At 38.8% G+C, this 115,343-nt stretch carries 114 protein-coding genes, 3 pseudogenes and 2 riboswitches (2 of these 119 cut by a window edge); of the genes and pseudogenes, 84 read left to right on the forward strand and 33 right to left on the reverse strand.

Annotated elements, in window-relative coordinates; translation table 11 throughout:
- Positions 1-784, reverse strand: the 5' portion of a protein-coding gene (locus tag FLK20_RS10800) for a sensor histidine kinase (protein ID WP_152656575.1). Its footprint begins 137 nt before the window's first position; 784 of the gene's 921 nt are visible here — the first part of the coding sequence; its start codon is at positions 782-784; its stop codon lies off the left edge, out of view.
- 284 nt (positions 785-1,068) lie between these two features.
- Here FLK20_RS10800 and FLK20_RS10805 point away from each other — a divergent pair, with 284 nt between their 5' ends.
- Both FLK20_RS10805 and FLK20_RS10810 read left to right on the forward strand, forming a co-directional pair.
- Complete coding sequence (locus FLK20_RS10805; protein WP_152656576.1) at positions 1,069-1,317, forward strand: hypothetical protein; 249 nt, start codon at positions 1,069-1,071, stop codon at positions 1,315-1,317.
- Positions 1,314-2,801, forward strand: a complete 1,488-nt coding sequence (locus tag FLK20_RS10810) for a sodium:solute symporter family protein (protein WP_152656577.1) — start codon at positions 1,314-1,316, stop codon at positions 2,799-2,801. The genes FLK20_RS10805 and FLK20_RS10810 overlap by 4 nt, the downstream gene beginning before the upstream one ends.
- Positions 2,802-3,131: 330 nt before the next feature.
- Here FLK20_RS10810 and FLK20_RS10815 read toward each other — a convergent pair whose 3' ends face one another.
- Positions 3,132-5,171, reverse strand: a complete 2,040-nt coding sequence (locus FLK20_RS10815; RefSeq protein WP_152656578.1) for a HelD family protein — start codon at positions 5,169-5,171, stop codon at positions 3,132-3,134.
- 289 nt (positions 5,172-5,460) lie between these two features.
- On the opposite strand from FLK20_RS10815, the gene FLK20_RS10820 reads away from it, so the two are divergent.
- The 7 genes from FLK20_RS10820 to FLK20_RS10850 all read left to right on the forward strand — a co-directional run bounded on the left by FLK20_RS10820 (position 5,461) and on the right by FLK20_RS10850 (position 11,183).
- Positions 5,461-5,787, forward strand: coding sequence for a magnetosome magnetite crystal formation protein family (locus FLK20_RS10820; protein WP_152656579.1), 327 nt, complete (start codon positions 5,461-5,463; stop codon positions 5,785-5,787).
- A 438-nt stretch (positions 5,788-6,225) separates the two neighbouring features.
- On the forward strand, positions 6,226-6,495 hold the full coding sequence (gene rpsN, locus FLK20_RS10825) for a 30S ribosomal protein S14 (protein ID WP_077603963.1): 270 nt from the start codon (positions 6,226-6,228) through the stop codon (positions 6,493-6,495).
- A gap of 160 nt (positions 6,496-6,655) precedes the next feature.
- A complete protein-coding gene (locus tag FLK20_RS10830; RefSeq protein ID WP_152656580.1) occupies positions 6,656-7,621 on the forward strand; it encodes a CobW family GTP-binding protein in 966 nt (321 codons plus the stop codon).
- 124 nt (positions 7,622-7,745) lie between these two features.
- Positions 7,746-8,219 carry a hypothetical protein gene (locus FLK20_RS10835; RefSeq protein WP_152656581.1) on the forward strand — a complete coding sequence of 158 codons (474 nt, stop codon included), beginning with the start codon at positions 7,746-7,748 and terminating at the stop codon, positions 8,217-8,219.
- Positions 8,220-8,237: 18 nt separating this feature from the next.
- The gene (locus FLK20_RS10840) at positions 8,238-9,428 is read left to right on the forward strand and encodes a GTP-binding protein (RefSeq protein ID WP_152656582.1); all 1,191 of its coding nucleotides are present in this window, start codon (positions 8,238-8,240) and stop codon (positions 9,426-9,428) included.
- Positions 9,429-9,450: 22 nt separating this feature from the next.
- Positions 9,451-10,005 (forward strand): dCTP deaminase, encoded by a 555-nt coding sequence (dcd, locus tag FLK20_RS10845; protein ID WP_152656583.1) that lies wholly within the window; start codon positions 9,451-9,453, stop codon positions 10,003-10,005.
- A complete protein-coding gene (locus FLK20_RS10850) occupies positions 10,002-11,183 on the forward strand; it encodes a GTP-binding protein (RefSeq protein ID WP_152656584.1) in 1,182 nt (393 codons plus the stop codon). Before dcd ends, FLK20_RS10850 begins: the two co-directional genes overlap by 4 nt.
- A gap of 190 nt (positions 11,184-11,373) precedes the next feature.
- On the opposite strand, the gene FLK20_RS10855 is transcribed toward FLK20_RS10850, so the two are convergent.
- The gene (locus FLK20_RS10855; RefSeq protein WP_370453186.1) at positions 11,374-11,532 is read right to left on the reverse strand and encodes a hypothetical protein; all 159 of its coding nucleotides are present in this window, start codon (positions 11,530-11,532) and stop codon (positions 11,374-11,376) included.
- A gap of 393 nt (positions 11,533-11,925) precedes the next feature.
- Here FLK20_RS10855 and FLK20_RS10860 point away from each other — a divergent pair, with 393 nt between their 5' ends.
- From FLK20_RS10860 to kynA, 4 genes are all read left to right on the forward strand, one after another.
- Positions 11,926-13,383 carry a protein adenylyltransferase SelO gene (locus FLK20_RS10860; RefSeq protein ID WP_152656585.1) on the forward strand — a complete coding sequence of 486 codons (1,458 nt, stop codon included), beginning with the start codon at positions 11,926-11,928 and terminating at the stop codon, positions 13,381-13,383.
- Between the two features lie 370 nt (positions 13,384-13,753).
- The gene (gene kynU, locus FLK20_RS10865) at positions 13,754-15,028 is read left to right on the forward strand and encodes a kynureninase (protein WP_152656586.1); all 1,275 of its coding nucleotides are present in this window, start codon (positions 13,754-13,756) and stop codon (positions 15,026-15,028) included.
- Positions 15,028-15,660: an arylformamidase gene (kynB, locus tag FLK20_RS10870; protein ID WP_152656587.1), complete on the forward strand. Its 633-nt coding sequence runs from the start codon at positions 15,028-15,030 to the stop codon at positions 15,658-15,660. Before kynU ends, kynB begins: the two co-directional genes overlap by 1 nt.
- A gap of 2 nt (positions 15,661-15,662) precedes the next feature.
- On the forward strand, positions 15,663-16,511 hold the full coding sequence (kynA, locus tag FLK20_RS10875) for a tryptophan 2,3-dioxygenase (RefSeq protein ID WP_152656588.1): 849 nt from the start codon (positions 15,663-15,665) through the stop codon (positions 16,509-16,511).
- 347 nt (positions 16,512-16,858) lie between these two features.
- Here the strand turns inward: kynA and FLK20_RS10880 are convergent, their stop codons facing one another.
- Positions 16,859-17,827 (reverse strand): helix-turn-helix transcriptional regulator, encoded by a 969-nt coding sequence (locus tag FLK20_RS10880; protein ID WP_152656589.1) that lies wholly within the window; start codon positions 17,825-17,827, stop codon positions 16,859-16,861.
- A gap of 99 nt (positions 17,828-17,926) precedes the next feature.
- Here FLK20_RS10880 and FLK20_RS10885 point away from each other — a divergent pair, with 99 nt between their 5' ends.
- Positions 17,927-18,760: an SDR family NAD(P)-dependent oxidoreductase gene (locus FLK20_RS10885; protein ID WP_152656590.1), complete on the forward strand. Its 834-nt coding sequence runs from the start codon at positions 17,927-17,929 to the stop codon at positions 18,758-18,760.
- 353 nt (positions 18,761-19,113) lie between these two features.
- Here the strand turns inward: FLK20_RS10885 and FLK20_RS10890 are convergent, their stop codons facing one another.
- Entirely contained in the window at positions 19,114-19,467 is a 354-nt protein-coding gene (locus FLK20_RS10890) for a hypothetical protein (RefSeq protein WP_152656591.1), read from the reverse strand.
- Between the two features lie 508 nt (positions 19,468-19,975).
- Between FLK20_RS10890 and licT the strand changes: the two genes are divergently transcribed.
- The 6 genes from licT to FLK20_RS10920 all read left to right on the forward strand — a co-directional run bounded on the left by licT (position 19,976) and on the right by FLK20_RS10920 (position 28,505).
- Complete coding sequence (licT, locus tag FLK20_RS10895; RefSeq protein ID WP_152656592.1) at positions 19,976-20,833, forward strand: BglG family transcription antiterminator LicT; 858 nt, start codon at positions 19,976-19,978, stop codon at positions 20,831-20,833.
- A gap of 372 nt (positions 20,834-21,205) precedes the next feature.
- Entirely contained in the window at positions 21,206-23,128 is a 1,923-nt protein-coding gene (locus tag FLK20_RS10900; RefSeq protein ID WP_152656593.1) for a beta-glucoside-specific PTS transporter subunit IIABC, read from the forward strand.
- Positions 23,129-23,204: 76 nt separating this feature from the next.
- Positions 23,205-24,632, forward strand: a complete 1,428-nt coding sequence (locus FLK20_RS10905; RefSeq protein WP_152656594.1) for a 6-phospho-beta-glucosidase — start codon at positions 23,205-23,207, stop codon at positions 24,630-24,632.
- A gap of 232 nt (positions 24,633-24,864) precedes the next feature.
- Complete coding sequence (locus FLK20_RS10910) at positions 24,865-25,347, forward strand: hypothetical protein (protein ID WP_152656595.1); 483 nt, start codon at positions 24,865-24,867, stop codon at positions 25,345-25,347.
- A gap of 511 nt (positions 25,348-25,858) precedes the next feature.
- Entirely contained in the window at positions 25,859-26,599 is a 741-nt protein-coding gene (locus tag FLK20_RS10915) for a metallophosphoesterase family protein (RefSeq protein WP_152656596.1), read from the forward strand.
- A gap of 583 nt (positions 26,600-27,182) precedes the next feature.
- Positions 27,183-28,505: a replication-associated recombination protein A gene (locus FLK20_RS10920; RefSeq protein WP_152656597.1), complete on the forward strand. Its 1,323-nt coding sequence runs from the start codon at positions 27,183-27,185 to the stop codon at positions 28,503-28,505.
- Between the two features lie 86 nt (positions 28,506-28,591).
- On the opposite strand, the gene FLK20_RS10925 is transcribed toward FLK20_RS10920, so the two are convergent.
- Positions 28,592-29,263: a phosphatase PAP2 family protein gene (locus FLK20_RS10925; protein WP_152656598.1), complete on the reverse strand. Its 672-nt coding sequence runs from the start codon at positions 29,261-29,263 to the stop codon at positions 28,592-28,594.
- 198 nt (positions 29,264-29,461) lie between these two features.
- Between FLK20_RS10925 and FLK20_RS10930 the strand changes: the two genes are divergently transcribed.
- Entirely contained in the window at positions 29,462-30,475 is a 1,014-nt protein-coding gene (locus tag FLK20_RS10930; RefSeq protein ID WP_152656599.1) for an NADP-dependent oxidoreductase, read from the forward strand.
- Between the two features lie 243 nt (positions 30,476-30,718).
- Here the strand turns inward: FLK20_RS10930 and FLK20_RS22275 are convergent, their stop codons facing one another.
- The 3 genes and pseudogenes from FLK20_RS22275 to FLK20_RS10945 all read right to left on the reverse strand — a co-directional run bounded on the left by FLK20_RS22275 (position 30,719) and on the right by FLK20_RS10945 (position 31,750).
- Entirely contained in the window at positions 30,719-30,850 is a 132-nt protein-coding gene (locus FLK20_RS22275; protein WP_152656793.1) for a ribosomal protein L7/L12, read from the reverse strand.
- Positions 30,851-30,909: 59 nt separating this feature from the next.
- Positions 30,910-30,997 (reverse strand): annotated as a pseudogene (locus tag FLK20_RS22280) (ribosomal protein L7/L12); the annotation flags it as partial.
- Between the two features lie 372 nt (positions 30,998-31,369).
- Complete coding sequence (locus FLK20_RS10945) at positions 31,370-31,750, reverse strand: hypothetical protein (protein ID WP_152656600.1); 381 nt, start codon at positions 31,748-31,750, stop codon at positions 31,370-31,372.
- 242 nt (positions 31,751-31,992) lie between these two features.
- Here FLK20_RS10945 and FLK20_RS10950 point away from each other — a divergent pair, with 242 nt between their 5' ends.
- From FLK20_RS10950 to FLK20_RS10975, 6 genes are all read left to right on the forward strand, one after another.
- Positions 31,993-32,850: an MBL fold metallo-hydrolase gene (locus tag FLK20_RS10950; protein WP_152656601.1), complete on the forward strand. Its 858-nt coding sequence runs from the start codon at positions 31,993-31,995 to the stop codon at positions 32,848-32,850.
- A gap of 294 nt (positions 32,851-33,144) precedes the next feature.
- The gene (locus tag FLK20_RS10955; RefSeq protein WP_152656602.1) at positions 33,145-33,708 is read left to right on the forward strand and encodes a GNAT family N-acetyltransferase; all 564 of its coding nucleotides are present in this window, start codon (positions 33,145-33,147) and stop codon (positions 33,706-33,708) included.
- A gap of 317 nt (positions 33,709-34,025) precedes the next feature.
- A complete protein-coding gene (locus FLK20_RS10960; protein ID WP_152656603.1) occupies positions 34,026-34,691 on the forward strand; it encodes a DsbA family protein in 666 nt (221 codons plus the stop codon).
- A gap of 1 nt (position 34,692) precedes the next feature.
- Positions 34,693-35,115 carry a disulfide oxidoreductase gene (locus FLK20_RS10965; RefSeq protein WP_152656604.1) on the forward strand — a complete coding sequence of 141 codons (423 nt, stop codon included), beginning with the start codon at positions 34,693-34,695 and terminating at the stop codon, positions 35,113-35,115.
- A gap of 472 nt (positions 35,116-35,587) precedes the next feature.
- Positions 35,588-36,082, forward strand: coding sequence for an Lrp/AsnC family transcriptional regulator (locus tag FLK20_RS10970; RefSeq protein ID WP_152656605.1), 495 nt, complete (start codon positions 35,588-35,590; stop codon positions 36,080-36,082).
- Positions 36,079-37,260 carry an aminotransferase gene (locus FLK20_RS10975; RefSeq protein WP_152656606.1) on the forward strand — a complete coding sequence of 394 codons (1,182 nt, stop codon included), beginning with the start codon at positions 36,079-36,081 and terminating at the stop codon, positions 37,258-37,260. The genes FLK20_RS10970 and FLK20_RS10975 overlap by 4 nt, the downstream gene beginning before the upstream one ends.
- Before the next feature lie 165 nt (positions 37,261-37,425).
- Here FLK20_RS10975 and FLK20_RS10980 read toward each other — a convergent pair whose 3' ends face one another.
- Positions 37,426-38,061 carry a pentapeptide repeat-containing protein gene (locus FLK20_RS10980; RefSeq protein WP_152656607.1) on the reverse strand — a complete coding sequence of 212 codons (636 nt, stop codon included), beginning with the start codon at positions 38,059-38,061 and terminating at the stop codon, positions 37,426-37,428.
- Between the two features lie 157 nt (positions 38,062-38,218).
- Between FLK20_RS10980 and FLK20_RS10985 the strand changes: the two genes are divergently transcribed.
- From FLK20_RS10985 to FLK20_RS11010, 6 genes are all read left to right on the forward strand, one after another.
- A complete protein-coding gene (locus FLK20_RS10985; RefSeq protein ID WP_152656608.1) occupies positions 38,219-38,674 on the forward strand; it encodes an 8-oxo-dGTP diphosphatase in 456 nt (151 codons plus the stop codon).
- Between the two features lie 33 nt (positions 38,675-38,707).
- Entirely contained in the window at positions 38,708-39,139 is a 432-nt protein-coding gene (locus FLK20_RS10990) for a DnaA N-terminal domain-containing protein (protein ID WP_152656609.1), read from the forward strand.
- 197 nt (positions 39,140-39,336) lie between these two features.
- Positions 39,337-40,263, forward strand: coding sequence for a DUF2268 domain-containing putative Zn-dependent protease (locus FLK20_RS10995; protein ID WP_152656610.1), 927 nt, complete (start codon positions 39,337-39,339; stop codon positions 40,261-40,263).
- On the forward strand, positions 40,238-41,026 hold the full coding sequence (locus FLK20_RS11000) for a MerR family transcriptional regulator (protein ID WP_152656611.1): 789 nt from the start codon (positions 40,238-40,240) through the stop codon (positions 41,024-41,026). The genes FLK20_RS10995 and FLK20_RS11000 overlap by 26 nt, the downstream gene beginning before the upstream one ends.
- A gap of 61 nt (positions 41,027-41,087) precedes the next feature.
- Entirely contained in the window at positions 41,088-42,086 is a 999-nt protein-coding gene (locus tag FLK20_RS11005) for an acrylyl-CoA reductase family protein (protein WP_152656612.1), read from the forward strand.
- A gap of 428 nt (positions 42,087-42,514) precedes the next feature.
- Positions 42,515-43,450 (forward strand): YitT family protein, encoded by a 936-nt coding sequence (locus FLK20_RS11010; protein ID WP_152656613.1) that lies wholly within the window; start codon positions 42,515-42,517, stop codon positions 43,448-43,450.
- Between the two features lie 724 nt (positions 43,451-44,174).
- Here FLK20_RS11010 and FLK20_RS11015 read toward each other — a convergent pair.
- From FLK20_RS11015 to FLK20_RS11025, 3 genes and pseudogenes are all read right to left on the reverse strand, one after another.
- Complete coding sequence (locus FLK20_RS11015; protein ID WP_152656614.1) at positions 44,175-44,747, reverse strand: dihydrofolate reductase family protein; 573 nt, start codon at positions 44,745-44,747, stop codon at positions 44,175-44,177.
- Between the two features lie 103 nt (positions 44,748-44,850).
- Positions 44,851-45,135 (reverse strand): annotated as a pseudogene (locus tag FLK20_RS11020) (ATP-binding cassette domain-containing protein); the annotation flags it as partial.
- Between the two features lie 69 nt (positions 45,136-45,204).
- On the reverse strand, positions 45,205-45,825 hold the full coding sequence (locus FLK20_RS11025) for a TetR/AcrR family transcriptional regulator (RefSeq protein ID WP_152656616.1): 621 nt from the start codon (positions 45,823-45,825) through the stop codon (positions 45,205-45,207).
- 204 nt (positions 45,826-46,029) lie between these two features.
- Here FLK20_RS11025 and FLK20_RS11030 point away from each other — a divergent pair, with 204 nt between their 5' ends.
- The 10 genes and pseudogenes from FLK20_RS11030 (at position 46,030) to cyoE (ending at position 54,345) form a co-directional block, all read left to right on the forward strand.
- Positions 46,030-46,749: an ABC transporter ATP-binding protein gene (locus FLK20_RS11030; RefSeq protein ID WP_152656617.1), complete on the forward strand. Its 720-nt coding sequence runs from the start codon at positions 46,030-46,032 to the stop codon at positions 46,747-46,749.
- Positions 46,718-49,174 carry an FtsX-like permease family protein gene (locus FLK20_RS11035; protein WP_152656618.1) on the forward strand — a complete coding sequence of 819 codons (2,457 nt, stop codon included), beginning with the start codon at positions 46,718-46,720 and terminating at the stop codon, positions 49,172-49,174. The genes FLK20_RS11030 and FLK20_RS11035 overlap by 32 nt, the downstream gene beginning before the upstream one ends.
- Before the next feature lie 6 nt (positions 49,175-49,180).
- Positions 49,181-49,690: a PadR family transcriptional regulator gene (locus FLK20_RS11040; protein ID WP_152656619.1), complete on the forward strand. Its 510-nt coding sequence runs from the start codon at positions 49,181-49,183 to the stop codon at positions 49,688-49,690.
- 247 nt (positions 49,691-49,937) lie between these two features.
- A pseudogene (locus FLK20_RS11045) lies at positions 49,938-50,351 on the forward strand (ABC transporter ATP-binding protein); the annotation flags it as partial.
- Positions 50,352-50,433: 82 nt separating this feature from the next.
- Positions 50,434-50,694 (forward strand): hypothetical protein, encoded by a 261-nt coding sequence (locus FLK20_RS11050; RefSeq protein WP_152656621.1) that lies wholly within the window; start codon positions 50,434-50,436, stop codon positions 50,692-50,694.
- Between the two features lie 383 nt (positions 50,695-51,077).
- Entirely contained in the window at positions 51,078-51,992 is a 915-nt protein-coding gene (locus FLK20_RS11055) for a glycine betaine ABC transporter substrate-binding protein (protein WP_152656622.1), read from the forward strand.
- A 231-nt stretch (positions 51,993-52,223) separates the two neighbouring features.
- Positions 52,224-52,670 (forward strand): DUF4064 domain-containing protein, encoded by a 447-nt coding sequence (locus FLK20_RS11060; RefSeq protein WP_194165603.1) that lies wholly within the window; start codon positions 52,224-52,226, stop codon positions 52,668-52,670.
- 106 nt (positions 52,671-52,776) lie between these two features.
- Positions 52,777-52,911, forward strand: a complete 135-nt coding sequence (locus FLK20_RS22115; protein ID WP_255473825.1) for a hypothetical protein — start codon at positions 52,777-52,779, stop codon at positions 52,909-52,911.
- A 61-nt stretch (positions 52,912-52,972) separates the two neighbouring features.
- Complete coding sequence (locus tag FLK20_RS21630; protein WP_194165604.1) at positions 52,973-53,146, forward strand: hypothetical protein; 174 nt, start codon at positions 52,973-52,975, stop codon at positions 53,144-53,146.
- A gap of 281 nt (positions 53,147-53,427) precedes the next feature.
- Entirely contained in the window at positions 53,428-54,345 is a 918-nt protein-coding gene (gene cyoE / locus FLK20_RS11065) for a heme o synthase (protein WP_152656624.1), read from the forward strand.
- Between the two features lie 121 nt (positions 54,346-54,466).
- Here cyoE and FLK20_RS11070 read toward each other — a convergent pair whose 3' ends face one another.
- From FLK20_RS11070 to tlp, 7 genes are all read right to left on the reverse strand, one after another.
- A complete protein-coding gene (locus FLK20_RS11070; protein WP_194165605.1) occupies positions 54,467-54,847 on the reverse strand; it encodes a MaoC family dehydratase in 381 nt (126 codons plus the stop codon).
- Positions 54,848-54,851: 4 nt separating this feature from the next.
- Entirely contained in the window at positions 54,852-55,274 is a 423-nt protein-coding gene (locus FLK20_RS11075; protein WP_194165606.1) for an FAS1-like dehydratase domain-containing protein, read from the reverse strand.
- Entirely contained in the window at positions 55,267-56,415 is a 1,149-nt protein-coding gene (locus FLK20_RS11080; RefSeq protein WP_152656627.1) for a thiolase family protein, read from the reverse strand. Before FLK20_RS11080 ends, FLK20_RS11075 begins: the two co-directional genes overlap by 8 nt.
- Positions 56,412-57,869, reverse strand: coding sequence for an AMP-binding protein (locus FLK20_RS11085; protein ID WP_194165607.1), 1,458 nt, complete (start codon positions 57,867-57,869; stop codon positions 56,412-56,414). The genes FLK20_RS11080 and FLK20_RS11085 overlap by 4 nt, the downstream gene beginning before the upstream one ends.
- Positions 57,870-57,879: 10 nt before the next feature.
- Positions 57,880-58,440, reverse strand: a complete 561-nt coding sequence (locus FLK20_RS11090; RefSeq protein ID WP_152656629.1) for a biotin transporter BioY — start codon at positions 58,438-58,440, stop codon at positions 57,880-57,882.
- A gap of 750 nt (positions 58,441-59,190) precedes the next feature.
- Complete coding sequence (locus FLK20_RS11095) at positions 59,191-59,391, reverse strand: hypothetical protein (protein WP_152656630.1); 201 nt, start codon at positions 59,389-59,391, stop codon at positions 59,191-59,193.
- Positions 59,392-59,645: 254 nt separating this feature from the next.
- Complete coding sequence (gene tlp / locus FLK20_RS11100) at positions 59,646-59,870, reverse strand: small acid-soluble spore protein Tlp (RefSeq protein ID WP_152656631.1); 225 nt, start codon at positions 59,868-59,870, stop codon at positions 59,646-59,648.
- Positions 59,871-60,121: 251 nt separating this feature from the next.
- On the opposite strand from tlp, the gene FLK20_RS11105 reads away from it, so the two are divergent.
- A complete protein-coding gene (locus FLK20_RS11105; RefSeq protein ID WP_152656632.1) occupies positions 60,122-60,673 on the forward strand; it encodes a YkoP family protein in 552 nt (183 codons plus the stop codon).
- Here FLK20_RS11105 and FLK20_RS11110 read toward each other — a convergent pair.
- The gene (locus FLK20_RS11110) at positions 60,666-61,484 is read right to left on the reverse strand and encodes a metallophosphoesterase (RefSeq protein WP_152656633.1); all 819 of its coding nucleotides are present in this window, start codon (positions 61,482-61,484) and stop codon (positions 60,666-60,668) included. The genes FLK20_RS11105 and FLK20_RS11110 overlap by 8 nt on opposite strands.
- A gap of 93 nt (positions 61,485-61,577) precedes the next feature.
- Here FLK20_RS11110 and FLK20_RS11115 point away from each other — a divergent pair, with 93 nt between their 5' ends.
- The 8 genes from FLK20_RS11115 (at position 61,578) to FLK20_RS11150 (ending at position 71,873) form a co-directional block, all read left to right on the forward strand.
- A complete protein-coding gene (locus FLK20_RS11115) occupies positions 61,578-62,687 on the forward strand; it encodes an MGDG synthase family glycosyltransferase (protein WP_152656634.1) in 1,110 nt (369 codons plus the stop codon).
- 156 nt (positions 62,688-62,843) lie between these two features.
- Positions 62,844-63,545, forward strand: a complete 702-nt coding sequence (locus FLK20_RS11120) for a response regulator transcription factor (protein WP_152656635.1) — start codon at positions 62,844-62,846, stop codon at positions 63,543-63,545.
- Complete coding sequence (locus tag FLK20_RS11125) at positions 63,532-64,533, forward strand: sensor histidine kinase (protein WP_152656636.1); 1,002 nt, start codon at positions 63,532-63,534, stop codon at positions 64,531-64,533. Before FLK20_RS11120 ends, FLK20_RS11125 begins: the two co-directional genes overlap by 14 nt.
- Positions 64,534-64,627: 94 nt before the next feature.
- The gene (locus FLK20_RS11130; RefSeq protein WP_152656637.1) at positions 64,628-65,311 is read left to right on the forward strand and encodes an ABC transporter ATP-binding protein; all 684 of its coding nucleotides are present in this window, start codon (positions 64,628-64,630) and stop codon (positions 65,309-65,311) included.
- Positions 65,308-67,887, forward strand: a complete 2,580-nt coding sequence (locus tag FLK20_RS11135) for an ABC transporter permease (RefSeq protein ID WP_152656638.1) — start codon at positions 65,308-65,310, stop codon at positions 67,885-67,887. The genes FLK20_RS11130 and FLK20_RS11135 overlap by 4 nt, the downstream gene beginning before the upstream one ends.
- Positions 67,888-68,169: 282 nt before the next feature.
- Positions 68,170-69,654, forward strand: a complete 1,485-nt coding sequence (locus tag FLK20_RS11140) for an ABC transporter permease (protein ID WP_152656639.1) — start codon at positions 68,170-68,172, stop codon at positions 69,652-69,654.
- Positions 69,655-69,670: 16 nt separating this feature from the next.
- A complete protein-coding gene (locus FLK20_RS11145; RefSeq protein ID WP_152656640.1) occupies positions 69,671-70,342 on the forward strand; it encodes an ABC transporter ATP-binding protein in 672 nt (223 codons plus the stop codon).
- On the forward strand, positions 70,335-71,873 hold the full coding sequence (locus tag FLK20_RS11150; RefSeq protein ID WP_152656641.1) for a PASTA domain-containing protein: 1,539 nt from the start codon (positions 70,335-70,337) through the stop codon (positions 71,871-71,873). The genes FLK20_RS11145 and FLK20_RS11150 overlap by 8 nt, the downstream gene beginning before the upstream one ends.
- Positions 71,874-72,063: 190 nt before the next feature.
- On the opposite strand, the gene FLK20_RS11155 is transcribed toward FLK20_RS11150, so the two are convergent.
- The gene (locus FLK20_RS11155) at positions 72,064-72,432 is read right to left on the reverse strand and encodes a YxeA family protein (protein WP_152656642.1); all 369 of its coding nucleotides are present in this window, start codon (positions 72,430-72,432) and stop codon (positions 72,064-72,066) included.
- Positions 72,433-72,621: 189 nt separating this feature from the next.
- Here FLK20_RS11155 and FLK20_RS11160 point away from each other — a divergent pair, with 189 nt between their 5' ends.
- The 5 genes from FLK20_RS11160 to FLK20_RS11180 all read left to right on the forward strand — a co-directional run bounded on the left by FLK20_RS11160 (position 72,622) and on the right by FLK20_RS11180 (position 77,591).
- Entirely contained in the window at positions 72,622-73,320 is a 699-nt protein-coding gene (locus tag FLK20_RS11160; RefSeq protein ID WP_152656643.1) for a response regulator transcription factor, read from the forward strand.
- Positions 73,321-73,343: 23 nt separating this feature from the next.
- Entirely contained in the window at positions 73,344-73,781 is a 438-nt protein-coding gene (locus FLK20_RS11165; protein WP_152656644.1) for a GNAT family N-acetyltransferase, read from the forward strand.
- Positions 73,782-73,864: 83 nt separating this feature from the next.
- Positions 73,865-74,866, forward strand: coding sequence for a sensor histidine kinase (locus FLK20_RS11170; protein ID WP_152656645.1), 1,002 nt, complete (start codon positions 73,865-73,867; stop codon positions 74,864-74,866).
- An 87-nt stretch (positions 74,867-74,953) separates the two neighbouring features.
- A complete protein-coding gene (locus FLK20_RS11175; RefSeq protein ID WP_152656646.1) occupies positions 74,954-75,718 on the forward strand; it encodes an ABC transporter ATP-binding protein in 765 nt (254 codons plus the stop codon).
- Complete coding sequence (locus FLK20_RS11180) at positions 75,693-77,591, forward strand: ABC transporter permease (protein ID WP_152656647.1); 1,899 nt, start codon at positions 75,693-75,695, stop codon at positions 77,589-77,591. The genes FLK20_RS11175 and FLK20_RS11180 overlap by 26 nt, the downstream gene beginning before the upstream one ends.
- A 68-nt stretch (positions 77,592-77,659) precedes the next feature.
- Here FLK20_RS11180 and FLK20_RS11185 read toward each other — a convergent pair whose 3' ends face one another.
- Together FLK20_RS11185 and FLK20_RS11190 are read right to left on the reverse strand one after the other, a co-directional pair.
- Positions 77,660-77,953, reverse strand: coding sequence for an alpha/beta fold hydrolase (locus FLK20_RS11185; RefSeq protein ID WP_152656648.1), 294 nt, complete (start codon positions 77,951-77,953; stop codon positions 77,660-77,662).
- A 98-nt stretch (positions 77,954-78,051) separates the two neighbouring features.
- Positions 78,052-78,282: an alpha/beta fold hydrolase gene (locus tag FLK20_RS11190; protein WP_152656649.1), complete on the reverse strand. Its 231-nt coding sequence runs from the start codon at positions 78,280-78,282 to the stop codon at positions 78,052-78,054.
- 281 nt (positions 78,283-78,563) lie between these two features.
- Between FLK20_RS11190 and FLK20_RS11195 the strand changes: the two genes are divergently transcribed.
- The 4 genes from FLK20_RS11195 (at position 78,564) to FLK20_RS11210 (ending at position 83,072) form a co-directional block, all read left to right on the forward strand.
- Entirely contained in the window at positions 78,564-79,142 is a 579-nt protein-coding gene (locus FLK20_RS11195; protein WP_152656650.1) for an LOG family protein, read from the forward strand.
- Between the two features lie 192 nt (positions 79,143-79,334).
- A riboswitch (purine riboswitch) is annotated at positions 79,335-79,435 on the forward strand.
- 296 nt (positions 79,436-79,731) lie between these two features.
- A complete protein-coding gene (locus FLK20_RS11200) occupies positions 79,732-81,036 on the forward strand; it encodes an NCS2 family permease (protein ID WP_152656651.1) in 1,305 nt (434 codons plus the stop codon).
- Between the two features lie 237 nt (positions 81,037-81,273).
- Complete coding sequence (locus FLK20_RS11205; protein ID WP_152656652.1) at positions 81,274-81,939, forward strand: YehR family lipoprotein; 666 nt, start codon at positions 81,274-81,276, stop codon at positions 81,937-81,939.
- Between the two features lie 419 nt (positions 81,940-82,358).
- Entirely contained in the window at positions 82,359-83,072 is a 714-nt protein-coding gene (locus FLK20_RS11210; RefSeq protein ID WP_152656653.1) for a gamma-glutamyl-gamma-aminobutyrate hydrolase family protein, read from the forward strand.
- A 122-nt stretch (positions 83,073-83,194) separates the two neighbouring features.
- On the opposite strand, the gene FLK20_RS11215 is transcribed toward FLK20_RS11210, so the two are convergent.
- From FLK20_RS11215 to msrA, 3 genes are all read right to left on the reverse strand, one after another.
- Positions 83,195-83,776 carry a GNAT family N-acetyltransferase gene (locus tag FLK20_RS11215; protein ID WP_152656654.1) on the reverse strand — a complete coding sequence of 194 codons (582 nt, stop codon included), beginning with the start codon at positions 83,774-83,776 and terminating at the stop codon, positions 83,195-83,197.
- Between the two features lie 94 nt (positions 83,777-83,870).
- Positions 83,871-84,314, reverse strand: a complete 444-nt coding sequence (locus FLK20_RS11220) for an SRPBCC domain-containing protein (protein WP_152656655.1) — start codon at positions 84,312-84,314, stop codon at positions 83,871-83,873.
- A 30-nt stretch (positions 84,315-84,344) separates the two neighbouring features.
- Positions 84,345-84,869, reverse strand: coding sequence for a peptide-methionine (S)-S-oxide reductase MsrA (gene msrA / locus FLK20_RS11225; RefSeq protein ID WP_152656656.1), 525 nt, complete (start codon positions 84,867-84,869; stop codon positions 84,345-84,347).
- Between the two features lie 96 nt (positions 84,870-84,965).
- On the opposite strand from msrA, the gene FLK20_RS11230 reads away from it, so the two are divergent.
- Positions 84,966-85,523: an MOSC domain-containing protein gene (locus FLK20_RS11230; protein WP_152656657.1), complete on the forward strand. Its 558-nt coding sequence runs from the start codon at positions 84,966-84,968 to the stop codon at positions 85,521-85,523.
- 70 nt (positions 85,524-85,593) lie between these two features.
- Here FLK20_RS11230 and FLK20_RS11235 read toward each other — a convergent pair whose 3' ends face one another.
- Entirely contained in the window at positions 85,594-86,124 is a 531-nt protein-coding gene (locus tag FLK20_RS11235) for a DUF4269 domain-containing protein (protein ID WP_152656658.1), read from the reverse strand.
- A 318-nt stretch (positions 86,125-86,442) separates the two neighbouring features.
- Between FLK20_RS11235 and FLK20_RS11240 the strand changes: the two genes are divergently transcribed.
- From FLK20_RS11240 to FLK20_RS11340, 21 genes are all read left to right on the forward strand, one after another.
- A complete protein-coding gene (locus tag FLK20_RS11240; protein ID WP_152656659.1) occupies positions 86,443-87,030 on the forward strand; it encodes a DUF2179 domain-containing protein in 588 nt (195 codons plus the stop codon).
- 91 nt (positions 87,031-87,121) lie between these two features.
- A riboswitch (purine riboswitch) is annotated at positions 87,122-87,222 on the forward strand.
- A 449-nt stretch (positions 87,223-87,671) separates the two neighbouring features.
- Positions 87,672-88,163: a 5-(carboxyamino)imidazole ribonucleotide mutase gene (gene purE / locus FLK20_RS11245; protein WP_152656660.1), complete on the forward strand. Its 492-nt coding sequence runs from the start codon at positions 87,672-87,674 to the stop codon at positions 88,161-88,163.
- On the forward strand, positions 88,150-89,283 hold the full coding sequence (purK, locus tag FLK20_RS11250) for a 5-(carboxyamino)imidazole ribonucleotide synthase (protein ID WP_152656661.1): 1,134 nt from the start codon (positions 88,150-88,152) through the stop codon (positions 89,281-89,283). The genes purE and purK overlap by 14 nt, the downstream gene beginning before the upstream one ends.
- The gene (gene purB / locus FLK20_RS11255; protein WP_152656662.1) at positions 89,280-90,575 is read left to right on the forward strand and encodes an adenylosuccinate lyase; all 1,296 of its coding nucleotides are present in this window, start codon (positions 89,280-89,282) and stop codon (positions 90,573-90,575) included. The genes purK and purB overlap by 4 nt, the downstream gene beginning before the upstream one ends.
- Positions 90,576-90,587: 12 nt before the next feature.
- The gene (gene purC, locus FLK20_RS11260) at positions 90,588-91,301 is read left to right on the forward strand and encodes a phosphoribosylaminoimidazolesuccinocarboxamide synthase (RefSeq protein ID WP_152656663.1); all 714 of its coding nucleotides are present in this window, start codon (positions 90,588-90,590) and stop codon (positions 91,299-91,301) included.
- Positions 91,298-91,543 (forward strand): phosphoribosylformylglycinamidine synthase subunit PurS, encoded by a 246-nt coding sequence (gene purS / locus FLK20_RS11265; protein ID WP_152656664.1) that lies wholly within the window; start codon positions 91,298-91,300, stop codon positions 91,541-91,543. The genes purC and purS overlap by 4 nt, the downstream gene beginning before the upstream one ends.
- A gap of 2 nt (positions 91,544-91,545) precedes the next feature.
- Positions 91,546-92,232 carry a phosphoribosylformylglycinamidine synthase subunit PurQ gene (gene purQ / locus FLK20_RS11270; protein WP_152656665.1) on the forward strand — a complete coding sequence of 229 codons (687 nt, stop codon included), beginning with the start codon at positions 91,546-91,548 and terminating at the stop codon, positions 92,230-92,232.
- Entirely contained in the window at positions 92,216-94,444 is a 2,229-nt protein-coding gene (gene purL, locus FLK20_RS11275; RefSeq protein WP_152656666.1) for a phosphoribosylformylglycinamidine synthase subunit PurL, read from the forward strand. The genes purQ and purL overlap by 17 nt, the downstream gene beginning before the upstream one ends.
- Complete coding sequence (gene purF / locus FLK20_RS11280) at positions 94,420-95,826, forward strand: amidophosphoribosyltransferase (RefSeq protein WP_152656667.1); 1,407 nt, start codon at positions 94,420-94,422, stop codon at positions 95,824-95,826. Before purL ends, purF begins: the two co-directional genes overlap by 25 nt.
- A 29-nt stretch (positions 95,827-95,855) precedes the next feature.
- Positions 95,856-96,875, forward strand: coding sequence for a phosphoribosylformylglycinamidine cyclo-ligase (gene purM, locus FLK20_RS11285; protein ID WP_152656668.1), 1,020 nt, complete (start codon positions 95,856-95,858; stop codon positions 96,873-96,875).
- Positions 96,872-97,450, forward strand: coding sequence for a phosphoribosylglycinamide formyltransferase (gene purN, locus FLK20_RS11290; RefSeq protein WP_152656669.1), 579 nt, complete (start codon positions 96,872-96,874; stop codon positions 97,448-97,450). The genes purM and purN overlap by 4 nt, the downstream gene beginning before the upstream one ends.
- Entirely contained in the window at positions 97,450-98,982 is a 1,533-nt protein-coding gene (purH, locus tag FLK20_RS11295) for a bifunctional phosphoribosylaminoimidazolecarboxamide formyltransferase/IMP cyclohydrolase (protein WP_152656670.1), read from the forward strand. The genes purN and purH overlap by 1 nt, the downstream gene beginning before the upstream one ends.
- A 123-nt stretch (positions 98,983-99,105) precedes the next feature.
- Positions 99,106-100,350 (forward strand): phosphoribosylamine--glycine ligase, encoded by a 1,245-nt coding sequence (gene purD, locus FLK20_RS11300; protein WP_152656671.1) that lies wholly within the window; start codon positions 99,106-99,108, stop codon positions 100,348-100,350.
- 494 nt (positions 100,351-100,844) lie between these two features.
- Entirely contained in the window at positions 100,845-101,531 is a 687-nt protein-coding gene (locus tag FLK20_RS11305; protein ID WP_227994998.1) for a GntR family transcriptional regulator, read from the forward strand.
- A gap of 6 nt (positions 101,532-101,537) precedes the next feature.
- Positions 101,538-102,734 (forward strand): CaiB/BaiF CoA transferase family protein, encoded by a 1,197-nt coding sequence (locus tag FLK20_RS11310; RefSeq protein WP_152656672.1) that lies wholly within the window; start codon positions 101,538-101,540, stop codon positions 102,732-102,734.
- Positions 102,734-103,645 carry a hydroxymethylglutaryl-CoA lyase gene (locus FLK20_RS11315; RefSeq protein ID WP_152656673.1) on the forward strand — a complete coding sequence of 304 codons (912 nt, stop codon included), beginning with the start codon at positions 102,734-102,736 and terminating at the stop codon, positions 103,643-103,645. Before FLK20_RS11310 ends, FLK20_RS11315 begins: the two co-directional genes overlap by 1 nt.
- Positions 103,642-104,673 carry a TRAP transporter substrate-binding protein gene (locus tag FLK20_RS11320; protein WP_152656674.1) on the forward strand — a complete coding sequence of 344 codons (1,032 nt, stop codon included), beginning with the start codon at positions 103,642-103,644 and terminating at the stop codon, positions 104,671-104,673. Before FLK20_RS11315 ends, FLK20_RS11320 begins: the two co-directional genes overlap by 4 nt.
- A gap of 32 nt (positions 104,674-104,705) precedes the next feature.
- Positions 104,706-105,203 carry a TRAP transporter small permease gene (locus FLK20_RS11325; protein WP_152656675.1) on the forward strand — a complete coding sequence of 166 codons (498 nt, stop codon included), beginning with the start codon at positions 104,706-104,708 and terminating at the stop codon, positions 105,201-105,203.
- Positions 105,200-106,474, forward strand: a complete 1,275-nt coding sequence (locus tag FLK20_RS11330) for a TRAP transporter large permease (RefSeq protein WP_152656676.1) — start codon at positions 105,200-105,202, stop codon at positions 106,472-106,474. Before FLK20_RS11325 ends, FLK20_RS11330 begins: the two co-directional genes overlap by 4 nt.
- Positions 106,475-106,779: 305 nt before the next feature.
- Positions 106,780-108,507, forward strand: coding sequence for an adenine deaminase C-terminal domain-containing protein (locus tag FLK20_RS11335; RefSeq protein WP_152656677.1), 1,728 nt, complete (start codon positions 106,780-106,782; stop codon positions 108,505-108,507).
- Between the two features lie 214 nt (positions 108,508-108,721).
- The gene (locus tag FLK20_RS11340) at positions 108,722-109,063 is read left to right on the forward strand and encodes a YerC/YecD family TrpR-related protein (protein WP_152656678.1); all 342 of its coding nucleotides are present in this window, start codon (positions 108,722-108,724) and stop codon (positions 109,061-109,063) included.
- 114 nt (positions 109,064-109,177) lie between these two features.
- Here the strand turns inward: FLK20_RS11340 and FLK20_RS11345 are convergent, their stop codons facing one another.
- The 3 genes from FLK20_RS11345 to FLK20_RS11355 are packed head-to-tail and all read right to left on the reverse strand — an operon-like array spanning position 109,178 to position 112,481.
- Positions 109,178-110,269 carry an ABC transporter permease gene (locus FLK20_RS11345; protein ID WP_152656679.1) on the reverse strand — a complete coding sequence of 364 codons (1,092 nt, stop codon included), beginning with the start codon at positions 110,267-110,269 and terminating at the stop codon, positions 109,178-109,180.
- The gene (locus tag FLK20_RS11350) at positions 110,270-111,532 is read right to left on the reverse strand and encodes an ABC transporter permease (RefSeq protein ID WP_152656680.1); all 1,263 of its coding nucleotides are present in this window, start codon (positions 111,530-111,532) and stop codon (positions 110,270-110,272) included. It abuts the gene before it with no gap.
- Positions 111,533-111,548: 16 nt separating this feature from the next.
- On the reverse strand, positions 111,549-112,481 hold the full coding sequence (locus tag FLK20_RS11355) for an ABC transporter ATP-binding protein (protein WP_152656681.1): 933 nt from the start codon (positions 112,479-112,481) through the stop codon (positions 111,549-111,551).
- Positions 112,482-113,014: 533 nt separating this feature from the next.
- On the opposite strand from FLK20_RS11355, the gene FLK20_RS11360 reads away from it, so the two are divergent.
- Positions 113,015-113,389, forward strand: a complete 375-nt coding sequence (locus FLK20_RS11360; RefSeq protein WP_152656682.1) for a RidA family protein — start codon at positions 113,015-113,017, stop codon at positions 113,387-113,389.
- Positions 113,390-113,655: 266 nt separating this feature from the next.
- On the opposite strand, the gene FLK20_RS11365 is transcribed toward FLK20_RS11360, so the two are convergent.
- Positions 113,656-114,288, reverse strand: coding sequence for a response regulator transcription factor (locus FLK20_RS11365; protein ID WP_152656683.1), 633 nt, complete (start codon positions 114,286-114,288; stop codon positions 113,656-113,658).
- Positions 114,215-115,343, reverse strand: partial view of a sensor histidine kinase gene (locus FLK20_RS11370; protein ID WP_152656684.1) — the 3' portion only. It continues 83 nt past the right edge of the window; the window shows 1,129 of its 1,212 coding nt (coding positions 84-1,212); its start codon lies off the right edge, out of view — the gene reads right to left on this strand; the stop codon is at positions 114,215-114,217. The genes FLK20_RS11365 and FLK20_RS11370 overlap by 74 nt, the downstream gene beginning before the upstream one ends.

A 115,343-nucleotide genomic window follows, 5' to 3' on the forward strand; every position in this document is an offset into this window, starting at 1 on the left:
AAGTAGGTTTGCTGCGTGAAGCGTCTTCTTTATAAAAACGGGTAAATATTTTGTTAAAGTTGACCAGCTCACTTTCTTTCAGCAGATTGCTAAAGTCCAGCCGGCTTTCCTGCTGATTTTCTTCATAACGAACCGTGAAAGTACCTTCTCCATGCAGAAAATAATTTTTAATAACATTTTCATAAATTCTTTCCAATGCATTTTCATTTCCCATGATATAAACAGGGGATTCTGGCAGAGTCAAGTCAGGCTCCATACCGATTTGCGTAAAGTCATCAATAAAAAAGAAAAGACGCTTGTTTAATGCGTTGATGATATCGGTCTGCTCAAGTTCTAAATGATAATCCGGATTTTCCAGCTTAGTATATAGAAATAATTCATCCACAAGTGTGATAATTTGTTTTATTCTCGTTTGTGCCATTGTGACATAGTGCGTTATTTCTTTCTTATTATCAGAGCGTTCGGCCAGCTGCAGATAACCGACAAGTGATGTCAGCGGGGTGCGGATGTCATGAGACAGACTGACAATTGTCTCATTAATTTCTTCGCTTTTCTTGATAAATTCCTGGTTTTGCTTCCTTTGATTGCGAAGAAGTGTATTGCAGATATCGGTTAATTGATAAATTTCTTTTGGCTTGATTTGTGTTTGAATAAATTTGAAGGAATCATGCTTTGAAATAAAAGCCAATTGATCGCTAATATCTTTTATTTGATTCTTATAGTATATCAGGTAAATAGTTTGGACCAGGAATGCCAGGGATACGATTGTCAGAGCGATAAGCATTTCTTCACTTCCTTTCCTTTCAAAATATGCTGATCTGCGGGCATAGGTAATTATAGTGAGAAATTCCTATGCCTAAATAGTTGGAATAGTGCTGTTATGACTGTTCTAGCATCTATGTTTATTTTGTATTCATTCCTGATAATTCTGTTTATTTTAATAATACCAAAATTTTAATTGACAGGGATACTTGTTTTATATAAAGTGTTCATTAACTATGTCTATAATTTATGTTTTGGTAAAATTCAGGTAATTCATATTAGATTGTAATAAAGAGGAGGAGAATCGTGAAACAGAAAAAGGAGCCAATAAAAAATTGGAGAATTTGGGTTGTTTTAATTGTATTGTTTGTTCTAAGTGTTCCATGGTATTTACCAACTGGATCCTATGAACCTTTTATTTTGGGAGTCCCTTATTGGGCATGGATTATTCTTGGGGTTTCCTTAGCCATATCTATCGTATTAACTTATATTTTAAAGCATCACTGGCATATGACCGATGAAGAAGAGTTATGGGAGGAGGAAGAGGAACAATGAATGATCTCGCTTTTTCAGGCGCTTCCGGTATTATTATTATGCTGTTCTATGGTTTTTTAATGCTATTGATCGGGTTTATTACATATTGGAAAAATAAAGGACTGCATCAATCAAATAAGGAATTTTATCTGGGAGGCGGCAACCTTAGTGTATTTGTATTATTCTTTACTTTCTTTGCCACTCAATACAGTGGAAATACGATTGTAGGCTATGCACCAACTGCTTACCGTATGGGTTTTTTCTGGATGCAATCCATTACCTTTTTCATTTTAATTGTCATAGGATATTTAATATTTGCCCCGAGATTGTATGTATTGAGTAAGAGGTATCAATTTATTACTCCATCAGATTATATTCAGAAACGATTTCAGTCTAAGGGCGTGACATTACTTGCTTCTATACTAATGTTATATGGATTGTGTAATTTTATGCTAGAGCAAATTATTGCGATTGGCCACGGTGTCAGCGGGTTAACGGGGGGCACGATTCCTTATCAGGCTGCTGTGCTGTTTTTTGTTTCCGTGATGGTTATCTATGGATGGCTGGGCGGAATGCGTTCTGTAGCCTATACAGATACCATGCAGGGAATTGCTTTGCTTGTTGGTGTAGTTATCCTGTTGATCGGATCAATGGTTTATTTTGGCGGTTTACCGAGTGCAGTGGAATATACGGCAACTGTCTCACCAGAGAAGCTTGGTGTCCCAGATAGCACGGGGCTGGTCAGTTGGTTTAGTATGCTCTTTCTTGTCATGATTGGAGCGGCGATTTACCCACATGCAATTCAGAGAATATTTGCCGCTAAAAGTGAAAAGTCTTTGAAAAAATCTTTGTCGTGGATGGCGTGGATGCCTTTTGTTACTTCTGGTTTTGTATTTATCATCGGAATTATTGGGATTCAAGCATTTCCCGGACTGAGTGAAGGAGAGTCAGAGCAGCTTGTCGGAATGATGGCAAATCATATCGCTATGCAGAATTCATTTTTTTATTGGGCAATGGTGATTTTATTTGGGGGAATTGTTGCTGCAATTATATCTACTGCTGATTCTGTTTTGCTGACATTATCATCAATTATTTCCAAAGACATTTATGCCACCCACATAAATAAACATGCAAATGAACAAAAACAAATTCTTGTCGGGAAAATAACCGGAGTAGTATTTGTTGTGATTTTAATGCTGATTGCCTGGTATCCACCGGCAACCTTGTATCGGATTTTCATCCTGAAATTTGAACTGCTGATTCAGATTGCTCCTGCGTTTATTCTGGGTCTCTACTGGAAAAGGCTTCATCGTCATGCTGTATTCATTGGTATGCTGGCCGGGACCATTATTGCTTCCATCATGGTATTTTCTGGTTTACAGCCTTTAGGCGTCGCAAGCGGGCTATGGGGACTGGCTGTTAATTTCGTTCTGTGTATCGTGCTGAGTTATGTGATGAAAGATTCAAAAACGGAGGTTGAATGGTTAAGAAAAGGAATATCCTAAAGGGTTATTTTGTTGAATGAAGCAGGAAACAGGTTGTATGGAGAATTACTTTAAAAAGATGATAAAGTTCGATATACAGATTGTCTCGTTTCCAGAATAGGGACACTATGTGATTTTTGATAGAAGGGGAGTAAAGCAAAACTTGTCTTTTCTCCCCGACCCAATTCTTATTTTACAATAGCAAAGTGTTTAATATTAGCTGAACTACTTAGCTGGCTTTCTTTTCTTAACAAAAAAACGGCTTTCTTTTTTTAATAGAGAATCGGCTAGAAAATTAAATTCCTGACTGCTAAATCTTCATTTTTCCAATAATGCATTATCTCTGTCTATCTAATTGACGAGTAGCGGTGATGCTTGCCCGCCGTAAATAATCGATAAATGATGCAGTGCCCTTGTACAGCCGACATATAATAATTTCGTTGCTTGCTCTGTACTTGGATAATGTTCTTCATCGACATCGACCATTAAAACAGCATCAAACTCCAACCCCTTTGATACATACACAGGCAATAAGGAGATTCCGCCTTCATATGATTTATCCTCCGTTGTAATCATTGTCAGCTCTGGAATCTTTTCTTTTAGTTCTGGATAAACCTTGTTACAATCGGCCTCGGATCTTAAAATAACTGCAATAGTGTTCATATCCTGTTTTTTCATCTCGTGAATCCAGCTTATGATTTTACCTGATTTATCTTCTGCTTCTACTTGTTGAATATGCACCTCCTCACCGCTTCGGAATATCGGCTCTGCATAGGCGGGACGATTGGCAAGATGACGGAGAATCGTGTTGGAAAAGGCAATAATCTCATAGGTGGAGCGATAGCTTTTCGTCATTTGAAAGAATTTTGCACGGGATATACCAAAAAGATCGATAAAGTTTTCCCACTTATCAATTCCTTCGTTGCTGTGAATGCCTTGTGCTAAATCTCCTAATATCGTAAAGGATGCTGTTTTGGTACGTGCGTTTAATACAGATACCTGATATGGGGAAAAATCTTGTGCTTCATCAATCACGACATGATCAAATCGTTCGTCTCTTTCTACCCCGTACCAATAATCATGAATATCAAGCAGGGGAGCCAGGTCATTCAATGTTATTTTATTCTTGGGCGGCAAAAGCTGAGGCTTCCCCATTCTTTTTAAGATTTGGGCGTAAAGCTCGTAAGGTTTCCTTTTTTTCCATTTCCGTAAATATCTGCGTAATTCCTTTTTGCCATCTTTACGAGCTTGCTCCTGCTCTTTTTTCTCTTCATACATCTTCGCTTCAATTTCTACCCAGCGTGTTAACTTTGCTTTCAGTCGTTCGTATTTCTTGATCACAGAGTTGCCTTTAAAATCTGCATCCAGCCAGTTTTTCATTTTTTCCAGCGACACACCCTGCCTGTTTTCCCAAGGAATAAAGTCTTCCTTGGGCAGCCATTCTTTTTCCAGCTGTGATAATTGTTCTCTGATTTGCTGTTGGAATGCCAACGAGCCTTTCCAGTTATCCTGCTCGGCTGTATCTGATTCAAAAAATGCTTTTCTTCTTTCACTGAGAGATTCCAGCTTGCATGCTGGGTCATCGATAATGGAAGTCATGACCCATTTTGGAAAGGTGGTCTGGACAATATCTCCGACGCCCAATTCGGGCAGCACCTGTGAAATATAATCAAGAAAGATGGTATTGGGTGCAAAGATAATCATCCGCTGTGCTGTTAATTGTTCCCGGTATTCGTATAATAAATAGGCCAACCGGTGAAGAGCCACCGTTGTTTTCCCGCTCCCGGCAACTCCTTGGATAATTACTGCCTTATTTAAGGGGTAGCGGATGATTTCATTCTGTTCCCCCTGGATGGTAGCAACAATATCACGAAGTCTATTATCTTTTTGGTCTTTCAGTTTATATAATAGAAATTCATCTCCACCAGCAGCCTCCTGCTCTCCGCGGATATAACGGTCTACCACCCTTTGCAGCTCCTGCTCATAGGTGACAATATTTCTTTTTAAGTAGATTTCACCCTCCACGATACCGTCTGGAGACAAATAATAGACATCATCTTCACTTCCGCTGAAGCCGTAGAATAAGCTGGCAATCGGTGCACGCCAGTCGGTGATCAGGACATCCCCGGTATTCTCATCAAAAACACCGGCTTTACCAATATAAGTGGCTGTCACTTCCTCATTATCTTCATCTTTAAAATCAAGCCGGGCGAAGTAAGGCTCTTTTTCAGCAATGGTTAAAGATTCTCTTAGTCGCCTTCGATTGTCTTCCAATACTTTTTCGGTAAAATCATCACCGAGATATTCAGGTATAGAAGCCAGTCGTTCGTATTGTTTATTGATAGCAGTTACTGTTTCAGATAAACGCTCTTTTTCTTTCTCAAATTTCATTGTGAATCCCTCCTTAACTGAATGTCTCGTTATTTTAGCAATAAATTTCAAGAAAATATAGACTTATATATTTCCTTGATGTATACTACTAAATACAGTAGTGCTAAAAATAAAATTACATAAAATGTAAAAAATTCCGGAGAATATGATAGACATCCTGGAGTTTTTTCTGTTTTTGTCCCAGCCAGCCCGGTTTGAAAAAAATAAATAGCTTTTATCATGGACAATACATCTGATACAGAGTAAAATATGGTTCTTGTTCAGAAAGAATATTGAAGGAGTATGCAGGATGGAAGGGAATAAATTATTATCATCATTATGTTATTTTAGTATATTTTTTGCGCCATTTTTATTTCCGATTTTAGTATGGATTTTTGGAGATGAAGAAGCAAAAACACATGCGAAAAAAGCCTTGTGGACACATCTTATTCCAATTATCGGAACGATTATAGCAGGAATCATTATCTTTTCAATTGGTATCGGACAAATTTGGACGGGTGATGTAAGTGGAGGATTGCTTCTCGCAACGGTTATTGCGGTAGCTGTTTGTGTTATCATTGACATTTATTATTTTATCTGGAATATAATTAAAGGAATTCAAGTACTGTCTGCATGATTTTTTCAATTAAGCATCATATACGAGCATTAAAGGAATCTATATGGAGTATCTCATCCTATATCGATTCCTTTTTGTTTTTATCACAAAACAGCTGAGAAAACGCTTGTTTCAAGAGACCCTGAAGGTGAATAAACATGGGGATGAATAGTAAATCGCTTTTTATTGCAGTTCCAAAAATATAAACTTTCTTACAGCCTCAGCGCAACGGTTTATTAGACCGAGTAATCCAGTCCCCTGTTTCAACTAAAATTGTCATCTATAGGCTTCATGACAACCAAGGTTTCTTATATAAGTGTATAAAAAATATAAATCGTAATAATTACTGTTTACACAAGAAGTTAAATGGTTTATAATAAATTTTATTCGTAATCATTACGATTATGATTGTTAAGAAATAGAAAATAAATAGCTAATATCGAAAGGAGTAAGTTTAGAATGGCTAAAAAGTCTAAAATTGCAAAAGAGAAAAAACGCCAGAAAATGGTTGAACAATATGCTGAAATAAGAAGAGAACTAAAAGAAAAAGGGGATTATGAAGCACTTCGTAAGCTGCCCCGGGACTCTTCACCGACACGTTTAAAAAGCCGTTGTGAGGTAACAGGCAGACCGCGCGGCTATATGCGGAAATTCGGCATGTCCCGTATTGCTTTTAGAGAATATGCACATAAAGGACAAGTACCAGGCGTGAAAAAAGCAAGCTGGTAACAGGCTTAGTGAAAATAGTACGGTATCATTTGTCACCGTGTTATTTTTCCGGTACCAGATCCTAGAGGACATGAAGGAAAATGAACATTCGTCAATGGCTGGCGATAAAATACATTTTCTTTCATGTGCATATGATGTGATTCGATAAGGAGGAAAAGTATTGTCACAAAAGACACCTATTCCAGTAACTATCTTAACCGGTTTTCTGGGCGCTGGTAAAACAACACTGCTGAATAAATTGTTACATGACCTGTCTGACCAGAAGGTTGCCGTCATTATTAATGAATTTGGAGACACCTCGATTGACAGTCATTTGGTAGTATCAACAAAAGAAGAAATTATTGAAATAAACAGTGGCTGTATTTGCTGTAATGTACGGGGCGACTTGATAAACTTATTAGATAATTTAATGGAACAGGAAGAAAAGCTGGACCGTGTTGTCATTGAAACAACAGGCATGGCTAATCCTGCCCCAGTTATTCAAACCTTTTTAATGGATGAGCAGACTGCAGATTCCTTTGAAATTGACAGTGTGATTACAATGGTAGACGCCAAGCATATCGGACAGCATCTGCAGGAAGAAGAGCCGGCCCAGCAGATTGCTTTTGCTGATGTTTTGCTTGTAAACAAAACAGACCTGATTTCAGAAGATGAAAAAAGGGAGCTCAAACAGCAGCTTTTGCATATGAACCCAAATGCCAAGCAGTATTATACTACTTATGGAAATGTCAAAACCAAAGATTTAATAGGGAAAAAATCCTTTGATTTAGATCATGCTTTAAACATTGATCCTAATCTGTTAAAAGAAACACATCACCATCATCACAATCATCAAGTGACATCCTTTGTATTCCAGGAAGATCGTCCGCTTGATTTAGACAAAGTGAATAAATGGTTTGCCTATCTGGTCCGTATAAAAGGAGAAAGTTTATACCGTTACAAGGGTGTACTTTTCATTAAACAGTTTGATAAAAAAGTTGTATTTCAAGGGGTACATATGCTGTTTGCTGGAACAGAGGGCGAGGTATGGAAAAAGAATGAAAAAAGACAAAGCGAGGTTGTCTTTATTGGAAAGCATCTTGACCAGAAAGAATTGGAAAAAGGCTTTCAATATTGCCTTGCTTAATTTTTGATGTCATAACCGTAATAGTTACGTTTTATGAGGGCGATGATGAAAAAAATATATGATGTCATAATTGTAGGGGCCGGCCCTTCAGGTATTGGTGTTGCGTCTATATTGAAGCAAATGAATGCATCCTACTTATATTCAGAAAATAAATTGGCATGCCTTTGCCTGGAAGGTTTCTGGTTCAATTAAACAATTTTTACTTCAGGCAATGCCGATATTTTTAGCTATCTGTCTTATAGCATCTATACTCCAGGCGATCAATGTTTTGTCTCTTTTCAGCTGGCTTGCCATGCCGGTATTATATTTATTTTCTCTGCCGGAAGAGGCAGCTCCGGGACTGATCTTTTCTTTTATCAGAAAAGATGGCCTGCTTGTTTTAAATGAGGGGCAGGGCAGTTTATTGATGGACATGTCACTCAGTCAGGTTTTTATTCTTGTTTACTTAGCATCTACACTTTTCGCCTGTCTGGTCACCTTATTTGCAATTGGCAGGGAGCTTGGCTGGGAAACTTCCTTGTCCATTGGCGGCAAGCAGATGCTGACAAGTGTTGTAAGTACAGTAATTCTTGCTGGAGGATTGTATTTCTTATTTTAAAAAGAGGAGGACAAATAAATGAAAAAAATTCCTGTTACGGTATTAAGCGGCTATCTAGGAGCCGGAAAAACAACTTTATTAAACCATGTCTTACATAACCGGGAAGGGTTAAAGGTGGCGGTCATCGTCAATGACATGAGTGAGGTCAATATTGATAGTGAACTGGTTCAAACGCAGGGCGGTTTTTCACGTACGGAAGAGAAGCTGGTCGAAATGTCCAACGGCTGTATTTGCTGTACATTGCGGGAGGATTTATTAGTGGAGGTTGAGAAGCTCGTAAGACAGGGGGAGTTCGATCATATCCTGATTGAGTCCTCTGGCATTAGTGAACCGATTCCGGTTGCTCAAACCTTCTCTTATATTGATGATACGGTGGGAATTGATTTAACACAATACTGCCGTTTGGATACAATGGTTACTGTTGTCGATGCGAACCGCTTTTGGCATGATTTTGGTTCAGGGGACTCACTGCTTGATCGGAAACAGGCTGTCAGCGATATCGATGAACGGAACATTGCCGATTTATTAATTGATCAGATTGAATTCTGTAATGTACTTATTCTCAATAAAACGGATTTAGTCAAAGAAGAAGATTTAGTAAAGCTGGAGAAAGTTATTCGTACATTACAGCCGGAAGCAAAAATCATCCGCACCCAGCATTGTGATGTTGATTTAAAGGAAATCGTTCATACCAATCTATTTGATTTTGAAAAGGTCAGTGAATCGGCAGGGTGGTTGCAGGAATTAAATGCAGGGATTGAAAATCACACGCCGGAAACAGAAGAATACGGGATTAGTTCATTTGTATACCGGTCCAGATTGCCATTCCATACGGAAAGACTGGTGAGCTGGTATCAGGATTTACCAAGAGAAATCGTCCGTATGAAGGGAGTAATCTGGTGTGCGACACATAATGATTTAGCTTTATTATTATCGCAGGCAGGCCCTTCTGTAGAGGTAGAGCCATTAGCCTATTGGGTCAATTCCTTGCCAAAAGCCCGACAAAAGGAAATATTAGAGCACAATCCGGAGGTTAGAGATCTGTGGGATTCGGAATTTGGAGACCGCCATACTAAACTTGTTTTCATCGGAATGGGTATGGACCGTGAACAGATAACGGAGGATTTAGAACGCTGCCTGTTGAGCGAGTCAGAAATGAGCGAGGACTGGTCAAGATTCAGAAATCCATTTCCTTGGCAGCTATCATAAAAAGGAAAGGGGCTGTAAACAGATGATTTTATCAGGACAAACGATAAAACAGCACGTATATAACAATCAGTTGTCTATTACTCCTTTTCAGGAATTAAGTATTCAGCCAGCCTCTGTTGATTTGCGGTTAGGGGCGGAATTTTTAGTCGTTGATGATATATCCACTCCTTATTTATCCATTGATAAGTTGGCAAACTATCAGGAAATAGAGATAGCGGATAAAGAAACAATAACTATTCCACCGCAATCCTTTATGCTGGGAACGACTATGGAGAACATCGGTTTACCTGATCATTTAACTGCTTTTGTGGAGGGAAGAAGCTCGATTGGCAGACTCGGTGTTTTTATTCAAAATGCCGGCTGGATTGATCCGGGATTTTCCGGACAAATTACGCTGGAATTGTTTAATGCGAACCGTGTACCTGTAAAGCTGCAAGCGGGAATGCGTGTGTGTCAGCTGGTTATCGCTGCGGTGGATCAGGAAACAGAAGGATACAGCGGAAAATATTTATTTCAGAAAGGTACAACGCCGAGCCGTGTATATTTGGATCAGGAAAGAAAGGGGAAAGAAGAATGAGCAATAAAATTCCAGTAACTGTTTTGAGCGGATTTTTAGGAGCGGGGAAAACATCCCTGCTCAATCATCTGCTTCAAAATCAGCAAGGCTTGAAGATAGCGGTTATCGTCAACGATATGAGTGAAATTAACGTTGATGCGAAATTGGTAAAGGAAGGCGGATTTGTCAGAACAGAAGAAAATATGGTGGAAATGACAAATGGTTGCATCTGCTGTACCTTGCGGGAGGATTTAATGGTCGAGCTTGAAAAATTGGCTAAACTCGATATCGATTATGTGTTAATTGAATCCAGCGGCGTATCAGAACCGATTCCGGTCGCCCAAAGTTTCGTTTATGCTGATGAAGAATTAGGAATAAACTTAAATACCTTTTTCCAGCTTGATACGATGGTAACTGTGATAGATGGACATCAGTTTTGGAGAGGCTACCAATCAGAGGATCTGTTGATGGACCGCCAGATGGAGGTTTCTGATGATGACGAGAGAGGGATTGTTGATTTATTGGTAGATCAGATTGAATTTGCCAATGTGATTGTTTTAAATAAGACAGATAAGATGTCTGATGAGGATATAACATCATTAAAGAGCCTGCTCTATAAACTGAATCCGGAAGCAAAATTTATTCCGGCAACGTATGGACAGGTCAATCCATTGGAAGTGCTCCAAACAGGCCAGTTTGACCTTGAAGAAGCAAAGCATGGAGCCGGCTGGATCAAGGAATTAAATGAAGAGCATATACCGGAAACCGAAGAGTATGGTATCAGCTCCTTTGTTTACCGGAGCAGAAAACCATTTCACCCGGAACGCTTTCAGGCATGGCTGGAGAATTGGCCAAAAGAAATCCTCCGGGCAAAAGGTTTTTTCTGGTTAGTCACCAGAAATGATGTAGCAGGGTTTTTATCCCAGGCAGGTTCTATGATGACGCTGGAAGGAGCAGGAAGATGGCTGGCAAGCTATTCCGAAGCGGAACAGGAAGCGTTAAAAGTCCAGGACCCTTCTTTGTTTGAGGATTGGGATGAACAGGCAGGCGACAGAATGACAGAGCTTGTTTTTATTGGCAGTGATATGGATAAGGAAGGGATTACAACGTCGCTGAATGATTGCTTAGTGACGGAAGAAGAAGCGGAGAATCCGGTCTCGTCCTTTGTTGATTTACTACCTGCTTTTCCTGCCATTTAAAAGAGAGATTCTTGGTAATGTTTCTTAATATAAGGAGGGGAATGCACGTTTTATGTATTCCCCTAAAACCGCTGTTCATGCACTGGAATAGAAGTGTAATATAATTTTGTTGGAAATCTTTTGTTTGAAAAAATCAATAAAATGACAATACTTATAGCTTATTCTATTTCTGAAATAAGCACTGTTTCTCTTATAAATCTTCCATTTTGTATTCGGAAAAACCTTCGTAATCATAACTGGCGTCAATCCCTTTCATAAATATATCCCGATCACCTGCTTTTTCTGTCAAGGCTTCTTTCAGGATATACTTTATCTCCCTATCTTTCACAGGACTGCGTTCCATAGCCATTAAATAGTCTTCTTTTGCAGGTTAAGTATATCATAGGATCTGAAATAACCTTTGGTAAGTAATATGATACGGTATTGTTTAGATTAAAATAAATTAATCAAGATGTTTTTTATTCATAAAAAGTAAAGAGAGCCGGCCGGTTCCTGAATTTTGTTGTTGAGAATAATCAAGAGTGTATAGGGGATAGTTATATAATACTGTTATTTTATTCAGGCATAATTTATGTCATACATTACTGTCAGATTTTAAACGGAGACATCTCATGGATGGGTTGTCAACTTTATCTTTATAAGTGCGAAATAAACAATTGGCAGTTCATCTATATTAGAATAAATCAATCATATGTTATGCTGAAGGAAACAAACTTAAACTTTTAAAAAATGAGGCGATTTGATGACAGATAAACTTAATCAAGGCTGGAATTTGGAAAATACCTATCAGCAATTGCCGGATCTTTTCTATACGAGGGTGAAGCCGGCAAAAGTGGAACAGCCTGCGTTAGCCGTATATAATGAAAAGTTAGCTGAAGAACTGGGACTGGCTGATTCTGTTTTTAAAGATGGAGCGGAAACCTTCACGGGTACTAAGCTGCCAGAAGGAAGTGCTCCAATCGCTCAAGCCTATGCAGGGCATCAATTTGGTTCTTTTACGATGCTCGGTGATGGTCGTGCTGTATTACTTGGCGAACAAGTAAATCCTGAAGGTGAGCGTTATGATATTCATTTGAAAGGTTCAGGAAGGACCCCCTATTCACGCGGTGGAGATGGACGTGCCGTACTTGGACCAATGCTGCGAGAATATTTAATCAGCGAGGCAATGCATGGGTTGGGGATTCCGACAAGCCGCAGCTTAGCTGTAGCTACAACCGGCGAAATGGTATTTCGTGAAACACCGCTGCCTGGTGCTGTACTGACAAGGGTCGCAGAAAGCCATATTCGTGTCGGAACATTTCAATATGCAAGACAATGGGGAAATAAAGAAGACTTACAAGCTTTGGCAGATTATAGTATCAAGCGGCATTATCCTGAAATAGCAGAGGATGAAGACCGTTATTTAGCATTTTTGTATAAGGTGGCTGACAGGCAGGCTGCATTAATTGCAGACTGGCAGCTGAAAGGCTTTATCCATGGGGTGATGAATACCGATAATGTAGCGATCAGCGGGCAGACCATTGATTATGGGCCATGTGCTTTTATGGATCAGTATGACCGGAAAACGGTCTTTAGTTCAATTGATCAGCAGGGACGATATTCTTATGGCAATCAGCCGGGAATCGGTGCTTGGAATATGGCGCGTTTTGCAGAATCACTGTTAATTTTAATGCATGATGATGAAGAACAGGCTATTCCAAAGGCGAAGGAAGCTGTAGAAACCTATGTGCAGTCAGTAGAAGGATACTGGTTAGATGGAATGAGGCAGAAGCTTGGTATAATTGATAAAGGTGATGATGATAAAACGCTGATTCAAAATTTGCTGGATTTGCTGGAGAAATATCATGTAGATTTTACCAATACCTTTCGTTCCTTAACCCTGCGGCAGCTGGATTCTAATTCCGTCCTTTTCCAATCAACTGCTTTTAAAGAGTGGTATGAGGTATGGCAGGATAAGCTCAAAAATCAGTCCGTTTCCATGGAGGATGCTTATCAATTAATGAAGCAGCATAATCCATCCATCATTCCCCGAAATTATTTGGTGGAAGAAGCTTTAACAGCAGCTGTTTCCCAAGAGAATTATGAGCCTTTCCACGCTTTATTAGCTGCTTTGGAAAATCCGTATGCTTATACAAAAGAGCAGGAAAAATATGCTGTCAAGCCGCCGGAGCAGGATTATCAAACGTTTTGTGGGACATGATCATTTGTTGTGAAAAATCAGAACAGGGAAAGCCCATGAAAGCTTCCATTGTCATTTTGAGTTCATGGGCTTATTTTGTTTTTTATTACCTTTATTGTACAATTTAAATTTTTATAAAAAACAACAACTAAGAAGACCCATAATTAATTATAGCAATCCATTTATATAAATTATCATACTATAATTCACATATAAATATAGCAGAATCCCCGGGAATAGTAAGAAAATTCTATTTTGATAGAAAAAATGTTATCTGTTTCATTCATCTCGAGTTATTGATAATCTATTCATAGAGGGTGTTTAAATCCTAAGTGAATAAATCTCATGATGTGTTTGAGTCTTAGAATAATTGTAAAGGGAAGTGACAAAAATGGAAGCCAAATATACAAAAGCCTATGCTGGAAAATTAGATGCCCGGGATGAATTAAGAGACTTTCGTAATGAATTTTATTTAAAAAATGAATGCGTTTACATGGACGGTAATTCATTAGGATTAATGAGTAAAAGAGCAGAGCAGTCTGTCTATGATTTACTGAGCTCCTGGAGAGAATATGGCATTGACGGATGGACAGAAGGGAATCACCCCTGGTATTACTTATCTGAATCGCTTGGCGAAAAAATGTCTGAGCTCGTTGGTGCAAGTAAAGGAGAAGTAGTAGTAACCGGCTCGACAACAGTGAATTTACATCAGCTTGTTTCTACTTTTTACGAACCGGCAGGAAACAGAACAAAAATACTCGCAGACTCGCTTAACTTTCCCAGCGATATTTATGCTTTAAAGGCACAGTTAAAAGGAAAAGGGTACAATGAATCCTATCTTATTCAAGTACAGAGCGAAGATGGGCACATGCTGGATGAAGAGACAATTATTGAAGCAATGACAAAGGAGGTTGCATTAATCGTTTTGCCGAGTGTACTGTACCGGAGCGGGCAAATCTTAGATATGGAAAAGTTAACCAAAGCAGCGCATGAACGAGGGATAAAAATCGGTTTTGATTTATGTCATTCGATTGGAGCTATTCCGCATCAGCTGCATGAATGGGATGTTGATTTTGCATTTTGGTGTACTTATAAACATTTGAATGGCGGCCCTGGCAGTGTTGCGGCACTCTATGTGAATAAAAAACATCTCGGTGCTTCTCCTGGACTTGCAGGCTGGTTCAGCTCAGATAAAGAAAAACAGTTTGATATGGAACACACATTGACACCTGCATCAAATGCTGGAGCTTTCCAAATTGGAACACCACATATTTTAAGTGCTGCTCCACTAATCGGCGCATTGGATTTATTCCATGAAGCAGGGATTGAAAAGATACGAAGGAAATCCTTGCAGCTGACAGCGTATATGATGGATTTAATTGAATATGAATTAAAGGATTTTAATTTTGTCATCTGTAATCCGGTAAATGATAAGCAGCGCGGCGGACATATTTATCTTGAACACCCGGAGGCTGCACGGATTTGCAAGGCATTAAAAATGAAAAAAGTTATCCCTGATTTTAGGAAACCGTCTGGTATCCGGCTTGCACCAGTAGCTTTATATAATTCATTTACTGATGTTTATGACTGTGTGCAAACTATGAAAAATATTATGGAGGATAAAGTGTATGAGCAATATTCCAATGAAAGGGAGGTTGTGTCCTGATGTCTAAATGGATTGATATTTCGCAGCCGTTGAATAATAATTTAGCGCACTGGCCCGAGGATGAGCCATTTCATTATGAGACACCGGTAACCAAAGAGATGACGGGCTCTGTCAATATCGGCAGAATAACAACAAGCGCACATATCGGCACCCATGTTGATGCACCATTTCATTTTTTAAATGATGGGAAACGGATACTCGACTTAGATATTGAGCGCTATATTGGTCCCTGCATGGTCATTGATTTAAGTGACTTTGATGAAATTGACAAAAATGCTTTAAGAGCAAAAGGACTTTCTCATGCAGAACGGCTATTAATTAAGACAGCATTGCCGAATCAACCAGAACGGTTCCCGGAAGAAGTACCTCCGATTACTGCAGATGGTGCGGCGTACATGCAATCACTTGGTGTAAAGCTGGTAGGCGTAGATACACCGTCTGTAGACCGGATCTCTAGTAAAGATTTGACGGGGCATCATGCTTTATACCAGCATGATATTTATATTCTGGAGAATGTTATGCTGGATCACGTAGAGGAGGGAGCCTATGAACTGATTGCCTTGCCATTAGCATTGGAGGAGGGGGATGGAAGCCCTGTACGTGCTGTCATAAAACCTATTGAGGAGCGTTGAAAATGAAATCGGTTAATCAACATAAGGCTTTTGAAAATGAAAAAAGTCTTCATACAGATTTTAAAGCAAAAATGACATACAGTGACTATTTAGGGCTGAATACGTTATTGTCCAGCCAGCAGCCTTTGAGCAAACATCATGACGAAAAGCTATTCATCGTTGTCCACCACGTGAGCGAGCTTTGGATGAATTTAATTTTGCATGAAATCTATTCTGCAATTGAGGATATACAGGCAGATAACCTCAGGTCTTCCTTTAAAAAGCTTGCACGGGTAGCTCAAATACAAGAACAGCTGAAAAATGTATGGGATGTCCTTTCTACCATGACACCAAGTGAGTATATGGAATTTCGAGATAAGTTAGGAAATGCATCCGGTTTTCAATCCTATCAAAATAGATTAATAGAATTTGCCTTGGGATATAAAACAGAATATGTTCTAAAAATATATGAAAAAGAGCCAGAGCTTCATCAGGCTTTACAGGAAGCGCACGATGCACCGAGTCTTTATGATGTTTCGATTCGGGCACTTGCCAGAGCAGGTTTCTCGATTGATGAGGATGTATTGAGCAGGGACGTCAGTATTACGTACAAATCTAATGAAAGTGTGAAACAGGCGTGGATGACTGTATACAAAAATGTAGATCAATATTGGGAATTATATGAACTTGCTGAAGAGCTGGTAGATATTGAAGATTTATTTCAACAGTGGCGTTTCAGACATATGAAAACAGTAGAACGGATTATTGGCTTTAAAAAGGGGACAGGAGGTTCCGGCGGTGTGAGTTATTTGAAAAAGGTGCTTGATCAATACTTCTTCCCGGAATTGTGGGAATTACGGACGGAGCTGTAAATGGGGATACTGTTTTAGTTGAAGAAAGAAGAGATTGGGCACGAAACTGCGTATGCAGGGTAAGAATAATAGCAGTTCTTTCTCTTCTTTCCGTCTTTCAAAAGTATATGCTTGATAACTGATATAGAAGTGTGTGTTCAACAAGTAATCAAATTAGAAGCAAGAAGATGAAGGCAACAGGTTTTTTACGAACGGGCTTGCGCGTGTTGTGATGATTTCTATGTTATCCGCACGATGCAGACAAACTTAACTAAAATTCTTAAATATGTGAGTATCGGACAAAACACGTTAACGCAGAGATTCGCTGCTTATCTTTGGGAGCTTTTTGAACATCCTCTAGAAGTGTTTTATTTCTTAATTCGATAATGCGAAACGGTTACTTCAGCTATTCTAAGGATTTCAAAGTGAAGATCTTCAGGTTCAATCACTTTCATTTGATTCGCGAATCCCAGGATATATCTTTTGGCCTCTTCCTGTGTATCAAAAGCTAATTTAACAGGTACCCATCCTTCTTTATCGATTGGATTAGACTTTATTATCCGTACAAAATGATTTGCAAAGGATAATCTCGGTAAAACTTCTTGAGCGACCTTTACCCATACTTCATAGGTCGGTAATGCTTTTATAAAAGCTTGCTTAGAAGTTTTCCAATACTGCGCAATGTCAAAGCTCTCAGGTCTTTCAAATGTTTCCTTCATCGGTGCAGCGGATTGAATCCGTGAAGCCCGGTAATTTCGAATAGCTCCATTTTCTTTAGCGGCAATTAAATACCAGCTACTGCCTTTAGCGACTAGTCCAAGCGGTTGTACGATATAATTATTCGTTTGTCCATCTGCGCGCTGATAGACGATATCCAATTTATAATTTTCCCATATAGCATTTTTCAAAACCTCAAAGGATGCTATTTTTTCTTTTGTATCCCGCCAGGAACTGGTATCAATATGAATGCGATTCCATACATCCTTTGCATTTTCGCGAAATATGGCAGGAAGGGAAGCGATCAGTTTATTTCTGGCATCTTCAGAAGTCCGGGTTAGTCCTAAGTCTTCAAGTAGTTGTGGAGAGCCCGGAACAAATAAAGCACGTATTTCAGCTTCCTTTAATCCGGTTAAATCAGTCTGGTATCCTTCGACTAAAGACCAGCCTCCATTTTTCCCGCGATCAGCAAAAACTGGAATGCCGGCCCCGCTTAAAGCTTCCATATCTCTATAAATCGTCCGTTCGGAAACTTCCAGCTTTTCAGCTAACTCTTTAGCAGTCATCTGTCCATGTGATTGCAACATTAAAAGAATAGATATTAAACGGTCGCCTCTCAATAAAATCACCTTTTTATATTTATTTAATTAAATATGACAATAGTTGTCAAGAATCCGTTTGTATAATGTAAATATATTCACACGAAAGGAATGAAATTAATGAAAAATCTTCATGGGAAAGTTGCGCTTGTTACAGGCGGGAGCAGAGGAGCAGGGCGCGGCATTGCGATAGAGTTGGGAAAGGCTGGTGCAATCGTATATGTTACCGGCCGGAGTGTAAAAGGGGCATCTACAAATAATTGGCCGGGAACGATAGATGACACTGTTTTGGAAATAGAAGCTGCGGGTGGAACAGGGATTGCAGTTCAGTGTGATCATACAAATGATATAGAGACAGAAGCCGTAATTTCTCAAATTCGTAAAGAGCAGGGAAGGCTGGATATTTTGATTAATAATGTATGGGGCGCTCATGATTTAGGAGTTGATGGGAAACCTTTCTGGGAGCTGCCATTAAAAAATTGGGATACAATGTTTACTGCAGGTGTGCGTGCTCAACTGGCAACAAATCATTTTGCAGTTCCATTACTCCGTGAAAATAAACAGGCACTCATTGTTCATACAACTTTCTGGGATCATGGCAAGTACACAGGACAGTTTTATTATGATTTAGCTAAAAATGCTTTGATACGGATGGCTTATGGACTTTCTATCGAATTAAAAGCAGATAATATTGCTGTTCTTGCTGTTTCTCCCGGATTTATGCGGACGGAGCTTGTATTGAAATATCATGATTCAGATGAATTACATTGGGAAGAAGCAGAAGATTTAAAGCAAACGGAAACCCCATATTATGTCGGGCGGGGCATAACTGCATTAGCAAATGATTCAAATGTGATGAAGAAAAGCGGCCAAGTGTTCAGAATTGGAGAACTGGCGAAAGAGTACAAATTTACAGATGTTGATGGGCGTTATATTCCACCATTTACAATATAGTTATGCTTTTTGTATCATTGTAAAAAAATTGCTTTTTAACCATGTAAGAATTGGTGATTTTAGTACTTTAGATTTTAGCGCAGTGTAGCTTGCTGTAAAGCTTCCACTTCAAAAAAGAGAAAATGGAGAATACGAAGAGGAACTCAAGCAGTAACGGCTTGATTAGTTCAAATGCCTTTAGATCATGCTTTTGGTACTGTCATTCATTGGGAATAAAAAACCCTGCCTGAGTGAATTTTTACTTTAGAAATGGACAGCTTGCTAATGATAAAATAATTAAATCCCCTACTCCATTACAGCGGTGATGCAGCGGGGGATTGTTAATATTATGGGATGAATGAACAAGAGAAGTGTTATGCTTGTTCAGAATAATGGCGGAGTTTTTTCTCATGCTGGGCAACTTTACTTAACAGAAAATCGGTAGTATTTTGCGTTTCTGTTAAATCTGTTCGAATCCCGTCTATCTTTTTTCCTAAGTGATCAAAGCCTTTGTCCATCCTGGTTTCCAAGTCTGCCCTCATGTTATCCATTTTAGAATCCATTTGTTCAAACCTCTGATCGATGTCATCAAACTTCTTATCAATGTGTTCAAATCTCTGATCAATGTCATTAAACTTCGTATTAATGTGATCAAATTTTTTATCAATATGTTTGGAATGAAGTTCTAAAGCATGCAATATTTCTTTTAACATTGTATCCTGTTCCATAGCTTTCACCTCCTTTTCCAATAGTATAAATGAATCTTTACAGATTGGGAAGTGTTTGAAAGAAATAATGGAACCAAGTTTGTGATGATATGGATAATAAATAACCCTTGAGAGAACGAAAATAAAAAGAAAATTATTTTTCGATGGCGATTTATAATGGATTTAAATGAAAATATGGAACCGTAGAACTTGCTTTAGAACAAAATGCTGCGTTTGTGTTTTTGGAGCCTTCGTGTTATATATTCGATGAATTACATACATTTTTACTATATTAGTATGGAAGAGCTAAAATAGATAGGTAAAATATCCATTTCTCTATTGCAATTGAAACCGTCATCATCTATAATGAAATTATTCAAAGGATTGTTACTGTTCGGCAGGCAAAACCTGGATTAATCGCTGAGGATTGTTAGGCTATCTGCCTGCAATTTTGGATTAATCCAGGTTTTTTTCTGAACAAGCAGATATCAGGGGAATTAAAAAATACTCTTTTCAGGTGTGAATGCAATTGAAAATTACGAAAGTACTAAATAATAATGTCGTTATGTCAAAAGATGAATCGAATCAGGAAATGGTTGTGATGGGCAGGGGGTTAGCCTTTCAAAAAAAGGCAGGCGAGGAAATTGACGCAGCTCAAATTGAGAAAACCTTTGTATTGGAGAATTCTAATGTTGCTAAGAAGCTTGCGGAATTAATGAAAGAAACTTCGGAAATATACTTGGATCTCTCCTATAAAATTCTTGAGTTAGCTAAAGCGAATTTGACATATAAATTGGATAATTATTTATATGTCGCCTTAACCGATCATTTAAGTTTTGCAATTACAAGACATAAAAACGGTATCGATTTGAAAAATCCGTTATTATGGGAAATTCGCAGGTACTATAAGCAAGAGTTTCAAATTGCATTAAAAGCGTTGGATATAGTGGAAGAGGGCACCGGAGTCAGGCTTGTAGAGGATGAGGCAGCTTCCATTGCTCTGCATCTGGTTAATAGTCAGCTGTCCGGGGAAAATATGGATACAGCAATCAAAGTAACGGAACTTGTTAATAATATTCTGAATATTGTCAGATATTTTTTCAAAATAGAGTTGGATGAGAATTCTATTAACTATGATCGATTTCTATCGCATCTCCGCTTCTTTGCTACCCGTTTCATTCGTAAAGAAAAATCAGGTGATACACATGATAATTTCCTGTATGAGCAGGTTAAAAAGAAGTATATAGCAGCATTTGAATGTACAGAACGAATTGCAGCCTACATTGCCAAAAACTATGATTGGGATATTTCCAATGATGAAAAAGTTTATTTAACATTGCATATCCACCGAATTACTAATCGGCATCAAATAGATACAACATCTTGAGGTAATAAATATTTGTAAATTGAATACTTACATTAGGATTGTTACTGATGAAGCAGGCAAAACCTAAGTTATCTCGCAGTTTAAGGAGCGGAGTCTCTTTATGCTGTGTGTAACTTAGGTTTTTTTTATGAACTATAAGGAGGTGGTTCCAAATAAAGCGTTCCCTATCACGGAATTATTTTACCTTTTAGGAAGTTTAAAATTATTACAATGAATTTCAGCGGGACGGGTAATACAGAGCCCCAATGAAGTACTTCCATGCAGTTGCAGATACCGCATATGTAATGGATCTTCTGTTTGGTACAAATTTTGCAGAAAATAAGAAATAACTTTATCTGATTGATTTTACTACATTAGAAAGAGGGGAAAACAATGAAATATGAGCAGCTAGCCAAAGATATTATCAAAAATGTTGGCGGAAAAGAAAACGTTTACAGTGTCGTTCATTGTATTACGCGTCTTCGCTTTAAATTAAAAGATGAAGATAAGGCGAATACAGAGGTATTAAAAGAAATGGATGGTGTTGTGACGGTAATGAAAAGTGCCGGTCAATATCAGGTTGTTATCGGCAATCATGTACCTGATGTGTATAAAGCAGTAGTGCAGGCTGGAGGTTTTGAGACGAGTCGACCTGTAGATGAAGACGATGGAGAGAAAGGCAGCTTACTTAACCGTTTTATTGATATGATTTCCGGTATCTTTACTCCGATTCTTGGTGTGCTGGCAGCATCCGGGATGATTAAAGGCTTCAATGCTTTGTTTGTTGCAGTTGGATGGCTTAGTGAAGAAGGCGGGACATATCAGGTTTTAAATGCAACTGGAGATGCATTATTTTATTTCCTGCCGATTCTTTTAGGGTATAGTGCGATGAAGAAGTTTGGTGGAACGCCTTTTATTGGGATGGTTATTGCCATGGCGTTAGTCTATCCAGCGCTGGAAGGAATACCTGGAGCGGAAGAACCGTTGTATACACTATTTGCAGGAACAGTGTTTGAGTCACCTGTCTATATAGAGTTCTTTGGCATTCCTGTTATTTTAATGACGTATTCTATGTCAGTTATACCAATTATTGTAGCAACATTTTTTGCAGCTAAACTTGAAAATAGGTTGGCCAAACTAACGCCAAATGTTGTAAAAATGTTTTTTGTACCTATGTTCACGTTACTTATTATTGTGCCATTAACATTTATTGTGATTGGTCCAATTGCAACATGGGCGAGCCAGCTGCTGGGACAAGTAACCATCTGGGTTTATGATTTAAGCCCTGTTATTGCGGGAGCTTTCCTTGGCGGTTTCTGGATGGTGTTTGTCATGTTTGGATTGCATTGGGGGCTGATTCCAATTGCATTTAATAATGTTGCTGTTACAGGATCGGATCCCATTTTAGCATTAATCTTTGTACATTCCTTTGCCTTAGCAGCTGCAGTACTGGCTATTTGGATAAAAACAAAAAATCAAACTACGAAAACATTGAGTGCACCCGCATTTATTTCTTCTATGTTTGGTGTCACCGAGCCAGCTCTATATGGTATTGCTTTACCGCTAAAGAGACCGTTTATTATCTCACTGATATCATCCGCAATTGGTGGTGCGATTATAGGATTATTTGGCACAAAAATTCATCTGCTTGGCGGACTTGGTATATTTCAATTCCCGGCTATGATTCATCCGGAAGAAGGGTTGAACACTGCATTTGTAGGTACGATTATAGCTGCCGGGGTTGGAATGGTTCTAGCTTTTGTATTGACTTATTTCTTTGGCGGTATTAATCAAAAAACAGATGCAAAGGCAACAGAAGGACCTGCTTCAAGAGCAGAGGAACCCGTTGTAGACGGTATAAAAAATGAGGATATTATCAGTCCATTAACAGGAGAAGTAATTGTGCTGGAAGAACTGGAAGATACGGCATTTGCTTCGGGTACGCTTGGACAAGGAATTGCAGTTGAACCAATGGAAGGAAAATTAATTTCACCTGCCTCTGGAACGGTCTCAGCGATCTTTCCTACAAATCATGCGATTGGAATTACAACTGAAGCCGGTGCGGAAATTTTAATTCATATCGGCATGGACACGGTACAATTGGATGGAAAGCATTTTACAGGTCATGTGGAGCAGGGAGCACAAGTGGACAAAGGGCAGCTTCTGATTGAATTTGATATAGAAGCAATTAAAAAAGCCGGCTTTCCAGTAACGACACCGATTATTGTAACAAACTCAGGTGACTATACAGAAATCACACCGACGGAAGCAAAACAACGGAAGCTTGGTGATCCGCTGCTTTCATTAAAAAAATAACGGATTGCAAATAGATGGGAGGAAAGTATGGAATTTGCCCTTTCCTTCCAAATACAAAATAAAGGAGTTTTTAATGATGTCAAAATTTCCAAAAGGATTTTTATGGGGCGGAGCAGTAGCTGCAAACCAGGTGGAGGGTGCATATTTGGAAGATGGAAAAGGATTAACTTCTGTTGATTTATTACCAACAGGTGCAAAGCGCTGGGACGTTATGAAAGGAAAAGTGGAGATCCTGAAACCTGTTGAGGGTGAATTTTATCCATCACACAAAGCAATTGATTTTTATCATCGTTATAAAGAGGATATTGCCTTGTTTGCGGAGATGGGCTTTAAAGCATTACGAATTTCTATTTCATGGGCACGTATTTTTCCAAATGGGGATGATGCAGCACCCAATGAAGCAGGGCTCCAATTTTATGACGATTTATTTGATGAAATGCGTAAATATGATATTGAGCCGGTTGTGACGATTGCTCATTTTGATGTGCCTGTCCATTTAATTGAAGCATATGGAAGCTGGAGAAATCGCAAGCTTGTGCAATTCTTTGAAACCTATGCAAAAACCATTTTCGCCCGTTATCAGGATAAAGTGAAATATTGGATGACATTTAATGAAATTAATATGCTCTTACATCTGCCTTTTGTAGGCGCTGGTCTAGTGTTTAAAGAAGGGGAAGATGAATTACAAATCAAATATCAAGCGGCACATCATCAGCTGGTGGCGAGTGCCTTAGCTGTCAAAGCTGGTCATGAAATCATTCCTGATGCAAAAATCGGCTGTATGCTGGCAGCAGGTACGACTTATCCGTATACATCGAATCCAGATGATGTTGCAAAAGCAATGGAAAGAGACCGGGAGTCCTTCTTCTTTATTGATGTTCAGTCCCGCGGGAAGTATCCTGGTTATGCCAAGCGCTTTTTGAAGGATAATAACCTGCACATTGAAATGGAAGAAAATGATGAAGAACTTTTGAAAGAGCACACAGTTGACTATATCGGTTTCAGCTATTATTCCAGCAGAACGACAAGCACCGATCCAGAGATTTTAAAGGATATTACAGACGGCAATGTATTTGCATCTGTTGCCAATCCATATCTGAAAGCATCGGAGTGGGGCTGGACTATTGATCCAAAAGGCTTCCGTATCACTGCAAATCAGCTTTATGATCGTTATGAAAAGCCATTGTTTGTCGTGGAAAATGGACTTGGGGCGATAGATGAATTAAATGCTGACGGTACAATTGATGATGACTATCGTATCGATTATTTGAAAGAGCATATTGCTGAAATGAGGGAAGCGATCGAGGATGGTGTGGATATTATCGGTTATACCAGCTGGGGACCGATTGACATTGTCAGTGCGTCAACTGGTGAGATGAAAAAACGATATGGCTATATTTATGTAGATCGTGATAATGAAGGAAAAGGATCATTAAAACGTTCGAAAAAGAAAAGCTTTGCCTGGTATAAGCAGGTGATTGCATCAAATGGTGAGCAGCTGTAATCTGAATGGATAATAATCATTTGACTATGAAGAGGTTGAGATTTTGTACAATATGAAAAATAGCGTATTAAAAAAGGAAAGTATATGTTGGGTATGACATATGCTTTCTTCTTCATTATCAAGAAGCCCTGGAACTTTTAGATAACGAGCAGCCTGCTTCAGAGAATTATTTGTAACAATCGTCTATATACTGAATATTTTAGAAGGGAGTAATGTAGAAAGGAATGGTACAATGAACGATCAGTCTGAAACGAACCCGCAACATGAACAGCCTTATAATCAAGGAGTAAACCCACATCGTGAACAGCTTTATGATCAGGGAGTAAACCCACAGCATGAGCAGCAGAGAACAAATCTACAACATGAAATGAACCCATACCCTGAGCGGCCTTATAATCAGGAAATGAATATGCAGTCTATGGAGCATAATCCTCATGCAAAACAAATGTACGATACATGTAAAAAATTCCATCTATACTTTGTACAAATTCAAACAACAGAAGGACAAATGTATGACGGAATTATTGAGGATGTAGATAATGAAGGGGTGACCATGCTCATCCCAGATGGTGATATGGAACGGGGAGAAGGAATGGAACGTCAATTTGGATTTGGCTACGGTGGATATGGTTTCCCAAGAAGATTTCGGCGTTTTAGACGTTTCCGATTCCCGTTTTTTCTGTTAAGCAGTTTATTTTTCCCGTATTATTATTAATATTTACTTTATCTATATTGTGCAAATAACCGCCAATCATTGGTGGTTATTTGCATTTCCTGCTGTTAATGAAAGCGGGAGAAGGATAATGCATAGAAAGGATTTTTTTGAGCCGCACGATAATTGCTTTAAAGCAATATGTTTGATGAAAAAGAGTAAAATTTTAGTCAAGAAATGTATTCTATCTATAGTCGGCACTCTCTTAGAAAGCAAAAATCTATGCTATAATGAAAAACAATTTAGAGGATGAGAGGGAGATAATTATTTGAAGAAAAATGTACTGTATATTGATGCTAACTTAGAAATTGAGTGAATAATCATTGGAAAAAGCGGGATATCCGTTTTCATTGATTACTTTCTGGGGACAATGCGGAATAAGAAGTGTCCCATCATAATTAAGGTGCCAAAAGAATGAAAGCTGAGATAAGGCAGACAGAGCAATTACCCTGTTTGGATATAACATGAGTTTTATCTGACTTTAGAGCTGCTATCATGTTAAAAAAACAAAGGAGTGAGGACCATTCCTAATAAAAGAATCCTGGCAATCAGTGATATTCATGGCTGCTATCAAGAGCTTGTACAATTATTAAAATTAAATGATTATAATCCGAAAGACGACCAGCTTATTTTGCTTGGAGACTATATTGACAGAGGTCCTGAATCAAAGCGGACAGTCGCTTATATCATGAAGCTGGTAGAAGAAGGAGCGATTGCTTTACGGGGAAACCATGATCAGATGTTCTTAGAGTTTATTTTTAGTGATGATCCAGATAAAGAGCGCCGCTATTTAATGAATGGAGGGATGACAACGCTGGAAACATATGTCGGGGAAGACTATTTTCCAGATGATGCTGCAGGAGAGCATTTACATTCTGCCAGGCAGCTAATCAAAGAAACAGATAGGGAGCATTTAGCGTTCCTGTCTAACCTGCCGTATTATTTTGAAACGGAAAAGCATCTTTTTGTTCATGCAGGCATCGACCCATCATTGGCGGATTGGAAGAATACTCCTGATTACGATAAAATCTGGATTCGTCATGAATTTCTGGGGTTTGATCACCCCCATCATTTTACTGTTGTTCATGGGCATTCACCCACGCAATATATTCGGGGCCGCAAAGACAATAGTATCTTTTTTGGCAATAAAAAGATTGGAATTGATGGGGCCTGTGCTTATGGAGGCAGATTAAATTGTTTAATTATTATGGAGGATTCGTATCAGACGACATATATCAGTAATGAAAAAGCATGAAGCTAAAACTGGGAAAATGTACGTATTCCATGTGCTGCTTAAGCCGTGGACGTACTTGTTACGACTGTTTCACGTCCGTGGAATAATCAAAAGTAAAGGCTGTGAAACAAGTGATGATAGAATCGGTTTATATTCCTCATATGAATAGTGAAGCAGCAAGGTCCTGTATGCTGTTTTCTGTTTAGGGAATCTGTGTTTTTAAGGGGATAAAAACAGCCTGGATTTAGCAAGAAATAGTAGAATATGGTGGATCATGCCTTTTCAGTTACACTCCTGCTCCTATTCAGCTTCCATGCTAAATCCATCAGCCTGTTATATATATTGAGTTTACATTCTGATATCGTTTTCAGGTCAAGATTTTTTTGTACTTTAATAAAGTATGAAGCATTTTAGGAATAAAGAGAGATAAGAACTGCAGCAAATAGAGTACAGCTCTTATTCTTCCCAGTGCTTATTTTCAATTCAAAAATACTTTTCAAATAAAATTGTATTTGTTATAATAGAGCAAACGTTCTCTTTTAGAATTGACAAACAAAAGAAACTGCCTTGAATAAGCAGTTCTTTCAGATGAGAGGTGAGTTTAATGAAGCAGGGGTCGCTTTTTGAAGAGGATAATAAGAGGAATTCGCCACTTGCCAGCCGTGTCCGACCGAAAACACTGGATGAATTTGTCGGTCAGCAGCACTTATTGGCTCGTGGGAAGGTCCTGCGTGAAATTATCGAAAATGATCAAGTTACTTCTATCATTTTTTGGGGACCGCCTGGAGTTGGTAAAACGACATTGGCTGAGATTATTGCAAGTAAGACAGAATCAACATTTATTAACCTGTCAGCTGTAAACAGCAGTATTAAGGATATCAAAAATATGATGAAGGAAGCTGAAGCAAGACGAGATTTAGGTGGAAAAACAATAATTTTCATTGATGAAATACACCGGTTCAACAAGGCACAGCAGGATGCATTTCTACCTTATGTGGAAAATGGCAGTATTACTTTAATTGGAGCGACGACAGAAAATCCTTCTTTTGAAGTAAATGCAGCATTGTTATCACGCAGCAGGGTTTTTGTTTTAAATCAGCTGAAAGTCGATGATATTGTAAATCTTCTAAAGAATGCAATATATCATCCGTATGGATTCGGAGATAAGCATATTCAGATAACAGAGCAAAGTTTAACAGCTATCGCAAAATTTGCTAATGGAGATGCAAGAAATGCTTTAAATACATTAGAAATGGCTGTTTTAAACAGCACGACAAGCTCTGAAGGCTTTTGTGTTAATGAAACAAATTTGGAGCAGCTGATTAACCGGACCTCCTTTCTATATGATAAAAGCGGTGAAGAGCATTATAATATCATTTCCGCTTTGCATAAATCAATGCGAAATAGTGATGTGGATGCAGCAGTTTATTGGCTGTCAAGAATGATGGAATCAGGGGAAGACCCGATGTATATTGCAAGGAGGCTAGTTCGTTTTGCGAGTGAAGATATCGGTTTAGCGGATACACGTGCTTTAACCATTACAACTGATGTATTTCAGGCCTGCCGCTATATCGGGATGCCGGAGTGTGATGTTCATCTGACGCAGGCTGTTATTTATTTAACGCTGGCGCCGAAATCAAATGCTGTGTATCAAGCGCGGCAGAAGGCTAAAAAGGATGTAAAGGAATCTTTAAATGAACCGGTTCCTTTGCATATCAGAAATGCACCTACGCAGCTAATGAAGGAACTGGATTATGGAAAGGGTTATCAATATTCACATGATGAAACAGATAAATTAACAACGATGAAAACAATGCCTCCCTCGTTGGAAGGGCAACAATACTATTTTCCGACAGATCAGGGAAATGAGAAAAAATTTAAAGAGCGGTTGCGTTATATTAAAGAGTGGCATCAGAGAAATGATTAGGACAGAAATTCAAAATAGAGAAGTAACTTCTACACTTGAAAGTAGAACAGCAAATGAAGAAGTTACTTTTATACTGTGATTAACTATTATATCTCCGGCTGTTTAAGGATTTTCCGGAGCGGCTGCCGCACGAGCAGAAAAACTGCTATAGAAATAAATACCACAGCCAGGCCATATAAAAAGCCGGCCAGTACATCTGATGGAAAATGAGCGCCTAAATAGACACGGGTAAACAAGATAAAACCTATCCAGACAATTGTAATAAAGCCAATAATTACTTTTTTCCAGATTTGAATCGTGGTCAGAATAAGTACTATACTAATAAAACCATAAAAAATGCTTGTCGCTGTAGCATGACCGCTTGGGAAGCTTTCATTTGTTTTTTCAATGAGCTGTAAAAAAGCTGGACGTTCTCGGTCAAAGCTCTTCTTTAACACCTTCCCGCCGATTGCAGCACAAAAAAGAATCGTGCCGCCAAACCATAATCCTTCTGCAAATTTCCGCTTGAAAAATAATACAATACAAATAATGATTGTTAAGCCGATAACCGCTTGCATACTTCCAAGTTCTGTAATGATCATGATGAAGGCTGTTTTCTTTTCAGAAACAGAACCTTGAATTCGGTCAATCCATGATAAATCAAAAGATTTAATCCAATTGCTTTCCAAATATACTCCCCAGGCTATTACGCCAAATAGTAATAGGCATATTATTCCTGTTATTAAAAAAGGAGCAGGAGCTCTATTTCGTAATCCCAATGGTATAACCTTCTTTCACTCTATATTTTTTCATGCACTGATAATTGAAATATCAAATTCTCATTGTACATAATAATAAGCTTTTGTGCATGGATATAAACGAAAAAGTTATGTTTAACCTTTTATATAGAAAGGAAGAGAAACATAAAGCGTATATTTTAGCTTTGAAAATAAGTGAAATCAAGGAGGAAATAAAAAATGAAGCAAGAGCAACTATTACTGCAGGAGCGTCCCAATGGACTGCCAGATGAAAATACGTTTCAATTTAAACAAATAGAGATTACAGAACCGGCAGAGGGAGAGCTTTTACTGAAAACGTTGTATGTATCTGTTGATCCATATATGCGGGGAAGAATGTCTGATGCTCCATCCTACGCAGAGCCTTTTAAGCTGGGCGCTCCGTTAAAAGGAGGAGCAGTCGGTCAAGTTGTTCAGTCAAAAAGCAGCCATTTTGAAAAAGGTGATATTGTAACAGGTATGTTTGATTTTCAGGAATATAATGTTGTACAAGCAAATCAGGTACGAAAAGTCAGAACAAAAGGATTGGATCCCAGCAATGCGCTTAGCGTACTGGGAATGCCTGCACTTACTGCATATTTTGGAATGATGCATATTGGCAAGCCTAAACAAGGGGAGACGGTTGTTGTATCTGGGGCAGCAGGAGCAGTTGGACAAATTGCAGGACAGTTAGCTAAGAAAGCAGGAGCCCGTGTAGTAGGAATTGTTGGATCAGAGAAAAAAGCAGCTTATATTACAGAAACACTCGGCTATGATGCAGCTGTTGAATATAAAAAAGGAAATGTTGCCGGGCAGCTTCAAGAAACATGTCCAGATGGAATTGATGTATATTTTGAAAATGTCGGCGGTGATATATCTGATGCTGTTTGGCCGCTTTTAAATGTATTTGCCCGAGTTCCCGTATGCGGGGCTATTGCTTCTTATAATTTAAAAGAAGGGGAAAAGGACACTGGTTTGCGAGTTCAACAATTTCTTATTAAGTCTCGTGTGAAGATGCAAGGTTTCCTGGTCGGCGATTTTTCCGAGCATTATTCGGAAGCTTACAAAGCACTTGAAGAAGCAGTTTCCAAAGGAGAAATAAAATTTGAAGAAACTATCCTTGAAGGATTTCATTCCATTCCAGATGCTTTTCTAGGGTTATTTTCCGGTGAAAATATTGGCAAACAGCTTGTAAAAGTTGGAGATATGGATTAGGTTAATGGTTAAGGAAGCCGCTTGTTTTATGAGCTTTGACTAAGCGGCTTCCTCAAACGATAGGTCGGAAAGTGCTGAAACATTTTTAAGACTGGATCTTTGGTGTATGCTTGAAAAAATGTTACTGGGTACTTATACATCTTTACACATTGCTATATCGCTTTTTCTCATTATTTCAGGCAAACGGTGTAATCTATTAGTTATATATTCCCGGCTTATTTTTCTTTGATATTGTGTATTCTTTTAGTCACTGTTGTTAATCGCTTGGCTTTTTTTAGCATTATCAACAAAGTCTTTCGCTTCTTTTAATCCAAAACCTGTTTGTTCACGAACGTATTTAACTGCTTTAATGTCACCAATACCTGATTGAAGCATCTCTTGCACTTTTGACAAAAGTTCTGCTTCTGAAACAACCGTATTTGTTTCTAAATTTCCTTCAACGAGATCCTTTGCTTCCACCAAACCCAGCCCGGTTTCTTCACGTACATATTTAATCAATTTGATTTTGTTCTCACCAGCTTCGAGTTTCTGCTGAACTTCAGGGAGAATCTCTTCTGGCGTTCTCAGCTCTTTTTCCAGTTTATCCTTATTCCGATTTCGTAACGAGAGCAGATAGATAACAGCAATAACAATGATTGCAATTAAAATAATTTCTATGGACATAAGTAATCTCACCTCCAGTATTTTAATGTTGTATATGAATCATAGCATAGGTGTTTATACCAATGACTTTCCTGCATGATCTACGGATGGAGGAAAGTTCTTGGAGTGAAGTATATCACCTGACCGGCTGTTCCTGAGTCAGCTGGGTTTGAAATAATAAAAAATAATTATCTTCAACGGTAAGGAAATTTATTTTCTCAAAAAATGGATAAGATAAGTATCTCATCCATTTTAAAAGCTGTATGTATTTTTACTGCTTCCCATAAACAGGGTTACAAAAATACTTGCAATACTTAAAATTGTACCGGTGATGGCAGCAATCGTGACAGATATTCCTGCCGATGCAAAAAAGCTTGCCAGAATCAGTCCGATAAAAGCAATCGCAATGAAGCCTTGATAGATTGCTGAAATAACCCTTACAATAAAATGCTGAAAGAATGCTAAAAGGAGCGGTGGTAAAAAGAGAACAACTACCATCCCTATTGAAATCAATAAGCTGACAGGTTCGTCATATGAAATGGTATCAGGACCTGTCGGATATCGGGCTGTTAATAAAATAGCAGCAATTGCAGTTAGTAAAGTCAGTACAATCAGCAGAATTTTTTTAGACATCAGATAACCCCTTTCTCCTACTTTACTATAACATATATTGTTATGAATTCTATTGTTCAGCTTACGTTGTTTTTAGTTAAATAATGGAAAAGTCAGATGTATTGATAAAATATTAACGTACTGTCCAGATTGCTTTTATCCAGAAGTTCTTTAAAATTTTTACGAATCAGGCATAAAAATTTTAATTGAAAGGAAAGGTATCTATATGTTCCATATATCCATGTAACAGGAGGAGATGAAGAATGGACAACGATATGTCTTACGGGACAGATGATAAATATATTCCTGCAACATCTGTAAATAGTGGTACAGGCATCGAGGTAGTGCCAGATATTTATTGTTACACTATCCAGATCGTTAACATCTGTATTGTTGAGGATCAGCAAACCAAAAAATTTGTATTAATTGATGCGGGGATGCCTCGATCAGCAGATAAAATTATATCGATTATAGAGGAGCGATTTAGTAAGGGCAGCCGACCTGAAGCAATTATTTTAACGCATGGCCATTTTGATCATACAGGAGCCGTTATTGACTTAGTGAAATATTGGGATGTACCAGTCTATGCTCACAAGTTAGAGCTTCCTTTCTTAACTGGAAAAAAGAATTATCCTGAACCTGATCCAAGTGTTGAAGGAGGGCTGGTAGCAAAAGCTTCTTCTGTATTTCCTAATGAATCCATCAACCTGGGGAGAAACATCATGGAGCTTCCGGCTGATGGGAGTGTTCCAGAGCTTCCTGGTTGGAGATGGATACACACACCTGGGCATGCACCAGGACATATTTCCTTGTTTAGAGATGCAGATCGTTTCCTGATTGCTGGTGATGCTTTTGTTACTGTCAAACAGGACTCATTATATAAAGTGATGATACAGGATCGAGAAGTGCACGGACCGCCAAGGTATTTCACTACAGACTGGAAAGCTGCAAAGAAATCTGTTCAAATGCTTCAGGCTTTGAAACCAGCTAATGCAGTAACTGGTCATGGAGAGCCGGTGTATGGAGAAGAACTGTCTGAAGGCCTTAAGAAATTAGTGAATACGTTTGAACAGACAGCTGTACCCGATTTTGGAAAATATGTGAATGATAAAGAAGATTAGCCTGTATAGTTGCTTTTTCAGAGAAAGGTATCTCTAGACTTTTTTCCGAAAGAGCAACTTTTTCTTTTTGCATATAAAAATTACTTGAAACACGCTCTATATCGTCTGATTTATTTGCAAATTGACAAAGTGATAATAGTTAAAAATTGAAAATATACATATATGTCGTTATAATTAAATTATACATACATGTATAATTTATAGTTGGAATAAGAAAGTAAGAGTAAGCAACTATCCATTTTTTTCTTTAGAAATATTAATACACCCATCCGTAGAAAATAAGGAGTGATTTTCTTGCTATTTCAATCAGAAAGAATTCGCTTAAGAAAGGTGATCAAAGAAGATGCTGCACTTTATCACAGATGGAGAAATGATGTGGAGGTGATGCATTCAACAAGTCCAGCTTTAGATGTCTATCCAATGAAAGCTACGGAAGCTTTTATGGAGTATGCTATCTTAGGATCAGATGCTTCCAAAGGCTATATCATGTTGGATAAGGAAAGTGATGTGGCCATTGGTATTATCTCCTTAATCAATATAGATTATAAAAACAGGAATGCGGAGTGTATCATTGATATTGGTGAGAAATCATATTGGGGGAAAGGATACGGAGCAGAAGGTGTAAAGCTGTTGCTGGATTATAGTTTTTATGAATTGAATCTGCATCGAGTTTCCTTACGGGTATTTTCATTTAATACGCGAGCAATCCATTTATATAAAAAAATAGGTTTTCAAACAGAAGGGAAGAGCAGGCAGACACTTTTCCGGGACGGAAGCTGGCATGATGTACTGCACATGGGAATATTACAGCAGGAGTATTTTGAGCTGCAGATCCAAAAATCAGATGCAATCAAATAATGATAGACATGATAGACAATATAGACAAGCTCTGATAGAAAAGAGCTTGTCTATATTTGTTCTTCATCCGTGTTAAAAAAATATAATTGTCATAAAATGGACAATCAAATATATGTATAAAATGAAAAAATAAAGTATATTCAAACTGTGCTTGATTTTTAATCAGAAGGTAACTATTTGTAAGTACAAAGATGAATAATATTTCTTTTTGTGTTATATTTATCACGGTATAAATATTTAAGGTAGGACGAGTCATCGCAGTCTTGGCTCTGTTTGGTAAAAAGTTTTATTTTATGAAAAATAAGGAGTGATGCTATATGAAAAAGTCGCCAATGAAATTGATTGTGGCGATCACCTTAATTGTGATTGCTCTGTTAGTACTGATTGTTGTACTGGTAAATCAGAATTCAGGCTCTTTTGGTCAAGTATTTGATGATGCGCCATCGATAGAAGGGCAGCCTACTCTTGGTGATCCTGATGCACCGGTAACTATCGTAGAATTTGGTGATTATAAATGCCCTGGTTGTAAGGCGTGGAATGAAGCCTTCGTACCTCAATTAGAAGCCGATTATGTCGAGAGCGGTCAGGTACAGATCGCCTATGTTAATACGATGTTCCAAGGAGAAGAATCCAGGTTGGCTTCCTTGGCAGCTGAAATCGTCTATGAGCAAAACCCTGATGTCTATTGGGATTTTCATAACGCTCTCTTTGCAGCCCAGCCGGAGGGGCAAGGTGTATGGGTAACAGAAGATAGAATTGAGGAAATTGCCAATAGTGTAGACGGTGTTGATACAGAAGCGCTTATGGAAGATATAGAAAATAATACGAAGATAGATGAGTTAGAGAGGGATTCAGAAATGGTATCTGATTACAACGTGAACTCAACTCCTTCGATTATGGTAAATAATATTATGATAGACGGTGAAGAAACATTTAATTATGAATTTATTCAAGAAGCCATTGAATCTGAATTGGGTGAGTAATATGGATAAATCTGATTTGAGGCAGTTTTACCTTTATTTTGCCTGGTTAGTTGCTAGCATTGCAACATTGGGGAGTCTTTATTTCAGTGAGATAAAAGATTTTATTCCTTGTGAATTATGCTGGTATCAGCGGATTGCGATGTATCCTTTAGCTGTCATACTGGGGATAGCTACTTTTAAAAAGGATTTTAAGATCAAAAGATATGTGCTGCCAATCGCTGTAATTGGCTGGTCCATTTCCCTTTACCACTATCTTCAGCAAAAGGTACCGGGCTTTGCACCGTTAAAACCGTGTGTAGGCGGCGTGCCTTGTAATATGGAGTATATTAATTGGTTAGGTTTTATGACAATACCGTTTTTAGCATTTGTTGCTTTTACACTAATTATTATCTTCATGTTACTTATAAAACCAAATAAAAAGTAAGCACAAGCCATCGGTAGATTTATCGGTGGCTTTTCTATTGGAATCAGCAGGCATTGCTTTGAATAGATAATCTGATAGACTCGTAAACACGCACTATAAGCAACAGGCGCAATATCGTACAAGAAAAAATAAAGAATAATTGCTATTTTAAAGAAAGCTAAAGAAGTGTGAGGAGAGAAGCGCATGATAAATGAAACCCGAACGATTTATTTAAAAATGTACGGGAGTTCTATTGATAGGCTTTGGTGTCAAAACAGTTATTTAAAAATTTTTTCTGCAAACGATATTTTACCAGATTTCGTTCTCTTCCTCTATTATTTTCTAATAATAAATATGCTTCGTAAATGCAAAATAAAAGATTTAAAATATTTAGAGACAGAAATGAATTTACCGCATCGAATATGTTATGATGGAATATAATCCAAATACGAGCTTGGATGTTGGATAGAACTGGTAAAGGAGTCAGAGGATAATGACAGAAAAAGAATTGGAAATTTTGAGAATTATAGAAGAAGATGCACGAATTGATTTCAATACATTAGCAAAAATGACAAATATAAGTGAGGAAGAAATTGAAGCGATTTTAAAGAAATTAGAGAAAAAGAAAGTTATCTTAAACTATTCAGCTGTAATTGATTGGAGCAAGGTACCACAGGCTGAGCAGGTAACAGCGATGATTGATGTAAAGGTAACCCCTAAACGCGGAGTCGGATTTGATGAGGTCGCAGAAAGAATTTACCGTTTCTCTGAGGTACAGGCATTATATTTAATGTCCGGAGCTTATGATCTTCAAGTGGTTATTGAAGGAAAGACAATGCAGGAGATTGCCCGTTTCGTTTCTGAAAAACTTTCATCCATAGATTCTGTGATTTCCACAACAACACATTTTCAATTGAAGAAGTATAAGCATGACGGCATTATTTTTGAAGAAGGCGAAGAAGATCGCAGAATTGTGGTGACACCATGAGTCAAGTAAACGTAAAAACCAAAAGCCGCTTATCGTCACGGATACAAGATATTAAGCCGTCCGGTATCCGGAGATTTTTCGATCTGGCCTCTTCTATGGATAATATTATTTCCTTAGGTGTAGGGGAGCCTGATTTTACAACACCATGGAACATTCGTGAAGCGAGTATTTCATCCATGGAAAGAGGCTTTACTGCGTATTCAGCAAATGCTGGTGTACTTGAATTAAGGCAGGAAATTACCAAGTATATGTATCAGCGCTTTGATGTGGACTACGATCCTGAAACAGAGGTGCTTGTAACAGTCGGTGCAAGTGAAGCAATTGATATTGGCTGCCGGGCCATTTTAGATCCGGGGGATGAAGTCATTATTGTAGAGCCGGGATTTGTGTCCTATTCGCCGCTCGTATCAATGGCAGGCGGTGTTCCGGTTTCTGTAGGAACAAAGATAGAGGATGACTTTAAAGTATCAGCAGAACAGATCCGGGCTGCAATTACAGAGAAAACAAAGGCATTAATGATCAGTTTTCCGAATAACCCGACTGGCGCCGTCATGTTAAAAGAAGATTTGCAGGAAATAGCAGCTCTTGCAGAAGAGCATGATTTAATCGTATTTTCTGATGAGATTTATGCAGAATTAAGCTATGATAATAAGCATTTCAGCTTTGCTGCTCTTGAGGGAATGAAGGAGAGAACCATTTTAATATCCGGGTTTTCCAAAGCCTTTGCGATGACAGGCTGGCGTTTAGGCTTTGTGATGGCACCGCCTGATTTATTGGCTGCTATGCTGAAGCTTCACCAGTACAGCTTAATGTGCGCACCGACAATGGCGCAGTACGGAGCGCTTGAAGCCTTGAAGAGCGGGATGGATGATGTGGAGAGAATGATGCAGTCCTATAAGCAGAGACGTGGATTTTTTGTAGAGTCTTTTGCAGAGATGGGCTTAGCCTGTCATATGCCTGGCGGTGCGTTTTATGCATTCCCGTCGATTAAAGCTACCGGATTAACCTCCGAAGAATTTGCAGAGAAATTATTGTATGAAGAGCGTGTCGCGGTTGTACCGGGAAATATCTTTGGTGTTGGAGGAGAAGGGCATATCCGTTGTTCATATGCAACTTCGATGGAAAATCTTCAGGAAGCTACCAAACGGATGAATCGTTTTGTCAGTAAGTATTTGTGATTATAAATAATTTACGGGGTGAAGGAAAAACTTCATTGATAGGAAATCCCCGATGATTGTTTTCCATTTCAAACAATCATTGGGGATTTATTTTAAACAATAGAAAAAAGGTTGATGAAATATCATTGGCATTTATATATATACGTATTTCGTATTTAGCCTTTATTAATCTTTAACCACCAACCCAATCAAAGAAGCAAACTGAATTGCCTGGTAAGGAGAAACCTTACAGCCTTTTAAACTTTCTAAAGAAACGGTCAATGCTTCAAAGCTGGACGAGCTGATATCAATTCCTTTCAAAGAAGTCTCTTCAAAGTTAGCTTCATTTAAGTCGCAACGGTGAAACTCGATTTGTTTGAATTTGCAATTATAAAAGTCTACATTAGTTAATACAGCTTGATTAAATATGACCTTTTCCAGCTTGGCATTTCCAAAGGTGGCCAGATTTAAGGTGGAATCATCAAATCGGACATTGCCAATAGAGGATTCCGGGAATTCACAGCCGACCAGCTTGCAATGAATAAATTCTACACGATGTATAGAAGATTTGGTAAAGTTTACATTAGATAAATCGCAATTTTCAAATCGGACGTCTGTCAGTTCTATATTGCTGAAGTCTGTTTGGTTGAATTGACAGTTTTGGATGACTGCATCGAAAATCCGTACACGTTCGACAGCTTCATTAGTAAACTCAGCTCCAGTAATTTCGCACATTTCCAGTAAAGGGTCTTCCTCATAAAAAATATCAGTAAATCTTTTTTCTGTGAGAACAGGAGAGATTTTTGGGATAGCTATTTTCATGTTCTATATGCCTTCTTTCTTTATAATTATTTTACTTGCCCGCACGGAATCCGGGTTTGCCTCCATCATAACATATTATTGTTTCCGTGTTTTTTAGGCAGTGGTATACTTATTATAATTAAATAAAACCGTAAACGAAAAGGGGAAGAGCAGTCAAATGGGAAGAGCAGAAGCAGCAATTTTCACGAATATGTGCATGATTGAAAATGAAAAGGGCCAGATTTTGGTTCAAGACAGACAAAATAAAAATTGGCCGGGGATTACTTTTCCAGGAGGACATATTGAAAAGGGTGAGTCCTTCCATGACGCAGTGGTACGGGAAGTGGAGGAAGAAACAGGCTTACATATTAAGCATCCTGTGCTATGCGGAACGAAGCAATTCCAGACAAATCAAGATGAAAGATATGTCGTGTTGTTTTATAAAACAAATTCCTTTTCTGGAGAATTAACAAGCTCTGATGAAGGAGAGGTATTTTGGATTGAAAAGGACGCGCTGACAGATTATCAGCTGGCTAATGATTTTTTGGAAATGTACAAGGTGTTTGTAGATGAACAAATTTCGGAGTTTTATTATGATCAGAGTAATGAAGAGGCGAATGTGGTATTATTTTAATTCAGTTGATATACAACGAAGGGAGAAGATGCTATGGATATATGGAAAAAGGTATTAGAAAAAATAAGTGTTCAGATATCTAAGCCAAGCTTTGATACATGGTTTAAAAAAACCTCGATGGAATTAGAAGAGGGCGTATTAACGGTATATGCACCTAATGAATTTACGATTGACTGGCTGGAGGATCAGTATGGTATATTGATTGCTAATACAGTAAAAGAAGTAACTGGAGAGGACTATGATATTCAATTTGCCGAGACAGATACAAATGCTGAATCTATTTTTCAAAATACTCGTTTAGAACCGGTATCGATTCAGTATGACACGGACAGTATTAGCAGGTTAGAAAGAAAGATAGACAGGCTGGAGCAGAAAGTACAGCAGTTAATAGATATAAAACGTTTGGATGAAAGAGCTGAGCAGCTGGAAGAAAGAATTAGAAAGTTAGAGCAGAATGAGAAGTGAATTTCTCTATTGTATTAGCAGTGATTAGAGCTAATTAAAAGAGGTAGGATATCATAGTTAATATATATGAAAAAATCTCAGTAATCCTATTGCTGGGATTTTTTCATGTTTAGTAGTGAATTATTTCATTTTTTCTCTTGACCTTTACGTTGCGTGATACTGTAAGTTAAAAACAAAATATGAAAAGGTGTGATAAAATGAATATTAATATATTACGGTCAGATAAGATTTATAAGAAGGTTATTGCTTGTCCGCTAGAAGATAAAAAAGAATTATATCGTCAGGAGATGCTGGGCCCCTTCATGAAAAAGTGGGAAATACAGCAGATTCCATTCCGGGCAAATGAAGAAAATGGATTTGATGTGATGACGATAAATAATATGGCTCATCTGTCACCGGAAATGATAACATCTGAAATAGAACCTGAGTTGAACTTAATATCCTCTGATAAATTATGGGATGAGTTACAGCAGACGATGGAGCATTGCTTAACTCAATTTACGCATCATGGAATTAGCCTGCCTGTGTCTGATTATTTATTTACGATATTATTAGGGAATCCTGACAGTGAAATCCTGCAGCTGAGTGAAGGATACAGTGGGGAAGGAGGAATTCCCGGTTATATTTTTTTAAGTTTAATTCCAAATGAGTACACACTAAAGCGATTAAAACCTGCTTTAGCTCATGAATGTAACCATAATGTCCGTTATCAATTTATTGAATGGAATGATAAAATTAACCTTGGGGAATTGATTGTCAGTGAAGGACTGGCAGAAAATTTTGCGACTTCTCTGTATGGAGAAGATTTAATCGGACCCTGGGTCAGCAAAACAGATGCTGATACGCTGAATAATGTCATTAAACCTGTCTTGAGAGAACATCTAGAAATAACAGGATTACAGCAAATCATGCCATATCTTTATGGAGATGAAGTTACTAAATTACAAGGTTTACCAACTGCAGGAGTACCACATAGTGCCGGATATGCATGCGGATATTATTTAGTGAAATATTATCTGCAGAAAACAGGGAAATCCATTGTAGAAGCAACAACACTCCGGGCTGATGAGATATTAAGCGAGGTGGAAGAATATTGGGATGAAGAAACTGTACTACACCGTTAAAGATATGATTGCCATAACTGGCGTAACGAAAAGAACACTGCATTATTATGATGAAATCAATTTATTAAAGCCGGATAGTTATTCAGATAAAGGCTACCGGCTGTATAATCATGAGGATCTGAAAAAATTGCGGACGATTTTGCTATTAAAGGAATTAGATCTCCCCTTGAAAGAAATAGCAGCCATTATGCAGATGCCAAAACAAGAGCAAAAGGCTGTTTTAGCCGGACATTATCAAGCAATGGAGATAAAAAAACAAAACCTCGAACGGACATTAATCAATTTAAATGATTTTATGTCGGGAAAAGATATTTCTTATTTAGATGTCTTTCATGAAGGCAATATATTACCGTTAAAAGAACAGTATCAAAGGGAAGCCAAATATGTGTATGGGCATACCGGGAAATATAAAGAATATGAAAAAAATATCGAACAAATCCCTGAAGAGGAAAGAGCTGCTATATTTGAAGCTTTCGATCAAAACATGCAGAATATATTCAAGCAGTTTGCCGAGCTTTCAAAGGAATCATCTGCTTCTGAACAAGTGCAGCAAACTGTTTATGAATGGAAAAGTTATATAGAACAGTTTATGACTGGTGATAAGGAAATTCTGCAATGTATCGCTTATACGTATAAGGATGATAAGAGCTTTAAAGCATATATCAATCAATTCGGAGATGATACATTGAATGAATTTATCTATCAGGCGATTATACACCATTGTGAAGATGCCTTCATATATAAAAAGCAAATTAATACATGATTGAAGCATCTAAATTAAGGGAATAATCAATTAGAATATATAGTTAGTTGGAGGTATTATCATGGCAGATACATTTAAAGCACTTGTAGTAGAGAAAGAAAATGAGAACTTACATCTAAATGTAGAGGAAATCGAATCTTCCAATTTACCGGATGGCGATGTTCTGATTAAAGTGAAATATAGTGGAATTAACTATAAAGATGGGCTTGCTGCTCATCCTAATGGCAATATTGTAAAGGACTATCCTTTTATTCCTGGAATTGACTTAGCAGGGGAAGTGGTTGACTCCAAGGATAATCGTTATCAGGCAGGCGATTCTGTTATCGTTACAAGCTATGAATTAGGAGTTTCTCATTTTGGTGGATACAGTGAGTATGCGCGTGTGCCGGCAGAATGGATTGTGCCTCTTCCAGAAGGATTAACCTTAAAAGAAAGCATGATATTGGGAACAGCGGGTTTTACAGCTGCTTTATCTGTGCAGAGATTAGAAGAGAATGGACTTAAACCGGAAAATGGTGCTGTTCTTGTCACTGGAGCTACAGGCGGTGTAGGAAGTATTGCTATTTCTCTCTTGAAAAAGAAAGGATATCAGGTAGTGGCCAGTACGGGAAAAGACTCTGAAAAGGATTATTTGAAACAATTAGGAGCAGAAGAAGTTATTGACAGAAAAGAAGTTTATAACGGAAAGCTGAAAAAGCTCAACAAACAAAAATGGGCCGCTGCAATTGATGCAGTAGGCGGGGAGCCATTAGCTTCTTTATTAGCACAAATTAAATATCGTGGAAGTGTTGCTGTCAGTGGGATGGTAGCTGGAGTAGAGCTTCCAACGTCTGTTTTTCCATTTATTTTACGCGGTGTATCCCTTCTTGGGATAGATTCGGTATATTGCCCGATGGAAGAACGGAAGCATATCTGGGAGCGTTTAGCTGGAGATTTAAAATTAGATAGTCTTGAGGATTTAGTATATAAGGAAGCAGAGCTGAAAGAATTGCCGGAATTATTGCCAGCTGTATTTGAAAGTAATCATTTAGGGAGAGTGCTTGTGAATTTAGAAGGTTAATTATATGCCATGTATATAGAAGGGGAACGGAGAAAATAGCGTTCTCCTTTATATTTTAAGATTCTGAACCTTCTTCTAAGCTATGTTTAGATAATGAAATTATTTCGTTTGGCTGTTGAAAATAAGCGCTAAGTACGGTAAAGTAACCAGTATAAGATAAAGTGCCCTCAGTTAAAAAGGCGACTCTGCTATTAATAAGCCTTTTATACTGTTATCCATAATGAATTTCGCTTGCACATAGCTGTTTTATAAAAAATCTTTTCCTAAGTTGCTCAGGAAAAGATTTTTTCGGGTGGATAAACTGCTTGAAGTAAGCATTTTATGAAATTATATATTACTATACTGTATTTTTTCTTTCAGAAGATAAAAATACAAAAGCAGCTCAAAATAATCTATACACAATTAAATACAGATAGGAGGAATATTGTATGAAAAACTATGTATTTCTAATTACCGGTACCTTTTTCTTTGCCGCTTCTGTAGCCATATTTGCGATGCCGAATTCCTTAGCGGAGGGAGGCGTTCCAGGGCTGGCACTGCTTATCTACCACGAAACAGATATATCACCTGCATTAACCACCCTTATTCTGAATGCAGTTATTCTATTAATCGGCTTTCGTTATTTACCAAAAGATATGATTATCAAATCACTTGTAACTATACCACTATTTTCTTTCTTTATATACATCCTCGAAGATTTAACTTCAGGAATACCAGACCCACTTCTGGCAGCTATTTTTGCCGGCGTATTTACAGGCGTTGGTTTTGGACTTATTTTTCGTTCTGGAAGCACAACAGGAGGAACATCGACCATTGCCCGCATGCTAAATTATAAATTTGGCTGGGAATTGACAGGGACCAATTTTGTTTTGGATGCGTCTGTAGTCGTTGCCGGTATTTTTGTTATCGGCCCGCTATACACGATGTATACAGTGCTTGCTCTGTTTATTGGAAAAAGAGTAACAGACTATGTGTTAGAAGGCTTTGAATCAAAAAGTGTCGTTCATATTTTCTCCAATAAAACAGAGGAAGTGGAACATGCGCTGCAAACAAGTCTTGGGACGCATACAACCGTATTAAAAGCTGAGAAAAATCCAGAGGGTGTTGAGGAAAATCTGATTTATGTAGCTATTCCGAAGCAACGGTTATTTTATCTGAAAAAGCTGGTCAGCAGTATTGATGAAAATGCGTTTACGGTTGTACACACTGTGAAGGACGTTACAGGCGGCAGCTTTGCAGAGGCTCATCATCCGGGGCAGAAGACATTCCGAAACAAGAAATTGGAGCGTCGTTATTATAAGAAACAGGCGGATGAAGAAAGTTTTACACCGACTGCTGATGCAGTAATTGAGGATAAAGAGTAAAATCTTCTTACAAGACGGAAGTTTTTTCGCTGTACGAATTGTACTATATCGCTAGTGCTTCGTCTATATTTGGTTTGTATTTCGCCCTGTTTTCGGGTATAATTTCGTTATAGAATCGTATAATATAAAAAACCGTCTGGTGTGTCAGCACCAAACGGTACAATAAACCAATTCTCTATTTGAGGGTTGGCGCTTTAGTTATGAAATAACCCCTAACGCCTGCTAAGCATATGAGGGGTTATTTTTTATTGTTTTCGGACATGATAAACGCAATCAGTGATCCAAAAGAAATCATCAACATTTTATCAATACCTTTTCATAAAAAGATTAGTATTAATTAGGGTTGTTTCATTATGGACATGTGTTTAAAGAATAGTTCACTTGTTTTTGAAGGACAACAATGTAGATTTGGAATAAAGTTTGATCAAAATGGATTCGTTCTTTGTGAAGTATTATACAATTTTTATAAAAAAGTTTGATCGAAAGTTTTTTAAATTTCTTCTACAACATCGTTTTCATTATAAATACCCTTCATTAACGCTTAAACTTTTCTAAACATCGCATCTTTTATTTCAAATCCACAGGTATTCTTTGATTACTGAAACCATGAAGAGGCAGATCGGACAAACTCAGTCTGATCGTCACCAATCATAAAGCTCACGACTAATCTAACCTGTTAATTTGGTCTAAATCAAGTGTTGTCTCGGCAGTAAAAGAGCATACTTTACACTTCTCTGTTGGTTGGCCGATAGATTAGCACGACGACACCCGAAGCAAAGCTCCGACTCTCAACGAGGGTCAGATCGACCTGGCGAGCGAGACTCCCGAACATCGGCTTGCCACCACCCAGTAGAGTCGGATAGACTATGACCCGGTATTCGTCAATCAGATCGAGATCGATGAAACTCTGCGCCAGCGTTGCACCACCCACGCTGATTTCTTTTCCCGATGCCACCTTAAGCTTTGCGACTTCACTGGCGATGTCTGACTCAGCAAGGCGAGCACGCCCCTCAACCGATTTCAGTGTTCGCGAAAAGACCACTTTGTCGAGTGCGTTCCAGATGCGGGCGTATTCGACGATCTCGGGCGCCGCGTCGGGATCGTCCTCAGCAGTAGGCCAGAAGCCGTTCATGACTTCATAGAGCCGTCTTCCATAAATGTGCGTATCGGCCTTAGCTTCAAGGGCATTGACATATTCGTGTAATTCACGGTCGGGATTGGTAAATCCAATGGAGCCCGAAGCGTCCTCGATATAGCCATCGTGGGACATTTGCATCGAATAGATGACCTTGCGCATGGCTCATCCCTCCTCTCCTATATTTTTTTATAGTTTAGCATATAAAACTTCTGGAGATTTCTTTTCGATTGCTCAAAGACTCTTCTTTTATTCCATTAATTGTATACTGAAGCCCGGTTAAATGCTCATACAAATAAGGATTGTCCGGAATAAATGCGGTTCTTTTTTTGCAGTGAACAGGGTCGTCTTTAATCGAATAACCATCAATACAAATTTCTCCCTCGTTAAAAGGATGAATCCCGACGATTGCTTTGATAGTCGTAGATTTACCAGCCCCGTTTGCTCCGATAAAACCGTAAATATCACCACTTTGAACGTGGAGATTAATATCCTCAATTGCCTTTGTTTCATCGTCATACATCTTTGAAACATGTTTTACCTTTAACATAAAAACCCCTCCTATTGACAATGTGTCAGTCATGCTGATAAAAGAAACCAATGAAATAAGATACATTGGTTATCCTTCTAAAGTAGATACTTCTATATCCAGCGATTTTGCCAAGACTTCTTTAAAAGCATGTAAATAAACTTTCATTTCATTTATACTGGATTTCTTGAGCTTGAGATCATTGGAAACGAAAACATATCCTGCTACTAAAAAATGAGCAGTTTCATAAGGATAGTCTACCTGAAAAACGTTCTGTTGTTTCCCTTCTTCAATAATTTGTGTAAATAAAGGAAGCAGTTTTTCAATAAATTTGTGACAAAAGCGATCCATCATATATCTATTTTCTTCCAGCTGAACCGTTTCCTGCAGCGTGACTTTCTCTTCTGTAACCGTATCTTCCTGAATAATAGTTGTCTGTAAAAACTGGTTTAGCTTTTCCATTGGGGTTAACGATGTATCTTCTACTATTTTCTCCATCTGTACAATTAGCGGCTTAACAGACTTTTCAACCAGGATATAAAGAATTTCTTCTTTATTTTTAAAGTGATAATAAAGCAGTCCGCGCGAAATTCCAACTTTGTTAATAATATCCTGTGTCGTTGTCTGTAAATATCCTTTTTCCGTAAATAGTTTCATCGAAGCATCTAAGATTTCTGCTTTACGTACTTCAGGCAATTTCACATCTCTCATGTAATACTCCTCCTTGAGGATAGTATATACAGATGACTGACAAAGTGTCAATTAATTTATGAACACGCATTGAATATATGGTATATTTGTCATTTCATTATAAATACTTACTTAGTATATAATTTATATTGAATAAAATAAGATATTAGGTTAATATTAATTTTGTTATTATATACTAAGTATATACTGAGAGGATGGAATAATTTGATTAAAGTTAGTGGACTGGTGAAATCTTTTACACAAGGAAAAAATATCACAGAGGTACTGAAGGATGTCGATTTAAAAATAGAAGAAGGGGAATTTGTTGCTATTATGGGACCGAGTGGTTCTGGAAAAAGTACACTTTTACAGCTTTTGGGCGGACTGGACTCCCCTACAAATGGAAAAATTGAGATAGATGGAAAAGCGATAAGTGAGATGAGTGAAAACCAAAGAACCATTTTTCGCCGTAAAAACATTGGAATCATTTTTCAAAATTACCAGCTTTTAAATAATTTAACGGTAGAAGAAAATATTGCTTTTCCATTATATGCAGATGGAACACTTGACAAAGAAAAAATGAAGGAAGTAAAAGAACTTATCCAGGCGGTTGGATTAAATGAATTAAATAAAAAGCAAGCCAATTTATTGAGCGGTGGACAACAGCAAAGGGTAGCTATTGCAAGGTCGTTGGTGAATCACCCCGGCGTTTTATTAGCCGATGAACCGACCGGGAATTTAGACCGCTCTAAAGCAGAAGAAATATTGTTGCTTTTAACACAATTTCATAAAAAGAATAACCAGACGATTGTTATGGTTACGCATGATATATTTGCTGCCGGTTTTGCAGATAAAATAATCCTGTTTAAAGATGGAACGATCGAACAAATCATCTCCAGAGAGGAGGAGAACTATGCTCAATATTTGGCGAATTTCATGGCGTAATATTACGAGAAAGAAAAAAAGATTTGTACTAACCTTATTGGCAATTATAATGGGGACGTCCTTTATTACTGCTATGCTGATAGCAGATAGAACGACAAAGGATGTTTTTGATTATTATGAAGAAATGTATACAGGAAATGCGGATTTTTGGATTTTAAGCGATGAACACACCTATCCAGAAGAGATAATTGACACCGTTCAAAATCATCAAGATGTAGATGAAACGCTTATGGCGTTAGATAAACAAACCTTTCTCGATTTACCTGGCGAATATTCTGACAGCCAGCTGGCAGTTCGAATTACGGGGGTGGATAATCTGAATAGTAATTTATTAAAGCTGCCAGTAGTGGAAGGAGAGCTTGATAATGAAGGGTTAGTCATTCCCGAAACAGTTGCGGATTTGTTGCATGTTGATGTAGGTGATACGTTGTCCTTTCGAGAAATGGGGGAAGTGAAGATATCAGCAATTGTAGAATATACCCAGTTGTTATCAAGCCCAGGCAGTTGGGAACGGGCAGCATCCTCCAGTTTTCGCATGATGGCTCCCCTTGATTTATTGCAGGAGCGGGCTGGGTTGGAAGGAGAAATTTCATATATCAGGTTGAGCACACTTGGAAATGACGAGAAATTGTTTCGTGACATCCAAGAGGAGCTTTCTGACACAAGTGCTTTTATTCAGCCGGTCGTTGCGGATGACCGCCAAAGTAATGATGTGGAAGGGCTCTATACATTCTTTTATTTAATAGCCATCCTGACCATGTTTATAAGTGGTTTTATTGTTTTTAATATGATTTATACGGGCGTTATTGAGCGAAAAAAAGAGTTCGCTATTATGAAAAGTCTGGGATATGGGCAAATTTCCATTTCAAGATTAATTTTGATGGAAGTTTCTTTCATAGCTATGATTGGAACGATTATTGGTGTACCTATTGGTATTTGGTTAGGCGATTTGTTTATGATGACCCTTCTGGGTATATTTGAATATGACATGGTTTACTCTCTCAATTGGTTTATGCCAACTGTCATTTCTTTAGTGGCAGGTATTATCTTTCCCGTTTTGTTTTCTATGTTTCCGATATATAGTGCAGGAAAAACATCTATACTTGAAAATTTAAAAATGGGTGCAAATACAGGTCCCAATGGAAAAGTGCACTGGATCAGATATGTCATTGGTTTTGGGTTATTATTATTTTTATTTATAGACAGTCCTGTGTCATATATCGGCCTCATACTATCTGTCGTTATATTAAGTCCATTGTTTTTAAAAATATTCAGCATGCTGATTAAGCCAATTATTCTGTTATGCATGGGGCATCCGGGCAGAATGGCAATCTCTAACTTAAATAAACAACTATATAGAAATGCAAATACTGCGGCGCTGCTTTCTGTCGGAATTGCGGTGATTATCTTATTGGGGGCACTTTCAGATGCTGCACCAGAAAACTATGCAAGCCAGATAAAAGCGAACTATGGTGGAGATGTCAGATTAACTGCGGAGAAACCATGGTCTGCAAGCGATTTAGATAGAATAAATGATAAAGATTTTGTCGAGTCCAGTACTTTATTAACAGAAGCAACACCAATTACATGGATAAATAAAGATATGCATTTAAGGCAATTCTCCATCATAGGAGTAGATCAGAACAGTTTATATTATGATGATTTCAATTATACAAGCTTTGAAAATAATGATACATTATCTATTATACTGGGTGAAAGAGCTTTTCAGGAATGGGGAGGAAAGATCGGGGAAGATATCTTTGTCCATACTCCAGAAGGAACAAAACCGTTTGAAGTAATCGATGTAGCTGTGACCTCACATTATTCCGGCTACGTAGCATTTATGGATGAAGAACAATTAAGTCATCAATTTGGCTGGGAGAATAGCTTTGATTTGTTGATTCATCTGGATGAAAATGCAACGGAAGAATCGGTTAGAAATGCATTATGGAGTGAATTTGGCGGGTTTTTGTCTAAAGTGATTTTTGTAGAAGATGAAATTGCTTCAACAACTTCCGCATTTGAAGGAATGAATGAATTGATTCAGTTCATGCTAGTCTTAGTTATTCTGCTTGCCAGCGTTGGAACGGCAAATACACTTATCATGAATACGTTTGAACGAACTTCAGAAATAGGTACGATGAGAGCATTAGGCTTTACAATATTACAGGTTAAAAATATGGTATTATTAGAAGGTTTCCTGATAGGATTGGCTGGAGTTTTAGGAGGACTGCTTACTGGCTTGTGCTTATTAGTTGTTGCAAGCAACTCTGCATTAATAGGCGATTTCGTTACGGTGTATTTACCTGTCGAATCAATAATATTAACGGTTGCCGCCGGAATTCTGTTAAGCTTGATTGCTTCTTGGATATCGAGCAGTACAGCAAGCAAAATAGATATCCAATCATCTCTAAAAGAAGGTTGATTATCAATGTCCGTGAAATATGGAATAATGACGTTGCTCTATGATAAAAAATGTCATGGTTATGAATTAAAAATTGAATTGGATCAGTTGCTGGGGAATAAAGGGAAAGTTAATCCGGGTCAAATATATACGACCTTAGACCGCTTAATTCGAGATGAACTTGTTATCCCTTTGAATATAGATGAACAAGAGAGAAAATTATTCACCCTGGATGCATCAGGCAAAACAGAACTGGAGAAATGGTTATTAGAAGCAGTTCCTTATCATTCAACTAAAGAAGATTTCTTCTTTAAATGGATCTGTGCAAGAAAAATCGATTATGCTAACGAGTCGCAAATGCTTGAACAGCAAAAAGCGATGGTTTTAAAAGAAGTAATGGATCTGACCAAATTAAAAACAGACTTGCTGATAAAAGGAGATGAGAACAACTATCTTTTAATCAGTGGGAGGCTGCTTCACTTAGAAGCTGATTTAAACTGGATCTCCCAAGTGGAGAACAGGCAGACAAAACCATAATATGCTCCGTTGCACCTTTTGTTGTAAAGCAGTATGTTTATTAATGTTATCATAAGAAACCCGTTATTTTGAGTATTTCTCAAAATAACGGGTTTTATTTTTATTTGGAAATTTTAATAAGGCCCCATTTCCTAAAAATATCTTGACAAGTTAACTTTTTTAATCGATAATGATAATCGTTATCAATGATAATGATTATCATTATCGGATGTTGAGAGTTATCTATATCAGAAGAGGAGGCGAATCAATGAAAGCAATTGAAGTAAATAAAATTGATGTCGGCTATGCCAATGAATTAATTATCAAGAATCTCAGCATTTCGATTCCATCTAATAAAATCACAACAATTATCGGACCAAATGGTTGTGGGAAGTCAACATTAATCAAAACAATTGCACGTATTTTAAATGTAAAACATGGTGCAGTTTTTTTAGAAGGAGAAGAGATTCATAAGGTTGATACAAAAGAGATTGCAAAACGTATGGCAATCTTGCCTCAAACAGCTGAAGCACCTGGTGGACTGACAGTATATGAATTAATTTCTTATGGACGTTTTCCTTATAAAAAAGGGATGGGTTCCTTAAAAAAGGAAGACTACGAATATATTGACTGGGCGATTGATGTTACGGGGCTGACAGAGGTCCAGAATCGGTTACGGGAGAGGTTTTTTCTTTAGTTTAAAAATCTTTATACTGGCTCTGCCTATAGTGATTATGATGCTTGTTGCAGGAACTTTTCTTGGAATGAAAACAAAGAACACCATTGAAATCAGTCTTTATGGTATGCCAATAGTTGTACTGTATTTTTTCCTGGAGGGTCTATTAATGAATAGCAGCAAGGAGGATATGCCCTGGCTGGCTATTTTTCCGAATTATCATCTTCATTATGGGATTGATCAGCTTTACTTCAATGAATCTTTTCTTGCTTATTTGGCTGTACCTGTGATTTGGATGGCAGCAGTAATCTTACTATTTGTGAACTGGTTTAAGAAACAGGAGTTTTAATAGAATAAATTTGTTGAAAAACAGTAGATGCATAAGCCTGCTATTTTTTTGGCAATTAGGTTATTTATAAAGATCCATATTTTCAAAGAGTGAAGGACTGAAAGTTGTGACAATTAAATGGTAAGTCTTAATTACAAGAAATCAGCACTAAATCCATGTTTTTTAATAATGAAGTACATACAAGCCAGTTTTTACCGCTTTATACGTTTATTTGCTGACTTACGACATTTGAAGGAGTTATTAAAGAAATGTAAAATTAGAATTGTTGTGCTGAATACCCTTACATAGCATATTTATTGTTTAGCTTCTTGCAATTCGACTGTTAAAGGTATAAAGAAAATAAAAAGATTAGTAAAGTAATTAAAAGAAAAGGAGTTATATTTATGTTGAAAAGCGTAAAATATAGTGGGCTTATTTTTGCAATTTTCTCTGTATTCTTACTTGCAGCTTGTGGAAATTCCGATGATAATTCTTCTGGAGATGATGGTGAGATGAATTACAGTGAAGCAGTAGATCATACTATTATCGGTATTGAACCGGGTGCAGGTATCTCTGTCACCACAGAAAGAGCTATTGAAGAATATGACAATTTAGAAGGCTGGAATGTGGAATTATCATCAACGGGAGCAATGATGTCTGAATTAGGAACGGCTATTCAGAATGAAGAACCAATCGTTATTACAGGCTGGAATCCGCATTGGATGTTTGCGCAATATCCAGATATGAAATATTTAGAAGATCCTAAAGAAATTTATGGCGGGGAAGAAACACTTAATTCTTTAGCAAGGCTTGAATTGGAAGAAGATAATCCAGATGCATATAAATTTATCGACCAGTTTGAATGGGAAGTAGAGGATATGGAAGATATTATGTTTGAAGCAGAAGAAACTGGTGAAGACATAGAAAATATCGCAGCACAATGGGTAGAAGATAATCAAGATAAAGTAGATGCATGGGCAGAAGGTGTCAATGACGGCAATGGGGCGGAAATTGAACTTGCCTCTACACCATGGGATTCCGAGCGTGCATCTTCAGGTGTTTTAAAAGCTGCAATGGAACAGCATGGATTTAATGTGACAGTTACTGATGTCGACGTAGCAGTAGTGTTTGAATCTGTAGCTTCTGGAGATGTTGATGCTACTCTGGCAGCCTGGTTACCAGTAACACATAGTGAATTCTATGAAACTCATCAGGACAACTTTGAAGATTTAGGACCTAATTTGGAAGGTGCCAGAATTGGTCTTGTTGTTCCAGAATACATGGATATTGATTCAATTGAAGATTTAGAGCCAAAATAATTAAATGAAAGTTGAAGCCTTATATGGAGGAAGCTGCTGATTAATCAGCAGCTTCCTCTTTGCGACGCATGATTGTGACATATACCGGCGATAATCCAAAAAGAATAAAAAATACTGATAAACTGATGATACATCCCTTTTCAATTCTCCTATCTATGATTTAATATAGAGGATGGGTAAAAAGAAATTATACATAATTTTAAATGAGTATAAATAGGGGGGGTGCAATTTTTGAGAACTGGAGAAGTTAAATATAATATCAGTATTGTATTTATTATTATTGCCATTTTATCATTTGGAATTGTAGTAATGAATTCCTATAGTATGCTTGGTGATCTGGATTCTGATGAGGAGTTCAGAGCAGATGTAGAGAATAGTTTACAAAGTGCAGGGGATGAGCTTGGCGGCATAACGCAGGAAGAGCAGATTGAAATTTTCAGTAACAGTGTAATCTTTGTTATTATCGTTGCAGTTATTTCTATCCTTCTAGGTATTGCTGCTGCTGTCTTTTTAGCTAAACGGATAAAGGTGAAGCTTATTGGCATTCTGCTGATTGTTATTGGTGTTTTAAGTGCTGTCTTAACATTAACATTAGGAACCATTGGCGGCATTGGTTATCTTCTTGCTGGTATTATTACTCTGCTGAAGCAGCGGAAAGCACGGAATGCTTTGCTGTAAAAGAATAGGTTACAGGGAGAAGCGCAAATACTAGTTATTGGTATTTGTGCTTCTTTATAATTCCTTTATTTTTATCATTTAACCTAATGACAGGAGGATGATACGAATGAAGGAAAACATAGTATCTGTACAAAATATAATAAAAAAAATGAAACGTAGATATTTATTGCAAGCTATTACATTTCAGATTGAACAAGGAGAAATATACGGGTTGCTCAAACCTAATGGAGAATTTATATAATTTAGCCTTGCTTCATTCACAATTAACAAAGTAATCTCGGAAAAAGAAAGTGGAGGAAGTATTGAAAATCGTTCAACTGGAGGATAGAGCCGATGACAAGGTGCGGACGTATTCATTAGGGATGAAGCAGCGCCTGGGAATTGCCCAAGCCATTGTGGAAAAGCATCACGGTGTAATCAGTGCGGATAATCATCCGGATGGGGGGCTGTTTTTACAGTGCTTATCCGTAATATGAAACATAATTAACGGGTGATTTTTTAATCCATGTATCTTCTAAAGATGTATGGATTTCTTTTATATATAGAAAGAATAAAATTCTGCCACAGCAGGATTTCAAACTGCAAAATTTTAAAATTGCAAAAACATGTTCTTCTAATGTTCACAATTTCAGCTAATAAAACCTTCTATATAAACAAATTAACTGGAATTAAAAGAGTGTATGGTATATATTTTTCTTAGTGCTTAAAATTAGATTATAGATTTGATATAGATGGGAAAAAGGAGTTTAGATTAGAAATGGCAGAAGCAGTGAATAGGCAAAAACAGAAAATGCCTTTATTAAAAATTCTTTCGCAGACAGTGAAAACAGGAATTATCCGTTCCAACCTGGTTCCAATGTTTGCGGGACTGACATTATCTTTATACACATACCAGATTGGTATTTTAGAGAAGCTGCCGGAAATCCTGTTTGCTTTGTTGGGCTCTATTTTCGTGATAGGAGCAGCGGGAGCTTTTAATAATTTATATGATCGCGATATAGATGCTATCATGAAAAGAACGAAAGGCAGGCCGACCGTGACAGGTGAAATCAGACCCGGAGCGGTATTATGGCTGGGAATCATCATGGCTGCAGCCGGAATTATTTTGCTTTCCTTGACTACTCTGCTGGCCGGATTCCTGGGTTTTCTGGGATTGTTTTTTTATGTTGTTCCTTACACAATGTGGAGCAAGCGGAGAACGGTATATAATACGGAAATTGGCAGTATCTCCGGGGCGATGCCGCCTTTAATCGGCTGGGCTGCGATGTATCCGGATATCACGCATCCGGCGATTTTAGGATTATTTGTGATTGCAGTTATCTGGCAGATGCCGCATTTTTATTCGATTGCGATCAGGCGGCATGAAGAGTATCAAGCTGCTGAAGTTCCAATGCTTCCCGTTGTAAAGGGAGTAAGACGGACATACATCCAAACTAATATTTATTTAGTGGTTATGATAGGCATCAGCTTTTTATTGAGCTCATTAAGTGTTGGTCTCATGCTTGTGTCACTGCTAATGAGTACAGGCTGGCTTGTTTTAAGCATTTTTGGCTACAAACGGATGGATTCGGAAAAATGGGCAAAATCTATGTTTATTTATTCTCTCATTCATATGACAGTGGTTTTTTCAACGGTGATCATTTATTCATTGATGGGGATTATTTTTAAATTATAATATGCTATGAAATGGTATCAGCAAAAAAGAACCAATTTTGTTTTAGAGTTGGTTCTTTTTATATCGTTATTAAAGCGTAAATATTTGTGTTTCAAAACAGTCAGTAAACAGGTGTTTTATCTTAATTTTGTATTATCAGGTCGATCTTTCCGCTTACAACGGTGTCCCAATGCTGATTTTCCCCGCGGATCTTTAAAATTACTTCCTGGCTAGCTGATGAAAGGAGTTTCGTTTCAATCGTCAAAACATCGTTTACAAACAGTGGAGAGGAGAATCTCATTTTATAATATGAAAGTCTCCACCCATCCTGCAGCAGGGGAGAAATAACCTTTGCCCCAATCGCCATCGTCAGCATGCCATGTGCTACCGGATTGGGAAAGCCTGCCTGATTTGCAACTGATTTTAAAAGATGAATTGGATTTGTGTCACCAGAAACAGCCGCATACTGTTTAACTAAATTCGCCGTTATTTCGATCACGATTTTTTCATTAACATAATCCACCCAATCATTCCTCCTGATAGCGAAGCACCATGGTTGTATCGCTGGTGGCAGCTAAACCATCCCCATCATCAATCGACAGACGATGAACGATAAATTGCTGGTTGCTCTGAGTGCGCAATTTTTGCAATTGTATCTGGCAATGGTATGTCTTATTTGCGATAAGAGTATGTTCGTATGAAAAGGATTGATCACTTTGAAGCATTGTAAAATCATCTGTCAGCCATGGAAGTTCTATGCTTTGCCAAAATAATATTGGATAGGTAGGAGGAAGTGGAATATCGGCATATCCCGCTTCCTTTGCCACAGTTATATTCTGATAAAGCAGATTTTCTTCACCGATAACCGTACAAAATTCCTGTACCTCTTTCCTTGTTACCTTGGTCGAAATCCATTCTGTTGTTGTACCAATCCATTTTTTATCAATCATTTCCTTCATACCTTTCAAATAGAGAAGCGATGCCAAGTCCGCCGCCGATTCCAAGGGTTGCAAGTGCTGATGCTGCTCCTGTCCGCTCTATTTCTGTGCATAATCTGGTAATAAGAATGGCTCCTGATGCGCCATAGGGATGACCGAAAGCGAGAGCTCCACCGCCGATATTCAATCGCTCCTGTGGAATTTGCAGCTCGTTCACGGAAGCTAATACCTGGGAAGCAAATGCTTCATTGAATTCAATTAACCCTATTTGATCGATTGTTTTACCGGTTCTTTGCAGCAGCTTGTTAACAGCTGGGACCGGACCGATTCCGAGAAGATTAGGATCAACGCCGGCACTGGCTGCATCAATAAAAGTCATCGTCGGCTTTATGCCTGATGCAAGACATTTTTTCTCAGACATAATCAGAACAGCAGCAGCTCCATCATTGGTAGCACATGCATTTCCAGCTGTCACTGTTCCGTTCTCCGTAAAGGCTGGTCTGAAGCGGGAAAGCATGCGCAGGCTTAAGGATTCTCTTGGTCCTTCATCGTTATCTATTCCCTGAACCGGGACAATTTCTTTTGCAAATCTGCCTTCCTTTTGTGCATGGATTGCTTTTTGATGGCTTTCATAAGCAAAATGGTCCTGTGCTTCCCTGGAAATATGAAAAACTTTTGCAATATTGTCTGCTGCCGCTCCCATTTCAGGATCACCAATCGATGCTGGTGAGAAGCGAGCACGGGAATAAAAGGCCGGCATTTCGTAAAGGGTAGCTGGCTTTTCGATTTTCCACGGTGCAAGGCTGGTGCTTTCGATGCCTCCAGCAATGTATATATCACCTGCTCCTGCTTGAATATGACGGCATGCCATATGAATGGCTTCCAGCCCGGAGCCGCATTGGCGATCGATGGTGACTGCTGGAACTGTGGCAGGAAGTCCGGCAGTCAAGGCCGTGAGTCTTGCTATATTTCCACCTGGTCCAATGGCGTTACCTAAGATCACCTCATCGATTTGATCAGGGGCAACAGGGTGTTCTGCTAACAGTGCTTGAATGACCTCGGCACCTAACTTTTCCGGCGGTATATGCTTAAACATACCGCCAACCTTTCCAATGGCTGTCCGTTTCGCTGCGACAATAACAGCTTTATTCATGGTATCCACCTCGACAGATTTTTTTCGATGGTGCTGCGTGCAATTTTACCTGTTTTCGTGTAAGGTAAATCATTCACCTCGTAGTATTTTTGGGGACGCTTGTAAATAGCAAGCTGTTTTCTGCAATGTGCCTTTATCTGTTTTAAATTGCCAGGACTATCCTGTTTCCATTCAATCAAAGCAACGGCCTTTTGTCCCCAATGAATATCATTTATTCCAATCACAACAGCATCTTTGACATTAGGAACATCCTTGATTATTTTTTCGATTTCCTCAGGATAAATATTTTGCCCGCCACTGATCATCATATTGTTTTTCCGTCCAATAATCGTTAGAATGCCTTCCTCATTTAAAAAGCCCAGATCACCAATCGATGCACCATATGGCGTTAATACCTGTTTTGTTGCTGGCTTGTTTTTTACATAGCCGGTAAATAAAAAGGGACTCTGAACATAGACATTGCCTATTTTGCCCGATGGAAGTAAAGCACCATGTTCATCACGAATGGAGATCGTTACCCCGGGAAAGGGCTTACCGACACTGCCAGGATATGTATCTGCTATTTCCTTTGTGGTATAGGTTACATAACTTAATTCAGAGGCACCATAATATTCGTAAATTGTGCTATTTGGAAAGATATTAGTAATTCCTTTTTTTATCGATGGCTGGAGCTTTGCCCCTGAAGATAAAAAAGTAACGGATTTTTCTATGACTGCTGTTTGTTTTGCCAATCCGCTCAGCATCGTTGGAACAGCATAAACAACTGTTGCTTTTTTAGAGCGAATGATATGTAAAACGTCACTTGCTGAAAACGATGCTGTCAGATAAAAGCTGGCTCCCAGGTGCAGGGCATGTGTGGCACCAAATAATGAAAGGGAATGACAAAGCGGTCCCGGAGCTAAAATAATATCTTTTTTTCCATAATGGAAAGCCTTTTCTCCAGCAGTAAAGCTTGTTAGCCATGATGTGTGATTACGGACAAAACCTTTTGGGTGTCCCGTTGATCCAGAGGTGAAACCAAGATAAAAAGAACGATCAGCCGGAAATCTTCCTGCTGCGGCTTTTTCGGCTTCCTGCACATCTTCTGTGAAAAAAGCAATTGGAAAATGATAGCTTGCCCGTTCTTGAAAGGATGAGCTTGCAACGACAAGGTCGGGCTCAGCCATTTCCATCACACGGGCTGCTTCGGACTCACTCCATTTTATATCGAAAGGAACAGCTACCCATCCCAATGTAATAACGGCAAAATAAGCCTCTAAAAAAGCAGGCTCGTTTCCGATAAAAAGAGCTACCTTTTGAGCTTTATGTGTCTTTACCTGCTTTTGCAGCAATGCTCTATATTGTTGGACTTTTTCATAGAATGCAAGATAGGTAATGGTTTCCTCCTGAAAATAAATAGCTGCTTTATCAGGCTGTTCTTGTGCAAATCTTGCCAGCTGACTTCCGATTGTCAATAGACTCACCTCAGTATGTAATATGCTTGCTTTTATCAATTAATGGATAAACCTTATTTAATTTTATAATAACAGCACTTACAAGCAGTGTTTTTAACACATCACCTGGTAAAAAGACAAGAGCTGAAAAAGCAGTCGGTCCCCATGGCAGGTTGGATAATATAGATAAATAGGTTACGCCGATGATATTAACAACAATAACACCACCGAAAGTTGTAATCAATACGAGCTTCCAATACGTTAAGTTATGGATATTTTTTTCTACCAAATATCCGATAATACATGCTGCTATCGGCCATGAAAGAATGTAACCGCCGCTTGGTCCAATCAGAACTCCTAAACCGCCGCGCCCGCCCGTCAATAACGGTACGCCGACTGCAATAAGGAAAACAAAAAGTAATAAACTGAGCCCGCCCCGCCTTGCTCCAAGAATACCTCCGGCGAGCATGACACCAAGGGTTTGTAACGTAATAGGTACTGGAATAACTGGAACGGGAATTGGCGGGAAAAATGCTAATATCCCGATAATGGCTGCAAATAATGAAATAAACATCATATCTCTTAATTTCAATTTGTTTCCCTCTTTCTGTTTGTATTATTAATAGGATAAGTGAATGTATAGTTATATGTCAACCTTTATTATTTAATGGGTGACAATGATGAGATATGCCTTTTTATTCTTTAAGAAAATATACAAAATTTAAGGAATAAAGTATAAGTGCAGCGGTTTTGATGGGGTGAGTAATCGCAACCCCAACTAAGGCAATCCTACGCCTTTCAGGCTTGGCTTGCCGAGTTTTCTTTATCATAATTGGAAGACTCTGCTTTCATGCGAACAAGCAGTAATTTGTTCATGTTGTAAATGTGTATTATAACTAACGGAGGAATGTTTGCCATACAGATATAAATAATGATAAAGGAATCAATAGATAAGAAAGAAGAATGAAAGAAAAGGCTTAATAAATAAAAAAGAACGGCAAAGGGCTGTATTTTCTGATGACTGTGTTGTCTTTGCGGTAAAAGTATAAGCAGGAAGTGTAAGAATCATAATACTTGTTACAAATAAAGAAAGAAGGTGCTTGATCATTTGATTTTCTCTCCCTGTTATTTTCATTAATTTATCATGATAAAAGTAAATTTATGCCTTTATGTCTATTCCTGGACTTTTAAAGGATTTTTCTGAAATTTCTAGCTTTACAGGCTGTCCGTGCTTCCATGAGGGGTCTTTGCTTGACAAAGTCAACAAGGCGTTGTGCTTCTGCTATGAAGATTCGATCTAAGGTATAAGCAGCATTAGAACGTTCGGTTTCGGGTAAGGAATTTAAGTAATTTTTTGATTTTTAAAAAATGGACTTTTTTCATTCAACATTCCGTTATGATTTTCCATGCTATCTCTCGCTGCATTAATTAAGTCTTGCTTGACTTGATCAGAAACAGTTACAATCTCTCTCTTTTTGTTGGTAATGTTCCGTGGGTGATTTTCATATGGATTTGGGTAACGATGTGTGATTTGTACATCCATATTATCTTTCATCTCCATAAACTTTAGTGTTTGTCGAAGGCTGGTCAGGATAGTAAAATTCACAGATGGTGGGGTAAAATGTACTTATATATCGGCAATATTATTTGTTTTTAAATAATAACAAAGAGAAAAGTCTCATTATTTTGAAAATTTATTTCCATATATTATGTATTTGTAAGTAAAATAAGATACCCAGATAAAAGGAAGCTCTCACAGAGCAAGGGGATAGTCCCTGCAATGATGAGAGCTTGTTTTTATTCATGATTTGCTTCGTCTTTAAGTTCGGCACGCAGTCCTTCAATACTTTCCCTGCGCCGTTCGTTCTTGCTTTCAATGTCCTTCTTATCATGAGCGTTCATTTCTTCTGCATGTGCTTTCACAAAATCTTCCGCTTCATTCATATTTTGCAGTGTATGAGCGATTGTATTTTCAATTCTTTCCGTATTATTAGAACGATCATCTGGTTTTGGTCTGGTCATCTTGACACTCCTTTGGAATCTGATTTCATTGTTAGCTTTTCAAAATACGTCATTTCTATACGTTCGATTAGGAATTTTCACAGGGGAAATGTTCCAGATGCATTTGATGCATTCAGTGGAGCTTTTTCATCTATAGCTTCATTAAAAAATATGAGAGTTCTTTTTCAATTTTTTCTAAAAAATACCTTTTATATTTTTTACGTTAATTAACAAACTAAGCTTTGATTATATAAGGGAAAGGAAGCAGCTCATTGAGAGATTATCTTTTAAGGGGCTGGAATAGCATTGATCCTTTTTACTATACCTGCTCGCGTTTAGATTATGTGATTAAAGAAAAAACAGAGGATAATAAATCATTATTTCGAGTCAGGCTGACAAGATATCAAGGACATGAGGTCACACTTCATGATGGTACTGTGATTAAAAAACATGATTTGCTGTTAAAAATCCATTTGCATAATGTCAGGATGTTAACTGATTTACAGGCATTGAATCAAAGTAAAATGAAAAAAGCACTGTTTATTTATTATAACGTGAAGCGTGAACTTCCGATACTGGCACATTATGTGAAAAAGCATCAGCACAGTCATAAGATTAAAGGAATTATTGGGATTACATCATTATATAAAGGTGCGAACAGGCTGGGATTTGAAGCTGTTCCCATTCGCAACGTCTGTTATCGCACCTATAAGAAACTGGCATTTTCACCGATTTATTTTATTGCAAATACGAGCTCCAAAGATCCTGTTTATTTATTTATGTCGAAGGAGGCATTAATGAATAAATATTACTCCACTATTTGATAAGCATGTTATGGAGCGTTATCTCCGGCCTGCTTCCAATGCGGATATTGATGCCTGTTTGCCCAAGTCCTTCGCTAATATAAAATGGGGAGTTGTTGTGCATATGCAATCCTTTTATTATATTTTGCTGTGCCAGCTTCCCCATTTTAGCCAGATGATAGGCCTTCGGGTAGCAAATTTGTCCGCCGTGAAAATGACCTGCTAATAAATAGTCAAATGGGTAATGTTCCATTTCCAGAACAATGGTAGGATCATGTGTTAAAACAAGATTGACACCTTGTTCAATATTTTTAAAGGAAGATGCCAGATCACTTCTTTTCGTGCTGTAGTCATCAATACCGATAATATTAACAGATTGACCACGGATTTTAATGGTTTGACTGGCATTTTGCAGAACATGACAGTCAAACTGGATCAGCAGATTTTTGAGTTTACGAAAATCCGTATCTTTTAAAACATAATCATGGTTGCCAAACACCGCGTACATACCATGCTTTGGCTGCATTTTCTGAAGGACCTTTAAATAAGGGATCAGCTTTGGAATCGTTCTTTTGCGATCCAGGAAATCGCCGGTTAATGCAATGATATCAGGTGTTTCATGCTTTAGTTTTTTCTCCAGCTCGGGCGGTGTGATAGAAATATTTTCTAAATGCAAATCAGATAGATGCAGGATAGAAAGTGATGCAGGACTTAGAGCATTTTCAGTCTCTATTTTAATTTTCTTGATTTGTATATCCTTTGTATTTGTATATGCTCTGTAGATCAGGATGCTGCATGTAATGATAAGCAATGTAATCAAAATATAAATCATTCGTATTGCTCCTCTCCAAGGAGGAGTATAACACTTCTATACATGTTATTTCATTGGTAATTCAAGGATATTGGAAGGTGTTGAGATGCAGATATGAGAAATAAGAAAACAGCATTATTTTTACCCTTTATGCAAATTACTACGGGACATCATCATGTTGCAGATACTCTAATGGATGAACTTCAAAAGGTCGATCGCACAATAGACTGTCAGAAAGTTGATATTTTATCTTACAGCTACGGCAAAATCGAAAGACTTGTTTCTTCGACTTATTTGTTCTGGATTAAACGGATTCCGCAAACCTATCATTGGCTTTATGATCAAATGGCTTATAAAGAAGTCTCAAAAAGAAATAGACAGCTTCTATATGAGGCAATATTTATGTATTTCTTTAAACGGCTGCTGAAGGAAACAGAGCCTGCGATTCTGTTTTGTACACATTCATTACCATCTCATATGGCAGGCAGACTAAAGCAAAATGGGAAATTACACGCTATTACGGTAAATGTTTATACGGATTATTTTGTTAATCGGATCTGGGGAATAGACGGTATTGATTATCATATTGTTCCTTCTGCACAAGTAAAGACATTTTTAATAAGCAATGGCGTCAAGGAAGAAAATATTTTTGTGACAGGGATTCCCGTCCATGCTGCATTTGTAAAGGAAACACCCCGGCAACTGGATCTCAATAAAATTACGGTTTTAGTCAGTGGAGGGAACTTAGGTGTTGGGGAAATAGAGCAATTTTTGCCAAGCAACGCTTCCGATAAGAAGCTGCATTATTATGTATTATGTGGGAAAAATGAGCAGTTGTATAAACAGTTACAGACAAGAAAGCTATCCAATGTGACACCGGTTTCATATATTTTCTGTAAAAAAGAAATGAATCAGCTATATGATAAAGTGGATGCTATCCTGACAAAGCCTGGTGGTGTAACGGTAAGTGAGTGCCTCGGAAAACGTAAGACGGTATTTATTTGTAATGCGCTTCCCGGCCAGGAAAAAATCAATGCAGCACAGCTGGAGAATATGGGGGTGATTATTCCGGTCAATATACAGGAGGAATCGGTAGAAGATCAAATTATCAGCTATTTTTCTGATGAGGACAGGCAGGAGCAATACAGAAAAAATGTAGAGGATTATCATGAAAGCCTGGATGGAAAATCAATGGCAGAAATATTGAAAGGGATACTTTATTAGCTTTATGTGTTTAAAAATAAAACGCATAAAGCTTTTTGAATGGAATCTCATTCCGTAATAAAAAAATAACCTGTATCATGTAACTTATTACCATCTGTTTGTATAATAGATCTAAAGAAAATCAATCATAAAGCAGAGAAATATGGAGGGTCAGCTATGAAATTACTCATTGTCGAGGATGATAAAACGATTGCTTCCGGCTTGGAATATTCCTTAAAGCAGGAGGGCTATCAGGTAACAATATGTCATCGTGCTCAGGAAGCGGTAGAAATAATAGACACACAGCTCAATACGATTTCCCTATGTTTATTTGATTTATCCTTACCGGATGGCAGCGGCTATGATTTATGCCGGAGAGTGAAAGCAAGCGCGGATGTCCCTGTTATTTTTCTGACGGTTGTCGATGATGAAGTCAATGTAGTAATGGGGCTCGATATGGGAGCAGATGATTACATTACCAAGCCATTTCGGATTCGTGAATTAAGCTCGCGGATTAAAACCGTACTCAGACGTTATCAGAAAAATAACACGCAGGAAAAAGACAGCATTCAGCTTGGCATCATCGAGATATTTCCACTGGAGGGGAAGGTATATAAAGCGCAGCTGGAGCTTGCGTTAACAGCGCTTGAATATCGGCTGCTGATGATTTTTATCAATCATCGCGGGCAGGTTCTTTCCCGGGAACAGCTTCTGGAAATGATATGGGATGTTGCTGGAGAGTTTGTCAATGATAATACATTGACGGTTTATATTAAACGGCTGCGGAAGAAGATTGAAGATAACCCGCAAAAGCCGATGCTGATCGAAACGGTCAGAGGATTAGGGTATAGGATGGTAGCAGAAAATGTTAAGAAATAAAGAGATTCGTGTCTTTCTTATAACAACGGTATTCATTTTGGGAATTGGGATTCTATTAGGATTCATCCATTCTCCGGTCACTGCGCTATTTATCGCTGCTGTTGGAGGGAGTCTGATTGTTTGCTATATCTTCTGGATAATTTGGCGTTATCAGCAGATTGTTCAGCTGTCCAGTTATCTGCGAAAAATTATGGCAGGAGATACTTCGCTGGATGTCCGGGATAACAGAGAAGGGGATCTCAGTATATTAAAAAATGAAATCTATAAAATGACAAGGATGCTATCTGAACAGCAGACAAGCTTACAAAAGGATAAAGAAAAGCTGACGGATGCGATCTCAGATATTTCTCATCAAATAAAAACACCGCTGACTTCGATGACAGTGATGGCTGATTTATTAAGTGAGCCGGATTTAGAGACTGAAAAACGGAAGGAATTTACCTATCACATTCGCAAGCAATTAGAGCGGATGGAGTGGCTTGTTTCTTCCTTATTAAAGCTTTCAAAAATCGATGCCGGGACTACGCTGTTTAGTAAGGAAAAGGTGGAAGTGGCACAACTCGTAAAAGAAGTCATCGCACCAATGGAAATACCTGTTGAACTGAAAGAAATAGAGCTGGAGATAGAAGGAAAGCCGGAAGCTGTTTTTATTGGAGATAAGAATTGGACGAAAGAGGCTTGTATAAATATTTTAAAGAATGCCGTTGAACACACACCAATCGGCGGAAAAATTACTATCTCTTATGAGGAAAATGCTATTTTTACGGAAATACGAATGAAAGACAATGGACAAGGAATTGGAAAAACAGAGCTTCCGCATATTTTTAAACGCTTTTATAAGGGAAGTCATGCAGCAGATGGCAGTGTCGGTATTGGATTGGCGATGGCTTATTCCATTATCACCAATCAGCTGGGAGATATTGAGGTGATTAGCGAGCCGGGAAAAGGGTCTGTTTTTCATATTAAATTTTACAAGCAGGTCGTTTAAAGTGACAATATTGTCATCAAATTAGTCACCAATCCGTCATTTTAGACAAGTAAAGTAGTAGATAACAAGGGAAACGAATAAGGAGGAAAAGGAAATGGAATTAATGCGGATTGAAAATTTGTCTAAAGTGTACGGGAAGGGTGACACAGCAGTAAAGGCATTGGATAATGTATCTTTTTCTGTGAAGCAGGGCGAGTTTGTAGCGATTATCGGACCATCTGGTTCTGGAAAATCAACCCTGCTGCACCTGCTGGGAGGTGTTGACAAGCCGACGGATGGAAAGGTATTTATTGAAAAGACAGATATTTATGGATTAAATGAAACACAGCTGGCTATTTTCAGGAGACGGCAGATTGGCTTAATTTATCAATTCTATAATCTTCTGCCGATATTAACAGTGGAAGAGAATATTACCTTGCCGATGCTATTAGATGCGCATAAGGTGGATCAAAAGCATTTTAAGGAAATTGTGGAGATACTGGGACTGCAAAAGCGTCTGGATTATTTACCGAATCAATTATCCGGTGGACAGCAGCAGCGTGTGTCGATAGGCAGAGCGCTGATCAGTAATCCATCTATTATTCTTGCAGATGAGCCGACAGGAAATCTGGACAGCAAAAACAGTAAAGAAATTATTGATTTGTTAAAGCTGTTTAATAAAACATATAATCAAACACTGGTAGTGATTACACATGATGACCGTATTGCTTTACAAGCGGATCGTGTTATTTCGATAGAGGACGGAACCATTGCCAAGGACGAGGTGATTCGTCCATGAATATTGTCAATAAAGTAACACTGAGACATCTCAAGGAGAATAAACGCAGGACGCTCGTTACAATTTTTGGTGTTATTATTTCTGTTGCGATGATTACAGCGGTTGCGTCTTTAGGAATCTCTTTTATCGATATGCAGCAGCGAGATGCCATCTCCTATAGTGGTGATTGGCATTATGCTGTAGAGGATGTGGATAAAGAACAGATAAAAGCTATTTATGATGATGATAATACAGACTCTGTAGGAATTATAGATGAATTGGGGTTTGCCCCTTTAAATGATCAATTGACCAAAAGATATCTTTACGTCCGGGCGATGGATGAAACAGCTATGGAGCAAATGCAGGTGAAACTGATAGAGGGGAAGCTTCCAACAAATGAAAATGAGGTTGTGATTTCTGAGGAATTAAAGGGAGAGGATTTCCCTTATCAAATTGGAGACACCATTGAGCTGGATATTGGTGAGAGGTATGCAATTAATGAGGAAGAAAATCGACCGTTAGTTCAGGATGAATCCGTCTATGAAGGTGAGGATGGCATTGGGGAGGAATTACGCAATCAGGAAAAACAGGACTTTAAAATTGTCGGTGAAATAGAAACACCTTTTTGGGATAATCCCTGGTCGGCAGGATATACAGTACTGTCGTATACAGATGGTTTATCTTTGACAGAAATTGATGGTGCATATGTTAATGTAAAGAAATTACGTCATTCATTATTTGATGATTTAGAGAAATTACGGGAAGATTTAGATATTAATGCTGAAAATATGGGAACAAATACTCCGTTATTAGATACGTATTTAATCTCCGTAAATAGCGGTATGGTAGCAGCGTTATCCGGACTGCTTACGGTAATCATCGTGATTATTATGGTTGGATCGATTGTGTTAATTTATAATGCTTTTGCCATATCTGTATCCGAACGTTCCCGTTATTTAGGAATGCTCTCCAGCGTCGGGGCAACGAAAAGGCAAAAGCGAAATTCAGTGTTATTTGAAGGTCTTGTTATTGGCCTGATTAGTATTCCTGTTGGAATTGGGGCAGGGCTGCTGGGAATAGGTGTTACATTGCATTTTATTAGTGAAATGTTGTTAAACGCAGATTTTTATTCTGAAATTCGTCTGGTTGTAACTCCGACGATATTTATTATAGCTATTGTAGTATCATTACTTACCATTATGATTTCTGCATGGATACCAGCTGTAAGGGCATCTAAAATTACAGCGATAGATGCAATCCGTCAGGCAAAGGATGTTAAGCTTACCAAAAAGAAAATCAAAACAAATCGTTTTGTCCAGAAGCTGTTTGGCTATGAAGCAGAGATTGCCTTAAAGAATTTAAAAAGAAACAAGAAGCGCTACCATGTTACTGTATTTTCTCTAATGATCAGTATTATCTTATTTTTATCGGTCGGCTTTTTCACAAACACGCTGACCAAGTCTTATGAATTACAGTCTGAAGAACAGAATTATGATATTTCTATTCAGGAATATTCTGATGATAATAAGCTGGCTGATATATACCCTGCAATAGAAGCTATGGAGGGTGTAAAGGAAAGCATCATATATCAGAAAATAGAGTTCGTTGCTCAAATACCTGAAGAAATTGCAGGAGATACGATGGAAGGCAGATATGACAGTAATGATTCCGAAGAAATGGGCTATTCAATGACATTAATTGGCCTGCCATCAAAAGAATGGGATAGTTATCTTCGTGAAAATGATATTTCAGCAGCATCTGATGAGCAACAGCCAGCAGTTTTAGTTAACACCGTAACTTATATGGACCAAAATAATAAATATGTGGAAAAAGAGATGTTGAATGTTCATGAAGGTGATAAACTGCCTTTTCGTCAGGAATACTATAATGAAGAAAAAGATGATTGGGGATGGGCGGATTCAGAAGAACTTGAACTGATAGGCCTTACGAATAATTTTCCAATGGGTTATTTTTATACTTCATCAAATACATTGATTGTCATTGTTAACGAACAAACATTTAATGAACTGATGGAAAATCTGCCTTATAGTTATGATAAAAGCAGGGAAGCATTTTTAACTTCAGATGATCCTTACCAGGTAGAGGAGGATATTGAAGGACTTGAATCTGGTAACAGCTTGGAGATAAGGAATATATATGCCTTTCAGCAGCAGGATAAACAAATGACTTTAGCCTTATCCATCTTTATTTATGGATTTATTACGCTAATAACTTTAATTTCCATTGCAAATATTTTTAACACAATTTCAACTAGCGTGGCACTGAGAAAAAGAGAATTTGCGACGATGAAATCAATTGGTATGACACCGAAAGCCTTTCGTAAAATGATTCGGTTTGAAAGTATGTTTTATGGAATCAAGTCATTAATCTACGGACTGCCAATCAGTTTTGTTGTTATGTACTGGATTCAGTTACAAACAAGGAGTGCCTTTGAATATCGTTTTCAAATACCTTGGGTTTATATCGGAATTGTCATTCTGGCTGTCTTTATCATTGTCGGAGCTGCCATGCTTTATTCAACTTCTAAATTGAAGAAGGATAATATTGTCGAGACATTAAGGCAGGAAAATATATAAATAAACGAGGAGCTGCTCTGGAGAATTTTATCTGGGGCAGCCCTTTTTAAAAAGAAGAAAATATTGTATATTTTTTTAAATAGTAGTTGTTTTTCTGATCTATTAAGAATATAATACATTTAAATAAGTGTCTTAATGTATTAATACAGTGCAACGAAGATGAATACATAGAATGAGGTGAGCGATAATATTTTAGGAGTATATTAGGTATTTGCTGTGGTTTGAATGTAATATTTATACTTAAAAACTAATTATTGTAATTATTTGTCGAGGGGGTTTGTTATGAATTTTATGAAACGTGGAATTTTGGGGATTACTAGAAAAAAAGGAAAATCCTTAATTTTACTGGCAGTTATTTTTATTTTAGGAAACTTAATATCTGGTGCTATTTCCATTCAGCAGGCAACTGGAAATGTAGAGAAGACGATAAAAGAAAGACTTGGTACAGCAGCTACTGTTGACCTTGATCATGATACGCTGAATAATATGCCTGAAGATGAATGGATGGATTTTGAGCCGGAAGAACTGGGAGTTAATCTGATTAAACAAATCGGCGATCTTCCTTATGTGAAATACTATGATTATAGTATGGAACAATGGATGGGGTCAGAGAGCATCGAGCCCTATCAGGGGGAAGAAATGGATGAAGATTTTATGATGGATGAGGAGGACGAAATACCATTTCAGCTTAAAGGGATTAATTATGCCCCAATCATTGATTTGGAAGAAGGTAAAGCTACCTTAACAGATGGGCGTGTATTTACCGATGAAGAGATTGAAAATGGTACTGCTGTAGCTGTCATTTCTGAAAATTTAGCAGCAGAGAACAACCTGGAGGTTGGGGATACCTTTACATTGGTGAATAATGTTTATTCCTATGATTATGATACAGATGAAGAGGATATAGTTGCTTCACGGGATGTTGTATTAGAAGTGATTGGATTATTTGATCCTAAGTCAGTAACACAAGAATCAGATGAAGATTCCGAGAGCAATATGATGTTTATGATGGAGGATCCTTACTATCAAAATACGATGTATGTTCCGAATGAAATTGTCATAGACGAAACAAATTATAATTGGGAAGAGACTTTGAAAGCAGACGATGAATTAGCTGCAATGATGAAGGAAGAAGGCGAAGATGCGTCATTTGAATACTACGAGCCAATTTATTACTTGAACAATCCGGAAGATATTGAGCCATTTAGGGAAGAAGTTCTTCCATTATTGCCGGAGCTTTATACGGTAATCAGTGCAACAGATCAGTATGAAAGAATTTCAGGACCGATGGAATCTATGTCGAAACTGGCAAAATATGTTTTGATTGTAGCAGTAGCAGCAACGATATTGATTACTGGTTTAGTAGTTTTACTATTTTTACGGGATCGCAAACGTGAATTAGGAATCTACTTATCCTTAGGTGAGAAGCGAAGTAAAGTTATCGGACAAATTTTAATTGAAGTGATGGTCGTTGCCGTTGTTGGTATTACCTTATCCTTATTCAGCGGGAATCTTTTAGCCGGGCAGGTTTCGGATACCATCATGAATTCGGACGACAGTAATCAAAGTGAGTACTATGAAGGGGTTTACTATCCAGAATTAGAGAGTGAATTAACAACAGAAGATGTCATGGATTCTTATGAAGTAAATCTGGATGCAAGCTATGTACTGGGATTCTATGGTATTGGCTTATTGACAATCCTCATTTCAACGGTTATTCCGTTAATTTATATTGTACGTTTAAATCCGAAGAAAATACTGATGTAACAAAGGGGTGAAAAGGATGATATTAGAAGCGAAGGATTTAAATTATTATTATCAGGATGGCGAACAGCGCCGTTATATTTTAAAGGATACATCGATTTCTTTTGAGAAGGGGAAGTTTTACACGATTTTAGGGCAGTCCGGTTCAGGAAAAACCACCCTGCTATCGTTACTCAGTGCTCTGGATTCACCGCATAGCGGAGAGATATTATTTAACGATGAAGATATTAAGAAAATTGGTTATGAAAAATATCGCCGCAATAATATCGGTATTATTTTTCAAAGCTATAATTTAATTCCGACATTTACTGCTGTTGAAAATGTATTGGTGCCGATGACCATTACCGAAAATGAGATTCCAAGTGATAAGGAAACGGTCGCTTATAATTTACTGGATTATATTGGGATAGTGAAAAATAAGGCAGATCGTCTTGTTAATAAGCTATCTGGGGGAGAGCAGCAGCGTGTGGCAATTGCCCGTGCGCTGGCGACCAATGTGGAATTAATTCTTGCCGATGAACCTACTGGAAATCTGGATGAAGAGATGGAACAGGAAATCATTGATATTTTTAAAAGATTAGCACATGAACATGGGAAATGTGTCATTGTGGTAACGCACTCCAATGAAATTGCTGTACAGTCTGATCAGGCTTTCCGTTTGAAGAAGGGTGTTCTATCTTCCTATGAGTGATTTTTTATCAAAATTTAATAAAGATAAGTATGATGATCTGGTAAATGAAAAAGAGGACAAGGAATTGGGGGATAAGGAAGACAAGAAAGCGGGGCAACCTGAAAAAACAGAGCCGCAGCAAAAGCAAAAAGAGCAGGATGCTGCTGTGAAAAAAGAAGAGACAGTATCTGAGAGAAAGGCTCCCTCGCAGACAGAGCTATCCTCCAGAAGCAGTCGCCGGCAGGATTCGGAAGAAGAAGTAGAGATTGATATGGATTATCGTAGGAAGAAAAAACGTCGTATGTGGTTTATTATTTCAGGGGCAGTCTTAGCCTGTATATTGATTTTCTTCATTTACTATATGCTTGTTCATGTAAAGGTCGATGATTTTGTAGGTCAGCCCGTAGCAGAAGCTCGTTCCTGGGCTGGGGAAAATGATATCGAAGTCGAATTGGAGCAGGAATATAGTATGGAGTATGATGCAAATGTAGTTATTTCCCAAAGCATCTCTGAAGGGAAGCAAATACGAAAAGGTAAGACGCTGACGTTGGCCAGCAGTTTAGGTCCTGATCCAGAGGAGAATATTCCACTCGTTGATTTTTCAGAAATGACACAGGAAGAAGCACAAGCGTGGATCGATGAAAATAAAGCAGAGAACCTGCAGATGGTCACAGAATATAGTGATGATATCGAAGAAGGAGACTTTATTAAATTTTCCATGAAGGATAGTAACATAGATGAATCAGAATACAAGCGAAAAGATAGTGCTGCGGTCTACTATTCCAGAGGGCAAGAAGTTTTCGAGAAGAATATCACCATACCTGATTTTACAGGAGTTTCCAAAGAAGAAGTAGAAAAATGGGCAGAAACCAATGAAATAGAGATGACCTATGAAGAGTCAGATTCTGACAGCGTGGAAGCGGGTAATATTATTAGTCAAAGTGAAGCCCCGGAAGAAAAAATTGCAAAAAGAGATAAAATGGAAGTCGTTGTTTCCGTAGGGGAAGCAACCGTTGTTCCCAACTTTGGTGAAGTATCTCCAGAAGAAGCGGCGATAAATTATCCAGATTTAAATGTGACAGTGAAGCAGGTTTTTCATGCAGATGTTGCTTATGGAACAATGATTTCACAATCGATTGAGCCAGATACGAAGCTGACGGAAAACGACGATAAAAATATTACGGTTACGTACTCACAAGGCAGGCCGTACTTACAAGATTTCCGTGGACAGTCAGAAGGTGATTTGCCAAGACTATTTCATGAACAATATAAGTCAAAAGGTGCGGATATTAATTATATTGTGAAATATGTTGATTCACCAGAACTAAAGGGAACAGTGGTTGATATGGGTGTTTTTAATGAATTTGTGCCGATGACTTATACGGTGGAGGTAAGAATTAGTAATAATGCATCTGCACCGCCTAATCCGCCAGATTTTTCTGAGGAAGATCCAGATATGTATCCGGAGCCTGAGCCGGATGCTGGTGAAGACGATTCTGATGAGGAAGTACCAATCGAACCAGAGGCAGACCTTGAAGTAGATGAGAAATAATATAAGAGCAGGAGTACATCCTTTATTAGGACAGTGCTCCTGTTTTTTGGAGTAATCAGCTTGTTAAAGATTGTATGCCAGCTGAAAATTGTTCGATATGTGGAACTTAATTTATTGGGAGTTTACAGCTCAGTTCCACTACGATAAAATTAGTTGCTTATCTTTCTGTAATGTTTAAAATGGGTGAGTTTTAATCCTTATCTAATTGTAATAAGGCTTCTTCAGGAACTTCTTCTTCCATAACTTCTATCCAGCCTTTTCCATAGCTTCCCGATGTATCTATGCGCAGGAAAGCATCTGACCGGAGCTCTCGATCTATCACTCTTATAATTTGCTGTTCATCCCCTTCTTCGTTATATCCTGAAAAAACATATTTATAATTTCCAGTCCACAGCTTCTCGTAATTATTATCTGCTGTTTCAGTATAATAGGTTTCCACCGGGTGCTGTAATAACCAGTCGGTTAATGGAATGATGCCGGCTGTCGTTTTTTGGATGACTACGGCTGTAATGGTTAATATAATGAGCGTTCCAAACGATACTTTCACTGCTTTTTTCATATGATGAAGCTCCTTTTCGTTCTATATTGTTAACTTTAGTGTAAGGAGAATGGCAGTTTGTAGAAATCGTTTTTTCTTACAGTTATCTTACATATTTGTAAGGTGAACATGCTTTCTCTACTTTTGTAGTTCGTTTCAATTTGTGTAATAATTGTAAAAAAATAAGAGTGCTAAAAAAGGGGAATACAGATGCAAAGCATTATGATTGTAGAGGATGATCCTAAAATTTCGAAGCATTTACAAAATTATATTGAAAAATATGGTTACCAGGTCTCGTTTATCACGGATTTTGAACGGGTTATAGAAGTGTTTCAAAAGGCAAAGCCTGATCTGGTGCTATTGGATATTAATTTGCCAAGCTATGATGGTTTTTATTGGTGCAGACAAATCCGAAAAGAATCTACCTGTCCAGTGATTTTTATTTCCGCACGGACGGGAGAGATGGATCAGGTGATGGCACTGGAAAATGGAGGCGATGATTTTATAACGAAGCCGTTCAGTGCTGAAATTGTAATGGCTAAAATACGGAGCCAATTACGCCGTGCCTATGGAGAATATGCACAGGACGCGAAGGAGCGTTTCTTGGAAGTAGAAGGATTAAAGCTTTTGCCAGAACGATTAGAATTAACTTTTGCCGGAAAGGATACATTTTTATCAAAAAAAGAAGCAGATATTATCGAAACGTTAATGAATCGGTATCCGCGTGTTGCCGGCAGGGAGGATTTGCTGGAAAAACTGTGGGATGATCAGACCTATGTTGATGAAAATACGTTAAACGTCAATATAACCAGAGTACGGAAAAAGCTGCAGACTGTCGGGATAAAGGATGGGGTAGAAACGGTCAGAGGTGTTGGTTACCGGTTGAAAAGTATGTTTAAAGAAGAATGATGTAAATAAGAAGAGGTGTTATGATGCAGTTTAAAACAGTTGAAGAGAGTGACTTGGTTACATGCAGTAAACTATTTTTAAACGTTTTTAATGAGGAGCCGTGGAATGATGAATGGACATTAGAAAAGGCTGAAAAATATTTATCAGATTTTTATCAGACTCCTGGATTTTTTGGCGTGTCAGCGCTTGAAAATAATGAGATTATCGGATTTATTTTTGGAGTGTGTCGTGTGTGGTGGAGCGGAGATGAGTTTTTTATTAATGAAATGTGCGTAAACACGGATCAACAGAATAAAGGAGTCGGGAAAGCGCTCATAAATTATTTGGAGAAAGTAATGGATGCAAATAGGATTTCCACGATTTCTCTGTTAACGGATAGAGGAATACCTGCAGAAGAATTCTATAAGAAAAATGGCTTTAAAGAAATTGATAGAATAGTCTTTCTGAGTCGTGATGTTTAAATAAAAAAGATATTTATTCATTTTACATAAAAGTACAATTAAAAAAGTCAGAAAAATGTCTCAGGATTCAAAGGAGATTAGCAATGAAGTTATTTTTAAAGGAACATGCTTTACTGATTGCTCTCAATATATTACAATTTGCTGCTATTTTGCTTATTTATTGGCTGGATGGTTACCGGAATCTGCTTTCGGCATTGTATGCAGTTTTTATCGGATTCTTTTTTCTTACCAGTTATCTTTTTTATCAATATTTCAGTCGGCGTGCATTTTATCAACGTTTAAGCAACCCTTTGGAAACATTGGATGAATCATTGCAGAAAAACAGCCAGCACCCTGTTTCAGATGCATTGAATGAACTTTTGCGAAGTCAGTATAAACATTATCAGCAGAAAATAAATACGATTGAAAAAGAGAGGGAAGAGCATCTTAAGCTGATGGATCAATGGGTGCATCAGATGAAGACGCCTATCTCAGTTATTGAGCTTACTGCCCAGAGCCTGGATGAGCCGGACTCGTCCAGTATCCGGGAAGAAACGGAGCGGATGAAGTCTGGATTAAATACGATTCTTTATATGGCAAGACTGCGGACAATTGAGCAGGATTTTCATATCAAACCGATTCATCTGGAATCATTGGTTCATGAAGTAAACGGAGAAAACAAACGATTCTACATACGTAATAAAGTCTACCCTAAAGTGGAAGAAAAAACAAAAGGGCTGATTGTGCAGACAGATGAAAAGTGGCTTTTCTTTATTTTGACCCAGCTTATTTTAAATGCCGTAAAGTATTCAGCAGGAAAAAGCAATTCAATGCTTATCTCTATTTATGAAAGAGAGAAAGAAGCGGTCTTGGAAGTGAAGGATTTTGGAGTAGGAATTCCAGAAGCGGATCAGAAACGTATTTTTGATGCTTTTTATACTGGTGAAAACGGCAGGAAATTTAGAGAGTCTACCGGGATGGGGCTGTATTTGATAAGAGAGGCAGTGGAGCACCTCCATCATCGTATTGAATTTGAGTCACAGGTTGGAGAGGGTGCAACGTTTCGGGTGATTTTCTCGGAAACGCAAAACCTTACATCAATGTAAGGTAATTGAAAGAAATTTCGATAGTTTCTTCCTTAAGAGCAGCGATATACTAAGGTTAAATCAAATGATAAGGAAGGAAGTATTTTTATGCTGAAAGTAAGACAGGTCAGTAAAGTATATGAAGGAAAGGTCTCCTATCGTGCATTGTCAGATATTAATTTGACGGTAGAGGATAGTGAATTTGTTGGAATCATGGGACCTTCAGGAAGCGGTAAGACAACTTTATTAAACATGATTGCTACAATCGACGAGCCGACAACAGGTGAAATCTTAATTAATGGGAAGGACCCGAATCGTCTGAAAAAAGAAAAGCTGGCTCAATTCCGCAGACGGGAATTAGGATTTGTATTTCAGGATTTTAATCTGCTTCATACGCTGACGGTGGAAGAAAATATGGTGCTGCCATTAACGCTTGACGGCAGTAAGGTAAGTGAAATGAAGAAAAAAGCAAAGGAAATTGCTGAGAAGCTGGGAATAACTGAAATAATGAATAAAAGAACATATGAAATTTCCGGCGGTCAGGCACAGAGAGCAGCTGTTGCCCGGGCGATGATCCATACGCCGAAGCTTTTGCTTGCTGATGAGCCAACAGGAAATCTGGATTCAAAATCATCTAAAGACGTAATGGAAATGCTGGAGGCAATTAATGAAAAGGAAAAAACAACAATGCTTTTGGTAACACATGATCCGCAGGCAGCGAGCTATTGCAATCGTGTTGTATTTATCCGTGATGGCAAGTTTTACTCGGAAATCCACCGTGGAAATAACCGGCAGGCTTTTTTTCAAAAGATCATCGACACACTCTCATTAATGGGAGGGGATTCCAATGACTTTTCGTCAGTTCGCATTTAATAATGTCATCCGGAATAAACGGCTGTATGCTGCGTATTTTTTGACAAGTCTTTTTACAGTGATGGTGTTTTTTACCTTTTCTATTTTTGCTTCTCATCCGCAGCTGACTGGAGATAATATGGATTCTTATGTCAGCTTTGGAATGAATGTTGCAGCAGGGATTATCTATGTATTTTCCTTTTTCTTTGTACTTTATTCAATGAGTTCCTTCTTGCAATCGCGGAAAAAGGAATTTGGCTTATTGATGATTCAAGGTATGAGCATGAAGCAGATTCGCTCGATGGTATTTTTGGAGAATATGTTTATCGGCTTGTTAGCTACTATTGGCGGTATTGGATTAGGATTAATTTTTTCCAAGGTGATTCTATTAATTGCTGAAAATGTGCTCATTATTGAGAATGAATTGCCTTTTTATTTTCCAACACAGCCTATTTTACTGACATTTGGCTGTTTTATCGTATTATTTTTCTTGATTTCTTTATTTGTATCGTATATTTTGCGGAGTCGGAAATTGATTGATTTAATCAAAGGAGATAAAAAGTCAAAAGGAGAGCCGAAAGCAAATCTATTTTTAACCATCCTGGCAGTTCTATTGCTTGGAACAGGATATGCGGTTGCTTTGATAGTGGAAGGATTACAGGTGATTTTTGCAATGATTCCGGTTGTTATTGTCGTGATTATTGGCACGTATCTCCTGTTTACACAATTAAGTGTATCTATCATCCGGCGTTTGAAGAAGAAAGAGAATGTTTTCTGGTATAAAACAAATATGATTCTCTTCTCTGATCTATCTTTTAGAATGAAGGATAATGCAAGATCTTTTTTCTTAGTAGCGATTATTTCTACGGTAGCTTTTAGTGCGATTGGAACGTTGTATGGGTTTCAGTCATACATTACTGCAGGAATAAAGCAGGTGAACCAAACTACGATTTCTTATCAGGATTATGATACTGGAAATGAGCAAGCAAATGTTTCATATATTGCTGAAACACTGCAAGGGGCAAATATTGATATGGACAAGGAGCGGGTAACGCTCCATTACTATGAATTACCTGACGAAACACTGGTTTTAATTACCAAAGAATCCGATTATAATCGAATCGCAGGTTTAAGTGATAATGAAATCATTCAAGTAGAAGATGGCGCTCCGGCTTTAATGGAGCCTGAAATGATCTTTCTTAATATCGGTGGAGATAATTCGGGTCAGCAGGAAGCGGAGATATTAAAAGATGCTGTGCTTGAATTAGATGGAGGCACGGTTTTAGAACCTGTACAGCTGGTATCGTCCAACGTATTGCCTTCTACAACGAAATATTATGTTGTTTCTGATCAGGATTTTGAGAATTTTCCGGAACCTGCCATAGAGGAAAATTACTATGCATGGCAGGAAACAGAAGATAGTGAGATTCCCCTGGGAATAGCAGAGAAATTGAATGATAGGCTGTCTACGGAAGGGATCAGGATAGGTCAGTATGAAGAGTATGTAGTAAATAAAGCCTACGGGCCAATTCTGTTTGTCGGCTTATTTATCGGCATCGTCTTTTTTGTATCATCCGGAAGCTTTCTTTATTTCCGACTCTACTCCGATTTGGATGAAGATAAGAAAAAATTCCAGGCGATAACGAAAATGGGGTTAACTGAAAAAGAATTGAAGAAAGTATTAAACAGGCAAACAGCACTTCTTTTCTTTGCACCGATTTTTGTTGCGCTGATTCATGGAGCAGTCGCGTTAACAGCACTTTCCAATATGTTTTTCTACAGTCTGGTGAAGGAATCAGCAATGGTACTTGGATTGTTCTTAGCCATTCAAATTGTATATTTCTTTATTGTCCGTTTTTATTATATCCGGCAGGTGAAACAAGCATTGCAGTAATGGCATATTTAATAAAAAAGGCTTCAAACAGCAAGAAACGCATTGATTTCTGTTGTATGAAGCTTTTTTTACAGATTCTCATTTTTAGACGGGAATAATACGGCATCATTCCAAAAATTATTTATTATTCCGGCAAACTCTTGAGGATTATCTGTGTTTGCTTCGTGTTCAGCCTTCTGAATGATTTTTAACCTTGCCCCGGCTATCCGGCTGTTTAGCTGGGCAGCTGCTTTTCGATTTGGCTTATCTTTTTCCCCGCATAGAATAAGAGCTTGACAGGATATCTCTGTTAATTGCTGACTGAAGTCTAATTCCTTCATCGACGTGGTTAATTGAATCACGTCCTTTTTAGGTAATCCCATTTCTTGCACTTTAAGAAAGTATAAAGAATCTAAGGAAAAAAGTATAAGCGCAACTAAGGCAATCCTATGCCTTTCAGGCTTGGCTTGCCAAGTTTTCTTTAAAATACCGAATTTGGCAATAATCGAAACATAACATTTTGTACAGCAAGAAGAAACCGCGGCATTTTATATTGGGCGTTCAATAAAATAAGTGAATGTACTTTCTCTGGACGATCGAGTGCATAATTTAAAGAGAGAACAGCGCCTAAAGAAAGGCCGCATAGATGAATTGGGCCATCCAGACCTTCGCAATAATCGAAAAAATGCTGGTATAGATGACGATAATCCATTTTGTCTTCTTAAAGTAATGGAAATAGGTCAGGGGTAGCTATTTGTTGTGAATCTATTTGTAAGTACGCTATTGTTTTTCGCCAGCTGGAGCTATTTTGGCCAAGCCCGTGGACAAATATATAGGTCATTGTTATCTCATCGTCCTAATGAATAATTTATTTCTATTATATCGGAAAATACGAGGGACAGGGCAAATGATGTTTAAATGTATGGAATCATTATGGGAATATATTGTAAAATAAGTTCATATAATAGAGAAATTTGAATGGGAGGTATTTGCATGCATATCGCTATTTATTGCGGCGCAAGTCTTGGTATAGACCCGGCCTATCAGGAAGCAGCCAAAAGAGTTGGGAAATGGATTGCTGAAAAAAGGAATACATTAGTTTATGGTGGCGGAAAAGCTGGTTTAATGGGCGTTGTTGCGGATGAAGTATTAGCAAATCAGGGGGAAGTTATCGGGGTTATCCCTGAATTCTTAGTGGAAAGGGAGTTGAGTCATCCACATTTAACCACTTTAGAAATTGTTGACTCGATGACTGTAAGGAAAAATAAAATGATTGCATTAGGTGATTGCTACATAGCACTTCCCGGAGGACCAGGAACTTTAGAGGAAATCACAGAAGTAGTATCCTGGGCGAGAGTCGGACAAAATAATAATCCTTGTATTCTCTTTAACCAGAATGGGTACTATGATAGTCTTGCCAGATTTTATGATGACATGGTAGAGAACGGGTTTTTATCAAAGCAGGATAGAGAAAGAATCTTATTTTCAGATTCTCTGGAAGAGATTGAAGCGTTTATTTCTAATTATACACCGCCTGGGGTACGACAATATACGGAAAATGTTTCAAGCTAGGATTGTAGTGAACAGTAGAAGGGAAATAAATAAGAAGGAGCACTTATTCCAAACAAATAAGTGTTAACTTAATTATTAAAAGGATATTTCTGGGGTTTTATATTCAAAATCCAATCAACGAATGTTAAATATGACAATAATGTTTTTTGTTCGTGTTTCATTGACAAATGTTGCGTATGTTAGTAATATAATAATGGAAATTTAATAGAAATGCGTATAATTTCGGGGATATGGCCCAGAGTTTCTACCAGACTGCCGTAAATAGTCTGACTACGCAGCGGAATGACTCTTACATGTTCAGATGATATCTGGAAAGTAGAAAATGAATGTCCGCTGTTCCTATAGAAACTCTCAAATGATTTGAGAGTTTTTTTGCAGTGTAAGAACGATATGAAAGTGCGGTAAGGCGGACCGCATAAAGTGAAGCTTCCTTCAATGGGGGACTTTTCATGTCTCACTTATAATATTTAACCTTTTTCCATTCTTGAAGCGGGAGTCTTATAGCCGGTTACACTGCGATAAAATTTGTGGAACTTTTCTATCTGAGAGAATATCCAAAAATCTTGGTGAAAATGGAGGAAAAGAGTTCATGAGTAAATTTTTTGAGTTTGAAAAACTAGGTACGAATTTTCGGACAGAGTTTATAGCTGGTTTAACAACTTTTCTGGCTATGGCTTATATTTTATTTGTTAACCCGAGTATTTTAGGAGAATCGGGTATGGATCAGGAAGCGGTATTTGCTGCAACAGCTATTGCGGCTGCTTTTGGTTCAATTATTATGGGAGTCCTTGCTAAATATCCAGTAGCACTTGCACCTGGTATGGGATTGAATGCATTTTTTACATATACCGTAGTAATTGGCTTTGGTATTCCCTGGGAAACTGCACTTGCAGGTGTTTTAGCTTCTGGAATTATCTTTATTGGTTTAACGATGACAGGAATTCGTGAAATTATTATTAATGCCATCCCGCCAAGCTTGAAACATGCGGTTGGAGCAGGGATCGGGTTATTTATTGCATTTATCGGCTTGAAAAATGCACAAATTGTTCAGGAAGACCCGGCAACAATTATTGCACTTGGTGATTTATCATCGCCAACGGTGTTATTAGCTATCTTTGGGATTGTGGTCTCTGTTATTTTAATTACGGTTGGTGTAAAAGCAGGTATTTTTTATGGGATGATTATCAGCTCGATTGCCGGTATGATTTTTGGATTAATTCCAGTACCATCTGGTATCAGTGGAATTGTCAGCAGTGCACCAAGCTTGGCACCAACATTTGGACAAGCTTTTATCCATTTTGATCAGATTTTTACAATGCAAATGCTAGTTGTTATTTTGACCTTTTTATTTGTAAATTTCTTTGATACGGCTGGGACATTGGTTGCTGTTGCGACCAAAGCAGGATTGATGAAAGATAATAAATTACCAAGAGCGGGTAAAGCGCTGTTTGCAGATGCATCTGCCAGTGTGGTAGGGGCTGCTGTCGGTACATCTACAACAACTTCTTTTGTGGAGTCTACATCCGGAGTAAGTGTAGGCGGACGTTCCGGATTAACAGCAGTAGTAACAGGCTTGTTCTTCCTGTTAGCATTATTTTTCTCGCCTTTGCTAAGTGTGGTAACGAATGAAGTGACTGCACCAGCATTGATTATTGTCGGTGTTTTAATGGCAAGCAGCTTGAAGGATATTCCTTGGGACAAATTTGAGATTGCTGTACCAGCTTTCTTTACGGTGTTAATGATGCCGGTAACCGCCAGTATTGCATCAGGTATTGCGATTGGGTTTATTTTCTACCCGATTACCATGCTTGTAAAAGGACGTGCCAAGGAAGTTCATCCGATTATGTATGTGTTGTTCGTTGTCTTTGCACTGTATTTTATCTTTTTAACTTAAATAATAAAAGCTTGAATAGACAGGGAGAGTGCATTTTTGATGGCATTCTCCCTGTTATCGTATTTTTTGAATATGCCATAACAGGAGAAATGAATGATGACGTAATTCTAAAAATTTATATGAATGGGAATAAACTTATAGCTTTTGACCTATTGTAAACTAATTTAGAATTACATATCATTATTAAATAGTATTAAAAATGATATTACTAACTCAAATGAGAGAGGAAGAGCAGAGATGAAAAAATGGCTAATGCTATGTATGGCATTACTCATTTGTATCGCATTAGTTGCTTGTGGATCAAATGATTCAAACGATGATGAAGATACGAATGGTAATGAAACTGCAGAAGATACAACAGAAGATGCTGCAGAAGACGAAAGTGCGGATGCTGAGGAGGATACTGCAACAGAAGAGAATGACGCTGAAGAAGAGTCAAATGCAGATGCAGAAGGGGAAGCAGATACTGAAAATGATGCAGCTGCAGAGTCTCAAGCTTTTGACTTTGATCCAACTGGAGAGAATACGGTAACACTTCAGTTAGAAGAAGCTGGTGTTATTGTAAAACTAACTTATAAAGCAGATGGTGACATGGTTTATGAACAGACCGCAGACAATGAGATACCGTATTCTACAATAGGGGCGTCTACACAGGAAGAAGCAGAAGAGATAATGGGAGAGTATACTTCAGAATATGAAGATGTAGAAGGGGTAACTCATAATTTGGAATATCTGGATGACAAAATCGTTGAAACTTTAACGGTAAATTATAATGAAGCCGACGCAAATGAAGTAAGTCAATTGACAGGAGCTGATTTTGAGGGAGACTTAAGTCGTGGTGTAAGTCTGCAGCAATCTGTTCAAATGCTTCAAGCGCAAGGTTATGAGATCGTTGAAGAATAATTATTAAAAAGAGAATAATTGCATAGAAATTATTACGAAAAAACACAATTTTTCCATTATGGATTGTGTACCATTGATTAGACAAGTCAAAATTAAAATAGCCGGACACCAGAACCGTGTCCGGCTATTTTAATTTTGTAACCCTTTAAGAAAGTATAAAGAATTTAAGGAATAAAATATAAATGCAACGCTTTTCAGTGAGTAATCGCAACCCCAGAAGTTCTGATAGAGAAAAGTCGCACCGAAAACCATTGATTACTAGCCCCACCGCTTTATGTCTATGGCAAAAGTTTTCGTGGGCTCGTCACAAAAGGCCTGGTGACAACAAATTTTTCTAAAGAATGTTCGGATTTTCTCTATTTCTGAAGTAGGATCTTATAGCCAGTTACACTGCGATAAAATAATAAGGAGGAAATAAAATGAAGCCTATTGTTGGAGTAACAGCATCAATGGAAGTAGATGGCATGGAATATAAGATGAACGTGCGAAATATAAGGGCTATTGAACAAGCAGGGGGCATTCCGGTCATTCTACCGTATTATAGTGATTATCAGGAAATAGCTGCATTACTTGATAAAATGGATGGTCTCTATTTGCCTGGTGGCTATGACATCGACCCCTCCTTATTTCAAGAAGAGCCAAATCCTCATCTCGGCACAATCATTCCTGAAAGAGATCGGCTGGAGAAGGAAATTATCCCGCATTTTTTAGACAAAGATAAGCCGGTACTGGGGGTTTGCCGTGGGTGCCAAATTTTAAATGTCGTTACCGGAGGAACCATGTATCAGGATTTAGTTTCACAATATCCGAAGCCATTAATTCAGCATACTCAAAAAGCAGCCTTTCATCATCGTTCGCATGCTATCTCTGTATCTCCTGCTTCCTTATTAGAAAAGTTAGTGCAGGCAACAGAAATCAGGGTGAACAGCTATCATCATCAGGCTAATCGTTCTCTGGGGAAAGATTTTATGATTTCTGCTGTGGCAGGTGATGGCGTTATAGAAGCCTTTGAAAGTAAAAAACATCGCTTTGTTTTAGGTGTGCAGTGGCATCCGGAAGGGTTAATTAATCATCCGGATGACCCATCATTGGCTATTTACCGAAGATTTATTCAGGCGTGTAAAGAAAAATAGATTGCTGTTATTGTTTTAAAGGAGACTGCTACTTCGCAACCGCTAAAAATTCTTAATGATTTAGATGCTGTCTTAGAGGATTGATAATATCATTAACCCCTGCAGTCTGTGTTTTGCAGGGATTAATCTAGTTCCTTGATATAGCAGACACATTGGTGCTTTCTTTGAGTGTGGGCAAACTGTTCAGGATTTTCTCCAGTATAATGTGCAAAAGCAGTGGCAGGAAAAAGCTGCTCTGTTGTAGTTTGAAAATGACTTTTGATCTCATCTTCCTCAAAATAAATATGATAATAAGAATCAACCATCGTAAAGCCCATTTTTACATACCAATTCTGGACCCATTTATCGTCCCGTGTCCACGCTTCAAAACGGTTCAAATTTCGCACCTTCGCAATTTTTTCAGCCTCATTCAACAATGCTTGGCCAATTCCTTGCCGGGAATAATCGGGATGAACTGCAATATGCCAGATCATTCCTCCTAAATCGCTGCCACGGGAGCAGACTGTTCTTTCTTCCACTTCATATTCAATATCAATCAACCCGGCAATGTTTCCATCTGCTTCTGCGACAAGTTCAATAGAGGGATTCTCATAGGTCTCTTTTTCCTGAAGAACATTATCAAAGTAAGCTGTTTCTAAAAAAGCGAGTACACGGCATTGAAGCCAACTTTTTTCATCAGCTGGTGTATATGCTCTGATCTTCATATCTTTCCCACTTTCCAAACTTCAGTGAATTTAGGTGTCGTAATAAAAAAAGAGAGACCTTCCAAAATACAATGATCAGGTCTCTATAAAGATTTCATTCTGTTTCATTTTCTGCCAAAGATTGAATCACTTTGGAAGATTCTTTCGCAAAATCTATCGATGCTTCGTAATAATCTTTTCCTTGCTCTAAAAGAGAAAAGTCGCCAATTTCAATAAATAATTTTGTGCTGTTTCCCATATCTTCTAATGAATAACGGTAGGCAACTTCCCCTTGCTCTGGTTTGATTTTCCAGCCTGTTCCATGTAAATCAATAATCAGCTCTTTTTCTTTTTCCGCTTTTATAATGGTAGTAATAGACTGCTCTCCGTTTGGTAAATCCCAGACTACCTTGCTGTCTACCTTCATTGGCTCTTCCGGGTAGTTTTCAGGTAATTCATCCCACTGCGCTACATATTTAGGCAGTGTTAATACTTCCCAAACTTTTTCTGGAGATGCGTTTATTATTATTTCTTCTGTAACAATCAGTTGTTTTTTCACTGTAATCCCTCCACATGATGTTTTTGAGAACTATGAACTCCAGTTTTCAGCAATAAATTCATCCCTGCCTGACTTAGCGCGGTCTTCTTCATATGCTGCTTTGCTTTTTTTATAAAAATCCTGATGATAATCTTCAGCGGGATAAAAGACAGCTGCTGCTTTAATTTCTGTTACAATCGGTTTAGCAAACCGTCCGCTGTCCGCCAGTGCCTGCCTGGATTGCTCAGCAAGCTCTTTCTGTTCTTCATTATGATAAAAGATTGCCGTTCTATACTGCTCGCCCCGATCCTGAAACTGTCCATCCGGATCAGTCGGATCAATCTGCGGCCAGTACAGGTCAAGAATCATCTGATAATCAATAATGGAATCATCATAAGTAATCTCTACCGCTTCATAATGTCCCGTTTTCCCCTGTTTCACTTGTTCATAAGCCGGATTTTCTATGTGTCCGCCTGTATAACCGGATATAACCTGGTGTACGCCATCCCATTGGTCAAAAGGCTTCACCATACACCAGAAGCAGCCGCCGGCAAATGTTGCTTTTTGTATTGTCATGTTAACCCCTCCTTGAGGCTTTTCAAAAGTCACGATAATTTGTAGAATGAAATTAATATAACATAATTTAAGTATTTTTAGAAATAAGGTGACATCATGGAAGAACCATTTGTACATAGGATTTTTAATAATAAACAGAATGAAATTAAAAATAGTATGTATTTATCCAGATTAGGATTTGCCAAAGAGAATCCGGAAAAAAAGAAAGCTATCTTTGACAAAAGTATTTTTGCTTTTCCTGTTAAGCATTATAATGAACCAGACACAAAGAAATTATTTACAGAACGAGCAGGTGAAAAAAAGGAAAACTTCTCTGTCCTGGAAATGGAAGAGCACTCTGTTTTTGTTGGAGATATTTACCGGCTGGGAAAAGCAGTCATTCAAGTATCTCAGCCTGGGCGGGTGTCGCAAAGAGAAATGGAAAATGGATTAAAAACGGGCTGGTACTTTCGGGTGCTAGAGGAAGGAAAGATTCAGCCTGCAAAAGATTTACAGCTGATAGAACGCCCAAATCCCAAATGGTCTATTGCAGCGTGTAATGAAGTGATGTACTTAGATCGTGAAAATTTATGGAGTGCGGATCAGCTGTTTCATTGCACAGATTTGGGGATTATCTGGAGGAAAACATTGCGAAAGAGATTAAGAGGATTTTAGGAAGACTGCATGGCAGCAGGCTGGAGCTCTATCACCAGAAATAGCGATGATAAGAGGAAGTGATTAACCCTTAAATTAGTTTTCTTGATATTCCATAATCAATCAATGCTTCATAAGGATCTCCGGTTAATCCAAGCATATGGCAAAATGCCTGCTCTGTGTTAAAGCCCTGTTCTTTGAGGGCAATAATTTTATTCTTCCATAATGGATTCTCGTCCAGCAGAAATTTTTCAATAATCATGTGCAGATAAGCATACTGCTGTGATACCGGTTGAGCTTGTCCAAATAATTCAAATTCAAAATCCTGATAGATGAAATTTGCTTTTACAATGGATTTGTTTCTAATTCTCTTCTGTTTGAGCATGAATAGAGGATAGGAGCTGTAGAGAAAATTTATTTTATCTGCAAAAGAATGGAGGTCATGGACTTCCATAATTATATCTAAATCAGAGGAAGCCGTATCTATACCAAGCGGTACGGTTCCACATAGACTTGGGGAATATATTTTCAAATCCTCCATGATGTTCATCTGATTAATCACTTTATACGCTTTTCTCTGTTTTTCATTCCCGGACTTTAGATACTTCATATTATCTAACATCGCCTTCACCTCATTGACTAGTTTACAGAAGAGATAACAATATTAAAAGGATACCGAAATCACTTTTTTAATAAAGTATGAATGTGGTCTAGCTGTTGATGCAAAATCATATGAATATAGAAAAATCCTTTATACAATATTTTCTTATAGCGCACTTTACTAAATTTGTGATAAATTAAAGTAACTGTATTTCACATATGGATACGAGTGTTTTATTCAAGAGAATAAAGGGAAGCAATAAAGGGGTGTGGTGTCTCTTTTGATACGTTTTTCTTCTGTCTGAAGTTACAATTTAATAGAGTTGAAGGAGGAATCAATATGTTAGAGAATGCACTCATTATGCTGGCAATTATATTTACCGTTAATGTATTATACGTATCATTGATGACGATTCGTATGATTCTAACATTAAAGGGCAGAACCTATATTGCTGCATTCGTGAGTATGTTTGAAATTGTTATTTATGTTGTCGGTTTGGGGTTAGTATTAGATAACCTTGATCAGATCCAAAATCTGATCGCTTATGCGATTGGTTTTGCGACAGGTTTAATTATTGGTTCCAGAATTGAAGAAAAGCTTGCACTTGGGTACATTACGGTGAATGTCGTCTCTGCAAACCCTGATTTAAACTTCACTCGGCGTCTTCGTGAAAAAGGCTATGGTGTAACAAGCTGGTCCTCCTATGGAATGGATGGCGACAGACTTTCCGTTCAAATTTTAACACCGAGGAAATATGAATTGAATCTATATCAGGCAATTCAGGAAATTGATCCAAAAGCATTTATTATTTCCTATGAACCAAAGCGGATTCACGGCGGGTTCTGGGTAAAGCAGGTTCGTAAAGGGAAATTAATGCGAAAAGAGAATAAACCAAAGGAACAAGTACAAAATGAAAGCCAATCATAAAGGGAAGCACCAAAAACCGAACATTAATTTAATGTAAAGCTGAAATTGTTCGACATTATCTTGCAATTTTTTATTTTATTTGGTATGCTAAAGCCAACAATTGAAAATGCCTCATATATACTTGAGAATATGGCTCAAAAGTTTCTACCCGGCACCGTAAATGACTGGACTATGAGGGAGGATGAGCTGTTGTTCTAAAGAACAGCAGATGTTGAATGATGCTTATATAAAGGATGTTCAAAAGTCCGAATAACCATATTTTGAACATCCTTTAAACGAAGTCTATTCATCTTCCCTTATGGAAGACGAATAGACTTTTTTGTGTTTTAACAATTTAGTGAATTGATTTCTAAACGAAGGGGCTTTTGCTGCGCGAATGTCAGCTGCCATTGAAGAGGCAATCTTATAAATGTAAAAGTGTTTTCTGTTTTAATTTACTAATTTGTTTTCGTTTTTCACTTCTATTATAAAGGTTACAACAAAATCAGAAAGATAAACCAGCCAAAGAAAAACACGGAAAGCGTATGGTGTTTTCGGAGCGGCAGAATCAGTACAATCTATGTTTTAATCAAAAACCAAACATTAACACAACAACCACTTTTTAAAATCCGTAAAAAACTAAAAACAGAAAGAGGGATTTGATGGCTCAAGTCGGTGTCATTATGGGAAGTATCTCAGACTGGGAAACAATGCAGCATACCTGCAAAGAACTTGAAACGCTAAATATCAGCTATGAAAAAGAGGTTATTTCAGCTCACCGAACACCAGATGATATGTTTGCCTATGCGCAGAGTGCACGGGAAAAAGGCCTGAAAGTCATTATTGCCGGAGCTGGCGGAGCAGCGCATCTGCCGGGGATGGTAGCTTCACAGACAACGCTGCCGGTTATCGGAGTTCCTGTGGAAAGCAAAGCACTTCAGGGAGTCGATTCACTCTTATCGATTGTTCAAATGCCCGGTGGTGTACCAACTGCAACCGTTGCGATTGGTAAAGCAGGTGCAAAGAATGCCGCCATTTTAGCAGCGCAGATTATCAGCACATTTGATAAAGAGGCAGAAAAGGCGTTAGATGAATACCGTACAGCAATGAAGGATGCTGTTCAGGAAATGAGGGATCAGCTTGCAACCTATTAAAACAATCTTGCCTCCTCAGACGATTGGAATTATTGGCGGTGGTCAGCTTGGCAGAATGATGGCAATTGCGGCAAGATATATGGGCTATCGCATTGTTGTGTTAGACCCGGCTCCGAATTGTCCGACAGCACAGGTTGCTGATGAGCAGATTATCGCAGATTATGCAGAAATAAAGGCAGTAAAAGAATTAATTGAAAAAGCCGATGTGATTACATATGAATTTGAAAATGTAGACTTAGATGCTGCAGAGCTTATTCAGAATGCAGGGAAGCTTCCACAAGGCGCATTAGCTTTAGAGGTTACACAGAACAGGGAAAAGGAGAAGCAGCTTATTGCTGATTTAGAGCTCCCTGTTCCTGCTTTTCGGATTGTGAAAACGGAGGAAGCCTGCATAGAAGCACTATCCATTATTCCGCTGCCCGCAGTCATTAAAACCTGCCGGGGAGGATATGACGGAAAAGGTCAGCTGAAGCTTGAATCGGAAGAAGATAAAAATGCGGCTTTAGCATTTTTCAGAGAGCATGGCTATTGTATAATAGAACGGTGGATTCCTTTTGATAAAGAAATCTCGGTTGTCTTTACAAGGTCGCAGCAGGGGAATATTACGTTTTTCCCGGTTGCAGAGAATGAACATCGTGACCATATCCTCTATAAAACGACGATTCCGGCAGCTATTGACGCTGCACTTGAAGAGAAGGCGTATGCCATGACGGCGAAAATTGCCGAAAGAATGGAGATTGTCGGTACTTTTGCGATAGAGATGTTTGTCGGTGAGGATACGATTTATATGAATGAAATGGCGCCAAGACCGCATAACTCTGGCCATTATACGATTGAAGGCTGCAATGTCTCTCAATTCGCCCAGCATATCCGGGCAATTTGCGGGCTGCCGCTCATTCCTGTTCATCTGCATCAGCCAACCGCAATGATTAATATTTTAGGAGAATCCCTTCCAAAAGCAATCGAGTTTACCACAAATCATGATTATGGATTTCTTCATCTTTATGGAAAGGAAGAACCGAAAGAAAAGCGTAAAATGGGACATATGACATTTACAGCGGAAACAGCCGAAGCTTTACGGAAACAATTGGATATTTTTGAGGAGGCTATACAACAATGATCGAACGTTATACAAGAGAAGAAATGGGCAATATCTGGACGGAGGAAAATAAATTTAAAGCTTGGCTGGAGGTGGAAATTCTGGCCTGTGAAGCATGGAGTAAGCTTGGATTTATTCCGGAAGAAGATGTTAGGAAACTGCGTGAGAATGCTTCCTTTGATATCCATCGCATTTATGAGATTGAGCAGGAAACACGTCATGATGTTGTCGCATTTACCCGTGCTGTATCAGAAACTTTAGGAGAAGAAAGAAAATGGGTTCACTATGGTTTGACTTCTACAGATGTTGTGGATACCGCTCTTTCTTATTTATTAAAGCAGGCAAATACTATTTTAAGAGACGGTCTGACCCGTTTTGTCGGTATTTTAGAAGAAAAAGCGAAAGAACATAAGCATACAGTCATGATGGGGCGCACGCACGGTGTCCATGCAGAGCCGACTACATTTGGTTTGAAGATGGCTCTGTGGTATGAGGAAATGAAGCGGAATTTGGAGCGTTTTGAGCTTGCTGCGGCAAATGTGGAGTTTGGCAAAATCTCTGGAGCGGTTGGGACCTATGCCAATATCGATCCATATGTAGAGCAGTATGTTTGCGAAAAGCTGGGTACATCGCCAGCACCGGTTTCCACACAAACCTTACAGCGTGACCGTCATGCCGCCTATTTATCCACACTTGCTTTGATTGCGACATCAATTGAAAAGTTCGCAACAGAGATCCGCGGATTGCAAAAAACAGAAACAAGAGAAGTAGAGGAGCGTTTTGCAAAAGGGCAAAAAGGATCTTCAGCGATGCCGCATAAGCGTAATCCGATTGGTTCAGAGAATATGACAGGAATGGCACGCGTTATCCGTGGTTACATGGTAACGGCTTATGAAAATGTTGCATTGTGGCATGAACGTGATATTTCGCATTCCTCCGCAGAGCGTGTCATTTTACCGGATGCGACGATTGCGCTGGATTACATGCTGCACCGTTTTGGAAATATTGTGGAGAACTTAACGGTATTTCCGGAAAATATGAAGCGTAACATTGACCGTACACATGGTGTTATTTTCTCTCAGCGTGTGCTTCTATCTTTGATTGATAAAGGAATGGCACGTGAGGCAGCTTATGATATTGTGCAGCCAAAAGCAATGGAGGCATGGGAAACAGCGACTTCCTTTAAAGAACTGGTAGAGCAGGATGAGCGGATTACAAGCAAGTTAACGCAGGCAGAAATTGATGATTGCTTTGACTATACCTATCATTTAAAGAATGTGGATCAGATCTTCACAAAAATTGGATTAGCATAGGAGGATTCCAATATGGAACTTGAGCTTTTATATGAAGGAAAAGCAAAGAAGGTTTATCAATCGGACACGAATGAAAATCACTTGATTCTCGCTTATAAAAATGATGCAACAGCTTTTAACGGTGAGAAGAAAGCTCAGTTTACAGGGAAGGGGAGACTCAATAATGAGATCTCCTCCCTCCTATTCAAGGCATTAGAGGACAAAGGAATTCAGTCTCATTTTATCAAACGGCTGGATTCTACTACGCAAATGGTTCAGAAAACAGATATTATTCCGTTAGAAGTGGTAATTCGGAATATTGCGACAGGTAGTATTACAAAGCGTCTGGGTATCCAGGAGAAATCTCCTTTTGAACCAGCATTAGCAGAATTATTTTACAAGGATGACCGTTTAGGGGACCCGTTGATAAATGATGAGCATGCGCTTTATTTAACGGATATTACAGAGGAAGAACTGAGCAGCATCAAGGAGAAAGCAAGACAGGTGAATCTGGCATTAACAGAAATATTTGCTGCTATCGGTGTCCGGCTGGTTGATTTTAAATTGGAATTTGGCAGAAACCGGGAAGGACAGATTCTGCTTTCCGATGAGGTATCACCGGACACTTGCAGATTATGGGATATGGAAACGAATGAAAAGCTGGATAAAGATGTTTTTCGGCAAGACACAGGAGATTTGATTACCGTATATGAAGAAATACTAAATCGTTTGGAGGCGCAGCTATGAAGAAGGTGCAGGTATACATTACATTAAAACAAGGTGTTTTAGATCCGCAGGGGAAAGCAATTCAAACTTCGCTTCATTCCTTGGATTATCCGGAAGTAGAAGACGTTCGTGTCGGAAAATATATTGAACTTCAAGTAGAGGAAGGGCCAGACTTAGAGAAAAGAGTGACACAAATGTGTGAGCAGTTATTGGCGAATCCGGTTATTGAAGATTATCGGATTGAGCTAGAGGGGGCACGATAATTGTGAAGGTAGCTGTGATTGTTTTTCCAGGTTCCAATTGTGACAGGGATATGTATCATGCAGCCGGAGAGATTGCAGGTGCTGAAGCGAGCCTTGTCTGGTATACCGATACGCATTTACTGGATGATGTGGACGGTATTCTTATTCCGGGCGGATTCTCATATGGAGATTACTTGCGCTCAGGATCGATGGCCTCTACATCGGATATTATGAATAAAATCCGTGAGCACGCTGAAAAAGGAAAACCGGTTTTAGGTATTTGCAATGGATTTCAGATATTGACCGAATCCGGACTTTTACCCGGGGCGTTAATGCGCAATAAACATCTTTCTTTTATGTGTCATCAGGAAGAATTGGTTGTTGAGGATAACGAGAATATTTTCACAACACTGTATGAGAAAAATGAAGTTGTCCGCTTTCCGATAGCACATGGGGAAGGTAATTACTTCTGTGATGATGAAACGTTACTCGAATTAAAAGATAATAATCAAATCGTATTCACTTATAAAAATAATCCGAATGGCTCTGTTTCAGATATTGCCGGTATTCGTAATAAAGCTGGTAACGTGCTGGGCATGATGCCGCATCCGGAACGGGCAGTGGAAGCATTATTAGGAAGTGATGATGGACTACGACTATTTCAATCTTTGATTGCGAATTGGAGGAGCAGCAATGCAGTTAACGCATAATATTGATCCAGAAAAAATAGAACAAGACCGATTGTATCAAGATATGGGCTTAAGTGATGAGGAGTTTGAGAAAATCAAAACGATCCTTGGCCGCCGTCCGAATTTTACGGAGACGGGCATCTTCTCTGTCATGTGGTCAGAGCATTGCAGCTATAAAACATCGAAACCGTTGTTGAGAAAGTTTCCGACAGAAGGTCCCAATGTCTTGCAGGGACCGGGAGAAGGTGCCGGAGTTATTGATATTGGCGATGGGCAGGCAGTTGTTTTCAAGGTGGAAAGCCATAACCATCCATCTGCTGTTGAGCCGTATCAGGGAGCGGCAACAGGTGTCGGCGGAATTATCCGTGATGTATTTTCGATGGGAGCCCGTCCGATTGCGTTAATGAATTCTTTGCGTTTTGGACCTTTAACAACTAACCGTACCAAGTATCTTTTCTCAGAAGTCGTGGCCGGTATTGCCGGATATGGAAACTGTGTCGGCGTGCCGACAGTCGGTGGAGAGGTACAATTTGACGACAGCTATGAAGATAACCCGCTTGTCAATGCGATGTGTGTGGGACTGATTAATCATGAGGATGTACAAAAAGGAATTGCTGCCGGTATTGGTAATACAATCCTCTATGCGGGACCGCCAACAGGCCGAGACGGTATTCATGGTGCTACCTTCGCTTCGGATGATTTAGCAGAGGATTCCAATAAAGATCGTCCAGCTGTACAGGTCGGTGATCCATTTATGGAGAAATTGCTAATTGAAGCATGTCTGGAAGTGATCCACTCTGATGCGCTTGTCGGCATGCAGGATATGGGAGCTGCAGGTTTAACCTCTTCGGCGAGTGAAATGGCGAGTAAGGCAGGAACTGGTCTGGAAATGAACTTAGACCTTGTGCCGCAGCGCGAGCAACATATGACTGCTTATGAAATGATGCTGTCTGAATCACAGGAGCGGATGCTTCTTTGTGTCAAAGCAGGTCGTGAACAGGAAATTATTGATATTTTTGAAAAGTACGGTTTGAAATCTGTACCTGTTGGAAAAGTGATCGAGGAAAAAGTATTCCGTATTAAGCATCATGGTGAGGTTGTAGCGGATATTCCCGTTGATTCTTTGGCGGACGATGCGCCTGTGTATCATATGCCTTCAAAGGAAGCAGCATACTATCAGGATTTTCAGCAGATTGATGTAAAGACGCCGGTTGTAGATAATTATGGAGAAACATTAAAGCAATTATTACAGCAGCCGACGATTGCCAGTAAAGAATGGGTATATGATCAATATGATTCGATGGTGCAGACAAATACAGTTGTAACTCCGGGATCAGATGCGGCCGTTGTTCGTATTAAAGGAACGGATAAGGCATTAGCAATTACAACGGACTGTAATTCCCGCTATATTTATTTAGACCCGGAGGAAGGCGGAAAGATTGCTGTTGCAGAAGCAGCCCGTAATATTATCTGCTCTGGAGCGAAGCCATTAGGGCTTACAGATGGATTAAATTTTGGGAATCCGACAAATCCGGAGATCTTCTGGCAAATGGAAAAAAGTGTAGAAGGTATGAGTGCTGCGTGTGAAGCATTACAAACGCCTGTTATCAGCGGAAATGTTTCCTTATACAATCAATCCAAAGGAAAATCTATCTACCCGACACCAGTTGTCGGCATGGTTGGGCTGCATGAATCCACAGCACATATTACACCGAGCTTTTTCCAGGAAGCCGGAGATATCATTTATCTTATTGGTGAAACACGAGATGAATTTGGCGGCAGTGAATTGCAATTTATCCAGAATGGAAGATATGAAGGAAAAGCTCCGCACTTGGATTTAAATATAGAAGCAGAGCGTCAGGAAAAACTCCTTTCTTTCATCCGGCAGGGTAAGATTCAATCTGCTCATGACCTTGCAGAGGGCGGATTAGGGGTTGCTTTAGCAGAATCGTTATTCTCAGAGAAAGACCTTGGTGCAAAAGTGACGCTTTCAGGAGATGCAACAGTTGAGCTGTTCAGCGAAACGCAATCACGCTTTCTTGTTACTGTAAAGCCTGAGAATCAATCAGCTTTTGAAAAAGTATTTACAGATGCGACAAACCTTGGCGAGGTAACAGCGGATCGTCAGTTAACGATAACAGCAAATAATGAAAATATTCTTCAGGAAGCTGCTGCAGAACTAAAAGCACTTTGGAAAGGAGCTATTCCATGCTTGCTGAAATCAAAGGCATAAATGAAGAATGTGGCGTATTCGGTATTTGGGGCCATGAAAAAGCAGCAGAATTAACCTATTACGGATTGCATTCAATGCAGCATCGCGGGCAGGAAGGTGCCGGGATTGTTGTCAGTAAGAATAGACAATTAAAAGGTCATAAACAGCTTGGTCTTGTTAATGATGTCTTTAAGCATGTGAAATTTGGTGATTTTAACGGGGAAATTGCTTTAGGGCATGTCCGTTATGCAACACAAGGTGGAAAAGGGCTTGAGAATGTTCAGCCGCTTGTTTTTCAGTCTCTGACCGGCGGAATGGCATTAGCACATAATGGGAACTTAATGAACGCAACCAAATTACGGGAAGAGCTTGAAAAAGATGGAAGTATTTTTCAAACGACTTCAGATACAGAGGTTTTGGCACATTTGATTAAACGAAGCGGAGAAGTAACTGAAGCAACTATCTCCGAAGCGCTCAACCGTGTCAAAGGTGCCTATGCTTACCTTATTTTAGAGGATGATACTTTATATGCGGCACTGGATCCTGCCGGAATAAGACCACTATCAATTGGCAGATTAGGAGAAGCTTATGTGGTTGCCTCTGAAACCTGTGCCTTTGACCAGATTGGTGCTACTTTTGAACGGGAGGTATTGCCGGGAGAATTGATTAAAATTAATGAAGAAGGTCTGAATTCATACCGGTTTGCACCACGGGGGAAAAGACAGATGTGTGCGATGGAATATGTGTATCTTTCCCGTCCGGACAGCGATGTGAACTATGTTAATGTTCATGCCTCCCGTAAAAAGATGGGTAAAGAGCTTGCTAAGGAAGCTCCAGTGGATGCAGATTTAGTGGTTGGCGTGCCGGACTCCAGTATTTCAGCAGCCATTGGTTATGCAGAAGAAAGCAGGCTTCCCTATGAAATGGGGATTATCAAAAATCGTTATGTCGGAAGAACATTTATCCAGCCGTCTCAGGAATTAAGAGAGCTTGGGGTGAAAATGAAGCTTTCCCCAGTCCGTGGTATTGTAGAGGGAAAGCGTGTCATTATGATTGATGATTCAATTGTCCGCGGAACAACGAGCCGGCGCATTGTCCAAATGCTGAAAGACGCTGGTGCCAGTGAGGTTCATGTGCGTATTGCATCTCCGGCGATAACAGACCCTTGTTATTACGGAATAGATATGTCTACGAAGGAAGAGCTGATCGGGGCAAACAACAGTGTGGAAGAAATTGGCGCCATCATTGGGGCAGACAGTATTGCCTACTTATCTGAGCAGGGGTTGGAAAATGCAATTGTAAAGGATAAAACAATCAATCAGGGTGTCTGCATGGCTTGTATGACTGGTTTATATCCTGTTTCTCCAGCGGATGAGAAGGAAATGGACACATCAAACTGCTAAGATCAAAAATCACTTTGGAGGGCAAAAGTATGTCGGATGTTTATAAAAAAGCTGGTGTAGACGTTGAAAAAGGCTACGAAGCGGTAGAAAGAATGAAAAAGCATATTGAAAAAACACATCGGAAAGAGGTATTGGGCTCTTTAGGCTCCTTTGCCGGGGCATTTGATTTATCCTCCTTTTCTTACCAAGAACCTGTTTTACTTTCAGGAACAGATGGTGTCGGTACAAAGTTAAAGCTTGCGATTGATCTGGATAAGCATGACACGGTAGGAATTGATTTAGTAGCGATGTGTGTGAATGATATTGTTGCGCAGGGAGGTGACCCGCTTTTCTTTTTAGATTATATTGCATGCGGAGAGAATGATCCGGCACGAATTGAAGCGATTGTATCTGGAATTGCAGCAGGCTGTCAGGAAGCAAATGCTGCACTAATCGGCGGTGAAACAGCAGAGATGCCAGGTATGTATGCCGCGGATGAATATGATTTGGCCGGTTTTGTTGTCGGTATTGTAGAAAAGAAAGAGATTATTACCGGGGAAACCATTGCAGAAGGGGATATACTGGTTGGTTTAGCTTCTAGCGGCATTCATTCCAATGGTTATTCTCTTGTCCGGAAGCTGATTGAAGGTCTGGATTTTGAAAAAGCTTATGAAGGATTATCGAGACCATTAGGTGAGGCAGTGATGGAGCCTACGAAGATTTATGCAAAAGCAATTCAGTCTATAAAAGAAAAGGTACATATTAAAGGAATTGCGCATATCACGGGCGGCGGCTTTGATGAGAATATTCCACGTATGCTTCCGGAAGGACTTGGAGCAGCGGTGCAGGAGGGAGCATGGAATGTTCCAGAGATTTTTCCATTCTTACAGAAACGTGGAGAAATTGATACCCGTGAAATGTACCGTGTTTTCAATATGGGTGTCGGAATGGTTATAGCTGTCTCTAAAGAGGATCAGCAGGCTGTTTGTGATTTATTACAAGAAAATCATATTGAAGCAGCAGTTATTGGTCATGTCATTAAAGGTGAAGGGGTGCAATTTTCTTCATGAAGCAGCAACGGGCTAGTGTGTTTGCATCAGGAACAGGAAGTAATTTTGATGTCATGATGCAGGACGAAGACATTGCAAATTCGATTGTGCTGCTTGTTTGTGATAAACCTGGAGCAGCTGTGATAGAAAAAGCGGAAAGCTTAGGAGTTCCAACGCTTGTATTAGATCCAAAAATCTATTCTTCCAAACAAGAATACGAAAAAGTAATCTATGAAAAGCTGCAATCTCTAGAAGTCGACTGGATTTTCTTAGCTGGGTATATGCGTCTCATTGGAGAAACATTACTCTCGCAGTATGAAGGTCGAATTATTAATATTCACCCGTCGATTTTACCTTCTTTCCCCGGAAAAGATGCAATTGGTCAAGCCTTTAGGGCTGGTGTTTCGAAAACAGGAGTAACTATTCACTATGTAGATGAAGGAATGGATACAGGGCCGATCATTGCACAAGAAGAAATAGAAATGATTCCGGGTGAAACAGAGGAACAGCTGAAAACAAGAATCCAGGCGGTGGAGCATCGCTTATATCCAAATGTGATGAAACAACTTATGCAAAATGTAACGGAGGAATTATAATGAAAAAACGTGCGCTTATTAGTGTATCTGATAAAACGGGTGTTGTAGAATTTGCCAAAGGACTGGAAGCAAAAGGATATGAAATCCTGTCTACTGGTGGAACGATTCGTTTATTAAATGATTCTGGTGTGCAGGCTATCCCGGTAGAAGAAGTGACAAACTTCCCGGAGATGCTCGACGGCAGAGTAAAGACCTTACATCCAATGATTCATGGCGGGCTGCTAGGAAAACGCTCCAATGAAAGCCATCGTGCGCAAATGGAAGAGCATGCGATTGTCCCAATTGATCTTGTTGCAGTAAACCTTTATCCATTTAAAGAAACGGTGCAAAAGCCAGGTGTTGCCCATGATGAAGTGATTGAAAACATTGATATTGGCGGTCCATCGATGCTTCGTTCAGCAGCAAAAAACTTTGCAGATGTATTCGTAGTTGCAGATCCTTCAGATTATGCATCTGTCTTAGCAGTATTGGATCAGGAAGAGGACACATATGAATTCCGTCAGCAATTAGCTGCAAAAGTGTTCCGGCACACGGCACATTATGATGCCATGATTGCTGCATATTTCCAAACACAGACAAAAGAAGTATTCCCGGAAACATATACCGTAACGTATGAAAAAGTACAAGACTTGCGTTATGGGGAAAATCCGCATCAGCAAGCGGCATTTTACAAAGCACCGATTCAAACGGCAGCAACATTGGCAACTGCTAACCAGCTGCACGGTAAGGAGCTTTCCTATAATAATATTCAAGATACAAACGCAGCTTTAGAAATCTTACGTGATTATAAAGAACCTGCTGCTGTTGCTGTAAAACATATGAACCCATGCGGGATTGGCATTGGAGCAACACTGGCAGAAGCATTTACGCGTACGTATGAAGCAGATCCTGTTTCTATTTTTGGTGGAATCGTAGCTTGTAATCGCCCGGTAGATGTTAAAACAGCGGAACAGCTTCGTTCTATTTTCTTAGAAATTGTAGTTGCACCTTCTTTTGATGAGGATGCACTTGCCATATTAACAGAAAAGAAAAATATTCGTTTACTGGCGTTAGATGTTTCCAACCAGCCAGCAGACCAAAAACGTCTGACAACAGTTGATGGTGGCGTGCTTATCCAGGATTTAGATGTAAAAGAAGTAACAACAGATGATTTGGAGGTTGTTACAGAAAAGCAGCCGACAGAAGCAGAAATTGCTGATTTACTATTTGCATGGAAAGCCGTTAAACATGTGAAATCGAATGCGATTGTGCTTGCAAAAGATGCGCAAACCATTGGAGTAGGGGCTGGACAAATGAATCGGATTGGTGCTGCGGAAATTGCTATTAAGCAGGCTGGTGAAAAAGCAAAGGGTGCTGTGCTTGCATCAGATGCATTCTTCCCAATGCCGGATACGGTGGAAGCAGCGGCTAAGGCTGGAGTCACAGCAATTATTCAGCCTGGCGGATCCAAACGTGATCAGGATTCGATTGATGTATGTAATCAATATGGTATTGCTATGGTCAATACGTCAGTCCGTCATTTTAAACATTAATCCTGTCCAGAAGCTCCTGCTTGCTTTCTCCATTCGTTTATACAGGAGCTTCTGGTAAAGGTATAGTTGTTTTGCCGATTAAAAAATCAGTTTGTCTGGAAAAGCTGATAATGGAGGGAAGCTATGAAAATATTAGTAGTAGGACGTGGAGGAAGAGAGCATAGTATTATCAAAAATTTAAAGAAAAACCGGCAGCTGGACAAAATTTATGCAGCTCCCGGCAATGCGGGAATAGAAGCAGATGCAGCGTGTATTCCAATTGATGAAATGAACATAGAAGAGCTGGTATCTTTTGCAAAGGAAGCTGCGGTTGATTTAACCATTGTCGGCCCTGAAAATCCACTAAATGCCGGGATAACCAATCGATTTCAGCAGGAAAATCTCGCAATCTTTGCACCGACCCAGGAAGCGGCTCTGCTTGAAGGAAGCAAAAGCTTTGCAAAGGATTTTATGAAAAAATATAATATCCCTACTGCTTCCTACGATGTTTTTCAAGATGCAGCAGAGGCAAAGAAAAGAATTGCTGAAACGGGCGCACCAATTGTTATTAAAGCAGATGGTTTAGCTGCTGGAAAAGGTGTTATTGTCGCGATGACAGAGGAAGAAGCTGTCCAGGCGATAGATGATATGCTTGTGGATAAAGCATTTGCTCAGGCCGGATCCACCGTGGTAATTGAAGAATATCTGGAAGGTGCAGAATTCTCTTTAATGGCATTTGTGCATCAGGATAAGGTTTATCCAATGATGGCAGCGAGAGATCATAAACGGGCATTTGATAATGATCAAGGTCCAAATACAGGCGGCATGGGAGCTTTTGCCCCGATTCCGGATTTAACGGAGGAAGCTTATCAGTTCTCTGTCGAGCAAATTTTAGAGAAAGCAGCAGCAGGTATGATGGAAGAAGGCAGACCATTTACAGGAATTCTTTATGCAGGGCTGATGATGACGAGTAATGGCCCTAAGGTAATTGAATTTAATACGCGCTTCGGAGATCCGGAAACACAGGTGGTTCTTCCTTTATTGAAGAATGACTTAGCTCAGGTAATGCAGGATGTTTTAGCTGAGAAGGACCCGAATTTAGAATGGCATGAGGAGGCTTGTGTCGGAGTGGTTCTTGCGTCGAATGGATATCCTGGTTCATATCGTAAAGGAAATCCTCTGCCGCAATTTGAGAACAACGAAGATATCTATATTATTCATGCCGGAACTAAAAAGGCAGAGGGAGGGCTTGTCTCTGATGGAGGAAGAGTACTTCTGGTCGGCGGTCGTGCAGAAACCCTCCCGCAGGCAGCAGATAAAGTCTATCAGCAGCTGGATAAAGCAGAACTAAATGGTAACTTTTTCTACCGGAGCGATATTGCTAAATAAACATTTAAAGGATATTATCGATCCTTTGCATCAGGTATGGCAAATACTATTTTAGCAGTTGTCCAATGAAGTGAAAATGAATCTTACTTGTAAAGAAGCTAGTGAAATAGACTATATTGATAGAGCCGTGTATCCTGCGTAGATACACGGCTCTATTTGCTGTCAGGAAATATATAATTTGTTTGCGTGTGGATAACTATTTATAGCATAACAGCTATATCCAGCTCCCGGCGCCAAACTTTAGGAGGTCCCCCGTGAACGCCCTGTAGTAAAGAAAGACTTAGCAATGGCGGAGTCACAGGCATAGACAGAGAGCTAAAGCCGGACCGGCATTACTGGCCTTATCGCAACCCCGACTTAGGCCATCCTGCGCTTTTCAGGCTTGGCTTGCCAAGTTTTCTTTATGTTTGTATAAAGGTAGAAGCACTTTCAATTATATCCTATAAAAAATAGTTTGACTTTTTAATTTTATTGTAATAGTATGAACAAAGAATATGTATACTGTATACAAGAAGGTGAGCATCATTGTAGATATCGTAAAGAAAACCTTAAAGAGTCAGGTATATGAATACTTAAGAGAGCAAATTATTGTCGGAAAATTCAAACCCGGAGAAAGGTTAATTGAAGAAAAAATAGGAGAAACACTAAATGTAAGCAGAAGTCCGATCCGTGAATCAATACGAATGTTGGAGAAGGAAGGGTTTGTGAATTTATCAAAAACAGGCGGCGTGACAGTAGTAGAGCCTTCTCTGACCGACTTTCAATATTTATATGAATGCCGGATTGAGATGGAATCTCTTGCTGCTTATTATGCTGCCATCAGACGGACAGATGAACAGCTGCAAATGATGAAGAAGGAAGTGGAGAACACCGTGCTTCATCAGGAAACACAAAATGAAAAACGTGTTACAGTAGCCTTTCATGACATCATTATTGAAGCCAGTGCGAATCCGTTCCTGATATCGATGCTTAAAACGCTCAGGGGAGTAAATAGTTTTTATCGGGAAGTTATTGTTGATAAAGATCCTAAATACAAGAAAACAGCATTTGTCGATCATGAGAAAATATGGGAGGCTATCGCTAATCGAGATGCGGATGCGGCAAAACAACTGATGAAACAGCATATTGAAAGAGATTTCACGCATTTTATGAATTTAAACAGAGAAGAGCTGGAGGGATAAGATGGTATGAAAAAGCCTCTTGAAGGAATAAGGGTATTAGAATTAGGAAATATTGTAGCTGCTCCATTTGCAGGAAAACTTTTCTCGGAATTTGGAGCAGAGGTTATTAAAGTAGAACAGCCGACCAATGGCGATCCACTTAGAAACTGGAGAGTAATGTATAAGGATACATCGGTATGGTGGCACGTTCAATCACGTAATAAAAAATCAATTACGGTAAATCTTCGAGAAGCAGAAGGACAGGAAATTATTAAAAACTTAACTAAAAAAGCAGATGTCGTTTTAGAGAATTTTAAACCGGGAACGTTGGAGAGATGGGGATTGGGTTACGAAGCATTAAAAAAAGTAAATCCTTCCGTCATATTAACCAGAATATCCGGTTACGGCCAGACAGGCCCTTATCGGGAAAAAGCAGGCTTTGGCAGTGTTGCAGAAGCTATTGGAGGTTTAAGGTATCTGACAGGGTATCCTGATTTACCGCCAGTTCGCGTCGGAATTGCTATTGGAGACATGGTAGCCGGTTTGTATGCGGTTATTGGCACACTGATGGCACTGAGGGTCCGTGATCGTGATGAGAAAAAAAGAGGTCAAGAAGTGGACGTGGCACTTTACGAATCTGTATTTAGTCTATTGGAAGGTATGCTTCCGGAATATGATATCACAGGAGAAATCCGTGAACGGACGGGAAGTACATTACCAGGTGTCGCACCTTCTAATTCCTATATTTGTGCGGATGGTTCTTATGTCATTATTGGCGGAAATGGAGACCGCATATTCCAGCGTCTGATGACTGCGATTGGAAAAGAGGACATGGCGAATGATCCTAAATATGCCACGAATCAGGATAGGGTGAATAACGTGGAATATATTGATGATGTTATCGGAGCCTGGACAAAGCAGCATCCGATCGAAGAAGTCCAGCGTATCCTCGATGAAGCCTCTGTACCGGTCAGTCCGATCTACAGTATTAAAGATATTATCAATGATGTGCATTATAATGCACGGGATATGATCCAGGAAATTGAGCTGAATGACGGTAAAAAAATAAAGACGCCAGGCATCGTTCCAAAGCTTTCCGAGACACCAGGAACAATTGAAACAAACGGACCGGCACTTGGTGAGCATAATGAGGAAATTTATAAGGAATTTTTAAACTTCTCCTATGAAGATTTTAAACGGTTAAAAGAGGGAGGAATTATCTGATGTCGGGAGTGACCATTATTGATGTAAGTCCCCGTGATGGCTTACAGACGGAACCAGAATTAATATCAACAGAAGACAAAGTAAAACTCGTTGATAAATTAACAGAAGCAGGATTGGAGAAAATCGAAGTAACTTCATTGGTTCATCCGAAAAGAGTTCCACAAATGGCAGATGCAGAAGATGTATTGAAGCAGGTCAGTCATAATGAAAAGTTACAGGTAATTGCATTAATCCCGAACCAAAGAGGATTTATACGCGCAAGTCAATTTGCAGGCTTGGAACTAAATTGGGCAGCTTCGGCTACAGAAACGTTTAGCGATAAAAATCTGGGGATGACAATTGATAGAAATTTCGAAATATTCAATGATGTAATTAAAGAAGTAAAATCAAAAGGAATGAAGATTTGCTTCTCCGTTGCCGTCAGCTTTGGATGCCCATATGAAGGAAAAGTTGAGGAAGAAAAAGTTCTCGAATTAGTGAAAAAAGCTGTACAGGCTGGAGCAGACAGGATCGGGATTGCAGACACAATTGGAATTGCAACTCCGGATGCAGTAGATAGTCTGTTGAGAAAAGTATTGGATGTGGCAGGAGAAACAAAGGTTTCCTTCCATATTCATGATACAAGAGGCTTGGGGATTGCCAATGCATATGCTGCTTATTTAGCAGGGGTACGTATTTTTGAAACAGCCGTCAGCGGTATTGGCGGATGTCCATTTGCGCCAGGCTCAGCAGGAAATTTAGCCACAGAGGATTTGGTTTACTTGTTTGAACGTATGGGGATTGAGACAGGAGTTAATGTAGGTAAGCTGTTGGAGGCTGCTGATTTTGCAGCAAGTCTATCCACGAAAACACCACTGGGAAGAATACGACATTTGGATAGAGAACGCACGATAAAGGAGTTGGTAAAATGAAGAAGTTACGTCATCTTTCCTTTCTGTTACTTCTCACAGGAGTCATTTTAGCGGCCTGCAGCAACGATGACGAGGTGTCAAATGGAGCAGATGCAGGCGGAGAGGAGTATGAACCGGCAACCATCCGGTTAGCTTATAACCTGCCGTCCGGTCATCATATTTCAGAGGGGGTAGAAGAATTTGCTAGAAAAGTAGAAGAAAAATCAAACGGTCAGATAGAGATGCAGGTTTTTGCGAATGGACAGCTGCTATCTGATAAAGATATGAACCAGTCCCTTTTAACAGGCGGTGTGGAAATGGGAATGAATTCTTCTACAATTTGGTCTTCCACGGTACCTGCTATGGGAATATTTGATGTCCCTTATGTGTTTGAAACATATGAGGAAGTAGGGGAAGCCTTGAATGGTGAATTTGGCGACATACTTCGTTCGGAAATGGAAGACATTGGCGTGAAGGTGCTAATGTTTGGTGATTATGGCTTTGGACAATTTGCGAATAATAAACACCCGTTGGAATCACCAGAAGATTTTAGGGGTTTGAAGATTCGCAGTGTAGGAGCACTGCCTTCAGAATTGATCAAAGCTTATAATGCATCTCCTGTGTTTATGGGGGGAGGAGAAGTGTATATGGGATTGCAAAGAAAAACAGTAGATGGAGCAACATCTGGAACAACAGCAATGGTTCAGCGCAGCTATGATGAAGTGACAGATTATTTGACCATAAATAATTATACTTATTTTGAGTTTATTCTAGGCGTAAATCAAGCATTCTGGGACGATTTGCCTGAAAATACACAAATATTAATTGAAGATACTGCCAGTGAAATGGAAGAATGGATTCGCCAGCAGACAGAATTGGAAGATGAGAGGACACTCCAAGTGTTGAAGGACAGAGGAATGGAAGTTTATGAAGTGCCTGCTGAAGAACTCGATATATGGAAAGAAGCGGCAATGCCGGTACGCAAAATTTTTGAGGAACAGGCGGGAGAAACTGGCACAAAATTATTAGATATGGTGGATGACGAATAAACGCTGCTCATCACTTGGAAGGGAGTTATAGCATGAATAAACTGTATAAATTTTCTGATTTATTAATTAAATATGCGGGTTATATAGCTGGAATTTTAATATTCATGACGACATTAATGACGTTTTATGAAGTAATATCCAGATCATTCTTTGGTATGCCAACTGCATGGGCAACGGAGTTATCCACTTATGCGATTATAGGCAGCTGTTTTTTGGGAACGGCGTATGCAGTGAGGACGTATGCGCATATTACCGTCGATTTATTGGTTAATCGGATGAATGAAATAATGCGTAAGATATTTTCATACATTTGCAATGTACTTGGATTATTTTTTAGTATTTTATTAACATGGTATGGATTCAAACATGTCTCCATGACATTTGAATTAGGAGTTACATCTACCTCCTTGCTGCGTATACCAATGTATTTGCCGGAATTATTTATCCCGATAGGCGGCGTACTACTTGTTATCGCATTTATATTACAATTGATCGACGGTAATGTACATAAAGGGGGAGACCAGCTATGAATCTATTTTTTGTAGGAGGTTTAGCAACATTCTTACTTATCGGTCTTCCTGTTGCGTTCTCTCTAGGAATGCTGGCTGTGCTGGGAATGTATTTGTTTAATGGCGGAAGCTTTGCTTTTTCACAGATTCCAATTAAAGCGTATTCTGCTTTGGATGACTTCACATTAACAGCTTTGCCAATGTATATACTGATGAGCCAAATTCTTGTTATCAGCGGTGTTGGCCGGGATTTATATGAAATGGCGAGCAGATGGTTCAGACATTTTCCGGGAGGATTAGGCATAGCGACAGTTTTTTGCTGTGCGATTTTTTCAGCTATTTCCGGATCGAGTGTTGCAACAGCAGTAACTGTTGGAGCCGTTGCCCTTCCAGAAATGGTGCGCCGTGGATATAAAAAGAAATATGTGCTTGGACTATTGGCAGCCGGCGGTACACTGGGCATTCTTATCCCTCCAAGTATACCAATGATTTTATACGGTTCACTTACTGGTGAATCAGTCGGGAAATTATTTATTGCCGGTGTTGTACCAGGGATTTTCTTAACGTTATGCTTTATGGTCTTTGCATCTATTCAAATGCGGCATATTAAAGAAGAACCTGCTACATGGGAAGAGCGCTGGGAAGCTTCCAGGAAAGCAATTTGGGGGTTATTACTGCCGGTTGCGATTATCGGCGGAATTTATTCAGGAATATTTACACCGACAGAAGCAGCTGCGGTCGGCGTAGTATTAGCCTTTCTCATTGCCATTTTAGTATATCGGAATCTGACAATTGCTAATTTGAAAAAGATGATCCTGTCAACTGTTAAAACGAGTGCAATGATTCTGTTTATTATCATTGGCGCTAAGATGCTCGGATTTATTCTGACTATTTTACAAATTCCGCAGCAGATTACAGCGGTAGCTACCTCGGCAGATGTCTCCCCTTGGGTAATCTTTATTTTTATTAATATACTATTACTTGTGTTAGGGATGTTTTTGGAAACTGTTTCTATTTTGGTTATTACAGTGCCGATTCTGTATCCAATTATTACTGCTTTAGGATTTGATCCGATATGGTTTGCTATTATTATGGTCGTTAATATGGAATTGGCATTGATTACCCCTCCTGTAGGATTAAATCTCTTTGTTTTAAAGGGACTGGATAACAGGAATACCATCCTTGATATTGTTAAGGGCGTTATCCCATACGCCATCATTCTGGTTCTGTTTATTATTCTGTTGTGCTTCTTCCCGCAAATAGCGACTTATTTGGTGGATAATGTTCAATAACAACAAACAGCATATTTTATTTAAGACAGTCGATTTTCTGCAAAAATGTAGGAAATCGGCTGTTTTTTAATAATTGCGGGTATGATTAGTCATCCTGTTAAAAACATACTGTGGAACATCAGGATCATGTTTATGTAAAATAAAAGCGGAGCAAACAGACATTTTTCTAATGAAAACAGGATGTTCAAAAAGTGTAAAATTTCAGCTCTGACCCTTCCTGATGAAATAAAAAATCAACTTTACTATATTAAAGTATTACATTATGATAGAATAAAGGAAAATGACAAATAGTGGAGAGTTGCTTAATGACATTTTGGAGAAATCGGGAATTACGACAGCATATTAATGTAATCGACGGGTCGGTTGCGCCTACAATTGTCTTAACCAATGCAACCTATTTAAATGTATATACAAATCAGTGGCTGGAAGCTAACATTTGGATTTATGAAAACCGAATTGTATATGTTGGTGAAAATTTACCTGAAAAGACAACAGGAACAGATTTTTATGATTGTCAGGGGAAATTCATTGTACCGGGATATATCGAGCCGCACGCCCATCCTTTCCAAGCTGCCAATCCGGAAGAAACGGTGATGTATGCTGCGAAAACAGGGACGACGACGTTTGTGAATGATAATTTAACCTGGTATTTGCTGTTAAATAAAAAGAAAACGTTCTCCATCATGAATGCTTTCTCGAAGTTACCGGTAAGTATGTTTTGGTGGAATCGTTTTGACAGTCAGACCACTCTGAAGGATGAACATGTTTTTAATACGAGAGATATATTAGATTGGGCTGAGCATCCGCTGGTTATTCAGGGGGGAGAGCTGACGGACTGGCCAAGCTTATTAACAGGCGGTGACCGTTTGCTGTACTGGATCCAGGAGATGAAGAAGCTGGGCAAGCCGATTGAGGGTCATTTGCCTGGAGCGTCATCCCGGACTTTAACGAAAATGAAGCTTTTTGGTATTTCGAGTGATCATGAATCGATGACAGCAGAGGATGTTTTCAAGCGGCTGGAGCTTGGTTATCGGGTCAGCCTCCGTTATTCGCCAGTCCGCCCGGATTTACCAGAAATAATAAAAGGCTTACTTGATAAAGGACTATCTCAATTTGATAATATGAGCTTTACGATGGATGGACCGACGCCTGCCTTTATGGAAAATGGCATGATCAATGTTTGTATTGAAAAGGCAGCTGAGAATGGGCTCCCTTTAGAAACGGCCTATCGGATGGCGAGCTATCATCCAGCCAGACATTTTAATATGGAAGAAGAATTCGGCAGTATTGCGCCGGGACGGGTTGCTAATGTAAATATCCTGGGGGATAAGCAAAATCCGAATCCCGAGAGTGTGATAAGTAAAGGGAAATGGATAAAAAAAGACCGTGAAGCTATTTCTTACCGATCCATCATTCATTGGGAAGAGTATGATATTGGACCGCTTGAGCTGGACTGGAGTTTAGCTGGCGAGGATCTGCAGTTTTCCAGTCCCATTGGCATGGATATGATCAATGATGTTATTATCCAGCCGTATTCGATTGTGTCTGATGTCAGTGCGGACAGCATCCCCCCAGAAAAAAGAGAGCAGTTTATAGCGTTAGTTGATAAACATGGCAAATGGCGTGTGAATACGATTATTCGTGGGTTTGCTCCAGAACTTGGTGCGTTAGTGAGCAGTTTTTCGGCAACTGGAGATATTATTCATATTGGTAATTCCAAAAAAGATTTACGTATCGCCTCAGAGCGTATGAAAGAGCTCGGGGGAGCAATTGTATTGGTAAATCAAGGAAAAATTTTAACAGAAATGCCGCTTCCTCTGGGAGGAGTTATGTCAAGAAACCCAATGGAAGAAGTTATTCCGATGAACAAGGAGTTAAAAAGGGTATTGCAAGAGTATGGCTATGCTTATGGAGACCCCATTTACAGCTTACTATTTCTTTCCGCCTTCCATCTGCCTTATTTTCGAATAACACAGCAGGGGCTGCTGGATGTAAAAAAGAGAGAAGTTGTTATCCCTGCTACGATGCGGTAGACAGGATGACATAAAGAAAACTTGGCAAGCCAATCCTGAAGATGCGGGATTGCTTTAGTTGGGGCGGGGCTGGGACTGCGATTACTCGCCCCATCAAAAAACGTCGCTATCATTTTATACTTTCCTGACGCGAAAAAAGGATATGCTTGAATAAAACCATCTACTGCCCTGTTTCAGCAGGATGATGGGGTAGTTAAAATAAGGGGGAAATGAAGTGCAAATAGATAAGTTACGAGGAGAGCAGCTTGATCAGCTGTTTGATGCGATATTGTCATTAAAGACTCGTGAGGAGTGCTATCAATTTTTTGATGATATAGCCACAATGTCAGAAATACAATCCTTATCACAACGATTACAGGTTGCAAAAATGCTGACTCAAGGAAAAACCTACAACACCATCGAGCAGGAAACCAAAGCATCTACTGCAACTATCTCCCGGGTGAGACGCTGTATTAACTATGGCAGTGACGGCTATAATCTTGTTTTAAAAAGGCTGGATATAAAAGAAGAATCACAACAATCAAAAGAGGAATCCCAACCATCCAAAGAGAAATAGAATCATAAAAGAGGAATCAGTTGGAATTCTTTGACTGATTCCTCCAGTATAGCTATTTTGGCTCTGCTTCGGCGTGATATCTCAATTCTACCTGTGCGATAAGAGAAGCTCCAGCTAGCTATTTCTTCTTTCCACTAAATTTACTCCAATTCCCATACTAATTACTCCAATTAAGAGCATTAATGCGCTCGGTAAGGCAAGATCGCTCCAGGATATATCATATAGTGCAATATCCATAAGGCTATCCACTGCATGAACAAGCGGAAACAGATCGGCAATAAAGAGCAGAATTGGATTGGACAGCATTCCAGGCGGCATATACACACCACTTAACACAGGAATAATCGGAATGGTGGATGAATAAATAATTTGAAATTGTTCCGGTGTTTTCATAAAACCTGTAAAGAGCATTGCCACACTTACCATACTAAGGGTAAATAATGCAGTAATAAATACGATTTTTCCAAAGCTGTTTCCAAGGTCATAATCCATGAAGTATTGAAAAATCAGCAATACAATGATAATTTGCAAAAAACCGACAAAGAAACTGGATAGCAGATGACCAAGGTACATTGACATTTTGGTAAGCGGAGAAAGAATCATTCGATCCCAAATCCCGTTTGTTCGCTCAGCAGATATTTCGTTCACTTTAAATCCAATTGTAAACATTGCCATGAATAAGGTAAACCCAAATAGTAATTGGAGCTCCATATTATATTCAGGAATCTCTCCGCCGCCAACAGCTTCTATTTGCAGCTGGTAAGGGGGTGACTCTAAATATTCCTGAACAGCTTGGCGAAGTGCATCTATCTGATTGGTTCCGGAAGCTTGAAGCTGTGCTTCTGTTGTAAATAGGGTGTGCACATAATCTTCTAAAATTTGCAGCTGAGGCATATTGGATCCAGTAAGAATCCGATAGTCATCTTCAAAGAGCTGCAATGCCATGTTAACCTCACCATCTCTGATATTTGCTTGTGCATCTGCTTCCGTCCCGGTAACAAATGCAAACTGATCATTTTCATTTAATAATGGCTCCCATTTTTCAAGAACGGCACCATCATCACTAAACACAGGTACTGTTGTTTGCGTGGTTTGATTTGTACCTGAGGCAATTAACGATAATACAATACTGCCAGTCAGCAGTAAAATAATTGCCCAAGGGCTTCTTATATCTTTTCTTAGTTGAGATTTAAATACTGCAAACATTTAGGACTGCCTCCTTTCAGGAAATAATAGAATTCCAATAAGAAGAAATACAATAAAGAAACCGAATTGCTTTAAGAATGGAATGATAAAGGACGTTGACTCACCAAACTGGACAAGCTGTGTATAGAGATTTACTGTGATCCCGTTTGGTGTCCATCCTGTTATAGCTGCCATAGTATTAGATATTTCACCAATTGGAAAGAAATTTCCTCCTAATACTGCTAAAAGCATAATGATTATCATGAACATTCCTGAAACCAAATTAATATTATTAAAACGCAGCATCATGGAAGTAAAGACAGCAGATAACCCGGCAATTGTTAAAGCCGAGAAGGCAATAATCAATATAATTCGGACCCAAAATGTAAAAGATATTTCTGGAAAAATATCCAGAATAAGATGGGAGATTAAAAAGACTGTCATCATTTGAATCCATGTAAACAGAAAGGTAGCAGCCACTTTTCCAAATAAAAAGGAAAGCGGGCGGCTGTTTGTAATAAGAATACGGTTAAATACACGCTGCCGTTTTTCGGCAGCTGTCTTCGTGGCAACTGTATGTGCAATAAATAATGCAAATAGTGTGCTCATGGCTACGGTGAAATATTGCTCCATTCCATATGCTTCATTGGATGCATGGAGAAACTCGATTCCTCCTTCAGGTAAATGAAGCTCTGCCATTTCTCCATCTGCTAATGTATCCATGGCAAAGTGAAGGTTCAGCCCATTTATAAAATTATCTATCACATTAGAGAGAATGGTTGTCTCCATAGAATCCTCTTCTATTTGTAAGTGTATAGGTGTATATACAGGCTCATTCAATATGGTGTGCAGCAATATATCATTGGTAAAGCCATTTGGGATTTTTAAAATAGCATCAAGCTCTCCATTATCCATTTGCTGCATTGCTTCCGATTCCGATAATGCTTCTACATGCAGCCATGAATCAAACGCATCATCATTCAGGAAGGTCAGAAACAGTTCAATTGGCAAAACAGCTTCGGCTTTTTCTAACATGTATTGCTGCTCTTGCTGAGATACATTTGTCGATTCCAAATGAGCTTGAAACTGATGGAAGCCCGCATCCTGATCATCTTCTATAATGACACCGGCACGGACATCCATGTTCTCCGGTTCATCAAAATTTACATCAGCAAAAGCAAAATTTAAAATATAAATTAAGAGAATAGGAGCGAATAAAGCGATAAGAACTTCTTTTCGATCTCGCCAGAATACAAATAAGTCCTTTTTTAAAAATGAAAACATCTTCTCACCCCTCCTTTTAATCTCGTAATGTTCTGCCGGTTAAATGGAGAAAAACATCCTCAAGACTAGGTGTTACCATTTGATAGTTTGTTATTTGTATTCCTTCACTTTCAACTGTATGGACCAGCTCGCTTAAAATATTGCTTCCTTTTTTGGTGATAATACGAATACCATCACTGGTTTTATCGACATGTCGAACAGCGTTAAAGCTGTTTATTTTTTTAATCACTGTCTCCGTTGTTCCACTTAACTGAATTTGCAGTGTATCTTCACTGGACAAGATATTTAATAGCTCTTCCTTGCTCCCGGACGCCACTACTTTTCCATGATCCATAATATAAACACGCCGGCATAATTGCTCTACTTCCTCCATATAATGGCTTGTATATAGAACCGTTGTCCCTTCCTCCTGATTAAGCTTTCGAACGGTTTCTAAAATATGATTCCGGGATTGCGGATCAATGCCGACAGTTGGTTCATCAAGAATCATTATCTTCGGCTTGTGTAATAAAGCTGCTGCAATGTTAACACGGCGTTTCATCCCTCCGGAAAAGGTCTTTACCAGATCTTTTTGACGTTCCTTCAGTCCAACCATCTCCAAGGTTTCTTGAATCCGGGTTTCTAAAGTATTCCGTTTTACTTTATAAATTTCTCCAAAAAATTTAAGATTTTCATAGGCGGATAGTTCTTCATAAAGTGCTATTTCCTGTGGAACGACACCAAGCACCTCCCGAATGGCGGCTGGGTTTTTAATAGTACTCTTCCCTTGTAATTTGACATCGCCTGAAGATGGCTTGATTAAAGTGGAAATAATTGATATCGTTGTCGATTTACCGGCTCCATTTGGACCGAGCAAGCCAATTGATTCTCCTTCATCAATGTAGAGGTCTACGTCATCTACCGCTTTCTTCCCCTTGAAGGATTTTGTTAATTTAATAGTTTCCAGCATTATCTGTTCCTCCTTATAGTGCGTGTTCAAAAGGTGCCGAATGGTTCTTGAAGATCAAGGCGACCGCTGGTGACTTTTTGAACATCCTCCTTGTACGGAGTGTTAGCTAAAATATACATAAAAAAAGATAATGTCACCACTATCTTTTGTCACGAAGCCGGCTATTTGTCGTGACTTCCGTCATTTTAATTGTAAAACCGCTGATAATCATACATACTAATCTCCACGCATAGCTGCTTCAAGTTTCAAAAAAGGGCTGTCTCGTTCCACTTTAAGAAAGTATAAAGAATCTAAGGAATAAAGTACGACGGACACGATGTCCTAGTATCGACGTTGGTCACACGACGTGACCGTACGAAAGCGCAACTAAGGCAATCCTGCGCCTTTCAGGCTTGGCTTGCAAGTTTTCTTTATAAAAGTCTATAAAAATTGTTTTGACATGCTAGAATTGATTTTAGTCATGTAATAGTATGAAAATAATTTATTGACTGCTTTTGATATTTTTTAAATTAAAAAAAGGAGAGTAATTTTTTATGAGAAAAACGTATGATGCGAAGTTTGCTCAAGTATCAGGACCCTATTCACACGCTGTAGATGCAGGGGATTATATTTATTTTTCAGGTCAAACTGCTAAAAATGCCCCAGCTGCCGGAGATATGACCGGTGATATTGCTGCACAGACGCAACAGTGTTTTGACAATTTATTTGAAGTAATGAAGGAAGCGGATCTTACCTCAGATGATGTGGTAAAAGTAAATGTATATCTAACAAACATGGATGATTTTGCTGCAATGAATGAAGTATATGAAAAGCAATTTACAGCTCCGTTTCCAGCAAGGACTTGTATAGCAGTGCTGGCATTACCACTTGGTGCTGAGGTAGAGATTGAAATGATTGCCAAAAGGTAGTGCTTGTGCAGGAAACTATAAGTAATCCTTGATAAAAATGATGTGAAGAGAAAAGAGGCTTCTGCAAAGTGCTTCCACATACTGAGGGTGGAAGCACTTGTCCTGTCAGAAAGCGTTGCGGTTAATCAACCTGTTAAAACAATCCAATGTGAACAGTACAGTACAGGGCTCGCCAGGAAGCACCTGTCGCAGAGGTTGAAAAAGAAAAACGCGCCTGGGGAAAACAGCTTCCTGTGAGTTTTGCCGACTCTCTTTTGCACGGGTACTCAAACAAGATGATGACGAATGGCGTAAATGGCAAGCTGTGTTCGATCTCTAAGCTCAAGCTTTTGTAAAATCTGACTTGTATTATTTTTAATCGTACCAACAGATAATCCTAAGCGTTCTGCGGTTTCATGATTGCTCAGACCTTCGCCGATACATACTAAAATCGCTCTTTCCCGGGGTGTTAAGGAGGGATCTGGGATTTTTTCTTCCTGTTTATGGAGTAAAAGGGGCATTACTTTGGCAGCGACCTGATCTTCAACAGCAAGACCGCCTTCTAATGCACTGCGAATAGAACGGATAAGTGATTCTGTATCGGCATTTTTTAATAGATAGCCGTTTACACCAATTTTTAGTGAGTCCATCACATATTCATTGTTATCAAATGTTGTCAGCATGAGAATTTTTGTCTGTTTCCATCGGGACTGAATAATCTTTGCTGCTTCAATCCCATCCATAACCGGCATTCGGATATCTAAAATAACAATATCAAATGCTTGCTGTACGCACAGGTCGACAGCTTCCTTTCCATTGCTTGCTTCCCCGGTTACCTTCATTTCCCTATCGGTTTCGATCATCATTTTTAACCCCTGTCTCACCATGGCCTGATCTTCGGCTAACAATATTTTTATCATTATGTTCCCCTCCAGCAGTTATTTGTAATGTGCCATTGACAATAAATTGCTCCTCGGTTTTTCTTACTTCCAGATGACCACCGATATTTTCCATTCTTTTTCTCATTTCGGAAAGACCAAAGCCTTCCTGGAAGGGGCGGTTATCCTGGACTGGATTACTAATTTCAAAGCGAAATACACTGCCGCCTGGAGCTGCAAATGATATATTTGCTTCTCTGGCCTGGCTATGTCTCATAATATTCGTCAAAGCCTCCTGAACAGAACGGTAAATAACAAAAGACTGCTCCCCGTTGAGCGGTATAGCAAAAGCGCCATATTTTACAGAAAAGGTTGTTCGAATAAAGCTTTCTGTTTCCAGACGGCGGATGAGACGAATGATCCCTTGCAAACCGCCATGATTTGTATTTTTTAAAGCTTTTACTGCACTTCTTGTTTCGTCCAGGCTTTCTTGAGCTAAATTCTTAAGGGCAGTTACATGGTCTTGATCCTGCTCACTAGATTGTATCCGAAAAGCTTCCAGCTGCACCAATAGAGCAGTCAGCTTGTGACCAACGGAATCATGAATTTCGTGACCAATTAAATTCCGTTCCTCCTGTCGTGCTGCCTCTTCTTCTGAAATTGCCTGTCTTTTCAAACGGCGAAATTCACTAAGCAGGGCATCGTATCTGAAAAAAAGATCTTTTTTATCATCCTTGTTTTGTTTATATAAAAGTAAACCAGCATGAAGGAAAACAAAATAAAGGAGGATGAAAGCAATAATAGATAAGAAAGCATTTGTGTAATAACATATGTAAATCATTCCGATAGATGATACACCGCTAACGAGAAACGCCAGGCGGTAAGGTGACTTTTGAAAAGCCTCGGCAATCAGTAATGTTAAAATAAGTATTAAGAAAGGATTTAATCCGGTATACGGGCCTGGAAATAAGGTAATAACAGAAAGACAAGCATTTATGGCAAGTAGCATAGTCAATACGGTTGGCCGGTTTTTAAGCAGGGGCAGAATAAAAAACAAAATAAAAAATAAAGAGACTCCAAACAATCGCCAGATCATT

The sequence above is a fragment of the Oceanobacillus sp. CFH 90083 genome, from assembly GCF_009389585.1.
Lineage (GTDB): Bacteria > Bacillota > Bacilli > Bacillales > Amphibacillaceae > Oceanobacillus.

Excerpts from the sequence above, each read along its gene's own strand:
- FLK20_RS10810 (WP_152656577.1), top strand. The coding sequence starts at position 1,314 with ATGAATGATCTCGCTTTTTCAGGCGCTTCCGGTATTATTATTATGCTG.
- FLK20_RS10815 (WP_152656578.1), bottom strand. The coding sequence starts at position 5,171 with ATGAAATTTGAGAAAGAAAAAGAGCGTTTATCTGAAACAGTAACTGCT.
- FLK20_RS10820 (WP_152656579.1), top strand. The coding sequence starts at position 5,461 with ATGGAAGGGAATAAATTATTATCATCATTATGTTATTTTAGTATATTT.
- rpsN (WP_077603963.1), top strand. The coding sequence starts at position 6,226 with ATGGCTAAAAAGTCTAAAATTGCAAAAGAGAAAAAACGCCAGAAAATG.
- FLK20_RS10835 (WP_152656581.1), top strand. The coding sequence starts at position 7,746 with ATGCATCCTACTTATATTCAGAAAATAAATTGGCATGCCTTTGCCTGG.
- FLK20_RS10840 (WP_152656582.1), top strand. The coding sequence starts at position 8,238 with ATGAAAAAAATTCCTGTTACGGTATTAAGCGGCTATCTAGGAGCCGGA.
- dcd (WP_152656583.1), top strand. The coding sequence starts at position 9,451 with ATGATTTTATCAGGACAAACGATAAAACAGCACGTATATAACAATCAG.
- FLK20_RS10850 (WP_152656584.1), top strand. The coding sequence starts at position 10,002 with ATGAGCAATAAAATTCCAGTAACTGTTTTGAGCGGATTTTTAGGAGCG.
- FLK20_RS10855 (WP_370453186.1), bottom strand. The coding sequence starts at position 11,532 with ATGGCTATGGAACGCAGTCCTGTGAAAGATAGGGAGATAAAGTATATC.
- FLK20_RS10860 (WP_152656585.1), top strand. The coding sequence starts at position 11,926 with ATGACAGATAAACTTAATCAAGGCTGGAATTTGGAAAATACCTATCAG.
- kynU (WP_152656586.1), top strand. The coding sequence starts at position 13,754 with ATGGAAGCCAAATATACAAAAGCCTATGCTGGAAAATTAGATGCCCGG.
- kynB (WP_152656587.1), top strand. The coding sequence starts at position 15,028 with ATGTCTAAATGGATTGATATTTCGCAGCCGTTGAATAATAATTTAGCG.
- kynA (WP_152656588.1), top strand. The coding sequence starts at position 15,663 with ATGAAATCGGTTAATCAACATAAGGCTTTTGAAAATGAAAAAAGTCTT.
- FLK20_RS10885 (WP_152656590.1), top strand. The coding sequence starts at position 17,927 with ATGAAAAATCTTCATGGGAAAGTTGCGCTTGTTACAGGCGGGAGCAGA.
- FLK20_RS10890 (WP_152656591.1), bottom strand. The coding sequence starts at position 19,467 with ATGGAACAGGATACAATGTTAAAAGAAATATTGCATGCTTTAGAACTT.
- FLK20_RS10900 (WP_152656593.1), top strand. The coding sequence starts at position 21,206 with ATGAAATATGAGCAGCTAGCCAAAGATATTATCAAAAATGTTGGCGGA.
- FLK20_RS10905 (WP_152656594.1), top strand. The coding sequence starts at position 23,205 with ATGTCAAAATTTCCAAAAGGATTTTTATGGGGCGGAGCAGTAGCTGCA.
- FLK20_RS10910 (WP_152656595.1), top strand. The coding sequence starts at position 24,865 with ATGAACGATCAGTCTGAAACGAACCCGCAACATGAACAGCCTTATAAT.
- FLK20_RS10920 (WP_152656597.1), top strand. The coding sequence starts at position 27,183 with ATGAAGCAGGGGTCGCTTTTTGAAGAGGATAATAAGAGGAATTCGCCA.
- FLK20_RS10930 (WP_152656599.1), top strand. The coding sequence starts at position 29,462 with ATGAAGCAAGAGCAACTATTACTGCAGGAGCGTCCCAATGGACTGCCA.
- FLK20_RS22275 (WP_152656793.1), bottom strand. The coding sequence starts at position 30,850 with ATGCTTCAATCAGGTATTGGTGACATTAAAGCAGTTAAATACGTTCGT.
- FLK20_RS10945 (WP_152656600.1), bottom strand. The coding sequence starts at position 31,750 with ATGTCTAAAAAAATTCTGCTGATTGTACTGACTTTACTAACTGCAATT.
- FLK20_RS10950 (WP_152656601.1), top strand. The coding sequence starts at position 31,993 with ATGGACAACGATATGTCTTACGGGACAGATGATAAATATATTCCTGCA.
- FLK20_RS10960 (WP_152656603.1), top strand. The coding sequence starts at position 34,026 with ATGAAAAAGTCGCCAATGAAATTGATTGTGGCGATCACCTTAATTGTG.
- FLK20_RS10965 (WP_152656604.1), top strand. The coding sequence starts at position 34,693 with ATGGATAAATCTGATTTGAGGCAGTTTTACCTTTATTTTGCCTGGTTA.
- FLK20_RS10970 (WP_152656605.1), top strand. The coding sequence starts at position 35,588 with ATGACAGAAAAAGAATTGGAAATTTTGAGAATTATAGAAGAAGATGCA.
- FLK20_RS10975 (WP_152656606.1), top strand. The coding sequence starts at position 36,079 with ATGAGTCAAGTAAACGTAAAAACCAAAAGCCGCTTATCGTCACGGATA.
- FLK20_RS10980 (WP_152656607.1), bottom strand. The coding sequence starts at position 38,061 with ATGAAAATAGCTATCCCAAAAATCTCTCCTGTTCTCACAGAAAAAAGA.
- FLK20_RS10985 (WP_152656608.1), top strand. The coding sequence starts at position 38,219 with ATGGGAAGAGCAGAAGCAGCAATTTTCACGAATATGTGCATGATTGAA.
- FLK20_RS10990 (WP_152656609.1), top strand. The coding sequence starts at position 38,708 with ATGGATATATGGAAAAAGGTATTAGAAAAAATAAGTGTTCAGATATCT.
- FLK20_RS10995 (WP_152656610.1), top strand. The coding sequence starts at position 39,337 with ATGAATATTAATATATTACGGTCAGATAAGATTTATAAGAAGGTTATT.
- FLK20_RS11000 (WP_152656611.1), top strand. The coding sequence starts at position 40,238 with ATGAAGAAACTGTACTACACCGTTAAAGATATGATTGCCATAACTGGC.
- FLK20_RS11005 (WP_152656612.1), top strand. The coding sequence starts at position 41,088 with ATGGCAGATACATTTAAAGCACTTGTAGTAGAGAAAGAAAATGAGAAC.
- FLK20_RS11010 (WP_152656613.1), top strand. The coding sequence starts at position 42,515 with ATGAAAAACTATGTATTTCTAATTACCGGTACCTTTTTCTTTGCCGCT.
- FLK20_RS11015 (WP_152656614.1), bottom strand. The coding sequence starts at position 44,747 with ATGCGCAAGGTCATCTATTCGATGCAAATGTCCCACGATGGCTATATC.
- FLK20_RS11025 (WP_152656616.1), bottom strand. The coding sequence starts at position 45,825 with ATGAGAGATGTGAAATTGCCTGAAGTACGTAAAGCAGAAATCTTAGAT.
- FLK20_RS11035 (WP_152656618.1), top strand. The coding sequence starts at position 46,718 with ATGCTCAATATTTGGCGAATTTCATGGCGTAATATTACGAGAAAGAAA.
- FLK20_RS11040 (WP_152656619.1), top strand. The coding sequence starts at position 49,181 with ATGTCCGTGAAATATGGAATAATGACGTTGCTCTATGATAAAAAATGT.
- FLK20_RS11050 (WP_152656621.1), top strand. The coding sequence starts at position 50,434 with ATGAAAACAAAGAACACCATTGAAATCAGTCTTTATGGTATGCCAATA.
- FLK20_RS11055 (WP_152656622.1), top strand. The coding sequence starts at position 51,078 with ATGTTGAAAAGCGTAAAATATAGTGGGCTTATTTTTGCAATTTTCTCT.
- FLK20_RS22115 (WP_255473825.1), top strand. The coding sequence starts at position 52,777 with ATGAAGGAAAACATAGTATCTGTACAAAATATAATAAAAAAAATGAAA.
- cyoE (WP_152656624.1), top strand. The coding sequence starts at position 53,428 with ATGGCAGAAGCAGTGAATAGGCAAAAACAGAAAATGCCTTTATTAAAA.
- FLK20_RS11075 (WP_194165606.1), bottom strand. The coding sequence starts at position 55,274 with ATGATTGATAAAAAATGGATTGGTACAACAACAGAATGGATTTCGACC.
- FLK20_RS11080 (WP_152656627.1), bottom strand. The coding sequence starts at position 56,415 with ATGAATAAAGCTGTTATTGTCGCAGCGAAACGGACAGCCATTGGAAAG.
- FLK20_RS11095 (WP_152656630.1), bottom strand. The coding sequence starts at position 59,391 with ATGGATGTACAAATCACACATCGTTACCCAAATCCATATGAAAATCAC.
- tlp (WP_152656631.1), bottom strand. The coding sequence starts at position 59,870 with ATGACCAGACCAAAACCAGATGATCGTTCTAATAATACGGAAAGAATT.
- FLK20_RS11110 (WP_152656633.1), bottom strand. The coding sequence starts at position 61,484 with ATGATTTATATTTTGATTACATTGCTTATCATTACATGCAGCATCCTG.
- FLK20_RS11115 (WP_152656634.1), top strand. The coding sequence starts at position 61,578 with ATGAGAAATAAGAAAACAGCATTATTTTTACCCTTTATGCAAATTACT.
- FLK20_RS11120 (WP_152656635.1), top strand. The coding sequence starts at position 62,844 with ATGAAATTACTCATTGTCGAGGATGATAAAACGATTGCTTCCGGCTTG.
- FLK20_RS11125 (WP_152656636.1), top strand. The coding sequence starts at position 63,532 with ATGTTAAGAAATAAAGAGATTCGTGTCTTTCTTATAACAACGGTATTC.
- FLK20_RS11130 (WP_152656637.1), top strand. The coding sequence starts at position 64,628 with ATGGAATTAATGCGGATTGAAAATTTGTCTAAAGTGTACGGGAAGGGT.
- FLK20_RS11135 (WP_152656638.1), top strand. The coding sequence starts at position 65,308 with ATGAATATTGTCAATAAAGTAACACTGAGACATCTCAAGGAGAATAAA.
- FLK20_RS11140 (WP_152656639.1), top strand. The coding sequence starts at position 68,170 with ATGAATTTTATGAAACGTGGAATTTTGGGGATTACTAGAAAAAAAGGA.
- FLK20_RS11145 (WP_152656640.1), top strand. The coding sequence starts at position 69,671 with ATGATATTAGAAGCGAAGGATTTAAATTATTATTATCAGGATGGCGAA.
- FLK20_RS11150 (WP_152656641.1), top strand. The coding sequence starts at position 70,335 with ATGAGTGATTTTTTATCAAAATTTAATAAAGATAAGTATGATGATCTG.
- FLK20_RS11155 (WP_152656642.1), bottom strand. The coding sequence starts at position 72,432 with ATGAAAAAAGCAGTGAAAGTATCGTTTGGAACGCTCATTATATTAACC.
- FLK20_RS11160 (WP_152656643.1), top strand. The coding sequence starts at position 72,622 with ATGCAAAGCATTATGATTGTAGAGGATGATCCTAAAATTTCGAAGCAT.
- FLK20_RS11165 (WP_152656644.1), top strand. The coding sequence starts at position 73,344 with ATGCAGTTTAAAACAGTTGAAGAGAGTGACTTGGTTACATGCAGTAAA.
- FLK20_RS11170 (WP_152656645.1), top strand. The coding sequence starts at position 73,865 with ATGAAGTTATTTTTAAAGGAACATGCTTTACTGATTGCTCTCAATATA.
- FLK20_RS11175 (WP_152656646.1), top strand. The coding sequence starts at position 74,954 with ATGCTGAAAGTAAGACAGGTCAGTAAAGTATATGAAGGAAAGGTCTCC.
- FLK20_RS11180 (WP_152656647.1), top strand. The coding sequence starts at position 75,693 with ATGACTTTTCGTCAGTTCGCATTTAATAATGTCATCCGGAATAAACGG.
- FLK20_RS11185 (WP_152656648.1), bottom strand. The coding sequence starts at position 77,953 with ATGGGATTACCTAAAAAGGACGTGATTCAATTAACCACGTCGATGAAG.
- FLK20_RS11190 (WP_152656649.1), bottom strand. The coding sequence starts at position 78,282 with ATGGATTATCGTCATCTATACCAGCATTTTTTCGATTATTGCGAAGGT.
- FLK20_RS11195 (WP_152656650.1), top strand. The coding sequence starts at position 78,564 with ATGCATATCGCTATTTATTGCGGCGCAAGTCTTGGTATAGACCCGGCC.
- FLK20_RS11200 (WP_152656651.1), top strand. The coding sequence starts at position 79,732 with ATGAGTAAATTTTTTGAGTTTGAAAAACTAGGTACGAATTTTCGGACA.
- FLK20_RS11205 (WP_152656652.1), top strand. The coding sequence starts at position 81,274 with ATGAAAAAATGGCTAATGCTATGTATGGCATTACTCATTTGTATCGCA.
- FLK20_RS11210 (WP_152656653.1), top strand. The coding sequence starts at position 82,359 with ATGAAGCCTATTGTTGGAGTAACAGCATCAATGGAAGTAGATGGCATG.
- FLK20_RS11215 (WP_152656654.1), bottom strand. The coding sequence starts at position 83,776 with ATGAAGATCAGAGCATATACACCAGCTGATGAAAAAAGTTGGCTTCAA.
- msrA (WP_152656656.1), bottom strand. The coding sequence starts at position 84,869 with ATGACAATACAAAAAGCAACATTTGCCGGCGGCTGCTTCTGGTGTATG.
- FLK20_RS11230 (WP_152656657.1), top strand. The coding sequence starts at position 84,966 with ATGGAAGAACCATTTGTACATAGGATTTTTAATAATAAACAGAATGAA.
- FLK20_RS11235 (WP_152656658.1), bottom strand. The coding sequence starts at position 86,124 with ATGTTAGATAATATGAAGTATCTAAAGTCCGGGAATGAAAAACAGAGA.
- FLK20_RS11240 (WP_152656659.1), top strand. The coding sequence starts at position 86,443 with ATGTTAGAGAATGCACTCATTATGCTGGCAATTATATTTACCGTTAAT.
- purE (WP_152656660.1), top strand. The coding sequence starts at position 87,672 with ATGGCTCAAGTCGGTGTCATTATGGGAAGTATCTCAGACTGGGAAACA.
- purB (WP_152656662.1), top strand. The coding sequence starts at position 89,280 with ATGATCGAACGTTATACAAGAGAAGAAATGGGCAATATCTGGACGGAG.
- purC (WP_152656663.1), top strand. The coding sequence starts at position 90,588 with ATGGAACTTGAGCTTTTATATGAAGGAAAAGCAAAGAAGGTTTATCAA.
- purS (WP_152656664.1), top strand. The coding sequence starts at position 91,298 with ATGAAGAAGGTGCAGGTATACATTACATTAAAACAAGGTGTTTTAGAT.
- purL (WP_152656666.1), top strand. The coding sequence starts at position 92,216 with ATGCAGTTAACGCATAATATTGATCCAGAAAAAATAGAACAAGACCGA.
- purF (WP_152656667.1), top strand. The coding sequence starts at position 94,420 with ATGCTTGCTGAAATCAAAGGCATAAATGAAGAATGTGGCGTATTCGGT.
- purM (WP_152656668.1), top strand. The coding sequence starts at position 95,856 with ATGTCGGATGTTTATAAAAAAGCTGGTGTAGACGTTGAAAAAGGCTAC.
- purN (WP_152656669.1), top strand. The coding sequence starts at position 96,872 with ATGAAGCAGCAACGGGCTAGTGTGTTTGCATCAGGAACAGGAAGTAAT.
- purH (WP_152656670.1), top strand. The coding sequence starts at position 97,450 with ATGAAAAAACGTGCGCTTATTAGTGTATCTGATAAAACGGGTGTTGTA.
- purD (WP_152656671.1), top strand. The coding sequence starts at position 99,106 with ATGAAAATATTAGTAGTAGGACGTGGAGGAAGAGAGCATAGTATTATC.
- FLK20_RS11305 (WP_227994998.1), top strand. The coding sequence starts at position 100,845 with ATGTATACTGTATACAAGAAGGTGAGCATCATTGTAGATATCGTAAAG.
- FLK20_RS11310 (WP_152656672.1), top strand. The coding sequence starts at position 101,538 with ATGAAAAAGCCTCTTGAAGGAATAAGGGTATTAGAATTAGGAAATATT.
- FLK20_RS11315 (WP_152656673.1), top strand. The coding sequence starts at position 102,734 with ATGTCGGGAGTGACCATTATTGATGTAAGTCCCCGTGATGGCTTACAG.
- FLK20_RS11320 (WP_152656674.1), top strand. The coding sequence starts at position 103,642 with ATGAAGAAGTTACGTCATCTTTCCTTTCTGTTACTTCTCACAGGAGTC.
- FLK20_RS11325 (WP_152656675.1), top strand. The coding sequence starts at position 104,706 with ATGAATAAACTGTATAAATTTTCTGATTTATTAATTAAATATGCGGGT.
- FLK20_RS11330 (WP_152656676.1), top strand. The coding sequence starts at position 105,200 with ATGAATCTATTTTTTGTAGGAGGTTTAGCAACATTCTTACTTATCGGT.
- FLK20_RS11335 (WP_152656677.1), top strand. The coding sequence starts at position 106,780 with ATGACATTTTGGAGAAATCGGGAATTACGACAGCATATTAATGTAATC.
- FLK20_RS11345 (WP_152656679.1), bottom strand. The coding sequence starts at position 110,269 with ATGTTTGCAGTATTTAAATCTCAACTAAGAAAAGATATAAGAAGCCCT.
- FLK20_RS11350 (WP_152656680.1), bottom strand. The coding sequence starts at position 111,532 with ATGTTTTCATTTTTAAAAAAGGACTTATTTGTATTCTGGCGAGATCGA.
- FLK20_RS11355 (WP_152656681.1), bottom strand. The coding sequence starts at position 112,481 with ATGCTGGAAACTATTAAATTAACAAAATCCTTCAAGGGGAAGAAAGCG.
- FLK20_RS11360 (WP_152656682.1), top strand. The coding sequence starts at position 113,015 with ATGAGAAAAACGTATGATGCGAAGTTTGCTCAAGTATCAGGACCCTAT.
- FLK20_RS11365 (WP_152656683.1), bottom strand. The coding sequence starts at position 114,288 with ATGATAAAAATATTGTTAGCCGAAGATCAGGCCATGGTGAGACAGGGG.